Origin of the sequence: Oceanipulchritudo coccoides, assembly GCF_010500615.1 — a bacterium.
Taxonomy (GTDB): Bacteria; Verrucomicrobiota; Verrucomicrobiia; order Opitutales; family Oceanipulchritudinaceae; genus Oceanipulchritudo; species Oceanipulchritudo coccoides.
In genome coordinates this window covers 171,699-287,041 of sequence record NZ_JAAGNX010000003.1, presented here as the reverse complement: position 1 = coordinate 287,041, position 115,343 = coordinate 171,699, and the positions used below count along the sequence as shown (strand labels likewise).

General features: G+C 53.2%; 102 protein-coding genes and 2 tRNA genes (1 of these 104 only partly in view). 67 read left to right on the top strand and 37 right to left on the bottom strand.

Annotated features, from left to right (window positions below):
• The first annotated feature begins 325 nt into the window (after positions 1-325).
• The 4 genes from G0Q06_RS11845 (at position 326) to G0Q06_RS11830 (ending at position 5,538) form a co-directional block, all read left to right on the top strand.
• Positions 326-2,524, top strand: coding sequence for a lectin-like protein (locus G0Q06_RS11845; protein WP_238710782.1), 2,199 nt, complete (start codon positions 326-328; stop codon positions 2,522-2,524).
• A gap of 116 nt (positions 2,525-2,640) precedes the next feature.
• Complete coding sequence (locus G0Q06_RS11840; RefSeq protein ID WP_163966241.1) at positions 2,641-3,834, top strand: tetratricopeptide repeat protein; 1,194 nt, start codon at positions 2,641-2,643, stop codon at positions 3,832-3,834.
• 105 nt (positions 3,835-3,939) lie between these two features.
• Complete coding sequence (locus G0Q06_RS11835; RefSeq protein WP_163966238.1) at positions 3,940-4,218, top strand: hypothetical protein; 279 nt, start codon at positions 3,940-3,942, stop codon at positions 4,216-4,218.
• A gap of 177 nt (positions 4,219-4,395) precedes the next feature.
• The gene (locus G0Q06_RS11830; RefSeq protein WP_163966236.1) at positions 4,396-5,538 is read left to right on the top strand and encodes a hypothetical protein; all 1,143 of its coding nucleotides are present in this window, start codon (positions 4,396-4,398) and stop codon (positions 5,536-5,538) included.
• A gap of 3 nt (positions 5,539-5,541) precedes the next feature.
• Here the strand turns inward: G0Q06_RS11830 and G0Q06_RS11825 are convergent, their stop codons facing one another.
• Entirely contained in the window at positions 5,542-6,972 is a 1,431-nt protein-coding gene (locus G0Q06_RS11825; RefSeq protein ID WP_163966233.1) for a hypothetical protein, read from the bottom strand.
• Positions 6,973-7,173: 201 nt separating this feature from the next.
• On the opposite strand from G0Q06_RS11825, the gene G0Q06_RS11820 reads away from it, so the two are divergent.
• From G0Q06_RS11820 to G0Q06_RS11790, 7 genes are read left to right on the top strand one after another with little or no spacing between them, the layout of a single operon-like run.
• Positions 7,174-8,805, top strand: coding sequence for a class I SAM-dependent DNA methyltransferase (locus G0Q06_RS11820; RefSeq protein WP_163966231.1), 1,632 nt, complete (start codon positions 7,174-7,176; stop codon positions 8,803-8,805).
• Positions 8,795-10,087 (top strand): restriction endonuclease subunit S, encoded by a 1,293-nt coding sequence (locus tag G0Q06_RS11815; protein ID WP_163966228.1) that lies wholly within the window; start codon positions 8,795-8,797, stop codon positions 10,085-10,087. The genes G0Q06_RS11820 and G0Q06_RS11815 overlap by 11 nt, the downstream gene beginning before the upstream one ends.
• Positions 10,084-10,413, top strand: a complete 330-nt coding sequence (locus G0Q06_RS11810) for a hypothetical protein (protein ID WP_163966226.1) — start codon at positions 10,084-10,086, stop codon at positions 10,411-10,413. Before G0Q06_RS11815 ends, G0Q06_RS11810 begins: the two co-directional genes overlap by 4 nt.
• Positions 10,413-11,339 carry an endonuclease NucS domain-containing protein gene (locus tag G0Q06_RS11805; protein ID WP_163966224.1) on the top strand — a complete coding sequence of 309 codons (927 nt, stop codon included), beginning with the start codon at positions 10,413-10,415 and terminating at the stop codon, positions 11,337-11,339. The genes G0Q06_RS11810 and G0Q06_RS11805 overlap by 1 nt, the downstream gene beginning before the upstream one ends.
• Positions 11,340-11,350: 11 nt before the next feature.
• Positions 11,351-11,770 carry a hypothetical protein gene (locus tag G0Q06_RS11800; protein ID WP_163966221.1) on the top strand — a complete coding sequence of 140 codons (420 nt, stop codon included), beginning with the start codon at positions 11,351-11,353 and terminating at the stop codon, positions 11,768-11,770.
• A complete protein-coding gene (locus G0Q06_RS11795) occupies positions 11,770-14,928 on the top strand; it encodes a type I restriction endonuclease subunit R (RefSeq protein WP_238710780.1) in 3,159 nt (1,052 codons plus the stop codon). The genes G0Q06_RS11800 and G0Q06_RS11795 overlap by 1 nt, the downstream gene beginning before the upstream one ends.
• Before the next feature lie 17 nt (positions 14,929-14,945).
• On the top strand, positions 14,946-15,440 hold the full coding sequence (locus tag G0Q06_RS11790; protein ID WP_238710778.1) for an SHOCT domain-containing protein: 495 nt from the start codon (positions 14,946-14,948) through the stop codon (positions 15,438-15,440).
• Between the two features lie 163 nt (positions 15,441-15,603).
• Here G0Q06_RS11790 and G0Q06_RS11785 read toward each other — a convergent pair whose 3' ends face one another.
• From G0Q06_RS11785 to G0Q06_RS11765, 5 genes are all read right to left on the bottom strand, one after another.
• Complete coding sequence (locus G0Q06_RS11785; protein ID WP_163966220.1) at positions 15,604-16,902, bottom strand: hypothetical protein; 1,299 nt, start codon at positions 16,900-16,902, stop codon at positions 15,604-15,606.
• A 6-nt stretch (positions 16,903-16,908) separates the two neighbouring features.
• Complete coding sequence (locus tag G0Q06_RS11780; protein WP_163966218.1) at positions 16,909-17,103, bottom strand: helix-turn-helix domain-containing protein; 195 nt, start codon at positions 17,101-17,103, stop codon at positions 16,909-16,911.
• Positions 17,104-17,172: 69 nt separating this feature from the next.
• On the bottom strand, positions 17,173-17,922 hold the full coding sequence (locus G0Q06_RS11775; protein WP_163966216.1) for a hypothetical protein: 750 nt from the start codon (positions 17,920-17,922) through the stop codon (positions 17,173-17,175).
• Entirely contained in the window at positions 17,919-19,193 is a 1,275-nt protein-coding gene (locus tag G0Q06_RS14710; RefSeq protein WP_163966214.1) for a tyrosine-type recombinase/integrase, read from the bottom strand. The genes G0Q06_RS11775 and G0Q06_RS14710 overlap by 4 nt, the downstream gene beginning before the upstream one ends.
• A 98-nt stretch (positions 19,194-19,291) precedes the next feature.
• Positions 19,292-19,384 (bottom strand) — tRNA-Ser (locus G0Q06_RS11765).
• A gap of 95 nt (positions 19,385-19,479) precedes the next feature.
• Here G0Q06_RS11765 and G0Q06_RS11760 point away from each other — a divergent pair.
• Positions 19,480-20,010 carry a cob(I)yrinic acid a,c-diamide adenosyltransferase gene (locus tag G0Q06_RS11760; RefSeq protein ID WP_163966211.1) on the top strand — a complete coding sequence of 177 codons (531 nt, stop codon included), beginning with the start codon at positions 19,480-19,482 and terminating at the stop codon, positions 20,008-20,010.
• 18 nt (positions 20,011-20,028) lie between these two features.
• Here the strand turns inward: G0Q06_RS11760 and hemA are convergent, their stop codons facing one another.
• The 5 genes from hemA to G0Q06_RS11735 form a co-directional block, all read right to left on the bottom strand.
• Positions 20,029-21,060, bottom strand: a complete 1,032-nt coding sequence (gene hemA / locus G0Q06_RS11755; protein ID WP_163966208.1) for a glutamyl-tRNA reductase — start codon at positions 21,058-21,060, stop codon at positions 20,029-20,031.
• Positions 21,061-21,062: 2 nt separating this feature from the next.
• On the bottom strand, positions 21,063-21,935 hold the full coding sequence (locus G0Q06_RS11750; protein ID WP_163966206.1) for a cytochrome C assembly family protein: 873 nt from the start codon (positions 21,933-21,935) through the stop codon (positions 21,063-21,065).
• Between the two features lie 18 nt (positions 21,936-21,953).
• The gene (gene hemH / locus G0Q06_RS11745; protein ID WP_163966195.1) at positions 21,954-22,967 is read right to left on the bottom strand and encodes a ferrochelatase; all 1,014 of its coding nucleotides are present in this window, start codon (positions 22,965-22,967) and stop codon (positions 21,954-21,956) included.
• Between the two features lie 67 nt (positions 22,968-23,034).
• Positions 23,035-24,024 carry an NAD(P)/FAD-dependent oxidoreductase gene (locus G0Q06_RS11740; protein ID WP_163966192.1) on the bottom strand — a complete coding sequence of 330 codons (990 nt, stop codon included), beginning with the start codon at positions 24,022-24,024 and terminating at the stop codon, positions 23,035-23,037.
• 106 nt (positions 24,025-24,130) lie between these two features.
• Positions 24,131-24,778: a LysE family translocator gene (locus tag G0Q06_RS11735; protein WP_163966190.1), complete on the bottom strand. Its 648-nt coding sequence runs from the start codon at positions 24,776-24,778 to the stop codon at positions 24,131-24,133.
• A gap of 72 nt (positions 24,779-24,850) precedes the next feature.
• On the opposite strand from G0Q06_RS11735, the gene ppgK reads away from it, so the two are divergent.
• Complete coding sequence (gene ppgK / locus G0Q06_RS11730; RefSeq protein WP_163966187.1) at positions 24,851-25,603, top strand: polyphosphate--glucose phosphotransferase; 753 nt, start codon at positions 24,851-24,853, stop codon at positions 25,601-25,603.
• Between the two features lie 9 nt (positions 25,604-25,612).
• On the opposite strand, the gene G0Q06_RS11725 is transcribed toward ppgK, so the two are convergent.
• The 4 genes from G0Q06_RS11725 to G0Q06_RS11710 form a co-directional block, all read right to left on the bottom strand.
• The gene (locus G0Q06_RS11725; protein ID WP_163966186.1) at positions 25,613-26,095 is read right to left on the bottom strand and encodes an AP2 domain-containing protein; all 483 of its coding nucleotides are present in this window, start codon (positions 26,093-26,095) and stop codon (positions 25,613-25,615) included.
• 94 nt (positions 26,096-26,189) lie between these two features.
• On the bottom strand, positions 26,190-27,338 hold the full coding sequence (locus G0Q06_RS11720) for a carboxylate-amine ligase (protein ID WP_163966183.1): 1,149 nt from the start codon (positions 27,336-27,338) through the stop codon (positions 26,190-26,192).
• Between the two features lie 30 nt (positions 27,339-27,368).
• Positions 27,369-28,580 (bottom strand): M20 metallopeptidase family protein, encoded by a 1,212-nt coding sequence (locus G0Q06_RS11715; protein WP_163966181.1) that lies wholly within the window; start codon positions 28,578-28,580, stop codon positions 27,369-27,371.
• A gap of 80 nt (positions 28,581-28,660) precedes the next feature.
• Positions 28,661-30,667, bottom strand: a complete 2,007-nt coding sequence (locus G0Q06_RS11710; protein WP_163966178.1) for a CAP domain-containing protein — start codon at positions 30,665-30,667, stop codon at positions 28,661-28,663.
• A gap of 98 nt (positions 30,668-30,765) precedes the next feature.
• Between G0Q06_RS11710 and G0Q06_RS11705 the strand changes: the two genes are divergently transcribed.
• Positions 30,766-34,224, top strand: coding sequence for a PPi-type phosphoenolpyruvate carboxykinase family protein (locus G0Q06_RS11705; RefSeq protein WP_163966176.1), 3,459 nt, complete (start codon positions 30,766-30,768; stop codon positions 34,222-34,224).
• Here G0Q06_RS11705 and G0Q06_RS11700 read toward each other — a convergent pair.
• From G0Q06_RS11700 to G0Q06_RS11685, 4 genes are all read right to left on the bottom strand, one after another.
• Positions 34,221-34,466: an RNA recognition motif domain-containing protein gene (locus G0Q06_RS11700; protein WP_163966173.1), complete on the bottom strand. Its 246-nt coding sequence runs from the start codon at positions 34,464-34,466 to the stop codon at positions 34,221-34,223. The two genes, G0Q06_RS11705 and G0Q06_RS11700, sit on opposite strands and share 4 nt — an antisense overlap.
• A 93-nt stretch (positions 34,467-34,559) precedes the next feature.
• The gene (uvrA, locus tag G0Q06_RS11695; protein WP_163966170.1) at positions 34,560-40,088 is read right to left on the bottom strand and encodes an excinuclease ABC subunit UvrA; all 5,529 of its coding nucleotides are present in this window, start codon (positions 40,086-40,088) and stop codon (positions 34,560-34,562) included.
• A 50-nt stretch (positions 40,089-40,138) separates the two neighbouring features.
• Positions 40,139-42,685: a DNA topoisomerase gene (locus tag G0Q06_RS11690; RefSeq protein ID WP_163966167.1), complete on the bottom strand. Its 2,547-nt coding sequence runs from the start codon at positions 42,683-42,685 to the stop codon at positions 40,139-40,141.
• A 27-nt stretch (positions 42,686-42,712) separates the two neighbouring features.
• A complete protein-coding gene (locus G0Q06_RS11685; RefSeq protein WP_163966166.1) occupies positions 42,713-43,801 on the bottom strand; it encodes a pyridoxal-phosphate-dependent aminotransferase family protein in 1,089 nt (362 codons plus the stop codon).
• 185 nt (positions 43,802-43,986) lie between these two features.
• Between G0Q06_RS11685 and G0Q06_RS11680 the strand changes: the two genes are divergently transcribed.
• Positions 43,987-45,204: a DUF1015 domain-containing protein gene (locus tag G0Q06_RS11680; protein ID WP_163966163.1), complete on the top strand. Its 1,218-nt coding sequence runs from the start codon at positions 43,987-43,989 to the stop codon at positions 45,202-45,204.
• Positions 45,205-45,211: 7 nt separating this feature from the next.
• On the opposite strand, the gene G0Q06_RS11675 is transcribed toward G0Q06_RS11680, so the two are convergent.
• A complete protein-coding gene (locus G0Q06_RS11675; protein WP_163966161.1) occupies positions 45,212-45,631 on the bottom strand; it encodes a secondary thiamine-phosphate synthase enzyme YjbQ in 420 nt (139 codons plus the stop codon).
• The gene (locus tag G0Q06_RS11670; RefSeq protein WP_238710776.1) at positions 45,588-46,064 is read right to left on the bottom strand and encodes a thiol-disulfide oxidoreductase DCC family protein; all 477 of its coding nucleotides are present in this window, start codon (positions 46,062-46,064) and stop codon (positions 45,588-45,590) included. Before G0Q06_RS11670 ends, G0Q06_RS11675 begins: the two co-directional genes overlap by 44 nt.
• A gap of 137 nt (positions 46,065-46,201) precedes the next feature.
• Between G0Q06_RS11670 and metK the strand changes: the two genes are divergently transcribed.
• The 17 genes from metK to G0Q06_RS11585 all read left to right on the top strand — a co-directional run bounded on the left by metK (position 46,202) and on the right by G0Q06_RS11585 (position 65,011).
• The gene (gene metK / locus G0Q06_RS11665; RefSeq protein ID WP_238710775.1) at positions 46,202-47,365 is read left to right on the top strand and encodes a methionine adenosyltransferase; all 1,164 of its coding nucleotides are present in this window, start codon (positions 46,202-46,204) and stop codon (positions 47,363-47,365) included.
• Positions 47,366-47,422: 57 nt separating this feature from the next.
• The gene (gene ahcY, locus G0Q06_RS11660) at positions 47,423-48,847 is read left to right on the top strand and encodes an adenosylhomocysteinase (RefSeq protein WP_163966153.1); all 1,425 of its coding nucleotides are present in this window, start codon (positions 47,423-47,425) and stop codon (positions 48,845-48,847) included.
• Positions 48,848-48,992: 145 nt separating this feature from the next.
• The gene (locus G0Q06_RS11655) at positions 48,993-49,658 is read left to right on the top strand and encodes a response regulator transcription factor (RefSeq protein ID WP_163966151.1); all 666 of its coding nucleotides are present in this window, start codon (positions 48,993-48,995) and stop codon (positions 49,656-49,658) included.
• A gap of 37 nt (positions 49,659-49,695) precedes the next feature.
• Complete coding sequence (locus tag G0Q06_RS11650) at positions 49,696-50,892, top strand: amidohydrolase (protein WP_163966148.1); 1,197 nt, start codon at positions 49,696-49,698, stop codon at positions 50,890-50,892.
• A 24-nt stretch (positions 50,893-50,916) separates the two neighbouring features.
• On the top strand, positions 50,917-51,252 hold the full coding sequence (locus G0Q06_RS11645) for a YbaB/EbfC family nucleoid-associated protein (RefSeq protein ID WP_338045132.1): 336 nt from the start codon (positions 50,917-50,919) through the stop codon (positions 51,250-51,252).
• Between the two features lie 19 nt (positions 51,253-51,271).
• A complete protein-coding gene (recR, locus tag G0Q06_RS11640; RefSeq protein WP_163966143.1) occupies positions 51,272-51,868 on the top strand; it encodes a recombination mediator RecR in 597 nt (198 codons plus the stop codon).
• Between the two features lie 67 nt (positions 51,869-51,935).
• Complete coding sequence (locus G0Q06_RS11635; RefSeq protein WP_163966140.1) at positions 51,936-52,550, top strand: hypothetical protein; 615 nt, start codon at positions 51,936-51,938, stop codon at positions 52,548-52,550.
• A gap of 5 nt (positions 52,551-52,555) precedes the next feature.
• Positions 52,556-53,749 carry a cytochrome c biogenesis ResB family protein gene (locus G0Q06_RS11630; protein WP_163966139.1) on the top strand — a complete coding sequence of 398 codons (1,194 nt, stop codon included), beginning with the start codon at positions 52,556-52,558 and terminating at the stop codon, positions 53,747-53,749.
• Positions 53,749-55,545: a cytochrome c biogenesis protein gene (locus G0Q06_RS11625; protein WP_163966136.1), complete on the top strand. Its 1,797-nt coding sequence runs from the start codon at positions 53,749-53,751 to the stop codon at positions 55,543-55,545. Before G0Q06_RS11630 ends, G0Q06_RS11625 begins: the two co-directional genes overlap by 1 nt.
• Positions 55,546-55,549: 4 nt before the next feature.
• Positions 55,550-56,728 carry a helix-turn-helix domain-containing protein gene (locus G0Q06_RS11620; RefSeq protein ID WP_163966122.1) on the top strand — a complete coding sequence of 393 codons (1,179 nt, stop codon included), beginning with the start codon at positions 55,550-55,552 and terminating at the stop codon, positions 56,726-56,728.
• A gap of 146 nt (positions 56,729-56,874) precedes the next feature.
• Positions 56,875-58,977, top strand: a complete 2,103-nt coding sequence (locus G0Q06_RS11615; RefSeq protein ID WP_163966119.1) for a cytochrome c3 family protein — start codon at positions 56,875-56,877, stop codon at positions 58,975-58,977.
• 42 nt (positions 58,978-59,019) lie between these two features.
• A complete protein-coding gene (locus tag G0Q06_RS11610; RefSeq protein ID WP_238710767.1) occupies positions 59,020-59,814 on the top strand; it encodes a cytochrome c3 family protein in 795 nt (264 codons plus the stop codon).
• 2 nt (positions 59,815-59,816) lie between these two features.
• Positions 59,817-61,970, top strand: a complete 2,154-nt coding sequence (locus G0Q06_RS11605) for a porin family protein (RefSeq protein ID WP_163966117.1) — start codon at positions 59,817-59,819, stop codon at positions 61,968-61,970.
• Positions 61,971-61,999: 29 nt separating this feature from the next.
• On the top strand, positions 62,000-62,329 hold the full coding sequence (locus tag G0Q06_RS11600) for a c-type cytochrome (RefSeq protein WP_163966115.1): 330 nt from the start codon (positions 62,000-62,002) through the stop codon (positions 62,327-62,329).
• Positions 62,330-62,347: 18 nt separating this feature from the next.
• Positions 62,348-63,859 (top strand): cytochrome c3 family protein, encoded by a 1,512-nt coding sequence (locus tag G0Q06_RS11595; RefSeq protein ID WP_163966112.1) that lies wholly within the window; start codon positions 62,348-62,350, stop codon positions 63,857-63,859.
• 55 nt (positions 63,860-63,914) lie between these two features.
• Positions 63,915-63,988: transfer RNA gene (locus G0Q06_RS11590), tRNA-Gly, on the top strand.
• 279 nt (positions 63,989-64,267) lie between these two features.
• Positions 64,268-65,011, top strand: a complete 744-nt coding sequence (locus G0Q06_RS11585) for a PEP-CTERM sorting domain-containing protein (protein WP_163966109.1) — start codon at positions 64,268-64,270, stop codon at positions 65,009-65,011.
• A 5-nt stretch (positions 65,012-65,016) separates the two neighbouring features.
• Here G0Q06_RS11585 and G0Q06_RS11580 read toward each other — a convergent pair whose 3' ends face one another.
• The 3 genes from G0Q06_RS11580 to G0Q06_RS11570 are packed head-to-tail and all read right to left on the bottom strand — an operon-like array spanning position 65,017 to position 67,188.
• Entirely contained in the window at positions 65,017-65,619 is a 603-nt protein-coding gene (locus G0Q06_RS11580; protein WP_163966107.1) for a CDP-alcohol phosphatidyltransferase family protein, read from the bottom strand.
• A gap of 8 nt (positions 65,620-65,627) precedes the next feature.
• Entirely contained in the window at positions 65,628-66,566 is a 939-nt protein-coding gene (locus tag G0Q06_RS11575) for a phosphatidate cytidylyltransferase (protein ID WP_163966104.1), read from the bottom strand.
• Complete coding sequence (locus G0Q06_RS11570; protein ID WP_163966102.1) at positions 66,559-67,188, bottom strand: lysophospholipid acyltransferase family protein; 630 nt, start codon at positions 67,186-67,188, stop codon at positions 66,559-66,561. Before G0Q06_RS11570 ends, G0Q06_RS11575 begins: the two co-directional genes overlap by 8 nt.
• Before the next feature lie 133 nt (positions 67,189-67,321).
• Here G0Q06_RS11570 and G0Q06_RS11565 point away from each other — a divergent pair, with 133 nt between their 5' ends.
• The 5 genes from G0Q06_RS11565 to hypE all read left to right on the top strand — a co-directional run bounded on the left by G0Q06_RS11565 (position 67,322) and on the right by hypE (position 72,912).
• Positions 67,322-68,719 (top strand): ABC transporter substrate-binding protein, encoded by a 1,398-nt coding sequence (locus tag G0Q06_RS11565; RefSeq protein WP_163966100.1) that lies wholly within the window; start codon positions 67,322-67,324, stop codon positions 68,717-68,719.
• 1 nt (position 68,720) lies between these two features.
• Entirely contained in the window at positions 68,721-69,605 is an 885-nt protein-coding gene (locus G0Q06_RS11560; RefSeq protein ID WP_163966097.1) for a carbohydrate ABC transporter permease, read from the top strand.
• Position 69,606: 1 nt separating this feature from the next.
• On the top strand, positions 69,607-70,494 hold the full coding sequence (locus G0Q06_RS11555) for a carbohydrate ABC transporter permease (protein ID WP_163966093.1): 888 nt from the start codon (positions 69,607-69,609) through the stop codon (positions 70,492-70,494).
• 21 nt (positions 70,495-70,515) lie between these two features.
• Entirely contained in the window at positions 70,516-71,682 is a 1,167-nt protein-coding gene (cfa, locus tag G0Q06_RS11550; RefSeq protein ID WP_163967369.1) for a cyclopropane fatty acyl phospholipid synthase, read from the top strand.
• A 156-nt stretch (positions 71,683-71,838) separates the two neighbouring features.
• A complete protein-coding gene (gene hypE / locus G0Q06_RS11545) occupies positions 71,839-72,912 on the top strand; it encodes a hydrogenase expression/formation protein HypE (protein ID WP_163966089.1) in 1,074 nt (357 codons plus the stop codon).
• A gap of 1 nt (position 72,913) precedes the next feature.
• Here hypE and hypD read toward each other — a convergent pair whose 3' ends face one another.
• The 5 genes from hypD to hypA form a co-directional block, all read right to left on the bottom strand.
• Positions 72,914-74,014, bottom strand: coding sequence for a hydrogenase formation protein HypD (gene hypD / locus G0Q06_RS11540; protein ID WP_163966086.1), 1,101 nt, complete (start codon positions 74,012-74,014; stop codon positions 72,914-72,916).
• A complete protein-coding gene (locus tag G0Q06_RS11535; RefSeq protein WP_163966084.1) occupies positions 74,011-74,280 on the bottom strand; it encodes a HypC/HybG/HupF family hydrogenase formation chaperone in 270 nt (89 codons plus the stop codon). Before G0Q06_RS11535 ends, hypD begins: the two co-directional genes overlap by 4 nt.
• Before the next feature lie 69 nt (positions 74,281-74,349).
• Positions 74,350-76,698, bottom strand: coding sequence for a carbamoyltransferase HypF (gene hypF / locus G0Q06_RS11530; RefSeq protein ID WP_163966080.1), 2,349 nt, complete (start codon positions 76,696-76,698; stop codon positions 74,350-74,352).
• A 12-nt stretch (positions 76,699-76,710) separates the two neighbouring features.
• Positions 76,711-77,499: a hydrogenase nickel incorporation protein HypB gene (hypB, locus tag G0Q06_RS11525; RefSeq protein ID WP_163966077.1), complete on the bottom strand. Its 789-nt coding sequence runs from the start codon at positions 77,497-77,499 to the stop codon at positions 76,711-76,713.
• A 9-nt stretch (positions 77,500-77,508) separates the two neighbouring features.
• On the bottom strand, positions 77,509-77,856 hold the full coding sequence (gene hypA, locus G0Q06_RS11520) for a hydrogenase maturation nickel metallochaperone HypA (RefSeq protein ID WP_163966075.1): 348 nt from the start codon (positions 77,854-77,856) through the stop codon (positions 77,509-77,511).
• A gap of 237 nt (positions 77,857-78,093) precedes the next feature.
• Between hypA and G0Q06_RS11515 the strand changes: the two genes are divergently transcribed.
• Genes G0Q06_RS11515 through G0Q06_RS11500 form a run of 4 tightly spaced genes read left to right on the top strand, consistent with a single transcriptional unit; the run spans position 78,094 to position 82,225 of the window.
• Complete coding sequence (locus G0Q06_RS11515; RefSeq protein ID WP_238710765.1) at positions 78,094-79,233, top strand: hydrogenase small subunit; 1,140 nt, start codon at positions 78,094-78,096, stop codon at positions 79,231-79,233.
• 12 nt (positions 79,234-79,245) lie between these two features.
• Entirely contained in the window at positions 79,246-80,976 is a 1,731-nt protein-coding gene (locus G0Q06_RS11510) for a nickel-dependent hydrogenase large subunit (protein WP_163967365.1), read from the top strand.
• Positions 80,977-81,000: 24 nt separating this feature from the next.
• Complete coding sequence (cybH, locus tag G0Q06_RS11505) at positions 81,001-81,765, top strand: Ni/Fe-hydrogenase, b-type cytochrome subunit (protein ID WP_163966073.1); 765 nt, start codon at positions 81,001-81,003, stop codon at positions 81,763-81,765.
• Positions 81,758-82,225 (top strand): HyaD/HybD family hydrogenase maturation endopeptidase, encoded by a 468-nt coding sequence (locus tag G0Q06_RS11500; protein ID WP_163966070.1) that lies wholly within the window; start codon positions 81,758-81,760, stop codon positions 82,223-82,225. Before cybH ends, G0Q06_RS11500 begins: the two co-directional genes overlap by 8 nt.
• A 222-nt stretch (positions 82,226-82,447) precedes the next feature.
• On the opposite strand, the gene G0Q06_RS14910 is transcribed toward G0Q06_RS11500, so the two are convergent.
• The 4 genes from G0Q06_RS14910 to G0Q06_RS11480 form a co-directional block, all read right to left on the bottom strand.
• Positions 82,448-82,873 (bottom strand): transposase, encoded by a 426-nt coding sequence (locus G0Q06_RS14910; RefSeq protein ID WP_425496125.1) that lies wholly within the window; start codon positions 82,871-82,873, stop codon positions 82,448-82,450.
• Between the two features lie 425 nt (positions 82,874-83,298).
• The gene (locus G0Q06_RS11490; RefSeq protein WP_163966064.1) at positions 83,299-83,685 is read right to left on the bottom strand and encodes an SET domain-containing protein-lysine N-methyltransferase; all 387 of its coding nucleotides are present in this window, start codon (positions 83,683-83,685) and stop codon (positions 83,299-83,301) included.
• A 27-nt stretch (positions 83,686-83,712) separates the two neighbouring features.
• Complete coding sequence (locus G0Q06_RS11485; RefSeq protein WP_163966062.1) at positions 83,713-85,854, bottom strand: ammonia-forming cytochrome c nitrite reductase subunit c552; 2,142 nt, start codon at positions 85,852-85,854, stop codon at positions 83,713-83,715.
• Between the two features lie 111 nt (positions 85,855-85,965).
• Positions 85,966-87,030 carry a 3-deoxy-7-phosphoheptulonate synthase gene (locus G0Q06_RS11480; protein ID WP_163966060.1) on the bottom strand — a complete coding sequence of 355 codons (1,065 nt, stop codon included), beginning with the start codon at positions 87,028-87,030 and terminating at the stop codon, positions 85,966-85,968.
• A gap of 90 nt (positions 87,031-87,120) precedes the next feature.
• Between G0Q06_RS11480 and ygfZ the strand changes: the two genes are divergently transcribed.
• A complete protein-coding gene (gene ygfZ, locus G0Q06_RS11475; protein ID WP_163966058.1) occupies positions 87,121-87,999 on the top strand; it encodes a CAF17-like 4Fe-4S cluster assembly/insertion protein YgfZ in 879 nt (292 codons plus the stop codon).
• A gap of 256 nt (positions 88,000-88,255) precedes the next feature.
• The gene (locus tag G0Q06_RS11470; protein WP_163966057.1) at positions 88,256-88,531 is read left to right on the top strand and encodes an HU family DNA-binding protein; all 276 of its coding nucleotides are present in this window, start codon (positions 88,256-88,258) and stop codon (positions 88,529-88,531) included.
• A 241-nt stretch (positions 88,532-88,772) separates the two neighbouring features.
• Here the strand turns inward: G0Q06_RS11470 and G0Q06_RS11465 are convergent, their stop codons facing one another.
• Positions 88,773-89,726, bottom strand: coding sequence for a LysR family transcriptional regulator (locus G0Q06_RS11465; protein WP_163966054.1), 954 nt, complete (start codon positions 89,724-89,726; stop codon positions 88,773-88,775).
• A gap of 106 nt (positions 89,727-89,832) precedes the next feature.
• Between G0Q06_RS11465 and G0Q06_RS11460 the strand changes: the two genes are divergently transcribed.
• The gene (locus G0Q06_RS11460) at positions 89,833-90,507 is read left to right on the top strand and encodes a YggS family pyridoxal phosphate-dependent enzyme (RefSeq protein WP_238710762.1); all 675 of its coding nucleotides are present in this window, start codon (positions 89,833-89,835) and stop codon (positions 90,505-90,507) included.
• Between the two features lie 111 nt (positions 90,508-90,618).
• On the opposite strand, the gene G0Q06_RS11455 is transcribed toward G0Q06_RS11460, so the two are convergent.
• Positions 90,619-91,680 carry a tRNA dihydrouridine synthase gene (locus G0Q06_RS11455; RefSeq protein ID WP_238710748.1) on the bottom strand — a complete coding sequence of 354 codons (1,062 nt, stop codon included), beginning with the start codon at positions 91,678-91,680 and terminating at the stop codon, positions 90,619-90,621.
• A 5-nt stretch (positions 91,681-91,685) separates the two neighbouring features.
• Positions 91,686-92,129 carry a bifunctional nuclease family protein gene (locus G0Q06_RS11450; protein ID WP_163966051.1) on the bottom strand — a complete coding sequence of 148 codons (444 nt, stop codon included), beginning with the start codon at positions 92,127-92,129 and terminating at the stop codon, positions 91,686-91,688.
• Between the two features lie 43 nt (positions 92,130-92,172).
• Between G0Q06_RS11450 and G0Q06_RS11445 the strand changes: the two genes are divergently transcribed.
• The 9 genes from G0Q06_RS11445 (at position 92,173) to G0Q06_RS11405 (ending at position 100,926) form a co-directional block, all read left to right on the top strand.
• On the top strand, positions 92,173-92,757 hold the full coding sequence (locus tag G0Q06_RS11445; RefSeq protein WP_238710746.1) for a shikimate kinase: 585 nt from the start codon (positions 92,173-92,175) through the stop codon (positions 92,755-92,757).
• A complete protein-coding gene (locus G0Q06_RS11440) occupies positions 92,754-93,026 on the top strand; it encodes a hypothetical protein (protein ID WP_163966050.1) in 273 nt (90 codons plus the stop codon). Before G0Q06_RS11445 ends, G0Q06_RS11440 begins: the two co-directional genes overlap by 4 nt.
• 127 nt (positions 93,027-93,153) lie before the next feature.
• Positions 93,154-95,022 (top strand): phosphoenolpyruvate carboxykinase (GTP), encoded by a 1,869-nt coding sequence (locus tag G0Q06_RS11435; RefSeq protein ID WP_163966048.1) that lies wholly within the window; start codon positions 93,154-93,156, stop codon positions 95,020-95,022.
• Positions 95,023-95,474: 452 nt separating this feature from the next.
• Positions 95,475-97,571 (top strand): endonuclease, encoded by a 2,097-nt coding sequence (locus G0Q06_RS11430; protein WP_163966047.1) that lies wholly within the window; start codon positions 95,475-95,477, stop codon positions 97,569-97,571.
• A gap of 167 nt (positions 97,572-97,738) precedes the next feature.
• Positions 97,739-98,524 carry a PEP-CTERM sorting domain-containing protein gene (locus tag G0Q06_RS11425; RefSeq protein WP_163966045.1) on the top strand — a complete coding sequence of 262 codons (786 nt, stop codon included), beginning with the start codon at positions 97,739-97,741 and terminating at the stop codon, positions 98,522-98,524.
• A 260-nt stretch (positions 98,525-98,784) separates the two neighbouring features.
• Positions 98,785-99,381, top strand: coding sequence for a sigma-70 family RNA polymerase sigma factor (locus G0Q06_RS11420; RefSeq protein ID WP_163966043.1), 597 nt, complete (start codon positions 98,785-98,787; stop codon positions 99,379-99,381).
• On the top strand, positions 99,378-99,833 hold the full coding sequence (locus G0Q06_RS11415; protein WP_163966041.1) for a hypothetical protein: 456 nt from the start codon (positions 99,378-99,380) through the stop codon (positions 99,831-99,833). The genes G0Q06_RS11420 and G0Q06_RS11415 overlap by 4 nt, the downstream gene beginning before the upstream one ends.
• Before the next feature lie 59 nt (positions 99,834-99,892).
• The gene (locus G0Q06_RS11410; RefSeq protein ID WP_163966039.1) at positions 99,893-100,381 is read left to right on the top strand and encodes a hypothetical protein; all 489 of its coding nucleotides are present in this window, start codon (positions 99,893-99,895) and stop codon (positions 100,379-100,381) included.
• 68 nt (positions 100,382-100,449) lie between these two features.
• Entirely contained in the window at positions 100,450-100,926 is a 477-nt protein-coding gene (locus G0Q06_RS11405; protein ID WP_163966037.1) for an anti-sigma factor family protein, read from the top strand.
• On the opposite strand, the gene G0Q06_RS11400 is transcribed toward G0Q06_RS11405, so the two are convergent.
• Positions 100,923-101,933, bottom strand: coding sequence for an inositol monophosphatase family protein (locus G0Q06_RS11400; protein WP_163966034.1), 1,011 nt, complete (start codon positions 101,931-101,933; stop codon positions 100,923-100,925). The genes G0Q06_RS11405 and G0Q06_RS11400 overlap by 4 nt on opposite strands.
• Before the next feature lie 310 nt (positions 101,934-102,243).
• Between G0Q06_RS11400 and G0Q06_RS11395 the strand changes: the two genes are divergently transcribed.
• The 14 genes from G0Q06_RS11395 to G0Q06_RS11330 form a co-directional block, all read left to right on the top strand.
• Entirely contained in the window at positions 102,244-102,729 is a 486-nt protein-coding gene (locus G0Q06_RS11395) for a GbsR/MarR family transcriptional regulator (RefSeq protein WP_163966033.1), read from the top strand.
• A gap of 136 nt (positions 102,730-102,865) precedes the next feature.
• A complete protein-coding gene (locus G0Q06_RS11390; RefSeq protein ID WP_163966030.1) occupies positions 102,866-103,663 on the top strand; it encodes a sugar phosphate nucleotidyltransferase in 798 nt (265 codons plus the stop codon).
• Between the two features lie 184 nt (positions 103,664-103,847).
• The gene (locus tag G0Q06_RS11385; protein ID WP_163966028.1) at positions 103,848-104,942 is read left to right on the top strand and encodes a mevalonate kinase family protein; all 1,095 of its coding nucleotides are present in this window, start codon (positions 103,848-103,850) and stop codon (positions 104,940-104,942) included.
• Positions 104,943-105,081: 139 nt separating this feature from the next.
• A complete protein-coding gene (locus tag G0Q06_RS11380; protein ID WP_163967359.1) occupies positions 105,082-106,095 on the top strand; it encodes an NAD-dependent epimerase/dehydratase family protein in 1,014 nt (337 codons plus the stop codon).
• Complete coding sequence (locus tag G0Q06_RS11375) at positions 106,092-107,357, top strand: nucleotide sugar dehydrogenase (RefSeq protein ID WP_163966025.1); 1,266 nt, start codon at positions 106,092-106,094, stop codon at positions 107,355-107,357. The genes G0Q06_RS11380 and G0Q06_RS11375 overlap by 4 nt, the downstream gene beginning before the upstream one ends.
• Positions 107,358-107,390: 33 nt before the next feature.
• Positions 107,391-108,158, top strand: a complete 768-nt coding sequence (locus tag G0Q06_RS11370; RefSeq protein ID WP_163966023.1) for a class I SAM-dependent methyltransferase — start codon at positions 107,391-107,393, stop codon at positions 108,156-108,158.
• A gap of 123 nt (positions 108,159-108,281) precedes the next feature.
• Entirely contained in the window at positions 108,282-108,938 is a 657-nt protein-coding gene (locus G0Q06_RS11365) for a hypothetical protein (RefSeq protein ID WP_163966020.1), read from the top strand.
• Between the two features lie 46 nt (positions 108,939-108,984).
• A complete protein-coding gene (rfbF, locus tag G0Q06_RS11360) occupies positions 108,985-109,755 on the top strand; it encodes a glucose-1-phosphate cytidylyltransferase (RefSeq protein WP_163966017.1) in 771 nt (256 codons plus the stop codon).
• Between the two features lie 83 nt (positions 109,756-109,838).
• On the top strand, positions 109,839-110,954 hold the full coding sequence (gene rfbG / locus G0Q06_RS11355; protein WP_163966015.1) for a CDP-glucose 4,6-dehydratase: 1,116 nt from the start codon (positions 109,839-109,841) through the stop codon (positions 110,952-110,954).
• Positions 110,947-112,389 (top strand): lipopolysaccharide biosynthesis protein RfbH, encoded by a 1,443-nt coding sequence (gene rfbH, locus G0Q06_RS11350; RefSeq protein WP_163966014.1) that lies wholly within the window; start codon positions 110,947-110,949, stop codon positions 112,387-112,389. The genes rfbG and rfbH overlap by 8 nt, the downstream gene beginning before the upstream one ends.
• A 5-nt stretch (positions 112,390-112,394) precedes the next feature.
• Positions 112,395-112,946: a dTDP-4-dehydrorhamnose 3,5-epimerase gene (gene rfbC, locus G0Q06_RS11345; protein ID WP_163966010.1), complete on the top strand. Its 552-nt coding sequence runs from the start codon at positions 112,395-112,397 to the stop codon at positions 112,944-112,946.
• Positions 112,943-113,872: an NAD-dependent epimerase/dehydratase family protein gene (locus G0Q06_RS11340; protein ID WP_163966008.1), complete on the top strand. Its 930-nt coding sequence runs from the start codon at positions 112,943-112,945 to the stop codon at positions 113,870-113,872. The genes rfbC and G0Q06_RS11340 overlap by 4 nt, the downstream gene beginning before the upstream one ends.
• A gap of 399 nt (positions 113,873-114,271) precedes the next feature.
• Positions 114,272-114,988: a hypothetical protein gene (locus tag G0Q06_RS14545; RefSeq protein WP_238710736.1), complete on the top strand. Its 717-nt coding sequence runs from the start codon at positions 114,272-114,274 to the stop codon at positions 114,986-114,988.
• Between the two features lie 52 nt (positions 114,989-115,040).
• On the top strand, positions 115,041-115,343 hold the 5' end (the start) of the coding sequence (locus tag G0Q06_RS11330; RefSeq protein WP_163966004.1) for a lipopolysaccharide biosynthesis protein. It continues 1,242 nt past the right edge of the window; the window shows 303 of its 1,545 coding nt (coding positions 1-303); its start codon is at positions 115,041-115,043; its stop codon lies beyond the right edge, outside the window.

Here is a 115,343-nt window from a genome sequence, read left to right as displayed (position 1 = left end):
TGAGTATGGGCGGATCATTCAGGCAGATGGATCCAATGGAGACTATGGTGGCCCGATTAATGGGTTTTACGGGATAGTTCCCTCAGGCACATTGTTTGAGTTCACTGATCCGTTGGGTCCATTTCCTGATGATCCTGGATTGGTGCAATTGCAATCCGTCAGTTGGAATCCGTTGGTGGATGGAGCTTCAGCCGGAATAAGTTACATGACTCCGAATCTTGAACTAGGCGCCCTAATTAATATAAATGTGGGTGAGAAAGTTGTTATTCTATTCACAGATGCAGTAACTCCAGCAGCTCTGGGTCTTGGGAATCAAATTTGTGTAATGGAGTCCGCCCCATTCCTAAGCACCTTTGATAATCGGTATATTGGCCATGTTGACCTTCAGATTCTACTGGGCATTGGCGGAGCCGAAACGGTTCAGTTAATCTTCAATGGCTTCCCACCGATTCCCGACACCGACGGTGACGGGCTGGACGATGAGGAGGAAACGAATTATGGCACCGACCCGAATGATCCTGATACGGACGGAGATGGCTTGAATGATTTTGATGAGCTTTTCCTCTATGAGACCAATCCACTCCTTGCCGATTCGGACGGCGATGGGATCGATGACCGAACAGAATTGGGTTTAAATAGATTCAACCTAATTGTCGGGTCCTTCACATGGGGTCAGGCCAAGGTGGATGCAGAGGCAAATGATGGGCACCTTGCGACATTTACGAGTCAGGGAGAGTGGGACATTGCCATGGAATCAATCGGAGCCGGTGCTTTGGACAGTATCTCAGGCGCTTGGATCGGGGCCAACGATATAGACACTGAAGGCAATTGGACATGGGTCACTGGGGAGCCTTTTACCTTTGAACTTTGGGCGCTTGGGCAGCCGGATGATTTTAACAACTCCGATGTTGCCGAGGTGAGTGGGGGATTCGGTGCCTCCATTGGAGAATGGTTTGATACGGGCCTGACGGTTACCCGTGAGGCGTATATTATTGAGTCCGCCGTATTGACCGATCCAACCCTGAGTGATTCTGATGATGACGGGTTGGATGATGGCGTTGAAATTGCCTTGGGGACTGACCCCAATGATGCAGATACCGATGACGATGGGCTCGCGGACGGCGACGAACAGACCAAGTCATTGACGAATCCCCTGCTCGCGGATTCCGATAACAACGGCACAGCGGATTCCGATGAGGACTTTGATGGGGATGGGCTGACAACCGGTGTTGAAGTGAATACATACGGAACAGATCCTCGCCTGAAAGACACCGACGGAGACCAGATTGGTGACGGCGACGAGGTAAATCTGCTCCTTACCGATCCAACCCTTCAGGATTCTGATGATGACGGCACCCTGGATGGACTGGAAGATTTTGATGGGGATGGGCTCACAAACCTCGATGAGCTAAGTACTCATTTAACCGATCCAACCCTAGCCGATACAGATGGGGACTTTCTTACAGATGGTCAGGAGATCAACCAGACCCTGACAAATCCTCTTTTAGAGGATAGCGATGAGAATGGTACAAATGACAACCTTGAGGATCTGGACGGGGATAATCTAAGCAATTTCGACGAATTGAACCTGTACCGAACAAATCCAGCTCTTGCTGATACCGATGGAGACAGCTTAGCGGATGACTTTGAAGTCAGTTACAATGACAGCCTTTTCTATGTCATTGAAGGAGCTTTAACTTACTCCCAGGCTGAGGCGGATGCCAATATCCGCGGTGGGCGTGTCGCTTCTTTCCTAGACGGTAGTGAATATACGGATTTCGTGTTGCAGCTTCGTCAGGTAGTGAGTGGCAATTTCTGGATCAGCTTGACCGACTCTGTTACCGAGGGCTCCTGGATCTGGGGAGATGGGACTGCACTCAATTACAATAGATGGTATAGCGGTCAACCTGACGGCGGGATGTTTGAAAGCAATGTTGTCATCCTTTCAGATACTGCCAGTTGGGCTGACTCAAATTCCGAGTTCGTAGCAGACGGTTACATCTTCGAGTTTGTTGGGTTAAATCCGAATGAATCTGATACGGATGGAGATGGGCTTGAGGATGCTGAGGAGTTGAATACCCATTCAACCGATCCCCTCGGGTGGGATAGTGACCAAGATGGGTTGTCCGATGGAGATGAAGTGAATATTCATGGTTCCGACCCATTGTTAATCGATACAGATGAAGATGGATTGGATGACTACACGGAAGTAGTTGTTTATGCCTCAAACCCAAATTCTCAGGACAGCGACGGAGACGGATTTCTGGACAAGTTTGAGGTTGAGTCTGGATTTGATCCAACTTCAGACACCAGTGTCCCGGGTGCCTTCGCGGAAATTTACCCAGCGGTTGAGTTCACCTTTAACGCCGTGCTGGGCGTCACATACCAAATAGAGAAATCAACGGACTTGAATACATGGACTGTCCTCGAGGCCGGAATCCCTGGAAACGGGTCCTCCATATCGCGGTTCTATCAGTCCCGCACCGGGGACAAGCAGTTTTATCGGGCCGGACCCGAGGAATAGGGATTCTCAGAACATGCCTTATCAGGACCTATTTTCGTTTGCCGATTTAAAATCTGTTGGCCATACCGGCCCCTGAAAGCGACATTGCCTATGCCACCGAAGCAGGAAAGATTTAAATGAAAGTGCTTCTTTGCGGCGATGGGTTAGAACCGGTGAAATGGTGGAGTATGATCCGACGGGCTTATTCCAGAGAAAGACCCTGCCGTGTAGAATTACTCCAGGTGAGCTCACTACCGGAGATGGGAGCGTTGTGTGATCGGTATGATCCGGAATTGCTTATTGTCGTTTTGAATAACGATTCAACGGAAGGGCGTGATAATGCGCCCAATCAGGTTTATTTTTCAGACTATATTCTTCTGAATACATTAAAGCACCTGCAATATAGTTTTGGAAGGCCGCTGATGTGCATCTCTGAAACGTTGGAAGAGAATTTAGCGAATCTATGCAAGGAGGATGGCTCTTTTCCGTATATACCCATATCGTCAATAGAATCTGAGATCTACAAAATCTATATAAGGAATTATATGGGTGGGGAAAATTATTTCAGCGACCCGTTGCCTCTTTCCCTAGTCAATTTTGGTAAGATAGTTGAGCGGGCCAAGAAAGGTAGTGCGAAGGCTCAAGCCGACTTGTTTATGTACCACTCTAATTGGTATGGTCTAAACGACTACAAAAAGTCTGTTTATTGGCTTAAGCTGGCCGCAGAGAACGGGAATGTACAATCCCGGTCTTCATTGGGCATGATGTATTTTCGTGGAGAGGTTGTATCCAAAGATCTTGGCCGTGGATTATCGTGGATTGAAAAGGCAGCCCAAAATGATCACATGTACTCACAGAATGCATTGGGTGAATTTTATGCCAAGGGGGAGGGTGTGCTAAAAGATGAGAAAAAAGCATACTATTGGCACCATAGAGCGGCAGAGCTGGGCTATGGGAAGTCCCAGTTAGCCGTGGCCCTGATGAATTATAACGGGGTCGGTGTTCCTGTAGATCGAAAGCAGGCTAAAAGTTGGTTTCTAAAGGCCGCTAAACAGAATGTTCCTGAGGCACAGTACTACCTCTGTAAAATTTATGCAACGGAGGAACCGGTCAGTCTTGTTGAGTCTTATAAGTGGCTCCTCTTTGCTAAATGCAGTTATCTTTCTGCTGATAAAAGCTCTAAAATTTCCAAAGAATTTGAGGAATGGCTGGATCATTACAAACAGATGCTGAGTTCTGAAGACATGAAAGCTGTAAAATCCAGAGCCGATGATTTCTTCAACAAATATTTGAAGTCCCCGGAACCAGCGTCCTTTTCCTGGTTCAAATAAAACTGTATTTGAGTAAGCGATGTCTCCTTCGCTCATTTGCCACGCGCGCCGGCTCCCCCACTAAATATTTTTGCACCTTTTGAATGCGACATATACGATGTTCTTATGGAAGACGAAATGGAGCAATGGTTAACTGAAATGTGGGAGGAACGCAAAGTTGATGCTATAGAGCTGCAGGGACTGCTTAATGGGGTGGGTTCCACCCTTAACATTGAAAGGACCACAGAGGATAAAAACCGCGAATATAAATTGTGGCGGGTCCGGATGATTAGCCACTGCAAATTTTTCCAATTACCCAAGGAAGAGCATATGCGTCGTGGACATAAACAGTTCAAGCAGATTCGCAAACGGAGGGCCCGACAGAGGGCCATTCGCGACAACTAGCCAACCTCGCCAGATGCGGCTCCTCCCCAGATTCAACCCCAATTTTATGATCTGTGAGCACTACATACCATTTTATGCCTTTGATAATAATCAACAGGGAGTTTTCAATTCGTTCACCAGGAGAGACCTGATTTTCTAATTGCTCAATTTGGTATCAGCCATTATCAGGTATTTGCTATGAGTTTCTTTTTCTTCACGATTTGTTATCCCTTAAAATTAAGTTTCCGCACTCTTTCGATGATTGCTTTTGCCTTAGCTCTTTTCGGAGTTGCTAACATTACCTATGCCGGGCAATGGATCTCAATATCAACTGCTCAAAACCACCAAATTGGTGGAGGGGCCTATGGAAATGGCTTCTATGTTCTTACAACCCGCGGATCAAGTGGAGTCCTTGTAAGCAACGATTCGATAAATTGGGATTTTCACAATCTTGGTTATGACCTATTGGATATTTCCTTTGGCAATGGACGTTTTGTGGCTGTAGGGCTAAATGGGACGGTTATTACAAGTTCTAACGGTACAACTTGGGCAACACAGACGGCATTCACTAAAGTCGATATTCAAGGTGTCACCTACGCAGAGGACCAATTTGTTGCAGTGGCTTGGGATGGTGGGATCTTTTCGTCGGCCGATGGTCTAACATGGAACATCGAGGTTTCGCCAGTAACCAACGATTTATATGATGTTGCTTACGGCGCTGGTCTTTGGGTCGCCGTTGGAAGTGAGACAACCATAATTACAAGCCTCAACGCCATAGTCTGGACTGATGAGTCGGACGGACATATCGCAAATGTGGGATTCCATGGCGTCGGCTATGGCAATGGCCTATGGGCAGTTGTTGGCAGTCCAAACAGTAACGTACTATCTGGAAGCGGGGACGGAACATGGTATCCCCAAACTACTGGTTTTTCCGCGAGTCATGATGCAGTAGCATACGCTTTCGGGAGAATCTGGATAACCAGCTATGACGGAAGTATCCTTTCCAGTAAGGATGGGGTTTCATGGTCATCTGAGGGGTCACCCGTTAGCGTTCGCTTAACGGGGATCGAATATTTAAATGGAAAATTGATCGCCATGGGGATTTCGGGTGAAATCCTGGTTTATATCCCGGATGATAACCTAAATGTTGGGACTGCAATAGAGCTCTGGATCCCTGAGACGGATCCTGGTGAGGAATATCAGCTTCAGATTTCTGAGGATTTGGAAAGCTGGACGGACATTCTGGATCCAATAGCTGGAGACGGCAAAGAATGGGCAGGTTTCTTCACAACCAGGGACCAGAACAAGAAGTTCTTCAGGGTTAAGCCTGACGCAGAGTAGAATTCAGTTCAACAACTTCCACTTATGCGTGGCTAATGAATACATCCATGGCGCTAGAGAGGAGTTAGTGTAATTCCATTCCCTGGACTCAGGGTCGTACAGATAAGTATTTTCTTCTGATACAACCGCGTAGGCCCATATAGACGAGTTGGGAAGGTAAACCCACGGCCAATTGCCTATGAAGTAATATCCTGCTCTCTGATGCCACGCGAAAGACTGGGATGCTTGCCAGTCGCCGGAAAAGACATGTGGCTGATCGCCTTTGCCATCACGAGCCCGCAGCAAAGTGTTACTATCAGAATAGAGGTGTATTCTATAATCTCCATTGTTGACCCGGTAACTAACCTTATAATATCCAGGCTGTATCTCGTTTACCTCTGCAATCGGACGGTAAAATGCCTGGGTTAATGTTCTTCCCATGTTCTGAGCCCATAAATCAGATGGAGCACTCTTGGTCAGGAATTCAAGGCGCAATATATTGTCCCGGATCCTCAGGTCACCTAATAAATCAGGGAGCGGACCTGATTTTGGATACCAAAGAAGGTTTTGAGGGAATTTCCATACTTCGTGGCCCAAATCACGGAGTGCCATCCAGTCGAGGTCAGTCATATATAGCCGTTTGCCAGCCTGCGTTGATGTGGAAACAAGTGTTTGTTGGCTCATTTCATACCATGACCAAACAGTGCTCTTCACACTGACATCCCAATGGCTTCCACTGCTATCCAAGGGAATGGGTCCTCCATAGCAATCCATGGTAGCTGCACCCGTAAAATTGAGGTTATTGGTGTCGTTATTCCATGATCTGCATTGTTTACTTCCAATGCCAAGAACATGGCATAACTCATGGGAAATGGTTGAAAAGAGGTCATGCTTTGCACTGAAGGATTGCGGATCATAGGGATGCGGAGGTGCATGCCAGTTCAAGGTACTGTTGAGACTGATTGTTCCCGCCCAAGGAATAAAGAGCTCTGTCGAATTCCGCTCATTAATAAGGGATAAAAACTCACTGGATCCGTAAGCGCCCGCTGACACGTGACCGCCTTGGGCCAAGCGGTATCCTCCCAGTTCTCGTGCTCCAAGGTAAATGAAGATAGTGTCATTGTAGGCGGTGGGATTTTGCATGGTAATCAGCTCACCGGTGCTGGGGTGGTAAAGTCTCCAGGACCAGGTATTATTCCCGTATGGACCCAGACCGTGAAAACTTGTATGCAAATAGTGCTCGAAATAATGAAATACGGCTTGAACGGTGGTGCGTCTTTCAGTTGTGAAAAAACCACTACTATCCATTGAGTAATCAGCAATGATCCTGAATGGCCCTCGTTCCACATATAATTCTCCGGTATGATGAGCTTCAACATTACCATTGAATAACAAGAGAAACGGAAGAATCAGTTTAAGGGGTCTGTATTGTGGAGGTGGCAATCTGAAGTTCATAAAAGTATAAATGATCGTGTGAAGGAATGCTTACAAAGAAACCTCCTCGCTACAGCGATCTGCGGAATTAAAACTAAACGGGACACAGGCCCCTGAGTATCTACTGGAAATTTAAAAGGCAAGGAAAAGTAAAAAACCCTACTTTTCGTTTGCAGAATCGGGTGGGGGCCGCCATATCGATTCCTGAAAGCGACATTGCCTATGCCCCCGAAGAAGAAGACTGCCAAAAAGAACGCCAATTCCACCGCCAACATCGGATTTGAGGCCAAGCTCTGGCTGGCTGCCGACAAGCTGCGCAGCAACATGGATGCGGCGGAATACAAGCATGTGGTGCTGGGGCTGATTTTCCTGAAGTATATCTCCGACAGCTTTGAGGAGATGCACGCCAAGCTGGCGGCGGGAGAGGGGGACTTTGAGGGAGCCGACCCGGAGGATGCGGACGAATATAAGGCCGAGAATGTGTTCTGGGTCCCCAAGGAGGCCCGTTGGGCCAATCTCCAGGCCAATGCCAAGCAACCGACGATCGGGAAGATTGTCGATGATGCCATGGTGGCCATTGAGCGGGACAATCCACGGTTGAAGGGAGTATTGCCCAAGGACTATGCCCGTCCTGCTCTGGATAAGCACCGTCTGGGTGAGCTGATTGACCTTGTCAGCACAATTGGCCTGGGCGACAAGGAGAACCGTTCCAAGGATGTCCTGGGACGGGTCTACGAGTATTTCCTGTCCCAATTTGCCAGTGCCGAGGGCAAGCGGGGAGGGCAGTTCTATACGCCTTCCTATGTGGTGCGCTTGCTGGTCGAGATGCTGGCCCCGTATCATGGACGCGTCTATGACCCCTGCTGCGGCTCGGGCGGGATGTTTGTCCAGTCGGAGAAGTTTGTCCTGGAGCACGGGGGCCGGATCGGGGACATCTCCGTCTATGGACAGGAGAGCAATTCCACAACCCGGCGCCTGGCGGTCATGAACCTCGCTATTCGGGGAATCGAGGCGGACTTCGGTCCTGAGCATGCCGATACCTTTCGTCGTGACCTTCACAAGGACTTGAAGGCTGACTTTGTCCTGGCTAATCCCCCCTTCAACGATTCGGACTGGCATCGCAATGAGGACGATGTCCGCTGGCAGTTTGGTATCCCGCCCAAGGGCAACGCCAACTTTGCCTGGGTGCAGCATTTTCTTCATCACCTGGCCCCGAACGGGACAGCGGGATTTGTCCTCGCCAATGGCAGCATGTCATCCAACCAGTCGGGGGAGGGTGAGATTCGTAAGGCGATGATTGAGGCGGATTTGGTCGATTGCATGGTAGCCCTGCCAGGGCAGTTGTTTTACTCCACGGCTATTCCAGTCTGTCTCTGGTTCCTGACCCGTAACAAGTCGGCCCGGGAGTCAAAAGGTGGTGAGGCTATCCGGTCCCGGCATCGTGAGACCCTGTTCATTGATGCACGCAAGATGGGAACACTCGTCGATCGTGTGCACCGGGAATTGACTGAGGAGGACATTGCCAAGATTTCCGACACATACCATTTGTGGCGATGGGATATAGAAAAAACTCTGGAGATCGCTGAGAAGAAGGGTATCCAATTGAGTTTGTCAGCCCCTTACGAGGACATTCCCGGATTCTGCAAATCGGCTTCTACTGAGGAGATTGAGAAGCACGGCTATGTCCTGACGCCAGGTCGCTATGTTGGGGCTGAGGATGTCGAGGATGATGGCGAGCCCTTCGAGGAGAAGATGCCGCGGCTGGTGACGGAACTTGAGGCGCAGTTTGAGGAGTCGGCGAGGTTGGAGAAGGAAATTCTTAGAAATTTAAGAGGACTTCGATATGGCGACTGAAGTCCCAATTGTTGAAGTTGGACAAGTAGCATCTTCCATTTCTGAAACTCACAGTTTCAATAAGGAGGAGCTAATATTTTTAAACACTTCGGATATTCATAATGGAGGTCTTCTGCACCGCAATTATTCCTCCGTCAAGGATTGGCCGGGGCAGGCCAAAAAATCTATCCGTTTGGATGACATTCTTTTTAGTGAAATCAGGCCAGCAAACGGAAGGTGGGCATACATAGATTTTGAAGCGAACGATTATGTGGTTTCTACGAAATTAATGGTAATAAGGGCAAATAAGGAGAAAGTTTTCCCGAGGTATCTTTATCAGTTTCTGACGAGCACGCACACCACAAATTGGCTCCAACATCTTGCGGAATCTCGCTCTGGCACATTTCCACAAATCACATTTGATCAAGTTTCATCATTAGAAATTTATCTCCCCCCTCTCCCCGAACAAAAAGCCATCGCCCACATCCTCGGCACGCTTGACGACAAGATAGAGCTGAACCGCAAGATGAACGAGACGCTGGAGGCCATGGCCCGGGCCCTGTTCAAGAGTTGGTTTGTCGATTTTGATCCTGTCCGTGTCAAGATGGATGGCCGCCAGCCCGCCGGAATGGATGCCGAGACCGCTAAGCTCTTCCCCAGTAAGTTTGTCGAGTCGGAGCTGGGACCGATCCCTGAGGGGTGGGAGGTTGCTCCTTTGTTTGAAATTATAGAGATTCTCAGTGGTGGAACACCCAAGACATCAGTAGACGAATATTGGAATGGTAACATTCCTTGGTATTCCGTTAAAGATTCTCCCCAGGAGACTGATGTATGGGTAATTAATACTGAAAAAAATGTTTCTCAACTTGGAATTGACAACAGTGCCGCAAAGATTCTTCCCGAGAATACAACGATTATTAGTGCCCGCGGAACTGTTGGTAAGTTAGCCTTAGTGGGTGTGCCCATGGCAATGAATCAATCATGCTATGGGATTCGTGGAGTTTCTGGATTCGATAATATCTTTATCTACTTCCTCATCAAAGAAGCTATTGGGGATCTTCAACAAAGAACTCATGGGACTGTCTTTGATACAATCACTCGGCAAACTTTCGATACATTGAATGCAACGGTTATGCCTGCAGAAATTACCAATGTTTTCGGCTCCGCAGCAGGAAATTTTTTGAACAGAATTAAATCAAATCTTATGGAGTCCCGCACCCTCGCCAACCTCCGAGACACCCTTCTCCCCAAACTACTTAGTGGGGAACTATCCGTGACCGAAGCCGAGGAGATGGCCTCATGATGGAAGATATTAAAATCCAAAGCCGGGACTACTGGTTCAAGGTTATTGAAATGCTTCAACAGAACTGGGCCCTGATTGAGCAAGAGGATGCCGGTGTGACCGTCTACTTCATTGGAGACACTAGCGGGGTCTTTGATAAATTGTCCTTTTCAACGGTAGCCGAGGCGGAGAGGGAATTGCTCATGAACGGATTTTCCCGGTTCAGCGAAGATCCTGAGGCGCAGAAGTTTTTGGCATGTCCCGAACCGCCGTTTTACCATGGGAATCATCCCAATGGGCCGATTTATTCGAGTGGGCGATATTGGAGGAGCGAAAGAAACTTATAATGAAAAATTACCATAGATTAATGTTGGGAGCGAAGAGCATCTATGCTGCTGAATGCCTTGCTGGCGGCTTTGTAGGCGTTAACTTTGAGATTCACCAAGACCTGACGGGCCAGTTGCCTGATGAGTGGAGAGAATTTAATAAAAAGTTCATTCCGGTGTTCTTGGAGGCACGGCCTGAGAAAACAAAGATTGCAGCAGGGCTTGCCTGTGGGGCCCTGTGGACTGTGGCGAAAGGAATGCAATTAGGAGACATCCTGCTCTGTCCTGATGGATCAGGACAATATCATCTTGGGCAGGTTTCTGGCCCTTACGAGTATAAGGAAAATGAAATTCTGCCACATCGTCGGGCTGTGCAGTGGTTGAATAAATCAATCGACCGTAGTGATATGTCTGACGCATTGAAAGGCTCCTGCGGGTCTGCTTTGACCGTTAGTAATCTAACCCGTCATAGCATGGAAATTGATAAGCTAATGGCTGGAATTATAACACCGGAACCCGGAGGTGAAGATTCTACGGTTGAGGATCCCTCGGCATTTGCATTGGAAAAACATCTTGAGGATTTCCTTGTGACTAACTGGTCCTCAACGGAGCTGTCTCATGAGTATGACATTTTTCAGGACAACGGGGATATAATAGGCCAACAGTATCCCACGGACACTGGCCCAATCGACATTCTCGCTGTCAGCAAAGACGGTAAAAGACTCCTGGTTATCGAACTTAAGAAGGGCAGGGCCAGCGACAGGGTGGTCGGGCAGATTGCCCGCTACATGGGGTATGTGAAAGAGGAGTTGGCGGAGAACGGTCAAACGGTAGAGGGCGTAATCATTGCCCTAGAAGACGACAAGCGAGTTCGCTGGGCATTGTCAGTCGTGCCAAATGTGAAATTTTATCGGTATCAGGTGTCTTTTAAATTGGTGGGGTCTTAAATTTTATACAGATGAATCCTACAACTGAAAATCTCAAAAAACAGAGAGACACGGGATACTATGAGGCGTATTCTCGCCATTCAACAGTATTGAGGAATTGGTTAATTGCATTTGGAATTGGGGTCCCTTTCTTATTTGCTACAAACGCCGACTTTGCCAATTCCGTTAACGAATCAGGGCAAGCACTGCTCGTTTTTGGTTTTTTCTTTGGTGGTGTGATCCTTCAGTTCCTCGAGGTTTTTCTATACAAGGTGGCAATGGGTTATCAGTACCTTGGTGAGATTGATGAAACTTTTGTTGGGAAGAAACGATTCAAATACAGCGAACAATATTCTAATCTCACCTGGCCAGTCATTGTATTCGATCTTGGTACAGTCGTCCTTTATGGAATAGGAACAATTTGTCTGATGAAAGGGATTTTGAATATATAATGCCCCTCAACGAATCCATAATCGAAGACGCTGCCCTGACCTGGTTCGAGGAACTCGGGTATCAGATTGGGCATGGTCCGCACATTGCGCCTGGGGAGGCTGCTGCGGAGCGTAATAGTTTTGGAGATGTAGTTCTTGAAGGACGACTGCGGGCGGCGGTGCATCGGTTGAATCCCAGTATTCCTGGCGATGCCCAAGAGGAGGCGATCCGGAAAGTTCTACGAATTGCTACGCCCTCATTGGTTCAAACCAACCGCGCCTTTCATGCGATGCTGCGGGATGGTGTACCCGTGGAGTATCGTCGGCCTGATGGATCGATTGCGGGGGATCATGTCCGCCTGGTGGACTTTGTGGATACGGTCTCCAATGATTTTTATGCGGTCAACCAGTTCACGGTAATTGAGGGGCAGCACAACCGGAAGCCGGACATAGTTGTCTTCGTCAACGGCCTGCCGATCGGCGTTATTGAGCTGAAGAACGCGGCTGATGAGAACGCGACCATCTGGAGTGCTTTCAAACAACTACAGACCTACAAGAAGGAAATCGGGTCGCTATTTCATTACAACGAGCTGCTTATTGTCTCGGATGGCCCGATGGCTCGGATCGGATCGCTGACGGCCAGCGAGGAATGGTTCAAGGTCTGGCGAACTATCGATGGGGAAGGGGATGCTCCGCATACGGCCCTGGAATTGGAAGTCCTGATTCAGGGGGTCTTCCAGAAGGAACGCCTCCTCGATCTGCTGGAGCATTTCATTGTCTTTGAGGACGACACCGACAGCGACCGCCTGAGCAAGATCATTGCCGGATACCATCAGTTCCATGCGGTGAATGGGGCGGTCGATGAGACGGTCCGGGCAAGCGGGTTGGCTTCAGAGCAAGAACTTCAGGAACAGGAAGGCAAGTTCTGGGTTGGACGGCAGAAGAACGGGAAGCCAGGTGACCGCCGGGCAGGGGTGGTCTGGCATACCCAGGGAAGTGGCAAGAGCTTCTCCATGTTGTTTTATGCTGCTCGGATTGTGCGTCATCCAGCCATGCAGAATCCGACCCTTGTTGTGCTGACGGACCGGAATGATCTGGATGACCAATTATTCGGTCAGTTCCAGCGGTGCTATGAATTGCTGCGCCAGATGCCCCAGCAGGCTGATTCTGTGGATAACATGCGGAGTCTTCTCAAAGTAGCCAGCGGGGGAGTGGTCTTCACGACAATCCAGAAATTCATGCCGGATGGGAAAGGGGAGCGCATGCCGCTGCTCTCGGACCGCAGTAACATCGTGGTCATTGCTGATGAGGCACACCGCAGCCAATACGACCTGATTGACGGCTTTGCCCGCAACCTGCGGGACGCCTTGCCCAATGCATCCTTTATCGGGTTCACAGGCACACCGATTGAGAAGACTGATGCCAATACCCGTGCCATCTTTGGGGATTACATCTCAATATACGACATCCAGCGTGCTGTCGAAGACGGGGCCACTGTGCCGATCTATTATGAGAGCCGCATCGCCAAGCTGTCGCTCAATGAGAACCTTCTCCCGCATGTGGATGAGGAATTTGAGGAGCTGACCGAGGGTGAAGAGGAGAGCGATCGCCAGAAGCTGAAAACCAAGTGGGCAGCGGTCGAGGTGATGGTGGGAGACCCTAAGCGGGTTGCCCTTGTTGCCGAGGATCTGGTGAAGCATTACGAGCGGAGGCAAGAAGCCATGGAGGGCAAGGCGATGGTCGTCTGCATGAGCCGTCGCATTTGCGTGGATCTCTACAACGCCATTATAAAGATTCGTCCGCACTGGGCCAGCGAACCCAACGACGATGTCGAGGCGGAGAAGAAGAAACAGGCTGTTGTGAAAATTGTCATGACGGGCAGTGCCAGCGATGGACCCGATTGGCAGCAGCACATCCGCAACAAGCCAAGACGCAGGGAGCTGGCGACACGCTTCAAGGATTCCAAGGATCCCTTCCGTATCGTGATTGTCCGGGATATGTGGCTGACGGGCTTCGATGCCCCGTGTCTGCACACGATGTATATTGATAAGCCCATGCGGGGTCATGGGCTCATGCAGGCAATCGCCCGGGTGAACCGCGTATTCAGGGATAAGCCTGGTGGATTGGTCGTGGATTATCTGGGACTGGCCGACCAACTCAAGCACGCCCTGGCCACTTATACGGAGAGCGGGGGCAGGGGAACCCCAAGCCATGACACGGCAGAGGCCATTGCCGTTATGCAGGAGAGGCATGAAATCGGCTGTGGGCTTCTTCATGGCTTTGATTGGGGCAAGTGGGTATCTGGTACCCCTGCGGAGAAGATCGGCCTTCTGCCGGCCGCACAGGAACATATTCTGCAGCAGGAGGACGGGAAGTCGCGCTTTGTCCGCACGGTCACCGATCTATCCAGGGCCTTCGCCCTGTGTGCTGCCACTGATGAGGCAATCGAACTCCGGGACGACATCGCTTTTTTCCAGGCCATCAAGGCACAGTTTGCCAAGACAACCGCCGCCCAGAAATCTCCTGATGAAATGGATGCGGCCATCCGGCAATTGGTCTCCTCGGCTATCACGGCCGATGAGGGGATTATCGATGTCTTTACCGCGGCAGGATTGAAGAAACCCGACATCTCCATCCTCTCAGAACAGTTCCTGGCAGAGGTCAAGGGACTCAAGCACAAGAATGTCGCGGCAGAGCTGTTGGCCAAGCTCCTCAAGGACGAGATCAAGATTCGCTCAAAACGGAATCTGGTCCAGAGCCAGGCATTCAGCGAAATGCTCAAGCGTACCCTCAATTCCTACCACAACCGAGCCATCTCCACGATGGAGGTCATTGAAGAATTGATCAAACTGGCCAAGGAACTCAACCAGGCCACCCAGCGCGGGGAAGACCTGGGTCTGAATGAGGACGAAATCGCCTTCTACGATGCCCTCGCCAACAACGAGAGCGCCGTCAAGGCCATGGGCAATGACGAACTCAAGGTCATCGCCGCCGAACTGGTCACCAAGGTCCGCAAGAGTGTGACCATCGACTGGACCTTACGGGAGAGTGCCAGGGCCAAAATCAAGGTCATGGTGAAACGAATTCTGAAGAAGCACGGCTACCCGCCAGATCTCCAGGAAGAGGCGGTAAAGACGGTACTGATGCAGGCGGAACTGCTGTGCGCGGATTGGGTGTGAGGCGTTGCGAAGATTTTATGAAAAATATTAAATCAATAATTCTGTTATCGGTGATTATCATCTGTGGGTTTCTCGGGGGTTGTAATACTTCTGAGGTTATTTCGGTTGGCGAAGACACATATATGGTAACCTCAAGTGGAGCTGGCTTCAGCACGGCATCTGTAAGAGAGAATGTCTTCCAGAAAGCCAGTGAGTATTGTGAATCTAAAGGGTTGGTCATGATGCCGGTTTCATTCAATGCAGAACCTGGCCGTATGGGCAGAAACGCTCCATCAGCTGATTTGGTGTTTCGGGCATTAAAACCAGGTGATCCGGAATTGGGCCGTCCGAATCTGCGAGAGTCTGACGAGAAGTTAGACATCAGCCACGATATAAATATCAAGACCGATCAACCCGCTGTTAAGAAAGCCGACCTTTACGAAGAACTAATCAGGCTCAACGAACTTAAAGAGAAGGGCATCTTAACCGAAGAAGAATTCCAGATACAGAAGGAAAAGTTGCTCAGTAATTGATGTGGATTGGGTGTGAGGCGGCGAGGAGTTGAAAACGGTTCGTGATGGAAGGAGGTATTACTTCATTCAACTCGGAGTGCGGGATACCCTTTCTGCCTTTAACCTCCTACTCTTCATTATCCGCAGGCTTTTTCTTTTACTCTTCCCCCATAGGATGAGGGATTCAGTACCCAACAGCCTCTAATGACAGTCTGTGAGCCTCTTCGGAGGGTTTGGTAGGGGTTTTGTCGCACCCCTTTATTTCGCCCTTTTCAATAGTGGGTTTTGTCGCACCACTGAGAGCCTTAATCCACCTTTGCACATTCCGCTTGTTGGATGCGTTAGGCTCCATGCCAACCCTTCTACAAAGTTCGCCAGCTTGGAGAGTCGGGGCCCTGCGAAATAATGACTCGACGATCAACCTTTTAGGACCACTGGGTCTTCCTCCCTTCCTCCCGTTCGCTCGATGTTTGAGCTTTGCTTCCTCTTCCTGGATTTCCTTGTGCTCGTTGCGGATTCTCGCCCACCTGATCAAATTATCCCAGCCAAATACATCCACCCATTTCTTGTCGTACTCCAAGGGAAGGAATCGTCTCTTAATATAGTAATCCCCCCAATCGGCTCCAACCGTAGATGGAAGCATAACAACTACATCGCACCCTGCGTCCACCAGCTTCTGGTAGCTGTCAACGGCCAGTTCAAGACCTGGAAGATCGTCCTGCGCCCAGATCGTGATCGGCAATTCTATCAGCTTTTCAACCTCTTTTGGGCGCAGGCGAACATCAGCACCACAAAATACAACTATGCTCTGAATGCTGAGGTCCAAATTGAAACGATCATCAAGCAGGGTCCATACTGCCAATGCATCTCCCTCTCCCTCTACAAGGTGAATCCTCTCCGAGGCGGGGTTGATGTTGCTAATTCCAATAGGCCGATTCTTGACCCCCACTAGTCGCTTCGCCTTTGGGCCGTCCTTAAAGAGCTTTCCATCAACCCGCCTGTATTGTTCCGCTCCTGAATCCGGAGGACCTATTCCCCAATAATTTGGGTCCGGGTTGTGTTTGAACTGAGGCACTTGAAGAAGGGGGAACTTTTCTAACAGGTCCGGCCGAGGTAATTTACGGGATTGGGCAATTCGCCTACACCAATCCTCTCGTGAGAAGGGTTTGAGCTTCTTTTTCGCTTTGCATTGCGGGTTGTAGGTGAAAGGTTCACCGAAAAGTTCATGACCTCTCCGGAGTGCGGCTGTGGTATCGTCAAGGGCTTCATGCCATTGAATAAAGTCGATCTGGTCTCCTCCGACATCTGGCCGAGCCTTATCCTCCCATCTCCATTGATTTCCCTTTTGAAAAAATATAACAGAGTTGTCTTTGCGTATTCTGTAAGAGCGACCTTCTCGCTTGAGGGAAACGCCAAGACGATCTGCCACTTCAAGAAGGCCGTGCCTTTCCTTGAAGGACTTACACTCCTCGGTCAGAGCCATTCTACCCTAAACGAGGTTGTTCTCCATGAAATCCTCCAGGTCCTTCGGGCGCAAAATCACACGCCTTCCGATCCTGACAGCCCGCAACTCACCTTGTTCGATCAACTTCCGAACCGTTCTCTCGGACAGATTAATCTGTAGAGCAGCTTGTTTTACTGAAAGCCCGAAGGGCGTGCACTTGATACTACTGTTTTCATTCATGCCCCCCAGCATGCATAATGGTGCAGCCCCTACCAATTTCGGAGGGTCTGTTTATTCGAGGCAGAATTCTCAGACCTTTTTAATGAAGTGCTCTAATTTCTCTCCAATTAGATCTCCAAGTGCAGCACGACGATGGGAATCAGTAGGTACTTCCATTTGGGCAATCTCCTTTTTCCAAGTCTTAATTCTGTCCTCTTCATAGAATCCTGGGCATGGATTGGCAGCGATGTAATCATTTAGCTTCTTTTGTCGCGCTTTCTTCTTTGCCGCCAACTTACTTATAGCTCTTTGATCGACAGCCATGCGGATTGGTTTGTGGGCATCACTCTTCAATCCCATCAGAGTAATTTTCTCCACGATAAGACTTTTCCACTTCGCTTTTGTTTTGGCACTTAAAGGTGGCATGGACTGGATCTTGCTTAGGAGCGCAGGGCTTTCCCGAGGAAGAACCGCTTCACCCTGACGAAGGAGCTCGAATTTGGCTATTACTGAGCCAACAAGTTGATAAAGTTCATCATGGTCCGGACCCTTCTTTTTTGTGCGAATCCTTGCCAGCCTTTCAGCGTCTAACCTTTTGTCGCCGGTCAGAAGTACTGGCCACAGCATTTTCTGCCTAAATACTTTTTCAACTGCCTTCGCGGCTTTTGGGTTATTTTTTGCTTCGTCAAGTTGCGTCACTACGGAAAATGCGATCTTCCAAAGTTGCTCCGCAGCTAGGGTTCTTTCCTTTATCCTAGAACCCCACTGGAGATTGAAAGAAATGTCTCTAATAGATTCTTGAACAGCCTTGTAGTCAGATTGGGTTTTATCCTCACTCATGCTTTCTTCTCCTTAAATTTTAAGGCCTGTTGTTTCCGTTGCCCCGGCTTGATGCCGAAGAAGGCTTCTCCCTGTGCCTTCGTTGCCAGGGCTCGGTAGTGATCGAACAGCACCTGGTCCCCCTCCTTGTGACCAAGCTCCTTTGCGGTCTTGGTGGCGTCGCCGTGAAGGGCGTAATGGTAAGTCCCGAAAGAGTGCCGCATTGCGTTGCGCGGCCAGGTTGAGTGTTTCTTCTTGTCTGCGTAACCGGCCTCCCTGCGAAGTTTGACGAACACATTGTCGAACGCCTTGCCTGAACAGGGTGAGATATTTCCCTTTCGATCACTGATGGTTAGAATCCATTCCCTGGCATTGTCGGGCAGGGTAGTGTGGCGGATACGGCGCTTCTTGCTGATTGTCGCATCGATGGTGATGTAGCCATCTTTGAGGTTGACCTTGTCCCATGTGAGTTTCTGCAATTCCTCAGTCCGGATCCCAGCGAAAAGCCCAAGGACAATAATCCCCAGAAATTCGGGCCATCGATCCCGAGTGAAGTGTAGCAGGTCCTCTGCCTGGTTGACGGTGAGAATCCCAACATCACCGTTGTTCATCAATCGCCCGTGGAGCTCTTTGCGGTCGTGGTCGCTGAGATCATCGATTGGATTCAGTAGTATGTACTTCTTTTGCGTGGAGTAGCGGAAAAGCTCACTGATTATCCGTAGATAATTCTTGCGCGTACGGTCTGAGCCTTTGATCCCTGCAAGCCACGCCTTGACCTGTGCGGAATCAATCTCGTGGATCGAATAATCGCCCAAGGCGGATTTGATCACACCTGTGCGGGTGTTGAAGTCCCTGAGGGAATGATAAGCCAGATCCCCCGCCTCATGCCGCTTGAGCTTGTATGACTGCAACTCGGTTATTACTTCAGACAGGGTGCGTTCCCCGCCGGACGGTCTGAGGCGGTCCAGAGCGAACTGAATGGCCTCCGTGACACTGATTCCCTTGTCCCTTAATTTAGGAACCATGACACCGACCTCCTGACGCTCAGTTCCAGAGAGTTTAAAGAAGGCGTGGCCGTCCGTTTGAATCCCCCTGTGTTGCTTCTTGGCCCAAGCCTCGGCCTTCTTGTATGAGGGGAACTGCTTCCGAATCCGGCGCTTGCCAGTGACTTTTGCTGGCACGGTTACCTGATAACTGATCCCGAATTTCTTGCCGGCACTGGCGTTGTCGATCGGCCGGATCTTGATTCCGGATTTCGGAGGGAATTCAACTGAATTTGTATTCGTTGCCACTCCTTACATAATGGTATACATTAGTTCACTTATGCAACACAAAACGACAGGAACGAGACAGTAATTTGGGGTGGCCGGGCTCTAGCCAGCATGAATACTGGCGGAGAGAGAGGGATTCGAACCCTCGATACGGTTTTACGCCGTATACCCACTTAGCAGGCGGGCGCTTTCGGCCACTCAGCCATCTCTCCGTTTGGGGAAGGGGATATGTGGCCATGGAAGGGTCATGAAATCAACTCTTTTTTACCATTTGACGGATTTATCCGAAAGGGGCCATTCTTAAGGGGTGAGCGAAGAAGCAAAGGACGGATATTTTCAGGTCTATACCGGCGAGGGAAAGGGCAAGACAACGGCGTCGTTGGGCTTGGCCTTGCGTGCGAGCGGGCGTGGCTTACCGGTGTATATCGGGCAGTTCATGAAGGGTCAGGATTATGGTGAGTTGCATGCGATCCCGAAGCTTGGATCAATTACCCACGAGCAGTACGGGGATCCGGGTTGGGTATACAAGGGGAAGATCACCGAGGCCCAGCGTGCCCTGGCGGCGGAGGGATTGGAAAAGGCCCGGGAGGCACTTATGTCCGGGTCATACCGGATCGTCATCCTGGACGAGATCAACATGGCAATCTGGTTTGAGCTGATCAGCCTGGAGGCGGCACTGGAATTAATTGATGGCCGGCCAAAGGAGACTGAATTGATTTTTACCGGTCGGAGGGCGGCCCCTGAGGTGATCGAGCGGGCCGATCTGGTGACGGAAATGCGCGAGGTGAAGCATTACTACACGCAGGGCGTGCCGGCTCGCGAGGGGATCGAGAAATAGATCTACTTTGATGAGAAGTTAACCTAGCCTCAGGCGTTCCCACAGGTAGTGGGCTTTTTTCTCCAGCTCGATGACGCAATTGGCCATTTCCTGCTGACGGCTTTTCAGGTTTTCGTTGGCGATGTTGGCGAGGTCCTCAAGGTTGTAGAGGTAGACATTGGGGATTCCGGCAACCTCGGTCTCGATGTCCCGCGGAACAGCCAAGTCGATCAGGAAAAGCGGTTTTCGGGGACGCTTGCCCAAGTGCTGCTCGATCATCTCCCGATTGAGCAGGGAGTGGGGTGCCGCAGTAGCGAAAATTCCAATATCGACGTAGGGAAGGCTTTCTTCCCACGTGCTGAAAGGAATGAGGAGGCCATCCACATCCTTCGCCAATGCTTCGGCGCGTTCGTGTGTACGGCTGGCAATTGACATGCAGGCCACTCCACGGCTGCGGAAGGCCTTGGCAACATCTCGTCCGGCTTCGCCCGATCCGATGACCAGCGTCCGGCTCACTGTCAGCCTGCCGAAAATCCGGACCGCGAGCTCCACGGCGACATTGCCCAAGCTCACTTGTCCCGCCCCGATTTTCGTCTCGGTGCGTGCCCATTTGGCTGCCTGGAAACATTTTTGAAAGAACCTGTGCAGGACCGGCCCGACCGTCTTGCTCTCGATCGCCTCGGCATAAGTATCCTTCATTTGCCCGAGAATCTGGGTCTCCCCGACCATCTGCGAATCCAGTCCGGAGGCAACACGGTAGGCATGCTTGACCGCTTCAAGGTTCTCGTGGGAATAGGAATGCTTGATGAATTCCTCCACCGGGAAATTCTCCACTCCATGGAGCAGTTTTGCTACATCCTGTCTCCAATCACCATTTTCATAGACCGCATAGATCTCGATCCGGTTACAGGTGTTGAGGATGGCCGCTTCCTTGACTGCGGGATTGCTCTTGAGACGATCCTGCAGACAGCGCACGCCCTCAGCCGTCAACGCCATCCGCTCGCGAATTTCGAGGGGAGTACGGTGATGATTACAGCCAATCGTGAAAAGACGGGGGGAATCAGTCGACATGGTCAGGGAGCTGGGGGAATTTCGCTGGTGTCCGGATGTTCCAGTTGGTCCAAGGCGGGCGGAGTGCCATGGTACCGACTGGCCTCAACCGGCCAGAGCGTTAAAAGGGCGGCCAGGAGCAGGATAATGCAGGTCCAGGCCAGCCGCGTTCCAAAGAGCTTGTTGGCGGCTCGCAGGATAAGGACGAGCCAGTAAAGAAACCACAGGGCGAGGGTGGTAATGAGTTTGGGCACGCTCACCAGGTCCATGTGGCCGACCCAGTAAAGGGCGCCAATGGCAACCGAGATCGTGAAGACCACACAGGCCATGATCAGGAGCCGCATAAGGACCACATCCATATCCATGATGGATGGAAGAAAACGGAAGATCCCGGAAAACTTCTTTGTTTTCAGGCTGAAATGCTGAAGCAGGTAAAGGGCGGAGAGAACCGCCAGCAAACCGAAGATCCCGTAGGAAAACAAGGCAAGGGCGGCGTGGGCCTCGATTCGCGGGTCACCTCCAAGAGGCGTATGGGCCCCGACGTGTGCGGCATCCGGCAGGAAAAAGGCCACAAATCCTATAATGGCAGCGAGTGATGCGGAACCCGTCCCAAAAAGGGACAAGCGGAATACCTGTCCCGTGAAAAGATAGACCACAATAATCGACCAGCTGATGAATTGCAGGACCTCGTATGGGTTTCGGATCGGACAGCTCCCGGCGTCCAGTCCAAGGATCCACATTCCCGAAGTCTGGAAAAGCCATCCGCCCAGAATCAGGAGCAGATTAGTCCCGTGGAGGGGCTCCCGGCGATTGAGGACACGTACCAGAGTCAGGACCAAGGCACCCACATACGCGAGTGTCCCGATCAAAAGCAACCAGTGTTCAATGTTTCTCATCGATTTGGAGTTGGAAGCTTAGGAGTTAAGCCAGCCCTCAACCTGTTTGGCAAGGTATTGTATCCAGCGGTCATCCTCGTTCAGGCAGGGAATCACCGCGAAATCCTCTCCGCCGGCATCCTCGAAAATCTCCTTCGCTTCCTCAGCAATTTCCTCCAGCGTTTCAAGGCAGTCGGTGACAAAGGCCGGGCAAACTACCCGGACTTTCTTGACGCCCTCGCGCCCGAACCGGGCAAGGGTCGCGTCCGTATACGGCGTGAGCCATGGATCGCGACCAAGCCGGCTTTGGAATGATACGAAATACTTGTCCTCCGGGAGCTTGAGTCGCTCGACAACGCCCTTCACGGTCATCAGGCACTGGTGCTTGTAGCAAGTGGCATGGGCCGGGTTGGCACGCGTGCAGCAGTCCTTCACACACAGGCAGTGAGCGTGGGAGGGATCCGAGACGCGCAAGTGCCGCTCGGGGATTCCATGAAAACTGAAGACCAGCTTGTCGGTGCCTTCAGGGAGGTTTTCCCCGATGCTTTCGGCAAGAATATCCAGATAATCCGGGTCATTGTAGAAAGGCTGGAGAAAGCTGACATCCAGATCCGGCTTCTGCTGGTTGATCTCCTCCATCACTTTGACGACCACTGTCTCGTAGCTCGACATCGCGTATTGCGGATATAGCGGGATCACATAAAGCGAAGTCACACCGTCCTTGAGGATTTGGCTGATCACGTTCGCAATAGACGGATTGCCGTAGCGCATCGCCAAGTAGACCTTGGGGGCAACAGACTGGCCCAGTTTTTCCGCCTGATGCTCACTGGTGACAATCAGCGGGGAGCCTTCATCGGTCCATACGCTGGCATAGGCCTCCGCAGACTTCTTGGGCCGCGTATTCAAAATAATCAGCGGGACGATGACCTTCCGGACAAATGCCTTATCGATGACCCGTTCATCCGTGAGAAACTCATCGAGATAACGCTTTACATCCGAAACGGAAGTGGAATCCGGTGATCCCAGGTTAACCAATAGAACTGCCTTTGACATAATGGATACAGTTTCCCAGCTACGGCCCTTCGTCAACCCATCTAGCGCCTCTCGGGCAATCTCTTTCCTAAACCGGGCTGAGGATAGCGGCTGCCAGATCCATCCCGCTCAGCCCTGCGGCTTCAATGCGCGGACCATTAAATCCATCCCCGGCCATGCCCAATTGCATCTCGTCGTCGATAAAATACGGTTTCCGGAAGGGATGCTTTTCCCGGTAAATCCGGACGGGATCACTGAATCCCCATCGATGTGAAATGGCTTCAACGACGTCTGCCTTGATGAAGGGCTTGGCCGCCGCCAGCATGGCTTGAATGCGTTCTTCCTCTGGCCGGTCCCAGTAGGTATCGGCAAATTTAGGCGAGCTGTGCAGGGTGATGGTACCTTCCACCGGAGAAATTCCCTTGGCGGAATTGTCACCAAGCCAACGCAACACATCGTGATTGAGATCCATGGCACCCGGATTAGGAATCCCGGAAGGTCCATTGAGCTGGGCCATCACGGTCAGGCAACGAAGATAGCTGATCTTCTTGAGCTCCATCTCATCGTCATAATCCAGTTCGATACCGGAAGCGTCGAGCAACTCCAAATTTTGTGGCACGGGGGCTGTCATGATCAGCCAGTTCGCGGTATATTTTTTGTTTTCCTTTGTCCCGTGAGGATTGGTCGTAACTGTCCACTTTTTCTTCTTGAAACTGACCTTCGTCACCCGCTCGGAAAGCATCACGTTCAGGGACGCCCCGATGCGCTCAGGCACCGTGGTCATCCCCTTTGATCCGACATAGCGCATATTCTTGAGGGGCCCTTGATACCACGGAAGCACTTCCCCTTTGTCGAGCCATGACTCAACGCGCTCGCGAAAGATCATATCCCGGGTCGTCATGAACTGTGCCCCGGAATCAAAAACTGATTCGCCCATTTTCTTGACGGCCATGCGTCCGCCGCAGCCCCGGCTTTTTTCGAGGATGGTGACCTCAACGTCATAACGCATGAGATGCTGGGCGGCCAGCAAGCCGGATATGCCGGCTCCGATAATAATACATGATTCTGCGTCTGTCATATGCTTTTTGATTCGGTGAGGATTGAACCTTTGTAAAATGCTAAGGGCTTTTTTCTGCTTGGCCAGACAATATCCAACTTCACTGCCTGCCCGCTCGGAAGCTCCGCTAATTCAGCAACGAAATAATTGAGGTAATCCATATCCAAAGTCCCAAAACGAGGAGAATCACGGAAATGCCGAGTTCCAAGCAAAGCTGTAAGCGGTTCCAACTGGACTTGAAACGGGGCCGGTCGACCAAAAAGGCCACCAGGGAGAACGCGACAGCTTGGACACACACCATCACTCCACCGCTGGCGATTCTAATCTCAAGGGGCAGATCGGGACCCAGCATGACAGAGAAAAGACTCAGGAAAAAGAGCATTGCCTTCGGGTTGAGCACATTGACGAAAAATCCCTGTGTCCAGGCATCATGAAAGGGCAGGGCATCGGGACTGCTCGGGACCTGGTCCGGTTCTCTGGCTTCCGCAGCCAATCTCCGACAGCTCATGAACCCCTTCAGCCCAAGATAAATCAGCCAGCTGCCTCCTGCCAGCGAGAGGACCCTTTCGAACACCTCTCCCCGGGTTATGAGGTATGAGACGCCGGTCAGCCCAAGGCTGATGTGCAGGCTGACCCCGCAGAGAATGCCAAAGGTCGTGGCGACACCCGTCCGCCAGCCGTGTCGCATGCTGTTGAGAACGACCAGAAATATGTCAGGCCCGGGACTGAGGCAGGCGACCAGATGGATCGCCGCAATTGTTAAGATGAATTCCATGCTGAGTGCTCTTTTGCATTTCAGGGCAAAATGATGTTGGAATCGATTAAAATGTTCTCACTCTGGTTTCAAATGTTGTCACTTGGCATAGATATCGGCGGGAGTGGGATCAAGGGAGCAATCGTCGATACCGATAAAGGCGAGCTCGTCACTGAGCGCTTACGCATTCCCACACCGGATCATTCCGAAGCCAAAGTGATCATTCCGATTATCCAGCAGATCATCGATGATCTTCAATGGAACCGGGGTCCTCTGGGAATTGGTTTTCCCGGGGTTATTCACCGGCAGGTTATCCATACTGCCACCAATTTACACGATAGTTTGATCGGGATAAACCTGGCCGAGGAATTTCAAAAGGTCGTTGACGGGCCGGTCCGGGTATTGAATGACGCTGATGCGGCGGGTTTCTCGGAAATGCAATACGGTGCGGGAAAACCTTACGCTGACTCCGGAACCGTCCTCTTGGTCACCGTTGGAACCGGAGTGGGGACCGTCCTCTTCAGCGACGGAGTGCTGGTTCCCAATCTCGAGTTGGGACATATCGAGTACCGGGGCAAGAACGCCGAAAGCCAGGTCTCCGAGCAGGCCCGCAAGACACAGGATCTTTCATGGAAAAAGTGGGGCAAGCGGTTGAACGGTTATCTCCAGATGCTTGAGTTTCTCCTGCAGCCAGACTGCCTCATCCTCGGTGGCGGGGGTGTCAAGAAGCAGGAAAAATTTGTCGAGTATCTCGACTTGAAGACGCCCTGGACATTTGCCCAGTCGGGCAATCTGGCCGGTATAATCGGTGCCGCAGCCGCCGCAGCCGCCGCAGCCGGTAAATAAATTCCCTTCCTACAGGTCCGGTTGCGATTCCTTCATGCGGTTTAAAACTGCTGGGCCGTAAATGTCCTTGAGCATCTTCTTCCGGTGCGCCACGGCCAGCTGAAAGGCCTTTTTCTCCCCGTACTTGCGTATCGAGAAGGAGGTACATTTCTGCTTTCCGGGTTCCGGTCGCCAGGAAACCGAGTAGCAGTCGTTCACGGTTCCGTTCGGACTTTTCTTCGAGGTCCGGCAGACCCCGAGGACGCCGGTTGAATTGCGGCTGTCCCGCAGGACGACCCGTCGTGAGCGCGGCTTCTTGGGGATTTCCCCAATCTTTTCATATAGCTTGTCCCGAAACTCCAAGGCGAGCCGATACGCTTCCTCCTTGCTTCCCGATTTCTGATCACTGAAAAGGCGCGAATAGGTGCGTCCATTACGGTAGGCCCGAACAAACCATCCGTGAGTTGATCCTGAATCAATGCGGCTGATGCCTTTTTCCTTTTTAGTCTTCATGCGAACCCGTCTTCAATTGCAGATAATCCGCTACTGTTCCCTGCCAGGATTGGCAATTAAATTCTCATCTAACTGCCGTTAGGGAACACGCTTTTCAGCGCGGCACGGCAAGTTCTTCGACGACGGCCCTCAGATCACCTGAGTGCTTTTCGAAAAGTTCCATCTGTCGCTCTGCACCGGAAGCATTGTCAACCATGGTGATAATATGGTTCAGCTCCTGCATGCAGTTGAGCTTCTCCGCGTACGGCTTCAGTTTCTCGTAGAGGAAAAAGATCATTTCCCTGACGGGAATTGTCTTGTGGGTGACCGGATCGATCAACTCGGCCCGCATGCCGTAACGGGTGGCTTTCCACTTGTTCTGGCGGACAACGATCGGATGTATGTCATGCTGGTAGACGCCGCTGTCAATCTGATCGCTAAGCGCAGCAACAAGGCACTGCGTCATGGCTGTCAGCGCCAGGGCGTCCTCAAGGTTTTGCGGAATATCAAAAATCCTGACTTCGACTGTTCCGAAACGCGGGTGGGGCCGCACATCCCACCAGATTTCCTGGATGCTGTTGATAAAGCCGCTTTGTATCGACTGGTTCACTACCCAGCAATATTCGCTGTAGTTTCTCAGGATGGGAGGCGTCCCCGCCGCGGGAAGCTGCTCCATGATCTTGATCCGTTGTGAATGCAACCCGGTCTGCCGCCCGACCCAGAACGGGCTGTTGACGGAAAGGGCCAGCATTGTCGACATGTAGCGCATCAAGCGATCGACCACCATGACAGCCTTGTCGCCGGAATCGACACCCACATGCACATGCATGCCGAAGGTGACAATCCGCCGCGCTGTGTCCTGCATCAGGTCCACCAGATTCCTGTAGCGTTCGCTGGGGGTGATTTCCTGATCTATCCAGGCGGAGAAGGGATGGGAGCCAGCCCAGAGGATACGCGCGTCGTTGGCCATGGCAGCCGCATAAAGTTTCTCCAGCTTGCCGCTCAAGTCAGCCCGCGCTTCAGAAATATTCCGGCAAACATCCGTATTGATCTCGACATAGCTTTGCATCAGCTCCGGCTTGAGCCAAGTCTGGTCCTCCCCGACATGCTTCAGCAGGTCAAGGATGGCGCTCTTCAATTGATAGCTCTCGGAGTCGACCAGTTGGAGCTCAAGTTCAACGCCGATGGTTGGCTCCTTGTTGGACTTGAAAACGAGCGGGTGAAGGTCGTCGGTGAAGGGTGGGGTGAAGTTGGAGTAAGGCATACTTTAGAAGGGGGTTAATGCAGGTGCGGGTTAGTCGGCATTTTCCAGATGGCGGGCTATTTGAACGACACTTCTGGTGAGGGCCTTGGCCCCGATTGGCAGGGCGGATTCGTTGACATCAAAACAGGAGGAATGCAGGTGGCGAACAGGTTTGAGGGGAGTTCCAACTCCGAGCCTGAGCATGCACCCGGCACACTCATTCAAGTACCAGGCAAAATCCTCACCGCCCATGCTGGGCTTATCAACATAGACCATTCCTTCATCCCCGACCAGATCATGAACCGCCGACTTGCACAAACCCGTCAAAACCGGGTCGTTCTTTACAGGCGGAAGCGAGTAGGCGATTGAAAAGCTGGTGCGTACCTGGCAGATCTGGGCGACTCCATCAATCACTTCACGTATTCGCTGTTTGGCTACACGGGAATGTTCCGAATCGGTGCTCCGGATGGTTCCCCTGAGCTGGGCAGACTCTGGAATGACATTGGGGTTGATCCCTCCCTGAATCACGCCGAAGGAAACAACCAACGGGTCGCGGGAATCAACGCTTCTTGGCAGGACTGAATAGACAGTCTGGACAATCTGGGTAGCCGCAGCGATCGGATCAAAGGTCGTATGCGGGCGGGCCCCATGCCCTCCAAGGCCTTCGACAAGAATCTCGAACTCCTCACAACAAGCCGTGAGGGAGCCTTCCCGGTAGCCAATCTGGCCAGCATGAAGGGCCGGATCGACATGAAGGGCCACAATGGCTTCAACGCGGTCAAGGGCATTCCAGCTGATCATATCCTTTGCGCCTGTTGCGGATTCCTCTGCCGGTTGGAACAAGCACCGCCAGCCAATGCCTTCCGGCAGGGCATCGGGCACTTTTGAGAGCGCCTTGATAGCGCCAAGGGCCATTGCCGTGTGCGCATCATGACCGCACGCGTGCATCAAGTTGTTCTCACGGGAACGGTAGGAAACCGTCTTCTCATCTTGCAGCCGAAGGGCATCAATATCCGCCCTCAGGGCAACATAGCGCTTACAGTTCGGGCCGGGAAAATCAACAATCAGGCCGCGGCCATCCGGACCGATGCGGAAATTAAGGCCGAGTGATTCCACCTGGTCGGCGATAAATGCCGTGGTGCGTGTTTCCTCTCCACTTGGTTCGGGATGCGCGTGCAAATAGCGGCGCACGTCCTGTATGGATTTGGCATCCGCCTGAATAAGGCCATCCAAGCGATCAAACAACTCCTTCAATTGAGGCATGTTTGAAGGTATAGGCAATCCCTCTCGTGAGGGCCAGCCCAATTTTGGGCATCAAGCGGTGCCGCTTTTCCGGACTTCTTTTAGTTTCCGAAGGAGGATGAGGACTCGGACGTGAATGGAGCGTAGCGAAAACGCTCGCTCATTCCTGAGTCAGTATACACGAATCCCCATTCTGGACTATAGAGCCAGAGTCCTTTATCGACTGAGCCATGCATATACCGGAACCAACCTGAAGTGGTGCAGACCCATGGGAAGTTGTCCGTGTTTATCCAGCCCAGGGCGCTTGCGTATGTCCAATCCAAATCAAGCTGTTGATTGTATCCAAATACTGGATCCCATTCCCAGTTTCCTGTATTGCTATTTTCGATACCGCTGTAAGTAACAGGCTCAACTTCAACAATTGGACCCCAGTCGAGCGGAAATCCGCCAAACGCGAAATCACGGGTCTGCAGGAAGGCTGGCTCATTGGAATCAAATGTGATGTGCAGGGAGTTTGTTCCCATCTGGGCAGGCAGCTCGTCGATCTCAGCAACCCGGTCAACTCCGCTGAGGGAAATATCATCAATAACCCATCCTGAATTGGAACTGGAGCCAGCGTAATAGGACGTTCCTTCCAGAGAGTAGCGGAAGCGAATGCGCACGGTTTTCCCGCTCCACTCAGAGAGGTCGAGGGTTTCGCTTGTAAAGTCGTTGTTGGACTGGACCAGGCCAGTCAGGCGCCAGATCTCCTGCCAGTTTTCACTTGAGCCAGCATTGATCTCGACACGGGCCACTTGGTCGCTGGTGGCCCATGCGAGTGAACTATTGAAGTAAAGCCTGGGTTGCCCGTCCTTGACGATGAAGGTGTCGGGATGGGTAAGGGTCTGCGTCGTGGCATCCGGATTAGCCAGTTGGTAGGCCGAATGTCCATTTGCGCGCCGTCCATTCTGGACGATGGAATATCCACCGGATGTGTCGGCCTCAAACGGCTGGAATCCATCCTCAGCATCCAGGACTGTCGTGTAAGGCTCCGCCTCAATAACTCTCCCTTGGACCCCCTCGGCAAATGGGCGTGAACTGACTGCAAATTCACTGGGGTAATCGACAAGGACCGGACCCACGGGATATCCGGTTGAATGGAATTCCCCGGACCCTGCATTGTCCGGGTCAAAAATTGTGACCGTGTATGTGAATGAGCGAGTCACACCATTTATCCGGACCGAGTTGACTGTCACTTCAACTGGTTGGTCGGAGGCGGGGGTAGGCCAAGTGACAAATCCTGAAGTGGACATGCCATTGGGAATCCAGACAATCGTGTTATCCCCGTATCCGTTTTGCCGTGAATCAATTCTCACGGGGACAGATTGACCGTTGGAGACCATTGAAACGGTCGCATTGGAAAAATCCGCATCCGGATGGGAAAAGGACCAGCGGGAGTAAACCAGCTCTGACGGGACATATCCTCTTGGTGGCCAGGCAACAAACTCATCCCGGGTCTCAGGTCGCTCACCAAAGGTCTGGGGGATGACCCAGAGGACATTTGAGGCGGGTCGTGTCGACGGGTCAGTTCCTGGAACATCCCCGCTTCCCATCACTGAGGTATTCGGGTAGAGAATCCACCTGCGGTGCCCCACGGCCTTGTTATTGGAGCCATAATCGCTCATGTAACCACGGATCGAGTCGATCCCGGTCGACCCAAGGGCAAGATTGCCATTGTAGGCAGCATCATATGCATCCTGGGACCAGTAGAGCCAATTGCTGGGCGGTGTGTGGCTGTAATTGTTGTTCGCGCTCATCATGAACGCGGATTTCTGGCTTTTTTCACTCAGGACCGGATCAAAAACAACATCCGACGGCACTCCCGCCATTTCCCGGTAAAAGTTGATCCGGTTCAAAGTCGCTTCCTGCCAGTCCGCAGAGAGGGAACCGGCCCTGCCGCTACCATAGTTGCCCGTCCACTCCATTTCAAAGTTGGATCCGTACTGGTAGACCGCATTAAAATAATCCCGCATTTGCCACCGGTTGTCGGGATCGACTGGCGACCCCGACAACTGCCCGGTGGCAATGGGTATGAGAAGACAGATGATAGGTAGATTCTTGAAATTCATGACGAGAGAGACTTGACCTGCATCTAACACACAATTTGGTCTCTAACTCGGCATCAATTGTGCTGATCCCTCCTCTCTGTAATTTACTTATTTTTGATATGACAGATACTAATCTTGTAAAAGCCATTGGGTTTGATGTTAAAACCAAGGCGGATTCCCGTCCTAGCGACGATTTGATTGAACGCATCAATCTGTACCTGGCCGCCCTTGGGGAGCCGATTTTTGGGGATATGGAGGATTTTCCAACCCTTTCCATCAGCGAAAACCTCGTTTCAAACTTTCGCGCACGGAACGCGTTGCTCAAAGACGGGCTGAGGCCCCCGGCAGATATGCGCATCGAGTCCTTCCTCGAATCCTATCTTGCCGAGTTGCCGGAGGCGGACCGCGCAGTCCGGCTTCCGGGAAAGACCTTCAATTTGATCAAGCACGGCATTGCCCGTGCGCTTTCCCTGCCACCGGACCAGGACAGTTTCCATTCTGACATTATCGAATCCTATCGGGTCGCCAATGGCGTCCTCCACAATCCGGTCAACGATCGTCGCACAACAAAAGGCGTTTTTCACGTTGCTGAGGGCGGATTGCCGATTCCGGACGACAAGAAAGCAGTGCCGAAATTAACCTTTGCCCGCCTGCTCCAAGCAGCCTTGAGACCTCCGGAGGACTTGATGCTCCTGCCTTTCACCTCCACTCAGGAAAAGAAGGCTCATGTCTGGGTCTCCCTGCTCTTGCGGCCCGTTATTTGCCCGGCAGTTCCGGGCTCCTCTGAAAACAAGTCCATGGAAATCCGGTTTTTTGCGCCGGGTAGCATGACCTGTAATCTCGACTTTGTGGAATCCATTTTTGGCAACGCGGGGGATCCCTATCTTCCGGAAAATGATGCGGGTCTGGATGTGGAAAGCTGGTCCGGACACTCAGGGTGCGTAATCCTGGCACCCCACATCAAGGAGTTGACCAAGAAGGAATTGGGTCTTCCACATGTCGCTGAGGCCACCGAGCGGCAAAAACGGGACGGCATGTGCTGGGAATCGGAGGATGAACGCTACAATGACGGCGGTGCCTTCAAGATCACTGCACGGACCGATGCAGGAGTTGTCGTGACATTGATCGCTGACAACTACTTTGGTTACTGCAAGAAGGAGGTTAAAACCCAGATCGGTTATGCAGCAAACCTCTTTGGCAACTGTGAGGAGGAACATGCTGGCGGAACGCTTGCTTTTTCCTCCTATGACCTTGGTGAAGAATTTGAGCTCTCCCCCAATATTGATGAGGAAGTGAGATCTTTCGCATCAATCTTCAAGGATTACGGGGATCGCATGGAGATGCAACCGGAGGGGCACGCCATCGATTGTCTGTATCCAAAAGTCTTCTACATACCGGAAACTGCCCGGTTCTCACTGGCTGAGCAGACTATCTCATGGGAAAAGGACGGCAGCCCAAAATCTATCAAGCTGCTCGCCGATAAAACCTACATCTTCCCGAACGGATACAAAGTGCAGCTCGTCAAGCCAGCCGAAGGCCGCCGTTGGCGCCTCATCGGGACGGTGCCCGAAGCGACCAATTGCCACAAGCCCTGTACCGTGTCCGGGGGTGGTAAATCGGAAATTTCCAAGTCCATCGCGGATGCCATTATTCACGCGCCATTTTATGTAGGGAACCTGAAAAAGGATTTTGATGCCGTTGAACGCATCCTCAACGGAAACTATGGAGGCCGATTCAAGGACGCGTCGCTCAATCGTGAAAACACACGGCCCATCCTCGGCCCGGCCCGTTCGCTCGGATCCGTGATCAAGTTGCTGACGCCTGGCCCGGAGTATACAACCGAACACAATACCTTTATCCGATCCATCCCCACGCACATCAAGGAGCTGGTCCTGCTCTTGAAGCGATTCTACAAACCCGACTGGGGAGAGAATTGGCGCGAACGCTTCACGGTCGACATCATCAATGGCATTTCCGGGCATGAATTGAAGTACAAGGATGGCAAGGTCATCACGAGCTATCTCCGGGTGGGTTATGATGACAACGGATCATGGCGTGTCTTTTCACTGCGAAAGGACTTTTTCCCGGCGACCAAGATCCAGACTGAGGACGACATCAGCGCCTCAGTTGTCCTGCCATGGGAGCGCATACCCGGTGAGCCGGGCAAAAGCCAGGGTGGAACCAGTGCCAAAATTGTTCGGAATTGTGAATACCGCCTGTTCCAGCGTCCCGATGACGCAGTGATTCGCGGTTATGACAAGAAGACCGAGGAGGACATGTCCGGGGCAAACGTCTTCTTCTCCAACTACCAACCGCTTTCACGCCCTGAGGCATTGGAGATGATGGAGGATGCGGTCCGGTTTGATTACTTCACGGATCCAATGAAAAATCTTCTCCGTGATTTTGTCACAAAACCTGAGTCAAATCCTGACTTTGTGGTTTCCTCATCGAATCCACGGATAGTCGATGGCAAGCCGACAAAGAATCCCCGGTATTTGCAGAACCGGACATCCCTCGCCCAACCGCAAGTAAGTTATGTAGCGGAAATGGGAGCACGTTTTAAGCGTAAATTGAAACCAGAGGATGCCGTGCTTTATCCGGTCAGCGGTCTGCTCACAGGCCGCCGCAATAATCCCCCGGAGGGCCCGATCCGCTCACTCGCGGTTTTCAACCCAATCCATTATCTTCCGTTGCCGGAAGCCTTCATGGAGTTTACCTCCAGCATGACTGGCAAGAGTCCGTCGACAACGGGCGCAGGCTCAGAAGGCGCACTGACCAAGGCACCATTCAATGCCTTGCTCCCGATCACCGACTTGAACAATGCGCTGGTGGCGACTGCCCTGACGGGGCTTGATCCATTTGTGACTGCAGCCGGTTATGTCGGTCCAAACTTCCGGGTCGACCATGACATCAGCCTCCTTGTGCCTGAAATCTGGTGCCGTATGAGGCGCTTTGAGCGCCAGCCGGAGTGGCTGATCGAACACGGCTTCCTTGAGCCTGTCCCGGAATTCCTTGTGAAGGATAAGTCGCTTCCAACGGGGCTCCTCGGGTATCGTATCAACCAGGCATTTGTGAACTACTTCCTTGGCCGCATATTCACCAGTCCCGAAGTGCTCTTCACGGAGGCCATGCTGAAACCGGAATTGCAGGATCTGGATGTTTTTGCTGATGGCTTGGACAACATGATGACAACCCACCAGGTCGTTGCCGGAAATTATTTCCGTGATGGTAGCATTGAGTTGGCCTGCCCACCAATGAAGGCCCTCCTTTATATTATGAAGGACGGCAACTATAACGGCAAAACCCTCAAGGATCCGGAGGTGCGTGATCTATTCAAGCCGGAGGTGATTCTTTCCAGCGATTGGTACCAGGAACGGCTCCAGAATAAGCAGGATGTGGATGTGGCTCACTGGAACCGCATGCTTGATTACCTCAAATCCTACGATCAGCCGCTGAACTCCCTCCATGAGCTACAGGGTCTGGTCTCTGCGCACCTCAAGGAAGCGAGCGGGAAGGCTTACCTGAAATCCCTCCAGGGAACTCTGGGAAGGGATCGGGTTATCCCGGCAGGCAGTTAGGACGCCCGGGCGATACTGACAATCAATTGGCGTTCCTGGAATTCCGATTGGTTGAGCAGCTCCACTGCGGCCTTTGCATCGTCTTCCGGCATCGTGACAAATCCGAATCCGCGGAAGCGTCCGCGCTTGAAGTCCATGACGAATCGGACGTTATCCACCTGCCCACACTTGGAGAAGTGTTCCTGGATCTCACGCTCCATGGCGCCGTAAGGGATGTTTCCGACAAACAGGGACGTGCTCATGATTACAGGGTTTCTTAAGATTTTACAAATGCAATAGGCCTAAAATACAATAAATCGATTTTTTAGCCCCGCTTTTGTTTAAATCAAGAAAAATTATCCTATAATTTCCTGTAAAAACGGCCTTGTTGGTGAATTGATAATCCTTTTCAAGCCCTCGACAGGTCCCTGATAGAGGATTTGACCACCGGCATCACCGCCATCAGGACCGATTTCGAGCAGATAATCCGCCTCGGCAATCAGATCGAGATGATGTTCGATCACTATGACGGTATGTCCTTGATCGACAAGACGATGCAGCAAGTGGATCAAGCGCTCACAGTCATGCAGATGGAGCCCGATCGTCGGTTCCTCAAGGATATAGAGATTGGGCTGAAAGATGGCTGACTTGCGCTCCTGGAAGGTAGGCAGTCCGCGTGCCAGCTCGCTGACCAGTTTAAGGCGCTGAGCTTCCCCGCCGGATAGAGTGGGGGAACTTTGCCCGAGGGTCAGGTATCCCAAGCCTGTCTCGACCATCAGTTTCAGGATCGCGCCCAATTGGGAATCAAACTCGAAAAACCGGGCCGCTTCCTCAAAGGTCATCTCAAGGACATCGGCAATGGAAGCATCCTTCCACCGGATTTCCTCCAGTTCATTCCCATAGCGCCGACTGTTGCAATCCTCGCAGGGGACGTAGGTATCCGGCATGAAGTTCATTTCCAGTTTGATTCTGCCCGCACCCTTGCAGGTTTCGCACCGTCCACCCTTCGTATTGAAGGAGAAGGTGCCCTTCTGGTATCCGTGCATTCTTGCTTCCGGGGTCGCGGCAAAGAATTCCCGAATACGGTCAAAGGCCCCGATATAAGTGGCTGGTGTCGAGCGGGGCGTCTTGCCAATCGGCGACTGGTCAACTTCGATAACCTGACGGAATGTATGCGCTCCAATCAGTGTAGTGAAACCGTCACGACTAATAGATCCGGACAGCTTTTTGTTTTCCTCCCGGATGGCCCTTTGGGCATTCGGCATGAGCAAATCCCTGACCAGGGTGGACTTGCCGGCTCCGGAGATTCCGCAGACCATGGTAAGCCGTTGCTTTGGAATGAAAACATCATCGCCCTTGAGATTGCGCAGGGAGGCCTTTCGCAAGACCAACCAATCGTCAGGAGAGGAACGGCGACGCGGGTTGAAACTCTCCGGCAAATCGCGCCACTGTCCCCGCAAAGGATGAGGAATCCCTTTCCGGAGATATTGACCAGTGAGGCTTTTGCGGTTTTTCAACAATTTATTCAAGGAACCCTCGGCCAGGATATGGCCCCCGTTTTTTCCCGCTCCGGGGCCCAGATCAATAATGTGATCAGCCTGCCTCATGGTGTGGGCGTCGTGTTCGACAACGAGCAGCGTATTGCCTTTGGCCTTCAGGCCTTCGAGTGAATCCAGAAGGCGCTGGTTATCGCGTTCATGCAGGCCGATTGATGGTTCATCCAGCACGTAGAGAGCCCCGGCAAGATTTGACCCAAGCTGCGCCGCGAGGCGGATCCGCTGGGCTTCGCCTCCTGAAAGAGTGTTCGTTGGCCGGTCGAGGCTCAGGTATTGGAGCCCCACCTCTTCCATGAAGTTGAGGCGCTCCCGGATTTCGGGAAGGATTTCCGCAAGAATTGCGCGTGCCCGGGAATCAAGCTCGAGACTGTCCATTTCCCCCAAAAGGGTGCCGGGGTTCAGCTTTAGAAGCTGCGGAAGGTTGTAGCGATTTCCGGTGACAGTCTTCAGGTAAACCGAGCGGCTGACAGGGTTGAGGCGCTCTCCCTGGCAATCCTGACACGATTCACCATCATCGAACGAATGTTCGATTTCATCAAAGCGCTCATCTTCCTCCATCCATGAATAGAGGGCGCCGTGACCGCGACAGGTCGGGCACCATCCGCGCTGTGCGTTCCATGAAAAGTCTTTCGGGTCAAGGTCTGGAAAGGCTTCTCCGGTGACCGGATCAGAGCGCCGGGTCGAGAACCAGACCGGCTCCGGAGCCTTTTCCGTAGCGAGGTAACAACTCCCCTTGCCAAGATCGATGGCGAGGCTGACAAGCTCAGGAAGCGAAATCGGCTTATCCTGCTTTGTCGTTATTTTATCAATACGACTATTCTTGAAAGTAATGCTTCCTGTGACCAGATCGACATTGTGCTCCCGGTAGCGGTCGAGTTTCTTGAATTCGTCGAGCGGGACCCATTTACCGTCAATCCTGAGGCGAGAATACCCACGGTCGCGGGCCCAGTTGGCCAGCGGTTCATGATGGCCCTTTCTTCCTCGGATGAGCGGTGAAAGCAGATGTGCCTGTTGAACACCGCGCCGTTTGGCAAGCCCCTTCAGTTGGCGCTCCAGGTGCGCCACAAGAGCCTTTGCCGGAAGTGCGACAAGCGGTTCGCCGGTCGTTGGACTGTGCTGTATCCCGATGCGGGCGTAAAGCAGGCGCAAGTATTGGGCAACCTCGGTGATGGTAGCGACTGTGGACTTGCGCGTACCTCTGGTGACCCGCTGTTCGATGGCCACGGTCGGGGAAATGCCACTGAGGTGATCAATGTCGGGTTTGGGAAGCTGCTCCACGTATTGGCGCGCCCAGGAAGACATGGACTCCATGAAGCGTCGCTGTCCCTCGGCAAATATAATATCGAAGGCAAGCGTGGATTTGCCCGAGCCACTGACCCCGGTCACGACGCTCATCGCACCCCGGGGGATACTCACGGATATGTTCTTTAAATTATGCTCGCGGGCCCCGGTCAGTTGAAGGGTGGAGGTTGCCCGGGACTTGCCAGAGGCCCTTTTCCTTTTGGGTGTCGTGTAAGCTGTTTTGGACGGGCTATCCTCCAGAACATAGGGGGCGGTTGCGGTGGCGTTTTTTCCGATTGAGTCAGGGGTTCCGGCAAAAACCAGTTTTCCTCCGGCAGAACCTGCCTCGGGGCCCAGCTCCAGCAACCAGTCCGCGGCGCGAATGACGTCCGGATGGTGCTCGATGACCACCAGCGAATGGCCGTTATCGACCAGCTGTTGGAGGACGCCGAGGAGGCGCTCGATATCAGCCTTGTGAAGCCCGGTTGTCGGTTCGTCAAGAAGGAGCAGGGCGGGATTTTTTTCATTGCTCAACGAACCCATGTAACGAACCAGTTTGAGGCGCTGTGATTCGCCACCGGAGAGCGTGTTCAAGGGCTGTCCAAGGGGAAGATAGCCGAGGCCCACTTCCTCAAGTGCGCGGAGTTTGCGGACAATTGGCTTATGCTCCTCAAAGACCTCAATCGCCTCGTCTATTGTCAGGGCGAGGATATCTGCAATTGAGCGCCCGTTCCATTGAAGGGCGAGAATCTCATCGCGAAACTGTTTCCCTTCACAGACCGGACAGGGGACGTAGACATCCGCCATGAACTGCATTTCCACCCGTTCAAAGCCAAGACCCTGGCAGTGCGGACAGCGTCCGTCCCCGCTGTTGAAGGAAAAGGCAGATGGCGTGAGACCGGCCCGCCGGCTATCCTCTGTGCGGGCATACACCTGCCGGATGCCATCCCATGCCCCGACAAAGAGAGCGGGATTGGATCGAGGTGTCTTGCTGGCCGGAGATTGATCGACCAATAGAATTTCCCCGAAGCCAAGCTCGCTCGACAACTCCTCAATCCGGGCTGGATCCTCGCAGGCCTTTCCACTCCTGGAGAGCAGGCCTTGATAGAGCCCGTTGTGCAGCAGGGTCGATTTGCCCGAACCGCTGACCCCACTCAGGACGACAAAACGCCGTAGCGGAATGTCCACATTAAGCCCGTTTAAATTATGTTTCTGCACACCCCGCATGCGCACGAAGGGTGTGTCCTTGGTGACCGGGCGTCGCTCCTTTGGTGGTTTGATCAAGCGCCTGCCCGAAAGGAACTGTCCGGTGGGGGACTTTCGGAGTCGTTTAAGGCCATTGGGGCGGCCCGCATAGACAATCTCACCTCCGTTTTTGCCCGGTGCCGGGCCAACTTCAATAATTGTATCAGCCGCCTGCATGATTCCTTCATCATGCTCAACCACGACCACCGTGTTGCCCATGTCCGTCAGCTTCCTGAGAATCTTGATCAAGCGGTCGATGTCTCGGCAATGCAGACCGATCGACGGCTCATCGAGAATGAAAAGTGTATCGACAAGGGAGGTCCCGAGGCAGGACGTGAGATTGACACGTTGCGTTTCGCCGCCGGAAAGGGAACGGGATGAACGGTTCAGGGTCAGGTATCCAAGGCCTACCGCTTCAAGGTAGGAAAGACGCGTCTGGATGGCCTGGCGGGCAAGGTCGGCCTGCGGTTCATCGGGTAAGGAAGTGGACTTCCCCATCTGGGAGACCAACTCGCTGACCGGAACTTCATAGAGGTCGGGAAGTGTGAAACCTTTCCATTTCCAGCAAAGCGATTCGGGTTGCAGGCGCGTCCCCTCGCAGTCGGGACACTTTACATAGGAACGGTATCGCGAGAGAAAGACGCGCACATGCATCTTGTAGGTATTCTCCTCAAGCCACTTGAAAAAACGGCGAACGCCATACCAACCTTTCGGCCATTTACTCCCATCGGATCCGTAGCCCGGTTCCCCGTACAGGACAAAGTCACGGTGTTTCTTTGCCAGCTTCTTCCACGGGGTCTTTGTCGGGATCTTGAAGCGCTTGCAGGCCTTGAGAAGGTCACGCTGGCTTTCAGAATACACGGCCCCGCTAAACGCCTTGATGGCTCCGTCCTCGAGGGACAGTTTGTGATCCGGTATGACCAGCCCATCGTCAATTTCAATGACCCGTCCAAAGCCTCGGCACAGGGGACAGGCCCCGATTGGTGAATTGAAAGAGAACAGATTGGGCGATGCTGCGCGGAATCGCCGCGTGCTGCCGGGCCGGTGAAGCCCTTCGCTGAATACGTGCAGGAGCTTTGCCTTTGTATTGAAGAGGCTCATCTGCCCATCTCCAAAATGGAGGGCGGTCTGTGCAGACTCGATAAAGCGGCCTCGTGAGGCTGGCTTGATGGAAACGCGGTCCTGGACGACATGGAGCTCATCTTCCGGGGCGAGGGTTTCCGGCTTGAGCTCATCGAGCCGGACCAGCTTCTGGTTCAGTATTCCGCGCGTGTATCCCTGACCGGATACCGAGTTGAGAATGGTGCTCCAGTCAAGCTTGCCGGGCCGGTGCACGGCAAATGTCAGGAGGACGTTCTCGTTTCGAAATTGCTGGAGGGATTTCTTCCAGATTGTCTGTGGCGTATCCGTCGTGATCACTTCACCGGTTTCCGGATCATGAAGTTGCGCGCAATTGGCAAACCAGACTTTAAAGTAATCGCACAGTTCGGTCATCGTGCCGACGGTTGAACGCGACGTCTTGACCGTATTGCCTTGTTCGATGGCAATCGAGGGCCGGATGTTTTCAATGGAGTCGACCTTGGGCCGGTCGAGAAGCTCCATGAATTGGCGTGTGTATGGGCTGAATGTCTCCGCGTAGCGCCGATTGCCCTCCGCATGCAGGGCATCGAAAACGAGCGAGGATTTACCCGCCCCGCTCAAGCCTGTGACTACGATCAGGTCGCCAATCGGGAGGTCTAGATCGATCCCCTTGAGATTGTTTTGCCGAACACCGCGTAGCCGGATCGCATTCAATTCCGCCATGGGGGCAGTATGTCACCAATCGCCGAAAAAGAAAAGCGGGAGGACGGAAATCAGTCCTTTTTGGCAGCCTTTTTAGTCGTTGTCTTCTTGGCGGCGGCTTTCCTTGGAGGAAACTCGAAGCCAATTCCGCCCCGTGGTTTCAAGAAGAGGAAGGCATCGAAGAGCCGGCCGGTACGCTTTGACTTGAAGCCCTTGATGAGGCCGGTCTTTCCTGTTTCCAGCAATTTCACCACTTCCTCACGGGGAAGCGTCTTCCCAAGCATCGTGCGGGAAAGACGGAATGTGTCGCCCGGTTCATTTTGAAGGGTGCGCTGGCAGGCGTAGGCGTTGGGCGTCTCGTAGACCGTGGCTCCCGATTCCTTGAACTTACCCACCACTGGCAGCTCATCGAGGTTGAGGTCTTCATTATTCCCGTTTGTACCATTGTCGCCAAAGTCAAAGCTGACCTTGTTCATAGCATCGAGCCGGAGAAGTGCCGAAAACGGCTTGCCGGCCTTGGAGCGGAAGTCGTCAAGCGGGCCCACAACGCGCTCCTTGACGAGGGTCTGCACCTCTTCCTCGGTCAGTTTCCTGCCTGAAATTGTCTTGTAGATGGTAAGTTCACCGTCCTGTGACTTGAAAGCCCGCAACATGCTTTTCATGGGCTTCTCATCCGTCGGTGAAATAACCGATGAATCAGGAGCGGCCTTTTCGTCTTCCTCGAAAGTCTTGACCCGGTCGACGATGGTCTTGGTGAGCTCGATGATTCCCCCCATGAACTGGTCGCGGGTGGTTTTGCCGGTTTCCATCTGTCGCAGTTGGTATTCCCAGTCACCGGTCAGGGCAGGTTGGGTGAGTGCCTCGGCTTTGACGGCCTGGAGAAACTCCCAGAGGCCTTCCGCCTTCGTTGTGGGGAGAAGGTTGCGGCCTTCCCGTTCCATGTATTTCTCACGGATCAGGTGGTCAATGACATTGGCCCGTGTGGCCGGTGTGCCCAGCCCCTTTTCCTTCATGGCATCAGCCAGCTCGTCATCTTCGACGAGTTTTCCAGCCCCTTCCATTGCGGAAAGAAGAGTGGCTTCCGTGAAACGCGCAGGTGGTTTGGTCGCTTCCTCCTGCAACTCGATTGAAGCGGATTGGGCCTTGAAGCCTTCCGCGCTGGCGAGGTCAGGCGAATTTGCTTCCTTGAGCCACTCCGGATCCTTGTCTGCCTCGACGAGGGCGGGCATTTCAGTCTTGGTGCCGGCTTTACCGTAGACTTGGAGATAGCCGGGCTTTACAAGCACCTTCCCTTCGGTCTTGAAAGACAGGTCTTCCAGGGCGGTGGTCCGTGTCGTGACATCAAATTCCGCGGGCGGGAAGAAAATGGCGACAAATCGTTGTGAAACCATTTCGAAGATCCGTTCCTCTTCGGAGCTCAGCCGTTTCGGGCTTTCCCCGGTCGGGACAATGGCAAAGTGATCGCTGACCTGCGCGTTATTGAAGATGCGCTTGTTGGGCTTCACCCAGTCATTCTCAAGGACCATCTTGGCGTGATCCGAGATGGGGCCGGTGAGGTTACCCAAGGCGGCCTTGACGGTGGGAATGTAATCCTCGGGAAGGGCGCGACTATCAGTTCGCGGATAGGTCAGGAGCTTATGCTTTTCATACAAGCTCTGAGCAATCTGCAAGGTCCGGGCGGCCGAGTATCCGAAGCGGCCGTTGGCTTCCCGCTGAAGGGACGTGAGGTCATAGAGGCGACCGCAGGATTGGCGCGTTCGCTTTTTCTCGTCATGGGCAATCCCGCCTTTCAAATCATTCAGACGGGCAACCAGCGCATTGGCTTCCTCTTCAGACCAGAACCGGTCGGTCTTGTCCTCGGAATCCTCCTTGTTGACCTTGTCACTTCGTTGCAGCAAGCCGGTGTAGGTTCCTTCTGTCACGGAGAACTGGCCTTCCACACGCCAGTAAGCCCGCGGCTCGAAATTCCTGATGGCAAACTCCCGTTCGAGGACAATAGAAAGGGTTGGGGTCTGTACGCGCCCGACAGTGGCGACGCCCTTACTCCGGCCAAACATCCGCTTGGTGATGGCGCGGGTCCCGTTAATGCCGATGAGCCAGTCTGCCTCAGAGCGGCTTCGCGCTGCATCCTTCAGGCCCTGCATCTTTTCCGGAGCGCGCAGGTTTGAAAAGGCCTCGCGGATGGAAGCCGGCGTCATGGATTGCATCCAGACGCGTTCGTATGGCTTCTTGCACTTGGCCAGCTCGTATATGTAGGTAAAAATCAACTCCCCTTCACGTCCGGCGTCACAAGCGTTGTAGATCTGTCCCACATCCTTGCGCGCCATCAGCTTTTTCAGCATCATGAAGCGCTCCTTGCTGCGCTTGTCGCTGATCGCTTTCAGCTCAAACTTCTCGGGGATGATGGGAAGGCTTCCGAGGCGCCAGAAGCCATACTCCTTCTTGTTAATATCCTCGGGCATGTAGAGCTCGACGAGGTGACCGACCGCCGAGGAAATGACGTATTCATCATTTTCGTAGGCATCGCCGACTTTCTTGAATTTCCCGAGGACCTTGGAAATGTCCTGGGCGACACTTGGTTTCTCGGCTATGATCAGGGTTTTCTTGGATTCTGGCAAAATGGGGGTCTTTCTATTAGTTGGAAATTAAGAGCGTGTGAAGCTGAGGGCCTCAAGGGAGGCGTCAAGGTTTGTCAACAATTCGGAAATTGTTTCATCCGTCTCGTCTCCCATGTTGGAGATGCGGAAGGTCTTGCCCTTGATCTTTCCATATCCGCCATCGATCACACATTTGTAATGAGTCTTCAGGTGGGCATTCAGGGCGGGCAAGTCCCAATCGTACCTGTTTTTAATGCAGGACAACGACTTGGAAGCATGGCTGCGCGGCGGCAGGGTTTCGAGCCCGTATTTGTCCATCCAGCCGTGAACGAGCTTGTTGAGGCGCTCGTGGCGGGCATAGCGCGCCTCCAGCCCTTCAGCAAAAATATCCTCCAGTTTTGAGCGAAGCGCAAAAATGAGCGGGATGACCGGGGTGGAGGGGGTCATGCCCTTTTCGTGGTTCTTGTGGAATTCCAGAAAGTCGAAATAATAGCCGCGATCGGGCATGGTGGCGGCGCGTTGTCGGGCCCGCTCAGAGACACTCAGGAGCGCCAGTCCAGGTGGCATGGCGAGTGCCTTCTGGCTGCCGGTGAGGAGGACATCAATCCCCAATGCGTCCTTGTCGATCTTCACCGCGGAGAATGAGCTGACGCTGTCGACCACGGCAATGACATCGGGGAATTCACGGATCACTGCCATGATTTCGGCGATCGGATTCATGGTTCCCGTCGAGGTCTCGTTGTGGATCAAGGTGATCGTATCAAATTCGCCGGTGGACAGCTTCTGGCGGATATCGGCCGGATCGACCGGGGTGCCCCAATCGTATTGGAGGGCTTCAGCGTTTTTCCCACAGCGCTTGGAGACATCGAGCCATTTGTCGGAAAAGGCGCCCGAACAGACATTGAGGACCTTTTTATGAACAAGGTTGCGGATGGCGCCTTCCATAACGCCCCAAGCTGAGCTTGTTGACAAATATACCGGATCCTTCGTGTAGAAGAGCTCCTGCAAGCCCGGCTGAACAGACTGGTAGAGCTCGACGAAATCGGGGCTTCGGTGTCCGAAGACCGGCGTTGTCATGGCCTTGTAGGTCTTTTCAGAAACCTCAATTGGGCCGGGAATAAAAAGTTTATAGGACATTTTGCTCAATGCGTGATGTTTTGGTCGGTCTGTCGAATTGACGAATTGCCTGTAAAGAGGGCAGATGCAAACCCGTCAAGGAACTTTGCCGAAAACCGTGGCCCGATCTCCGATCAATGGGGGCTTCCGAACTTTTTCCATCAAATCCTTGCCCCTGTGTTCCGCATCTGTTCTCACCATATCCCATGCGAATTCGATCTTTTCAGGGCCTTCGCCCCTCATCTGACTCCGTCAACAAGCTTGTCTCACTTCCCTACGACGTCGTGAGCACGGAAGAGGCCCGTGCCCTGGCGGCCGGGAATCCCGTGAGCATGCTGCATGTCGTGCGTGCGGAAATTGATTTTCCAGAAGGAACCGATCCGTACTCGGATGAAGTATACGGTAAGGCGGTGGCAAACTTCCTCCGGCTGCAGGCCGAGGGCCACCTTGTCCGCGAGTCTGGTCCCAGTGTCTATGTTTATCAGCAGCAAATGGGTGACCACACCCAGCAGGGGATCGTCGCTTTGTCCCACGTTGATGATTATGAAAAGGACCTCATCAAGAAGCATGAGAAAACCCGGGTGGCCAAGGAGAACGATCGCACCCGGTTGACCTCCGAGATGAGCGCCAATACGGGACCGGTATTTCTGACCTACAACGAAGTCCCCGAGCTGACCCGGCTGATGCAAGAGGCCTCGGGCGGCACACCCCTTTACGATCTTGTTGCTGATGATGGCATTCGCCACACCGTCTGGAAAATCGAAGGAGGAGAGGCTGTCATGTCGGCCTTCACCGATGTTCCCTGCACCTATGTTGCCGATGGCCACCACCGCGCGGCCTCTGCCGCCCGTGTGGGCAAGGAGCGGCAGGATGCCAACCCCAACCACACCGGCGAAGAGGATTACAATTGGTTCCTGACGGTCCTGTTCCCGGGCAACCAGCTCAAGATCCTGCCCTACAACCGGATTGTCCATACACTTAACGGGTTGAGCGCGGCGGATTGCCTGGAACGCATCAACAAGGTTTCTTCCGTCTGTGAAGCGGATACCGATACGCCGAAGGAAGTGGGCGATGTGCGATTCTATCTCGATGGGAAATGGTACCGTATCGAGCTTAGCCCGGAAGAGGGGGCGGACCCGGTCAGCAAACTCGATGTGAGCATGTTGCAGGACCGCATCCTTAGCCCGATTCTGGGAATTGATGACCCGCGGACCAGCGACGATATCGATTTTGTCGGAGGAATCCGCGGCACGGCTTACCTGAAGGAGCAGGTGGATGCGGGAAAGGGAGCGATTGCCTTTTCAATGTATCCGGTGAGTGTCGAACAGTTGATGGAGATTGCCGATGCCGGCCAGATCATGGCTCCGAAAAGTACCTGGTTTGAGCCGAAGCTGCGGAGCGGTTTTTTCGTGCACACTTTTTAGGAGCCTCTCAGTGGCCCATCAGGGTCATTTTCAAGCTTCGGGAGTGCGGCGCTGAGCGGTGCTCCCAGAGAAAGCACCCTTGCCAAGTGCCAAGAGCCAGCTTGCCACCGGAAAAGGGGATAGATTCCGATGTTCGGGTCAGGGCCATCTTGATGTGACTGGGCATATCGTCGGGCCCTTCATGGGTGTGCGTGAAAAGACGGTCCTTTTCCGGAACAAGGCGTTCCAGCCAGGCTTCGAGATCCCTGCGCGCACTTGGATCAGCGTTTTCCATGATGACGAGACTGCAGCTCGTGTGGCAGCAGAACACGGTCATCATGCCGTCCTTCAGTCCTGATTCGGCAAGCATGGCCTCCAGATCGGAACTGAGTTCATAGGTGCCTTTACCGGTTGTCCGGAGCTGTATTGTCTTCTGGCAGATCTCCATCCTGCGCACTTTTGTAAACAGGATCGGATAAATCGAGGAATTTACGCCGGTAATCCTCACTCGGTAGCCAGCATTTTTCTTTCTTCCCAAATAAATCATGCCGCCGTTCGGCAATGAAGGTATAGGCCCCATCCCGGATTCGCGGCGGGAGCTTCCCAATGAATCGTCCTCCATGCCATATGCCTGGCAGAATTTCCGCTATGGAAATGATGGCCTCCGATTGGGCATGCAAATATTGCCCGTCCCAGACGAGAACGCTGTCCATTGCCGGCTGGTCCAGCCCGTTCCGCTCGAAAAAGCGACTGCTCCAATCGCTCTGGAGGCTGGCAAAGCGCAAGTGGTCCTTCGCATCACGATCCAGCAGGAATTTTATCCAACCGACGCAAAATGGGCACTGACCATCGTAAAATACTATCCGCAAACCGCTCTCCATCCTCTATTCCTAGCGGACAGTTGCCGGGTTTTCAAGTTCTTGATGGATATACGCATCATATAATCAGGATAACATGATGTTTTGACTTGCGCAGCGTTCGAAGCTGGGCACAGTTCTCAATTACTATGGGATTAACAATGAAGTTCAGTTCAGAGTCAGTCGGGGAGGGTCATCCCGACAAAGTAGCGGATTATATTTCGGACAGCATCCTCGATGCCTGTCTGGAACAGGATCCTAAAAGCCGGGTTGCCTGCGAGACTTTGGTCAAGAGCAACATGGTAACGGTGGCCGGTGAAATCACCACCGAGGCAAAGTTTGATTATAACGCGGTCATCCGGGAAGCGATCCGGGATATCGGGTACATTTCGCAGGACGATGATGAAGTTTTCCATGCGGATGATGTTTTCATCAATAATTACCTGACGCGCCAGAGTCCTGATATTGCGCAAGGCGTGAATGCGGCATCGGCCGAAGGAAAAGACACCGACGAGCAGGGTGCTGGCGACCAGGGGATCATGTTTGGGTATGCTTGTGATGAGACTCCCGAAATGATGCCGGCGGCCATTATGTTTGCCCATCGTATTCTTCGCAAACTGGCTGAGCTGCGTAAGGCGAAGGCTGTTGACTGGTTGCGTCCTGACGCGAAAAGCCAGGTGGCTATCTCCTACGAGGACGGCAAGATCACGCACATCGACAATGTTGTCGTCTCGACCCAGCACCGTGACACAGTCAATCACGATCAAATCAAGGATTACATTATTGAGGAAGTGATTAAGAAAGTGCTTCCCGCCGAGCTGCTGGGCGACAATACAGAATACTTTATCAATCCGACCGGAAATTTCGTCATTGGCGGCCCGGCCGGGGATGCCGGCCTGACCGGGCGTAAGATTATTGTCGATACCTATGGTGGCTGGGGCCGTCACGGTGGCGGTGCTTTCTCCGGAAAGGATCCTTCCAAGGTGGACCGGTCAGCAGCTTACATGTGCCGCTGGGTAGCCAAGAATGTTGTCGCTGCCGGACTGGCTGAGATTTGTGAACTTCAGGTTGCTTACGCCATCGGTTATCCCAACCCGACCTCCATCCATATTGAAACCTTCGATACGGGAAAACATCCTGACGCCGATATCATCGAGGCCATCAAGAAGGTTTTCCGCTTCAAGCCTGCTGAAATTATCAGCCAGCTGGACCTGCTCCGCCCGATTTATCGTGAAAGCACGCACTATGGTCATTTTGGCAAGGCGGGCATGCCGTGGGAGGAAGTCAACAAGGTGGACGCGTTGAAAGCGGCCATCAACGGCTAAGCGCGGAAACATCAGGATCCCCTTTCTTTAATCAGATACAAATTCGAAAGATTTATTATGAGTACACAGACACAAGAAGCCCTCAATTATAAGGTGGCCGATATCGGATTGGCCGACTTCGGGCGCAAGGAAATTTCCATCGCGGAACATGAAATGCCGGGCCTTATGGCCACACGGGAAAAATACGCCGCCTCGAAGCCTCTGGCCGGCGTGCGGATCATGGGCTCCCTGCACATGACAATCCAGACAGCGGTGTTGATCGAGACCCTGCGTGATCTCGGTGCCGATATCCGCTGGTGCTCATGTAACATTTTCTCCACCCAGGACCACGCTGCCGCAGCTATCGCCGCCCTCGGGGTTCCGGTCTTTGCCTGGAAAGGTGAGACATTGGAAGAATACTGGTGGTGCACTTATCAAGCGCTGACCTGGCCGGACGGAAAGGGCCCGCAGCTGATCGTTGACGACGGCGGTGATGCGACCCTGCTCATCCACAAGGGATATGAGCTGGAAGACGGTAGTGATTGGATCGATACAGAATCCGAGAGTGAGGAAGAAGCCGTCATCAAGCATTTGCTGCGCAAGGTCAAGTCGGAGGATCCGATTCACTGGCATAACGTGGTCGAGGACTGGAAAGGGGTTTCCGAGGAAACAACCACCGGTGTCCATCGCCTTTATGAAATGCAGAACAGTGGCAAGCTGCTTGTCCCGGCAATCAATGTGAATGATTCTGTCACCAAGAGTAAGTTCGATAACCTTTACGGTTGCCGGGAAAGCCTCGTCGACGGAATCAAGCGCGCCACCGATGTCATGATTTCCGGCAAGGTTGCCGTTGTCTGTGGCTACGGCGATGTTGGCAAGGGCTGTGCCGCAGCCTTGAAGGCCCAGGGTGCCCAGGTTGTTGTTACGGAAGTTGACCCGATCTGCGCCTTGCAGGCCGCCATGGAGGGATTCCGCGTCCTTACAATCGAGGACACTCTCGGCTGGGGTAATATCTACGTTACCACCACAGGTAATAAGGATATCATTACAATGGACCACATGCAGAAAATGGCCGATCAGGCGATTGTCTGTAATATCGGCCACTTCGATAACGAGATCCAGGTCGACAAGATGAAACAGATCCCGGGTGTCGAGCATATCAATATCAAGCCGCAGGTCGATCAGTACCGCTTCCCGGCAGGTAATTCCATTTACCTGCTCGCCGAAGGCCGGTTGGTCAATTTGGGGTGTGCCACGGGTCACCCGAGCTTCGTCATGTCCAACAGCTTTACCAATCAGGTGCTGGCGCAGGTGGAGCTTTGGAAGAACCTCGAAAAGTACACTCCGGGTGTCTACATTCTGCCAAAGCATCTCGATGAGGAAGTGGCTCGCCTGCACCTTGAAAAGATCGGTGCCAAGCTGACCAAGCTCAGCCCCGAACAGGCCAGCTACATCGGCGTCAAGCCCGAGGGCCCCTACAAGAGCGAGCATTACCGCTACTAGTCGGAATCTTGCGTTGGAGTCCCGCGTTCAGGCGGTCTTAATCTTGCGTTGGAGTTCCGCCTTCGGGCGGTCCACACCCACCTACCTGAATTCAGGTAGAGATTTTTCTTGATCCGCCTCCAATGAGGCTAATCTAAAATACGTTATGAGTATAAAGAACGTATTGGTGGTGGAGGACGAGCTAATGTTCCGTGAGTTTCTGGTCGGTTGGCTTGTGCGTGAAGGCTACACGGTGGTGGGTGAGGCGGCTTGCCTGGAAGAGGCGGAGCGAATGAGCAAGGAGCTGCCGATGGATCTGGTCTTGCTGGACATGGACCTTCCGGACGGCCACGGAATGGACTATGTGGAGCGGCAGATGATGCGCCAGCCAACGACGCGCATCCTTGTCCTGACGGCGCACATGGGGAACTATCCCGTGACGAAGCTCAAGCGCAGCGGGGTGATGGGCGTCCTCGACAAGGGATCAACCTGCGGGGAGGAACTCCGGCGTGCTTTCGAGGCGGTGGAGTCGTGGCGAACCTACTACACGGACCGTGTAGAGCGGACCTTCCGGAAGGTGATTTGCGAGGGGAAGGCCTTCTATAAAACCCTGTCTCCCCGTGAGGAGGAACTGGTGAAAGCCTTCGGTCTGGGCGAAAACAATGAGGCGATCGCAACAAGACTTGGGTTATCGGTGGCCACGATACAGGGCCATCGCCGTAATGTGATGGCAAAGGCTGGCGTCAGGAGTACTCCTGAGCTGATTATCTGGTCAATCCGCAACGGCTTTGTCACGGGCCCGCAGATTGAGCGCCGGCAGATGCAGGAATAGATTGCATGGGGAAGCCTTCCCGTCTACGCAGGCAATAGTGGATACTATAGCAGCAGAGATTAATGCCATTGTGGATGAGGTAAGGGCGCTGAGGCATGATCTACACCGGCACCCCGAGCTTGCGTACGAGGAGCATGAAACGGTCGCGAGGGTGAAGGCCTTTATGGGCAGCCTGACCGGTGCGGAAATCCAGACCGGAATAGGCGGAACGGGCATGACCGTTCTTTTCGGCAAGGAAATCGAGGGCCCTTGCGTAGCTTTGCGTGCGGACATGGACGCCCTTGCGATGGAGGAAGAGAGCGGTGTGGAATGGTCATCAACCGTTCCGGGTAAAATGCATGCCTGTGGACACGACGGGCATACCGCGATGTTGGCGGGTGCGGCCCGCATCCTCTCTCGCCATGTAGACTCGTTACAGGGACCGGTTAAGTTGATTTTTCAGCCAGCAGAGGAAGGTGGCGCCGGTGGGCTTGCGATGTGCGAGGCAGGCGTCCTGAAGGATCCGGCTGTGTCCGCCATTTTCGGGCTTCATAACAATTTGCCGGATCCATCCATGAAAATTGGGTCACTTGCCTACACTTCCGGTGCGGCCATGGCTGGTACGGGGACCTTTGATATCGAAGTGTTGAGTTCGGGCGGGCATGCGGCCTTTCCACATCGCTGCGTTGATCCGGTATACGTGGGGGCCTGCATTGTTGAGCAGCTCCATGGAATCGTTTCCCGCATGATTGACCCGATCAAATCCGCGGTGATTACGGTGACCCGCTTCGAGGCTGGATCCGCTTACAACATTATTCCCTCAAAGGCGGTTTTGCGCGGTACCTTTCGGGCGCTTGACAGGACCATTCTCGAAATGCTCCAGGAGACTATCACGAAGCGGGCGACGGAAGTGGCTCGTGCGCACGGGGCCGAGGTAAGGATTCGCTGTGAGCTTGGATATCCCGTCCTTGTGAATGATGCCAAAGCGGAAGACACCTTCCGCAGAGTCCTTGCAGAGCTTGGACAAGCCGACCGCATGGTCGAGGTCCAGCCGAACATGGGCGGGGAGGACTTTGCTTATTTTGCCCGTCAGGTCCCGGGCTTTTTCTATTTCCTTCCGGCTTGTCCGGTGGATCAGGACAGCGTGCATGGCTGTCATCATCCGTCCTTCGATTTTAATGATGATCTTCTCGCGGACGGGATACGCCTGCACGTGGAGACCGCTTTGCAGTTTGCCCGTCTTTGGAAGACCTGAGGCGGACTTGACTTTCGAGGCGGTATGGAGAACCTTGCCGGTCTTATGGCAGGACTAGGCAAAATGATGAAACAGATGGCCAAGATGCAGAAGAAAATGACCGCTCTGCAGGAAGAATTGGCCCAACAGGATCTTGAAGTATCCAGTGGTGGAGGTGCCGTTACGGTAACGGTATCGCTCCAGTCGGAAGTAAAAGGCATCAAGCTGGATCCGGAATTCCTGAAAGAGGACGTTGGTTTCGTGCAGGAAACCATTCTTGAGGCAGTCCAAGATGCCCTGAAGCAGGCTGGCGCGAAAAGTGAGGAAGCCATGCAGGCGGTCACTTCGGAATTCCAGGTGCCCGGCATGGGCGGCATGTAATGAACCACAGCTTTACCCGATGCTGAGTGCCTTTGAGCGATTGCAGCAATCCCTGAAACGGCTGCCCGGCCTCGGATATCGCTCGGCAGAGCGCCTCGCCCTGCATTTGCTGGTTGAAAAACCAGAGTCCGGGACGGAGTTGATTGAACTGCTCAAGGAAGCAGTGAATTCAGTCCATGCTTGCCCAGCTTGCGGCAATTTGTGCGAGGGCGAGCGTTGTGATATCTGCTCGGACACCTCCCGTAATCCGGACCTCCTGTGTGTTGTAGAGACGGTTCCCGACTTGCGGTCGATGGAACGGGCAGGCGCTTACCGCGGCCGGTATCATGTCCTCCAAGGGAAACTTTCCCCGATTCACGGGGTCGGCCCAGAGCACCTCAACCTTGAATCGTTGAAGTCGCGCCTTGAAGCGGACGGCTTCAAGGAAGTCATTCTGGCCCTCTCGAACGATATTGAAGGGGAGGCCACATGCCACTACCTGCAGGAGGAGATTTTCTCGCCGCTACAGATCCCGGTGAGCCGTATTGGCTTTGGATTGCCGAGTGGGGGAGGAATTCCCTACGCGGATGCCACCACATTGCGAAGTGCCCTCGATGGCCGTCGCAGTTACGACTGAGTGGAATCTGCTTCGGAAATTTCGGCTGATCTTGACTCGGCTTGAGGAGACTTTTTAACTCCCCCACATGTCCCCAAAATTATCGAAGTTACAAACCCTAATAATCATTCCTGCTTGCCTCGCCCTCCTGTCCGGTTGTGGCAAGAGCGAGCCTGAATTTGTGGTGGTCAAGAATGTCGAGACTCCGCCTGCAGAGGTGGAAGATCACAGCGGTCACAACCACGCGATGGATGAGGCACACGCGCATGCCGAAGCCGCACCGCAAGGATTGGGCTTTACCTTTTCCATCCCGGAAGACTGGACACAGCAACCGCCTTCCCAAATGAAACTGCTCTCCTTCAAGGCTGGAACGCCTCCCGAGTTGATGGCCGAGTGTGCCGTGAGCGCATTTCCGGGCGATGTGGGCGGCCGCCTTGCCAACATCAATCGCTGGCGCCGGCAAGTGGGCCTTGGACCCACGACCGAGGAAGTGGCGGATTCATTCGTCCAGGAACTGAAAATTTCGGGCATGGATGCCTGGCAGGTCGATTTCACTGGCCCCGGTGATCCGGCTGGTCGCGTGGTCGTCTCGGTTGTTTTTCACAACGAGCAAAGCTGGTTTTTCAAGCTCAGCGGGAATGAGGCTTCCGTGCGGGAGGAATTGGAATCCTACGGCACGTTTATTGATTCGGTTCAATTCTAAAGTCCATGTCTGCCATGTCTTTTCTTCGCAGCCTCGGTCGGACCCTTGGTTCGCTCAGGCTTACCGTTTATCTGCTAGCCTTCTCGGTCATCCTCGTCTTTTTCGGGACTTTGGACCAGGTAAGGATTGGCATTCGTGGTGCACAGGAAATCTACTTTGAGAGCCTTCTGGCCTTCTGGCAGTATCCTGAGTCCTGGCCTATGGGGGGATTTTTGAGCAAAATTCCGCTGCCTGTGCCGGGTGGCTATCTCATCGGTCCCTTACTTGCCCTCAATCTGGTCTTCTCCCATATCCGGCACTTCCGCCTCCGCTGGAATATCGCCGGGATCTCCCTTATTCACGCGGGTGTCCTGATGTTGCTCATCGGGCAATTGGTGACCAACCTCACGCAGGAGGAATCCTACATGTGGTTGGACGAAGGCGACCAGGCGAATTTTCTCCGCAGCTTCCATAAGGATGAGCTGTATCTCTCGCAGAACAATCCTGATGGCACCTTGGCCGTCTTCTCATTCCCTTTCGAAGATCTGGAAGCCGGCCAGTTGATTGATCCTATCAATTTTCCGGTGCAGATTTCGGTTAAGGAAGTCTTCCGAAATGCGGAGATCAAGAGTGGCGAGACGGGGCAGGGGATGTCCCCGACCGGCGTCAACCAAGGCATCGGGGCGCAATTTAATCTGTTCGTGAAGGAAATACCATCCTTCAACAGCAGCGACCAGCGGGATGTGCGCACAGCTGTGGTCGAGCTCCTGGACGACGGGCAGAGCCTCGGGACCTATCTCGTCTCGAACGTATTCGAGGAACGGTTTCCCGGGCAAACGGCCTCGGTCGATGGATCAAATATCGAGGTGGGCCTGCGCTTCAAGAAAACTTATCTTCCATTCACAATCACCCTGCTGGATTTCAAGCACGACCGGTATCCGGGAACGAATATTCCCATGAATTTTTCGAGCAAGGTGCGTGTGGAGCATCCTGGAAAGGGAGAGGATCAGGAAGTGACAGTTTTCATGAACAATCCGCTTCGCTACGAGGGGCTGACATTTTATCAGGCCTCCTTCGCAAAACAGGACACGGCCTCCATGTTTCAGGTCGTGCGTAACCCGGGTCGACTCTTGCCCTACATCGCCTGTATTCTTGTTTCAATTGGTCTGCTTTACCAGTTTGGCTGGGTTGCCTACCGTTCCATCAGGAGGGCTGCATAATGAAACGCGTTTTCCCTGTCATATTCTGGTTGATCGCTCTTTCGCTGGTCTGGCCTGTTTTTAAACCCCTTGTGCGCAAGGCGGATTCTCCCGAGGCGAGTCTCGGGCAGATGAGTGTCCTTGAGGGCGGGCGGGTCAAACCGCTTGATTCGGTGGCCCGGTCGACGCTTCTGCTTTTCCGTGGCAAGCAATCCATCCGCACTGAATCGGGTAAAGTCACTGCGACGGAGTGGTTCACCGATCTTCTTTTGAATCGTGACGCTGTGGCGGATATGCCCGTTTTCCGTATTGATCATCCCAATATTCTCGGAATGTTCGGCCTCGAGGCTGGAACCAAGAAGTATTTCAGCTATGCCGAGCTTGAGCCGTATCTTTCCAGAATCCAGGAGCAGGCCCGGCAGGTCAGTGAGAATTCGGATCTGCGCGGTCCCTATGAAAAGGCCATCAATCAGCTCTTTGGGAACCTGATGCAATATCAGCTTCTGAGCCAGACGGTCTATCCGCTACGATTGCGGGACAGCTTGCCAGTATTCTATAATGCGGTGGCTGGGAGTATTCTTGAATCTCGCATGTTGATGGGAGGGGATTCCCCCGTCATACCGGATCCTGCCAAATCTCGGCTGATGCGTATCCACATGCAGCAACTTGACTTCATGGGGCGTACGCCGCTTTTCCTGTTGTTCCATGACGGAGATTGGATAAAGCCCTCCGAATTGCTTCAAAGTGCCGTTGGTGAAGCAGGCGTTTTACCGGATCAGTTAACGGCCTTGGCCAGCGCGGCAGATGCCCGCCAGAATGGGGATGAGTCGGCCTTTGCGGAAGCAGTGGCCCAACTCACTTCCTTTGGCCCCGATCAAGTAGACGCAAATCCGGGGGTTGAATATTACTTCAACCAAAGCCAGCCATTTATTGTCTCGCTGGGGCTGTATGTCTTTGTTGCGCTTCTGGTCTTCCTTGGCTGGCAGTTCTCAATGAGTCTGTTTCTTCCCTCGGCCTATGGGATTCTTCTCCTCGGGTTGGTCATTCATACCGTGGGATTAATCCTTCGCGTGATCATTACTGGCTATGCCCCAGTGACCAACCTCTATTCCTCGGCTGTCTTCACAGGCTGGGTCGCGGTCTTGCTCAGTGTCGGCTTTGAATATTTCCAGAGAAAGGGCGTTGGCTCACTGGCTGCGGCGACCGTCGGCTTTCTAACCCTTCTGGTTGCCCATCACCTCTCCGACAGCGGGGATACGATGGAAAAGATGCGGGCCGTTTTGAATTCCAATTTCTGGCTCAGCACGCATGTCATTACAATCGTCATGGGCTACGGGGCCACTTTCCTGGCCGGTTTTCTTGGGTTAATCTATATCCTGTACGGTTGGTTCCGGCGAGGGCTCGATAAGGAAATGCAAAAGTCCTTTCACCGGATGATCTTTGGGGCTATCTGCTTCTCCCTCCTTTTCAGTTTCATCGGGACTGTCTTGGGCGGGATTTGGGCTGACCAATCCTGGGGCCGCTTCTGGGGCTGGGATCCAAAGGAGAATGGCGCCCTTATGTTGGTCCTTTGGACGACCATGATCATTCATGGATTACGGTGTGGCATGTTCAAGACGCGTGGTTTGGTCAATCTGGCCATCGGCGGTAACATGATCACGGCCTGGTCCTGGTTCGGGACCAATATGCTCGGAGTCGGGCTTCATTCATACGGTTTCATGGACAGCGCGTTTTTCTGGCTGGTCATCTTCTGGTTGTCGCAGTTATTATTCATCGGTGTTGAATGGTTGATTCCCGTTCGCGTGAAGAAAATTTGATTTTATGAGCAAGGGCTTTTCCAGTTTTACTCCGGAATCCTCCGCAAGTGAGGACCTGAAGCCCATGCTCAACGGGACTTTTAACCCGGGATTTTTTCATTATCTGCAAAATCTTTACCGGGCCAAAACGGGCTATAATCTTGTTCTTTCCGATGTAAACGGGAGCATCCAGATGGGGCTTCCCGATTGCGACAAGTTTCCCTGTATGCGGACTTGTCGGGAATGCCGGGAAAGGATTGTCAGTGAGGCCTTGAGGACCGGCAAAGTCTGTGTGGATGCCTGCCATGAGGGCTATATCCTCTGGGGACTGCCCTTCAGTGTCGACGGCGTCATCCGTGGTGGCCTCATTGTTATTGGGGGTGAACAGGACCTTCATCAGGAGAATAATCGCTTCAAGGCCGCCTGCCGCGAGCTTTACCGACTCATGCATGAACACCAATTGTTGTCAGATTCACACGATATCCATGAGAGTAATTTTCAGGATGTTCACCGCTTTGTTTTCAGGAACCAGTTCAATGAATTGAGTGAGAAACTTGGGGAATACGGTACACCCTTTATCCGCTGTCTTAAAAATGCTGAGTTTGAAGAGGCCGAAAAGCATTTTGAGAAGATTCGCGATGCGTTTCGCAATAATGCCGACCTGCCGCTGGACCTGATACGCGGCCTTGTCGGCGATCTGGTCTTCCAGGCACGTCAACAGTTTATTGGAGCAGGCATGGACGCTTATGCCTGTTCCTCCGAAGCGGGTACCCTGATTGAATCGATTTCCAAAGCCCGCACGTCCCAGCAGATCGAAGCTATCCTCGAAGGCTTCCTCAAGCGCTTCGTCCTCCTTTCCAAACAAAAGTCCAAGGATCCGGACGATCACCTGATTGAGAAGGCAACCACATACCTGGAAAAGCACATTCGGGATGAATTAACCCGAGAATCCGTGGCCAAGGCAGTCGGAATCAGCCCCAGCCACTTCTCGCGCCTGATCCGGGAGAAAAAGGGTCGTACCTTTACCGATTTGCTTAACCAGTACCGCATTGAGCGGGCCTGCAGCCTGCTTGTCCGCTCCTCCCACAGCTTGGCTCAAATTGCCAGTGAGACGGGATTCTGCGACCAGAGCTACTTTTCCAAGGTTTTTCGCCGTTACAAGGATGTGACTCCCGCGAAATATCGGGAAACACATATTCTCTAGATTCAGTGGAAGAGCTCCCCTGTGAGGGGCTGAGTGTTAAAAAAATACCAAAGCTGAGCACCTAAGCTCGCTACGAAGCTATTCGATTTGGTTATAATGCACATGCATTTAATTAAATCCTATAATAGCTCCAAAAGGTAAAACTCATGAATAAGCTGATCCAGACCATTAAACTGCAGGCGACCTGTCTTTCCGTCATCGCCGCCTTGTTTTTGTTAGCAGGCACCACCACTGCCGAAGCACAGAAAATTGGTGCACGGCCCCTGACCCCACAGGAAATCCATGATTATGGCCTTCCTGAGGGAACCATCTCTTCAGGCGGACTCATGACCGTCGGGATTGGTGAACCAGTTTACCTGGAAGCACAGGTGCCGAAGGGCACGGTGACCAGCGGAGTAGTCTGGAGCCTTGAATCAACTCCTTCAACGGCCTCAACAGCCATAATTATGAATTCCCCGCTTCCCGGAGAAATGCCAATCTATTCGGTGGGTGACCGTGAAATTCTGGATGTCGCCGGCCGGGCGCTTCTGGTGCCGGATGTGGAAGGTGTCTACATGGTAAAGGCCGTTATCTCGACCACCGATGGTCCGATCGCCCTCGAAGCCCAAGTGACCGGCGCCCTCTATGTCGGTGTTGGCACAATGGACTTTTCCTCCCCGACTTACCCGCAATGTGCGCTTTGCCACCCGGGTCAAGCTGTCGATTATATGGCTACTGGCCACGCTTCGATGTTCGAGCTGGCAATCGACGGGCTGAAGAGCTCGCACTACAACGAAAACTGCATTGATTGCCATGTTCTGGGCAAGGGCCCCGGTGACATGAATGGCAGCTTCTTTGATGTTGCCAATCAGGTTGGCTGGACATTCCCGGAAGTGCTTGAGCCGGGCAACTGGGCGAGCATGCCGGACGAGCTTCAGGCGATGGCCAACATCCAATGTGAGCATTGCCATGGAGCTGGCAGTGAGCACCACGGTATTAAAAGCACAATTTCTGTCAGCCTGAGTTCAGGCGACTGCGCGCAGTGTCACGACGAGGAACCTTATCACAATCGTAACCGCCAGTGGGACCTTTCAGGTCATGCGGTTGCCACACGCTACCCGACTGGCCCTGGCCGCGGATCCTGTGTCGAGTGTCACAGTGGAATCGGTTTCATTGAGGAGATGGACGGTGTTGCTGAAAAGAGCACTGATTACGAGGCGATCACTTGTGCGGCCTGTCATGATCCGCATAGCGCTGAGAATGAACACCAGGTCCGGACCATGGCCGATATTGAATTGAATAACGGACACGTTGTGACAGAAGGTGGAACCGGCAAACTATGTATGAATTGCCACAAGGGCCGCCGCAACGCAGTCGAGTATGTGCAGGGTAACGTTTCCCGGCACTTTGGTCCGCACTATGGTGTTGCCGGTGACCTGTTCAATGGAACGAACGCTATCGATTACGGAAAGGTTCCCTCGAAGCCCTCCGGTCACCTCTATGCGTTGGAAAACAGTTGTGCCAGTTGCCACATGCAGTCTGTCTCTGGTGATGCGGCCAACATGGCTGGTGACCACACCTTCAAGATGGTGTGGGACAATGGTACTCCAGAAAACCATTCAGATGATGTCGACATGGTCGGTGCCTGCGTGGATTGCCACGGCAATGTCACGAGTTTCGATGATTTCACGGCTGACTTTGATTACGACGGACATGCTGGTCCCATCCAGGAAGAAATTCATCACCTTCTTGAGGCACTGGCGTTGAAGCTTCCGCCGTACGGCTCACCCCAGGTGGAACGTGATTCAGGTAAATACGATTACTCGGATGCTGAGAAGAAGGCTCTCTTCAATTACATGTGTGCCGAGGAAGACGGCAGTTTTGGGATGCATAACCCCAAGTATATCTCGGGTATCCTCCAGGCTTCCATCAATGACCTGTCTGATCCGTTCAACGCCGTCCTCAGCGGGGTCAATATCCCGGTCGGTGGTGAATGGTTCTACTCACAGTGGTTTGAGTTCTACGCCCCCACGCAGTGGGAAGGATGGGTCTACCACTACGAGCATGGCTACCTGAAGATTGAAGCCCGTGAGGATGGTAACATCTGGATCTACGATCTCAATACCAAGACCTGGCGCTACACAACGCCTGAGCTCTATCCGATCATGTATGTCCCGGCCGATGGCACATGGGTCTACTATGGTGGAAAGTATTCAGATGATCGTACATTCTACAACTTCGCCACTGGAAAGTGGAGCATGGCGAAATAAGGATTTGCACATTAACCCCCCTGACCTCATCCTGAATGTCTTATGAAAAGCAGACAGCTCCTTGCGAACATACCCTCCACAGCCCGTTTGTGGATCACCCTGAGTGCTATCCTGGTTGGTTTTCTGGCCTGCCAGTCGATAAACCGGACAGTACTCACGGTGCCGCAAACGGCCGGGGCGGAGTTTGTTGGGTCTGAGGACTGCCTGCTTTGCCACGAAGACGTGGGCCACAACTTTTCCACTACAGCGCATGCGCGCCTGATGGTGGATGAAGATACCGGCCTCGAGCTGGGATGTGAGTCCTGCCATGGCCCCGGAAGCCTGCATTCGATGGAAGGCGAGGGGCGTCACCTGATTCACAATCCAAGGCGAAACGCGGAGACCTGCCTGCAATGTCACATGGATGTCCAGGGTCAGTTGGCCCTGCCGCACAGCCATCCGGTTGCCGGGGGTCAGGTGACTTGCGTAGACTGTCATGATCCCCATGGCGACAGTGACGCTGAATTGATGGCTGATGGAATTCTTATGCCGGAAATGGCGTCATGTACGGAATGTCATCCGGCCCAGTCGGGACCTTTTGTCTTTGAGCACGAGGCAGGTCGCGACGGCTGTACCGTCTGTCATGATCCGCACGGGAGTGTGAACGCAAAGATGCTCAAGGTTGGAAACGCGAACCTGTGTCTCCAGTGTCACTTCACTGAACAGCGCAGTAATGCGCTTATGATTGGCGGTGTGGATCATACCGGTTTCGGGTTTATCCAGCAGGGAACTTGCTGGACGGCAGGCTGCCACGAGGCAGTTCATGGGTCACATGTTAACGGTTCACTGAGGTTTTAGAGATGAAAAAGCCGCTTTTTAGAACAGACCGCCCCTGCCGTAACGTGCTTGGGCTTATCGCCATCGCTTCGCTCATGACTTCCCAGTCGTTGGCGGTGCAGCTCTACACCTCCGAGACCGAAGAGCCCGAACCATTGACCTCTGAGATCGTTGTCAGTTATGGGGATGTATCGATCGATGACGATGAGAGCGCTCTGCAACTGCGTGATGATACGGGTCTTGAAGACGGGGAAACCGGCGGGATCGAGCGTTTGTATCTGCAAGCTGGCGAAGACGGGGACTGGCGTTTCTATTTGGACGGTCGTTTGCTGTTTGATCCGGACGACTTTGCAATCCGTTTGGAAATCAACCGGGATGAATCCATCTTCATCGATTTGGATTTCTACAGTTGGAAGGAGTATGAATTTGGCAGCGGGGTTTTATATCCTCCGAGAAACACATTTGCCGTTCTGTCATCCGAAGCCCTGGAAAAGGAAATCAACAAATTAAAGCTCACGCTGCGCATGCATACCAGTGACACCGGGCGTATCCAGCTTTCCTACACATTTTTCGAACGCAAAGGATCGAGCCTTTCGACGCGCTTTGGTGATGATTTCCAATACCAAGCTACGGGGATCCGTTCCCGCAATATCATTCCTGCCCTAATTGATGGCAGTGAGACGGTTCATACCGTGGATGCAAAAGTAAGTCGTGAAGACGGAATCGACAGGACTGGCATGCGCCTGCATTATCAACGCAGGACGGTCGACCGGTCCCGGGTTACCGAGCGTGCCGCACAGCAAGCCTCAGCCAACCGCTTCAGCACACAAAGCGAGGAATCGACAGATGATTTGTTCTCAGTTTCTGGCTACAACCGGACTGAACTTTCGGATACAATGATGGGTTCTCTCGGGTTTTCGTACACCCGCCTCGACGGCGAAATCACCGGCAGCCGAATTTTTGGTGCAGCGCCGGAGGCTTCCTACGATATCGACTTCCCGGCCCTGCAACTTGAGGACCGTGGATTTCTTGATCTCGATAGCAGTCGTAAACTTCAGCAGTACTTGTTTAACGCGAATCTCGTCTATACTCCATCTGAAACCGTTCGTTGGATCACCGGTCTTCGCCTGGAACGATTGGCGACCGAACTTTTCAGTTCCTATCTGGACACCTACAGTACGGTTGATTGGCAGGCCCGTGCTTTTCAGGTCGAGGAGGCTGCCACAACCGTCGAGTCGGAAAAGACAGCCATTGATTTTTCCGCATTCCTCGAGGGTCGTTACACAGGCTTTGAACACATCCTTCTCTACAGCCGCGTTGAGCTGGCCAGCCAGGACGGTGACCTCGACGAGGCTTGGAATCGTCAGGAGCTGACTCCGGATTCCGGATCGCCGGTTAATCTTCTGGGTCGCATGACCAGCTTCGATCGCCAGATGGCATTCTGGGAAGTCGGGATGAACTACTATCCCAAAGCGGGCCTGCGTCTGTCCTTGGAAGGCTATCTGAAACTTCGTGAAAACGGATACGGCTGGGCCGGAATCACACAACCTGTTGCCGACTACACCCTTTATCCCGGTTACATAGATGAGCAAAGTCTGGAAACCAAAGATGTGAATGCACGGATTTATTTCCGTCCGTTTTCATCACTTAAGAGCGTGACCCGGATTGATGTCCAGCAGACCACGATTGAGAGTCAGGATCGCGTGAATGCCGCTATCGACAGTTCTGAACGTGAGCGCCTTGTCTTCAACCAATCCCTTACCTGGACACCCCATACCCGGTTCTTCCTCTCGGCTTCATACAGTTATGTTGAGGACCTGACCGAATCAGGTGCTGCCGAGCTGGAGGGCACATTCTCCGGAATCGTTGTGAATCTACCCAACGATTACTGGCAGGTTGATTGTAATCTCTATTATGTTCTTTCGAAACTTATTGATATTCAGCTCGGATACCAATATACCGAAATGAGTAATTACATGGATATATCTGCAAAGACAGTTCCGGTCGGCTCTGATTTGGAACAGCACCATGGGTCAGCCCAGCTTGTGTTTCATATCAATGATTTCACGCGGGCAAGGATCGGTTATAACTACTATAAGCGGGACGAGCCATCTTCGGGCGAATTCCGTAATTATACCGCCCATCTGGTCCAAGGCAGTTTGCAGCTAAAATTCTAACCCCCAAAAAATAGAAAGACTAATTAAATATGAAGAAAGCACTGACTCTAATCGCCGTTTCGGCATTCTTTTTGAACTTGAATCTTCTCGGTGATGATTCGGATCCAGTAAAAGCCAACTGGGACCGCCACTGTAAGAAATGCCATGCTGAAGATGGCTCGGGTGCCACCAAGATTGGTGAAAAGCTCGAGATCAAGGACTACACGGATGCCGCGGTCCTTGCTGAATTCTCTGACGAAGACCTTTTCACCATGACCAAGGACGGAGTCGACGGCACCAAGATGAAGGGTTACGGCAAAAAGCTTTCTGATGACGAAATCACCGCTTTGGTCGCTTACATGCGAGCCATGGTGAAGTAACCTACTTACCCCAAAGCAATGACCTCCCAGGATTCCCCCAATCCCCGTCCTGCGAAAGGACGGAGATCGCTCTTCTCGCAGTTCAATAACTGGATTTCAGCCAGCGGGGCCGTTATTGCCCTGGGAAGTCTGTTTGCTTTCCTGCTGTTGTTCGCCCTGGACACGATCACTCCCGAGGGGAGTCCGTATCTGGGCATTCTGACATTCATTGTCGCCCCGGCCTTTCTGGTCATCGGGTTATTCCTGATCCTCGCGGGGTGGCTTTTTGACAAGTGGTACCTGAAGAAGACGGGCCACACGTCCTCATTCCTTGCCTTTTCCCTGGACTTTGGAAATCCCGTCGAACGGCGGAAGTTTATCATTTTTGGTGCCGGGGCGAGCATCTTTCTTTTCCTCACAGCTCTTGGCAGTTACCGGACTTACCACGTGACCGAATCCAATGAATTCTGCGGAGAAGTTTGTCACAAGGTCATGGAGCCGGAGTATGTCACTTACAAGCAGTCTCCCCACGCCCGTGTGGCTTGTGTGGAGTGCCATATCGGTTCTGGGGCAACTTGGTATGTAAAGGCAAAGCTCGATGGACTGTATCAGGTATACGCAACGCTTGCGGATACCTTTCCACGGCCGGTTCCGACTCCTATCGAAAGTCTGCGTCCGGCGCAGGACACATGCGAGAAGTGCCATTGGCCGCAGGTTTTTACAGGCAACCTCGATCGCATGGCCGAGCGCTACATGGCTGATTCTGATAACACCCCCTTCACAACGCGACTCATCATGAAGGTCGGGGGAGGGGATTCCCGTATGGGACGCGTGGAAGGAATCCATTGGCACACCGATCCGGCAAACAAAGTCGAATACATTGCCTTGGACGAGAAGCGTCAGGACGTCCCCTGGGTTCGCCTCAGTCGCGAGGGAGATGAGGAGGATACGGTATTCATGCGTGATGGATTTGATGACATGGATGAACTGGCTAAGCATGAGATCCGGACCATGGATTGCATCGATTGCCATAACCGGCCAGCCCACGTCATGCTGAGCCCGAATGATGCCATTGACCGGGCATTCACACTTGGCCGGCTCGATACAGGCTATTCCGATTTAAAATACGTCGCAGTTGACCTTCTATCTGCAGGTTATGAAACACGTGAGGAGGCACATGCCGCGATTCGCGATGGATTGTTGGGCGAATATGAAGAGGTCGATGGAGTGGAGGATACAATTACCGAAATCATCCAGATCTACGATACCAACTTTTTCCCTTACATGCAGGCTGACTGGTCCAAGTACCCGAACAATATTGGTCACAAGAACTGGCCTGGCTGTTTCCGATGCCACGGCGGAGAGCATTACAATGTGGAGACCGAGGAACCAATGGCCGCTACCGGTTGCAATTCCTGCCATACCATCATTGCACAAGGTGCCGGGGATGAATTGCTCACCCTCAATCCGGTCGGACTGGAATTTGCCCACCCGGATGGAGATGTCGAGGGCCTCCTTTGCAGTGATTGCCATACCGGCGCCCTGCAGTAGCCCGACTTCGGGCTTGCCAAGCTGGTTTCCCTCCCTTTCGCTCCTCCTCTTTCAAGCGGGCGTAGTATAGTGGCAGTACGTGAGCTTCCCAAGCTTGAAGTGAGAGTTCGATTCTCTCCGCCCGCACCATCCTTCGCTCCTCGCTGCGCTCAGAGCTTCGGATGGCAACCTAGTACGGGTCTACAGCCCGGGGTCGGCAACAAAAACCGGGAGACGGCGTTTTCAGGCGTTTATCTGTAAAACACTCCCAAATTACGTCATGTGATACGTTTGACAAAGCACTTTGTTACGGATCTGCTAACCAAGTCTGCCTTAAATCTATAAAGTGTTAGTTGATAATCCGACATCGGCTGATCCAACAAACAGGCAACCCCAAACATTTTATAAATACCAAACCCTAAAGAGATTATGAACAAGAAATTACTCATTTTTTCGGCGGCTCTGGCTGCTGCTAACGTTGCTACTGCCCAGCTTACAATCTGGCAAAATGATTTTGAGTCACCTAACACATTTTTTGACCCAGCACCGAATCCTGTCGATATGCACAATGGCCGTGATGATGCATGGCTTGGTGCCGGAACAGCGAGCATATTTGATTTGGGTTCGAGTAATGTGCTTCAGTTGCTGTCGGGCGGCGGCAGCCAGACCCGGGGCCTGGTCCGAGCCTTCGCTGCTGTTAATCACCCCGGGGTGATTGACACCACAGGTGACGTCAGCAAATACTACCAATTCACCTTCGATCTAGTATCGATGTTTAATTCCGCCGAACTGAACCTTCAGTTTCTGGATGGAACGCGCGATGCCGACGGCTCTAATCCCGAGACCAACACCTACGGAATCGATTTGTTAAGTGCAGCAGGTGCTGAGCTGACGCATACTTCAATCGGCACAGGGGGAGTAACCAATCTCATCGATGTCACTTTTGTAAAAGCTGATGAAGGAACAGGTTTAACTGTCACCTTCGACTGGGACGGAACGGGCGACCTCGTGATGGTCTGGGATAGCGCAAACGATGACAGCGCCAACAGCGGAACGCTTTTCACCAGAACGGACAACATGAGTTTAGTACTCGTTCCCGAGCCCTCGATCTATGCGTTGCTGGCGGGTTTTGCAACACTGGGCCTGGTTCTGGTTCGTCGCCGCCTTCGCTGAGTCCCTTAATTCGTGGCCTTACGGGTCCGATTAACCACTGTCAGAAGGGAAAGCACAATTGCGGCGCCCAGCGCCCAGTTGATCCATGCCTCGAGAGGAACACCGACTGCGGCGGCAAAGCCGATCACCCCGAATAGCAAAGCCCTGTCGCTTTTCCCCATGGGACCGTCGTAACGGCGAGTTGAGCCGACTGCCACGGCCACGACACCGGTAAACTCGGTCAGGATGGCGAGGAGGATAAAGACGACCACCAGCTCGGGCGAGAAGGCGGGATGCATGGCAAAGGGCAGGTAGAGGGCGACATCACTGACGACATCGCCGAGCTCATTGAGGATCCCGCCCAGTTTGGATTTCTGGTCAAACTCGCGTGCCATGATGCCATCGATGGCGTTGAGGGCCATGCGGATGAAAAGGACAAGCGGCAGGCAAAGGAGGGCGGCCGGACTCGTTGGCTGGAAATAGATCCAGATGCCTTGCAGGATGGAGAGGACCATCGCAAAGACCGTGACCTGGTTGGCGGTTACACCACGCCCCACCAAGCTTGAACAAATGGGCCGGAGGAAATTTTGAAAGGCGGGTTTAAGTTGGTAAACCGTGGGAACTTTCATGATTGGAATCAGGTAAAGTAGAACCGGACGAGGTGAAAGAAAATCGGTGCTGAGAAACAAAGCGAATCGACCCGGTCGAGGATGCCTCCATGTCCGCCAAGGATGCCGCCATAATCCTTGATGCCACGATCACGCTTGATGGCGGACATGATCAGGCCACCCCAGAAACCGAAAAGGCAGATAGTGAAAGAGAGAATGCTGGCCTGCCACCACTCAAACGGTGTGGCCCACCAGAGGAGGGTGCCGAGTAGGGTTGCGGAGCCGACACCACCTATAAAGCCTTCCCAAGTCTTGGATGGAGAGAGTTTAGGGACAATGGCGTGCTTCCCGAGGGACTTTCCCCAGATGTACTGGAGGACGTCGCTTGCCTGCACGATGATGACGAAGAATAGGAGTAGCTTGCTCGTCGATCCGGCATATCCGGGGAAGTCAAGGATGAGTAAGGCGGGCACATGGCTGAGGAAGTAAATGCAGACCAGGATGCCCCATTGGATTTCGGATGACCGCTCGAGGAAGTCATCCAAATCGTTTCCGATTGCCGAAAGAAGAGGAATAAAGGCGAGGACCCAGACCGGAATGAAGATCACATAGAACCCGTACCATTCAATCCAGATGAGAAGGTAATTTACCGGGATGACCAAAAAGAAGGCGGGAGCGAGCGCTTTGTAGTCGGCCGCGCGGGTGGGGGTCAGGGTGATGAATTCCCTAAGGGCAAGAAAGGAGATAAAGGCGAAGAGGAGGATTGTTCCCATCGGCTCAATGAGGATGGCAATGGCAAAGACAATAACCATCACCCACCAGGCGCGAATCCTCGAGGCGAGGTTTTGCAGGACTGGCTTTTCCTTTGGAGCAGGGGACAGCCTCCAGAGGAGAGCAGTAATCAAGGAGGCCAGTGTCAGGAATATCAGGACACCTCCGACGAGATAATGTATGCCGGGATCATTCATGGGATTCTAATTCAGGGAGATCAATCAAGGCTTGCCGGGCCTCTGTGAGGAATTCATCCCGCTGGCCATGATCCGCCTTGAATGGAAGCGGTGAGCCCACCGTGATTCGGCTGATCAGGGGAATCGGAAGGATGGTTCCTTTCGGTAACATCCGATTCAAGTTTTCAAGGTAAACCGGAATCATGGGGATATCAGGACAAGCCATGGACAGGTGATACAGTCCGCTCCGGAATGCTGCAGGGACTGGCTCTGTTCCCCGCGTTCCCTCAGGAAAAACGATCAAGGACAATCCGGATTCAAGCACTCGGTGCATTTGCTCAATCGGGTTGTTGGCCCGGGTGATATGCTTTCGCTCGATCAGGAGGGCATTAAAAATGTCACATCCGACAAAGCGGGTGACCTTGTTACGGATCCAGTAATCCTTACCCGCGACGGGGCGGGTAATCAGGCGTTCGGCCTGTGGGAGGACTGCCCATATCAAGGTGAAATCCAAATGGGAAGTATGATTGGCGTAAAAGACCTTGGGCCCCGGTGGTAAGCTGTTACCGGTCAGGGGGCGTACACCGCATACCAAACGGATGAAAGACGCTATCAATTGCAATCCTGCTTCCCGTGCCCGCATTGTAATAAATTGTCACAAAGCTGTCCCATTAGGAAGACAAATAATGCGAGCAGAAAAGGGATATTCCTCTGCTGAAGATGCAAGGGTTTCCTTTGTAATTGACCCATGGCGGCCCAATAAATTTTCATAGTGTATGCCCCGGCTACTTCTGGAACGACTTCGTGAACAGATCCCAATTGGCCTTCTGGTGATTCTTGTCCTTGCCGGTGTTTCATCAGTTTATGTTCTTTTCCGTCCACAAAAGGATACTGAAGGACGAGTCATGTGGACCTTTGTCCGAGAGAGGCCCGAAATCTATCAGGAGATAATCGCTGGTATGGGTTTGGAAGGAGAGGACGACATGCGGGTTGAGTTGGTCGAATTTTCAGCTCTTCAACGCCGTCTGCAATCCGGTTTTTTCTCCGGTACTCCACTGGCGGATATTGTCGAGGTTGAGCGGACGATGTCATCAGCAACATGGAGAGGTCCCCTCGAAGCGGTGGGCTTTGTCGACTTGACGGAGCGTCTTCGCAAGGACGGTCTGCTCGAGCGCATTAACCGCCCCTCCTTTTCACCCTTTACCAACCGGGGAAAGATTTTTGGCCTTCCGGCTGATGTACATCCCATATTGCTCTGTTACCGGGCCGATATCTTCGAGGAGGCCGGTATTGATGTGAATGAGCTGGATACCTGGGACAAGTTCTTCGAGGCCACCGCGATCTTGGCAAAGGATTTTGACGGAGATGGCTCGATGGATCAGTATCCCTTTGAGTTGCAGGAGACTGAGGGGAGCGTCATAACTGCTTTAATGCTACAGGCCGGGCCCGGTTTTTTTGACGAGAACGGGCGGCCAATCCTCGACAACCTGGCCAATATCGGAGTCCTGGCAAAGCTGGGCAATTGGGCATCCAGCCCCAACAAATTGACGGGTGATTGTGATTTATACACTGGCGCCGGTAATCGTTTACGCTCGGAGGGGTTTGTCCTTTCATGGATTGTTCCCGATTGGCGTTCCATCCAGATGGAGCAATATATTCCTTCACTCGCCGGGAAGCTCAAGCTGATGCCCTTGCCGGCATGGAAACCCGGAGGGAGGCGAACTTCCTGTTGGGGAGGAACCATGCTCGGTTTTCCGAAGTCAGCTGGGAATTTTGACAAGAACTGGGAATTTGCCAAGCGGCTGTACTTGTCGAGGGAGCTGGCCGTCCAAGTCTGGCGAAAGGTGGGGGTGCTCACACCGGTCAAGGAGTTGTGGGATGATCCAGTCTTTGAGGAACCCAACGCCTATTACTCCAATCAGCGCAAGGGGCGCCTTTTTATCGACCAGGCAGAGAACGTCCCAGTAAGGAGTTCATCCCCGTTTCAACCGCTTGTCTTACGTGAGGTGGGAAATGCACTGTCAATCCTGATCCGGTACGCGAACGAAAGACAGATCGATGATCCTGAACAATTGATGGAAGAGGCAACTGAGTTGCTTCGTACCGCCCAGCAGAATGTTGAGCTCCAGATGAACAGGAGTGTCTTTCTAACCTCGGTGGAAGGAGCTGAATGAGATGAAACGTCCTTTCAGCCCATACCCCCTTTGGACGCCTTTTGCCTTTTTAGCTCCATTCCTTGTCGTTTTCGCGGTCTTTCTGGTCTATCCCCTTCTTCAATCGGTTATTTTATCGTTGGAGCAAACCTTCGGGCCCCAGCACAAGACCTTTGTCTACTTTCATAATTTCAGCCAGCTTCTGCAGGATCCGCTCTTTTTTAAGGCACTTATGAACACGGCCATCTTTTCGGGGGCCTCGGTGCTTGTGCAGATGCCCCTGTCCCTCGGATTGGCCCTCTTTCTAAACCGGCCTGATATCCGGGGCCGGGCATTTTTCCGGTTGATCTTCTTCTCTCCCTCGCTTGTCGGGGCGGTCTTTGTCGGAGTCATGTTTGGCATCATTTTCGGCAAGCGGACTGGGCTTCTGAATATTGTTCTGAATCGGCTGATAGGGTTTAACCTGGATTTTCCATGGTTACAGGAATATGTAATGGTTTCCTTGATACTGGCTTCCCTGTGGATGTGGACTGGCTTCAATATGATTTATTTCCTGGCCGCCTTGCAGAATGTCGACAAGGACCTTGAGGAGGCCTCCAAGATTGACGGGGCAGGGCCATGGGATCGCTTCATACATGTCACTCTGCCCGCTATCAGGCCGGTTGCGGGGTTTGTTGTCTTGCTGTCAATTATTGGAAGTTTTCAATTGTTCGAGTTGCCTTACCTGCTGCTCAATAATTCGGCTGGTGTGGAGAACAAAGGGTTAACCATCGTCATGTATCTCTACCAGACTGGTTTTGAGACGGGCGATCTGGGCTACGCCAGCGCCATTGGCTGGATATTGGCCATCATCCTCATCGGACTGGCGATCATCCAAAGACGTTTAAGTCGAACGGAGGGAATATAAGATGGACAGATTGGCCACCAACCCCGCGATCAAGTCTTCAGACTTCCGCCGATTCGGCTTAATTCTGACCTACGGGGCATTGATTACCTTTGGAATCCTCACGCTGATTCCAATCACCTGGTTGCTTGTTGGTTCGTTCAAGACCAATGAGGATTTTTTCGGGCACTTGTTTCTTCCTCTTGGAGAAGGCCTCTTCGGCGTGGCATGGGACCGGTTAACCCTTGCCCACTACTGGAAACTTTTCAGCGAATTGGAATTTGGCAACTACGTCATGAATTCAATATTCCTCGCCTCAGTGACAAGTGCACTGGCGACTTTTGTTGCGGCCCTCGGTGGATATGCCTTGGCCAAGTTCCGCTTTAAGGGAAGATGGCTAATTACCGCACTGGTTCTTGCCGCGATCATTATTCCCGGTCCACTGTTGATCGCCCCAATTTATGACCTCCTTTATCATTTGGACCTGCTCAACACCTATACCGGCCTGATCCTTCCCGCCATGGGTCCCGCATTTGGGATATTCCTCTTTCGTCAGGCCATGCTGAACGCAGTTCCAATAGACATGCTGGAAGCAGCCCGAATTGATGGGTGCGGAGAGTTCCGCATCTTTTTCTCAATTGTCATTCCCATTGTTCGTCCAATGATCGGTGCCTTTCTACTGATCACTTTTCTTGGAACATGGAACAACTTCATCGGTCCCCAAGTCATCCTGCAGGATGAGTCGAAATTTCCATTGTCTGTAGCGATCGCCCAACTACGGGGTATCTACAGCACGGATTACGGCATGATTTCGGCCGGTACAATCGTTTCCATTGCCCCGGTGATGGTGATCTTTCTCCTGCTGCAAAAGGAATTTATAACCGGTTTGACCGGCGGTGCAGTGAAGGGGTGAGTTTCTGAGGCGGGACTTTACATACGGCGAAAATTTCGCTATACAAGTCATGTTGTGAAGCAGCAACTTTTGGATGTGCTCAACGGTGCTGGAATCGAGGTTAACGGGGACCAGCCGTGGGATATACAGGTGCTCGATGAGCGCTTCTGGCGACGCGTGGCGCTGACCAGGGGGATTGGGTTTGGTGATGCTTATGTGGATGGCTGGTGGACATCAAAGGCAGTTGACGAGCTGGTCAACCGGCTTTTGAGGCACAGTCGCACTGTGGCGCGGGGACATTTTCTCCATCAACTCTGGGGTAGCCTGGTCTGCCAAATCTTCAATTTGCAGCGCCTTTCACGCGCCTTTCAAGTTGGCGAGCGCCACTACGATATCGGGAACGGGCTCTATCGGAGAATGCTCGGGGAGAGCATGGTGTACTCATGCGGATACTGGGACGGTGGTGCGGCTACCCTTGAGGATGCCCAGCGTGACAAGCTGGAGTTGATTTGCCGCAAGATCCAACTTCAACCGGGAATGAAAGTCCTCGATATTGGATGCGGATGGGGAAGTTTCTGCAAATACGCGGCGGAAAATTACCAGGCTGAAGTGGTTGGGGTGACGGTTTCGCGCCAGCAAGTAGCTGTTGCCCGCGAGGCTTGTGCGGATCTTCCAGTGGAGATTCGCCTTGAGGATTATCGTTCCCTCATCGGGTGCTTCGACAGGATTGTCTCGATCGGCATGTTCGAGCATGTCGGTCCAAAGAACTACCGGACTTTCATGGATGTGGCCCGGCGCAACCTTGATCCAGAGGGACTATTTCTTCTGCACACAATTGGATCCAATCAGAGCTATGGGAACTCCTATACATGGCTCACCCGTCATATCTTTCCTAACGGACATATTCCTTCGATTGCCCAAATCGGCCGAAGTATTGAGGAAAAGTTTGTCATGGAGGATTTGCACAATTTCGGGGTGAACTACGACCGGACCCTCATGGAATGGGAGGCCAGATTCCGCAAGGCCTGGCCGGAAATCCGGCGGGGGTCCCACATGTACGATGACCGCTTTTATCGCATGTGGCGCTATTACCTGCTCTCCTGTGCTGGCGCCTTCCGTGCACGCCATGTGCAATTGTGGCAGTGGGTGCTCTCGCCAAAGGGGCTAACCGCCGGATACAAACGTCCGGCATTCAGCGCCCTGACATAACAATGAGTCAACGCCCCAGCGGGACAATGAGTCGACGCCCTTGCAGCACCATGAGTCGGCGCTCCAGCGGCACCTTGAGTCGGCGCTTCAGCGCCGGTTCAGAAGGAAGGCTTTTTGCTCGATTAGGCCGGCCTGAACCCTTTTATATAGTGTCGCATGCCGAACGAGGAATCCACTCCCAGAAATGTCACCTCCTTTGAGTGTCCGCTTCCTCTGGGATCTCCCAAGGAGATCCAAATCGGACACGGCGGGGGAGGGCGTCTGAGCCAGCAATTGATTGATACGCTCTTTATTCCGGCGTTTTCCAATCCTGCACTGAAGGCCGCCCACGATGGGGCAGTGATTGCCTCGCCGTCCGGATCCCTTGCTTTTTCGACAGATTCCCATGTTGTGCGCCCGATTGAGTTTCCCGGAGGCAATATCGGGAGTCTGGCTATTCACGGGACTGCCAACGACCTTGCCATGTGCGGGGCGAAGCCGCGTTGGATGAGTGCCGGGTTCATTCTGGAGGAAGGTCTTCCCATCGCTCAGCTCAGGGAGATTGTCGCTTCGATGCGGCACGCTGCAGATGAAGTGGGAATCCAGATTGTCACGGGCGACACCAAGGTTGTCGAGCGGGGCAAAGGGGATTCGATTTATATCAACACCGCCGGGATTGGTGAGATGCAAGCTTCAAAACCGATTGGTCCAGCCACAGTTCGTGAAGGCGATGCCATTCTATTAAGTGGTGATATCGGCCGTCACGGCATGGCCATTATGGCCCATCGGGAAGGGCTTGAGTTTGAAACGACCATCGAGAGTGATTCCGCCCACTTGTGGCCGGCGGTCGAGGCCCTCATTGAGGCACAATTAGACCTGCATTGCCTGCGGGATTTGACCCGTGGAGGCCTGGCCGCTGCCATGCACGAAATTTCCACTGCATCCGGCCATGAGTTTCTTCTGGACGAAGCATCGATCAGCGTGGATGAGGCAGTTCTTGGCGCGTGTGAACTGCTGGGACTCGATGCTTTGCACGTCGCCAATGAAGGACGATTTGCGGTCATCCTTCCGGGGGCCGAAGCCGAGAAAGCCCTGGCAATCCTGAAGGCCCACGCGCCCGGTGGAAACAGTGCCTCAATCATTGGGACAGTTGGTCCCAACGACCGCGGGACGGTTCTCTTGAAAAGCCTGATTGGGGTCGAACGGATTCTTGATCGTCCCAGTGGTGAGCAGTTGCCGCGGATTTGCTGATCTACTGGCTCACGCTTTCACGCAGACGATAACGATAATAGGCGGCGCAGGCTCCTTCGTTTGATACCATTGGGGCGCCGAGGGGCCGGTCCGGGGTGCAATTCTTGCCGAAGGCGGGGCACTCATGCGGTTTTTTTGCGCCCCGCATGATGAGTCCACTGATACACTCCGGGGATTCCTTTACCGGGTTTTCCGGGAGGATAAAACGCTTCGCGGCATCGAATTGTGCCATTTCCTCTCGCAGGGCCAATCCGCTCTTCGGAATGGTTCCAATTCCCCGCCAATCCCGGTCAACTGGTTTAAAGACTTCCCGCATGAGTTGCAGCGCCTTGGCATTACCCGCCTCCTGTACAGCACGTTTGTATGCATTATCCACTACATATTCTCCTGCTTCCAACAACTGGACGCAGCGAAGGATTCCCTTTAGAATATCAACTGGTTCAAAACCCGTTACGACAATTGGCACCTCGAACTTGGAGGCCAGGTCCGGGTATTCGGTTGTTCCCATGACTGTGCAAACATGCCCGGCAGCAAGAAAGCCCTGAACTTCGTTATCAGGGGATGATAGAATGGCTTCAATTGCCGGGGGAACTGTCACGTGTGATACGAGGAGGGAAAAGTTCTCAAGGCCAAGGTTCTTTGCCTGCAAGGCTGCCATGGCATTGGCTGGTGCGGTTGTTTCAAATCCAACCGCGAAGAAAACGACTTCCCGGTCGGGGTTCTGGGCCGCAAAAGCGACAGCATCCAAAGGCGAGTACACGAGGCGCACATCGGCTCCCTCGGCCTTTACCGTAAGCAAATCAACATCGCTCCCGGGAACTCTTAGCATATCTCCAAATGAAAAGAGGCTTGTGCCTGACTGCCGGGCAAGATGAATGGCCGCATCAATCAGGGCGACCGGGGTCACACAAACCGGGCAACCGGGACCGTGGACCAGCCGGATTTGTTCCGGCAGAAGTTGATCAATCCCGAATTTGACAATGCTGTGCGTCTGACCTCCGCAGATTTCCATGATTGTCCAGGGATTGTGCGTGGACTTGTGGATGGCTTCAGCGAGCTTTTTGACGGCCCCTGCATCCCTGTACTCGTCGACGAATTTCATGAGCCCGGATTATCCATCTCCTCGGGGTTCAACTCTTCCAGCTCCCCCATCTGGTCAAGGTAGGAAAAGACCTCCTTGGCTTCTTCTTCATCTACTTTGGAGAGCGCCATCCCCACGTGCACCAGTACATAATCATCAACCACGGCATCCGGGACGCAAGCGAGACTGACCTGCTTGATAATACCGCCAAAACTGACTCTTCCTGAGCGGAAGATTGGATCGTCACCGATGACTTCTACGATTTTTCCTGGAACAGCAAGGCACATGGGGGGAGGGGGATAGGGGTTAAATAAGGTGATGAGTTACTTATGTGATTCAATGAGGGATGGCAATTATCAACTTTTGACCCGGGTTATATCGGTCAGGGCCGCGAGGGCTTGACCAGCGGAAATGGAGTTGTCGTTCGGTGACAATTGATGATGGAGAAGGACTTTGAAATTTGAATCCTTCAGCAAGTCGGTTGTAAAATCGCTCAAGATGGCGTTTTGGAAACATCCGCCGCTCAAGACAACGCTTTCGACCCCGATGCGCTGGGCCACATCAAGGATCATTGATGCAAGAGTCTTGTGGAAATCCATGGCAAGTTGATTTGGATCGTTGCCGGAAACAAACTGAGTGCAGAGGTTCAGGATCATTGGGGCCCAGTCTACCTCGAGGGCTCCCGCTTGATGATGTGAGTCATCCACCCTCCATGGCAGAGGGCTTGGACTGGAGGTGCTCTTTGCAGCGGCAAATTCCATGGCCATTCCAGCCTGTCCTTCGAACGTGTTCCTGTCGCTGAGTCCGAGCAAAGCTGCCGCCGCGTCAAAGAGCCGTCCTGCGCTTGTTGTAACTGGAGCATTCAGGTTTTTCTCGAGTGCCTTGACCAAAAGTGGGAGGTTGGATGCTTCTTCTCCAAGGGCCCTTGAAACAAGTTCACGCATTGGGTGATCGCCAAGGAAATTGGCGGCATAAAGCAATCCCACGGCACTGCGCCCGGTCTGGCGAACAGCTGCTTCGCCGCCTGGAAGTGGAAAAGGTTTCAAATGGGCGACTCTGCGTGCGGTGCCATTCCCTTTATCTACGATTATGAACTCTCCACCCCAGATTGTTTTGTCTTCGCCGTATCCTGTGCCATCCCAGACGACCCCGAGGACCTTTTCCGGTCCCCCGCCATGCTCCAGAAGACAGGAAAAAATATGGGCCAGATGATGCTGGACACGTACAATCGGAATACCAAGCGACTCGGCAAACTGGGTTGACATGTAATCCGGATGAAGATCACAGACCACTTTGTCAGCCGTTCCTCCATAAAGTCGGCTGAGCAAGTCAATTGTTCTCTCAAAGGCCTTTACGGATTTGTTATTCGACAAATCGCCAATGTGTGGACTCACAACGACTTGTTTCTCCATCGCGATGGCGATGGTGTTCTTCAAGTGCGCACCGACCGACAGTTGCGCACCAGTGCAACCGATGTTTTCAGGCAAGCGTAATGGAGTTGGAGCGTATCCACGGGATCGCCGTAGAACTATCGATCCATGGGAACTGATCCGCAGGACCGAGTCGTCCACGGCACGGGCAATCGGACGATCGTGTTGTAGAACCATGTCGGCAATTCCCGCAAGACGCTTGATCGCTTCTGCATTATCTGAACAAAGCGGTTCTTCGGAAAGGTTTGCCGAAGTAGCGACCAGCGGACCTGCGAATTTGCTCATCAGAAGGATGTGCAAAGGAGTGTATGGTAATATTGCCCCAATCCATGGGTTACCCGGTGCAACTTCCACGGCCACTTTTGAATCAGTCCGCTGCCTCACCAGGACAATGGGCGCAGCCGGGGAATTCAGCAAGGCTTCCTCCGCCGTTGTGACATGGCAATGTGAGCGGAGGCTTTCAATGTCCGGGAACATGACGGCAAACGGCTTTTGATCACGGTGCTTGCGCCTTCGCAGAAGCTGGATTGTTTCCGCGCAGGAGGCATCAGCGAAGAGGTGAAATCCACCGAGGCCCTTGACCGCGACAATTGCCTTCAAGCGCAGGGCGTCGCATGCCTGATCCACAGCTCCTTCCTGCCCGGCAAGCAGGCCCCCATCCATTCCAACCAAAGACAGTTGTGGCCCGCAATCCGGACAGGCGTTGGGCTGTGCGTGGAAACGGCGGTCAAGTGGATTGCTGTATTCCTCCATGCAGGAGGGGCACATCGTGAAAGCAGACATGGTGGTTCGCTCCCGGTCGTACGGAAGAGATTCGACAATGGAATAACGGGGCCCGCAGTTTGTGCAGTTGATGAATGGGTAGTGGTACCGCCGATTGTCGGGATCCATCAGTTCGCTGCGGCAGTCAGGACAGATTGCCAGATCCGGAGTCACCGGGACAATCGGACTTTCCCCGGACAAGGGGCTTTCAAGGATTTTGAATTCCGCGTTGGTGGGGTCAATTGATCCTGTATCAGGATTTTCAACACGCCAGTCATCTATCCTGGCCGGACCCGGCAATTCAGTCAGGAGGGCGTCTGTGAATAAGCGTATGTTCTCCTTGGTTTGGCGGGCACCGATGGTAACACCCCTGCCATCGTTGCGGACCCAGCCGGAAATTGAATAGCGATCGGCCAGTCTCGCTATGAATGGCCTGAAGCCCACGCCCTGTACTGTTCCGCGGATATATATCAGGACCTCATGGAATTCTTTCCCTGGGAGCTTGGTATCCATTCCCTGGGGAATTCAGAGAATTCCGCGTATGAATTCCAACCACTGTTCAAAGCCGTCACCCGTCTTCGAAGACAACTCAATAACCTCGGCCTTCGGACAGACCTTCTTCAGGTTTTCCCGAGCCTGCTTCCGGTCGAATCCACACGCTTCCGCAATGTCAGCCTTGGTCATGAGGACCAAATGGGAACTCCTGTAAATGGGGGGATACTTCAGGGGCTTGTCCTCCCCGTCAGTACAGGCAAAGAGCGCAACGCGCACGGTTTCTCCCAGATCAAATTCGGCCGGGCAAACGAGATTCCCCACATTCTCAATAAAAAGCAGCTGGGGATTGTGCATGTGCAGGGCTTCGAAGCCATGTGCAATCATGTGGGCATCAAGGTGACAGGCGCTCCCTGTCGTCAATTGGGCCACCGGAACCGCATCGTGGCGTAAGCGCTGGGCATCGCTGTCGGTTTCAAGGTCCCCGACCAGCACCCCGCAGGAAATGCTGTTTGCCAACTCCTTCAAGGTACGGGCAAGGAGAGTCGTCTTGCCGGCGCCAGGACCGGAAACGAGATTGATAACCTTGAGCCCGTGCGATTTGAAGTGTTCACGGTTCTCCGCAGCAAGGCGGTTGTTTTCCGCAAGCAGGGGGATGTTTACCTCGATGCTACGGCCTGTTTGCTTCCGGAAATCCCCCGGCGGTGGGAGATCAACCGGATCGTCCGGACGCACATCCACGGTGCCCACTTCTCCGGGATTGACGCGGGCCGGTTTCTCATGGTCGCGAGGTGTCGTGAAATCGTGATGAAGGTGATGCATCTCTTTTTTTTATGAATCAAGTTCAAGCCGGGCAAGTTCAATCTCCCGACCCTGTTTTAGTTCACCCGAGTAGTTTCCACAGCGCGGGCATTTGAAAAAAGCAATGGAGTCCGTGCTGAATGATTCACTACAGTCCCTGCACCAGGCAATCGGCGCAACGTGGTCAATCTCAAGCGTGGCCCCTTCGGCCGGAGTCCCCAATGTGACAGTTTTAAAGGCGAATTCCATCGCCTGCGGATCAACCGCAGCAAGTTCTCCAATGCGCAGGGTGAGGGAGAGGATCCGGATGGCTTTCTGCTTTTCCATCTCCACAATGGCCGCCTTGAGAGCGGATTCGGCTATTCCCAGTTCATGCATCGTCCAGAATCTTACGATATCCCCCCAACGCTCCCGGGCGATCATAAAATCAACACTTTAATACATGCATAACTGTTAAAATATTACCCTAAATAAGCACAAAATTCCCGTGGAAATTCGTTGAAAAAGTGGTCTGGATTTCACAGACTGTGGCCCTCGCAGCAATTCGCGTCCCGAAACGATTCCGAATACCGGAGAGAGTGCCGGGGCAACGTTCTCTAAAAGAAAGGTCACCAGATGATGATAGATACTCCAACCCCGAAGACTGACCAAACCCTCTGGGAGGAAATGCGCGCCCGAGGAGTGACCCGTCGAGATTTCATAAAATTCTGCACATGGATGGCGGCCTACATGGGGCTAGAATCTTCAGGTGTGGCGCAGGTGGCGCGGGCGCTTGAAAAGAACAAGCGCATTCCAATAATCTGGCTGCACTTCCAGGAATGCACCTGTTGCAGCGAGTCCTTTATCCGGTCCTCGCATCCGATCGTGGCGGACATCCTTCTGGACAAGGTGTCACTCGATTACACGGAGACCCTTCAGGCGGCAGCCGGGCATCAGGCTGAGGCCATCAAGGAGCAGACGATGAAGGAATCCTACGGGGAATACATTCTGATGGTGGAGGGTTCCGTTCCAATGGAAGAGGACGGCGTTTACTGTTGTATCGGCGGGAAAAGCGCGCAGCAGATTCTCGAGGAAGCAGCAGCTGGAGCAAAAGCCATTGTGGCATGGGGGAATTGTGCCTGTGCGGGTTGTGTGCAATCGGCAAATCCCAATCCAACCGGGGCAAGGTCCATCAAGTCCCTTATCAAGAACAAACCGATCGTGAACGTTCAGGGCTGTCCACCGATTGCGGAAGTGATGGCGGGGACGGTCGTCCACCTGTTGGCCTTCGGGCGCATCCCGCAACTGGACGCATTGGGCAGGCCAAAGGCGTTTTATTCACGCCGGGTGCACGACACCTGTTACCGTCGACCCTATTACGATGCCGGGCTGTTCGTGGAATCCTTTGATGACGAAAACGCCAAGCGCGGGTACTGCCTTTACAAGATGGGCTGTCGCGGGCCGACAACCTACAATTCCTGTGGAATCATCCGGTGGAACAATGGGACAAGTTTTCCGATACAAAGCGGCCATGGCTGTATTGGGTGTTCTGAGGAAGGCTTCTGGGACCAGAGTCCATTCTACAAGAGATTGGCCGGGTTCCCCGGTTTTGGAATTGAGACAACGGCGGACAAGATCGGCGTGGGCCTTGGCGTGGCAACAGCAGTCGGCATAGCCGCCCACGCGACGATGACAAACATCCGCAAAAGGAAGACCATCGGCCAACAACCTGGTGAGACCGAGACGGAAGCTGAGCAGGAAGAGTCCAACGCATAATCTTAGGAGAATATCATGTCACGAATTGTAGTTGATCCCGTAACACGAATTGAAGGGCACCTTCGCATTGAAGCGGAAGTCAAGGATGGCATCATTACAGATGCCTGGAGTGCCGGCACGATGGTCCGCGGCCTGGAAATTATTCTGAAGGGCCGTGACCCGCGAGACGCCTGGGCCTTTGCCGAGCGCGTCTGTGGAGTCTGCACGACTGTGCATGCACTCGCCTCGGTGCGCTCAGTGGAGGACGCCCTTGGAATTGAAATTCCGCCGAACGCGGAACTGATCCGCAACCTGATGTTTTGCGCGCAGTACATGCAGGACCATGTTGTGCACTTCTACCACCTGCACGCCCTCGACTGGGTCGACGTAGTGAGTGCCCTGAAGGCAGACCCCAAGGCAACATCTGAAATTGCCCGGTCGCTCTCTTCATGGCCCAAGAGCTCACCCGGCTATTTCAGTGACCTCCAAAAACGGCTGACAACTTTTGTCGAGAGCGGCCAGCTGGGCATATTTGCGAACGCCTATTGGGGACATCCTGCCTACAAGCTTCCTCCGGAAGTTAACTTGATCGGTGTGGCACATTACCTCGAAGCACTCGAGTGGCAGAAGGAGATTGTGAAGGTACACACGATATTTGGCGGGAAGAATCCTCACCCGAACTACCTTGTCGGTGGGGTTCCCTGTGCTGTCAATATTGAGGAAGCCAATGCAATCAATGCGGAACGCCTTGCCATGGTTGGCAAACTGCTGGCCGATGCCGCAACCTTTGTCGAGCAGGTCTACATTCCCGACCTGATGGCGATTGCTCCGAATTATCTGGATTGGACAAATATTGGAGGCGGTCTGGAGAATTACCTTTGTTACGGTGACTTGCCGCAGAACGGATTTGCGGATGTTTCCGGATTCAAGTTCCCTCGAGGGGCCATCCTTGGACGAAACTTGAATGAAGTTCACGAGGTGGATCCAAAGGATCCCACCGGGGTGCAGGAAGAAGTGACCAATTCCTGGTATGAATACAAGAATGGCGACACTTCCGGTCTCCACCCGTGGGATGGTGAGACCAAGCTCAAGTATTCCGGCCCGCAGCCGCCCTACGAGCATTTGGACGTGGACCAGAAGTATTCCTGGCTGAAAACACCACGCTGGAAGGGTCATGCGGTTGAAGTGGGTCCTCTTTCCCGGATGTTGGTTGGTTATGCGTCTGGAATTGATGAATACAAGGAAGTCGTTGGGGCTGCCCTCAAGCAGTTGGATGCCCCGGCAACCATCTTGTTCTCGACCCTCGGACGCACAGCAGCCCGCGGTCTGGAAACCCGTCTAATCGCACGCTGGGCAAAGCAATTTTATGATCAGTTGCTGGCCAATATCAGGAACGGCGATTCACGGACCTTCACCAATGAGAAATGGGAACCGGAAACCTGGCCGAAAGAGGCGAGGGGAGTCGGGGCCTCAGAGGCTCCGCGCGGAGCCTTGGCGCATTGGCTGGTAATTAAGGACCAGGTAATTGAGAATTATCAGCTGGTCGTTCCTAGCACATGGAATGCCTCACCGAGGGATTCCAAGGGTCAGCGTTCTGCTTATGAAGCGTCACTGGTCGGGACCCCTGTCCACGATCCTGAGCAACCTCTGGAGATTCTCCGGACCATTCACTCATTTGATCCGTGCCTCGCTTGTGCGGTGCACCTGTATGATGACAAGAAGAATTCCTTGTCGGAAGTGAGCACGAGCCCTGCAGGGGTATAATGAATCGACGAAAGGAGGAAGAGCATGGCCCACGCAAATTCACTCACCTCACACGGGTACGACCATGACCATGGCTACAAGCGTGTCTATGTATGGGAGTTGCCTGTACGATGGTTCCACTGGATCAATGCCTTGTGTATACTTGTTCTTACCTTGACCGGAATCCTGATTGCGCATCCACCGGCAATTACCAGTGCGGCGGAGGCATCCTACAGTTACTGGTTTGGGACGACACGGTTCATCCACTTTGCCACGGCTTATGTGTTCTTCTTCAACTTTGTCTTCCGGATCTACTGGGGGTTTGTGGGTAACCAGTACGCCAACTGGAAGCATTTTATCCCCCACAGCACCATGCAGATCAAAAAGGTGTGGAGAGTTCTCCTGGTCGATATTTTCCAGTCACGAAATCGGCCAATTCATGCCATGGGACACAACCAGCTGGCATACTTTACCTACTTCGTGATGTTTCTGGTATTCCTGTTTCAAGTGATCAGCGGCTTTGGGCTGTACGCGCCAATGAGCAATGCCTGGTTTCCCCAACTCTTCACATGGGTGGTCACCCTCTTCGGCAGTGATTATGCATTGAGGCAATGGCATTACATCGCCATGTGGTTCTTTATTCTCTTCACCTTGATCCATGTGTATCTGGTTTTCTATCACGATTATGTTGAAGGGCATGGTATCATGTCCTCGATGGTCGGTGGATGGAAATTTCTCGAATTAGATGAAGATGACGAGGTCGAAGTGGTGAGGAAATCGCCGCTGATCAAGAAGCCAAAAAATGATTGAACCCATCCTCATTCTCGGGGTGGGAAATTTGCTTGTAGGAGATGAGGGCGTCGGCGTGCATGTGGTTCGAGCCCTTGAGGAGATGGAGTGGCCGGAACATGTTCACCTGCTTGATGGTGGTACGGGCGGTTTTCATCTGCTCAGCTATTTCAGCGATTACAAACGGATCATTTTGATCGATGCCACCCGTGACGGGGAACGGGTCGGGACAATACAAGAGTTCACCCCGAGGCTTCCGTCTGACTTTCCACCAAGCCTGGGGGCTCATGATATCGGGCTGAAGGATCTTATTGGCGCCGCCGCGCTGACTGGACCCCTTCCACAAATGACCGTAGTCACTGTCTCCATTGAGGAGCTCAAACCCATGGAACTGGAGCTGTCTCCAGCTGTGAAGGCGTCAGTTCCCCAAGTTTGTGAGAAGGTACGCCAGCTCCTCGCTTTAAACGAAGTGCTACCCTGAGTCCGCGCTTCAGCGCTGGTAGCTCCGTAACCGGGCCTAAAAGGCCCGACTCTATTGGGTGCATTGAGTGCGTTTTTGAGTCGGCGCTTCAGCGCCGGTAGCGGGGTGACCGGGCCTGAAAGGCCCGACTCTATTGGGTGCATTGAGTGCGGTTTTGAGTCGGCGCTTCAGCGCCGGTAGCAGGGTGACCGGGCCTGAAAGGCCCGACTCCGTTGCCCCGACTCATTGTAATAGTTCCTTTAGATGGCTTTCTGCAGGAGGGTAGGCCTGCCAAATCTCGGCTGCTTTCTTTCGGCCGACTTCCTTGACGAATGCCTTCACACTAGACCACGGCCACTCTGTCATTTTAGTGCAATAGCCGTCCTTAACAGGATTGTAGTGAAGATAGTTCAGGGTTGTATAAAAGTGTCTCTGCGTGTGGATCAGCCGGTCAAAAGTGCGGTACCAGACTTTTCTCCCTCGTGTATTATCCTCACCATTCCAATAGTAGGAACTCCTTCCGTGCAGCAATCCAATTGACTTTCGAAGTCTTTCAACCCGATCTCCCTCAACCAAAAGGTGGTAATGGTTTGGAAGGAGGCAGTAAGCGTGTATCTGAAAGTCGACTGCTGAAACACATTGGAATAATTCATCAAGAAATTCTGTCATTCGTTTAGATGAACTTCCCATGATTTTTTGGTGAAAATAGTTACTGCTGGTAATGGAAAAATATCCGCTACATCCATCGTGAAAATGCGGAATTTCATGGGCAGGATACCCGCTAAGCATACGCAATTTTAAGATGTGTTGTTTTTCCTGGAGAGTATAACTTTTCCAGTTGTACATCATTTCAAAACGCAGGCATATAGACGGGTCAAGCAACTGGATTAATTGCCTGAATTCGACTAGATGATGTAATTAAGAAGGATGGAACATCGTGGTCCTGAGTCGGCGCTTCAGCGCCGGTAGCAGCGGAACCGGGCCTGAAAGGCCCGACTCTATTGGGTGCATTGAGTGCGGTTTTGAGTCGGCGCTTCAGCGCCGGTAGCGGCGTAACCGGGCCTGAAAGGCCCGACTCCATTGAGTATGACTCATTAAGCCGACCAATAATCCTCTCCGTAGTTGAAGAAGATCTCCTCGCCCGGGGAGATAGGCTCAACAGCCTCGATGCGGGCGGATTTCCAGCGGGTGGAAATGATCATGGTGGCATTGGGGGAGGTTGAGTGGTTGATGTAGCGTGTGTAGTTGGCTTTCGGTCCTTCCCCCACAACAAGGAACTTCGAAGTCAAGGCCATGATGTAGTGGGATCCTGAATACTTACCCGCCAACAATTCATCCCATGTGATGATCTCGCCGGTGTATTGCCCGATCGTTTCCTCCAATCCGATATGAACCTTGGAAAAGAGCCCCAGGCCCGCGCCCGGAATTGTCGATCTACGGACCTCAAAATCATCAGCGGAGTAACTTTTGGGCCGTGGCATTTGTTTTGTTTCGGGATATCGAATGGATCAGCGCAGTGATCCAGCAAGCTGGCGCAGGCGTTGGCCCTGCGGGATTGCCTCGAGGGCGCCCTGTAGCTTTGCCATTGCGGTTTCCCGTTCCTCAAGTTGCCAGTACAGGAGGATCATATTGTACCACGCTGACTCAAACTGCGGATCTGCCTCAACAGCAGCGTTGAGGTGGGAAAGCGCCTTGTTGGGGTCTCCCAGTTCATAATGAATCAATCCGAGGTTGAAGAGGATATCGGGGTTCTCCGGAGCTATCGTCCGACCTTTCTCAAGGGACTCCACAGCCTCGGCCGATTTGCCCATTCCATGTAAGGCAACTGCCGAAACACGCCAGACTTCCGGATTGAGAGGTTCAAATTCTGTTGACCGACGGGCGAACATGGCGGCCTTATCGATATTCCCACGGCTTTGCCAATAGCCGGAAAGCCGCAGCGCTCCCATTGGGGAATCCGCAGTGTGTTCAAGATATTCCTTTAATTCGGCTTCATGATCCTGTGTTGCCGTCCGCATGCCACCGTTTGAAATGGCAGCGGAAATCCTGACAGAGCGGGACGGATCTGTCATGAGAGACTGGCCGGTTTCCGGGCCCAAGGAATCCAATCCGACTGTGCGTACAGCGGTTGAGCGGACCATGGGGTCGGGATCTGATACTGCACCCACGAGTACTTGGAAATTTTCCTGATCGGGTGGGGTGTACTGAAGCATGGAGATAAAGGTCGATTTCCAGAACCGGTTTTTCTCGGTATCGATAGCTGCCCGGAGGCGTGCGTCCGCGCCGGTTGTCCCAGCAAACAAGTCCCGCATGAGAGCGGCCTTGGTTCGCCTGTCGGCGTTCATCTCCGGTCCGTACCACTCGTCGGTATAACGCTTTGCCCATTCGTTGGATTGAGTGTTGTGGCACTGTGTGCAGGCATTCGGGACTCCCATCTCGATTGTCAATTGCGGATCAGGATTACTGAATGAGTGGTCGCGACGACCGTCACGCCCCATGAAATAGGTGACCGGCATGTGACACTCCACACATTGGTTGCCCGTTGAGTCAGTCTTGTGTCGACTATGGGCCGTCGGGTTGATTTTAGGGGCATCGTTGAGGCCGCTGCCGTGGCAACGCATACAGAGCGCATTATTTTCAAAAGGAAGGATATGTCCATTGGTGTGTGGATCATGGCAATCCATACAGGTCACGCCGGCGTGCCCCATCTTGCTCATCATAAGGGAGCCGTAGACGTAGTTTTCCCCGATGACCTGTCCGTCTGGATGGTAAATGCCGGGAACACTGGCGAGGGTGAGTTCGTAGTGATCTTCGAATTCATCACCCGGTCGGAAGCCTTCCTTGGTCAGTTCTTCACGCCGTGCATGGCAGGTGGCGCAGGTTTCCATGATTTGCTCAGGCGAGAGGGTTTCCACGAATGCATTGTTACCATTATGAATTTGATCCATGTGAACATCCATATTTGGATGGCACTGCGCACACGTGATCCCCATATGTGACCATTTGCGCTTGTAAATGTTCTCATCCACATCGTACTTTTTATGGTACTCTGTCATGTGGCAGTAGGCGCAATTGGCGTCCCAATTCATTCCCTGGCCGGTCCAATGTCCCCATTCGCCGCTCATGCGCGGGGTTTCCTCGTCCTTGTCATCAAGCTCGAAGACAGAGAACCACTCCTTTTTCTCCACATCCCAAGCCACGTCATGCGCTTGAAGGCGTCCGTCAGGAGCGAGATGGAGATACTGGATGAGAGGAGTCAGGCCGATGGAGCCAATGACGGGGTATTCCGGAAGGCCCGGTTCTTCCATAATGGGCAGGCTCTTTTGCGATTTCCAATTGATGCCCCGCGCCTGGACAAGTTCGTCTGACACATTCAGGAGACGGTCCCTGTCGACATCGGACAGCGGAGCATTCGCCAATGCGTGATGAGAAGTCTCCCATGCCTCCGTGATTTCCCGATGGCATTCGATGCAGTTGGCGGGGTCCGCGTGAAGTTTACCGGGTGAATCAAACTGTGTCAGGATGGCCTCTACTTCCGGGGCCTCCGAGACGGACGAGTCGGGGCTATAATAAAAAAGGATACCAACGGTGGAGAGAACAAGCAGAGCTATCGCAATCAGCAGGGGTTTTGACAGGCGGACATTGGACATACGGGTGAATTGAAATTTGGCGGGCGGATTTTTGCAATACAAGATGCAGCCCGCTTTCAATCTGCAGATTGAGCCAATTTTCCAAGAAAACCCCTATGGGTTGAAACGAAGCTAGAAGCGCTCTTTCAGGGCCGCATAGGTCTTTCTGAGAGTTTCCTCAGTCGCGTCCCATCCAACACAGCCATCTGTAATGGATTGGCCATAAGTGAGTTCATCCAGCGGTCGTGGAAAGGCCTGATTTCCTCCAATGAGATTACTTTCCAACATGACACCCATGATCGGGGACTCCGGTTGGACCGCCTGACGGGTGACCGATTGCATCACATCCGGTTGCTTGTTCGGGTCTTTTCCACTGTTGTCATGGCTACAGTCGACCATGATGCACGGCAGCAGGCCATTTTTCTGAAGGGCTTCCGTTGCGGAGTGGATTGATTTCTCGTCGTAATTGGTCAGTCCATTACCCCCTCTCAGGATGAGGTGGCAATTTGGATTTCCCCGGGTCGTCAGGGCCGAGGCGAGCCCCTGATGGCTGATGCCTAGAAAAGTCTGTGACTGGGAGGCAGCACGAATGGCGTTGATGGCAACTGTGGTATCCCCGCTGGTTGCATTTTTAAAACCCAATGGCATGGAAAGGCCGGAGGCCATCTGACGGTGTGTCTGCGACTCAGTCGTCCGTGCGCCCACGGCAGACCAGCAGATCAGGTCGGAGATATATTGCGGGGTGATCGGATCCAGCAGCTCCGTTGCCGTGGCCAGATTCAAGGAAAGAACATCATTGAGAAACTGCCGTGCCGTCTTCAATCCTTTTGGGAGGTTGCAACTGCCGTCCAGATCGGGATCCATGATCAGGCCCTTCCAGCCAACGGTTGTTCGCGGCTTTTCAAAATAGACTCGCATCACGATATAAAGGCGGTCCTGCAGTTCCTCCTTCAGCTTGACGAGCTTCCGGGCGTATTCCAGCCCAGCCTCCGGGTCGTGGATAGAACAAGGCCCGACAATGACGAGAAGGCGCTGATCATCGCCAAACAGGATCTTGTGGATGGCCTCCCTGGCAGATGCCACAAAGTTGGCAGTTTCCGCGCTACGGGGTAGCTCGCGGCAGAGGTACTCGGGAGCGGGCAGGACCGCACTGTCGAGAATATTGACATCGGAGACTTGTCGGGCAGTTGAACTCATTTGGCGTAGGGTGGGTCGGATCGCGCGCCGGGCAAGACGAATTTTCTCCCTAGTGGTTGAAGCGCCGCCTTGTTTTGTCTATAGTAATAGATGGAATTGATTCGTGCTTATTTAACCAAGCCATCTGCTGTTCTCCGTTTTACCGGTGAGGACCATGTTGATTTTCTTCAAAGTCAGGGGACCGCCGACCTGCGTGGGCCGATAGGAATTTGTCGCTACACCCTATGGCTTGACCACAAGGGCCTGATCCATGGAGATTCCCATGTCCTGAAAGTCTCCGCCGAGGAGTGCCTGCTTATTTCCTACCTGACTCCTGCTGTCGATCTGGTGAGCAAATTTGACCGGCACATCATCGCCGACGATGTTGAAATAGCTGATGAAACGGATAAATGGAATCTCCTCTCGGTCTTGCCTGACTCGATAGCTTTGCTCCCCCGCGACTGCATGCCCGGGGAAGAAGACAATGTTTTCAATGAGGAATCCGGTTCATATTTCTATCCAGGCAGACGATGCGGTCCAGTTACGGTGGATTGCCTCATCCCTTCCACCGTGGCACTGCCATTCGAGGTAGAGGAGGTTTATGAAGATGATGTCGAAGCAATCCGCATCAAGTCGGGCATCCCTTTTTTGCCTGTGGATATTACACCGGGAAAGTTTAATTCGCTTGAAGCAAACCTCATTTCGCCGCTCTCCTTTGACAAGGGTTGTTACCTCGGACAAGAGGTTGTTGCCCGTGTGCATCGTTTGGGGCGTCTCTCCAGGCGGTTTATTGCCGTATCCGGCCGTGGAGCTGCTCCCCGTGTACCATTCATGCTGGAGGACAACGGACGGGAGATCGGCGCAATTACCTCTGTAGTGAAAAGTCACGACACCTTTCAGGGTATCGGATGGCTCAAGTCACGTTATGAGGATGGGCGACTTGGCATGGGTGGCCTCAATCTGGAGGTTTCCACCCTTGCTTCCTCGTGATCCGGAAAGCCAAAAGACCACTCCGCCCGAGGCTCGAAACCTTAAAGGCTGAGGCCGTGCGGCGTCCTGAGCACCCCATAGTCAAAGCTTTCGGGCACCCCGTCGCGAGCGATTCCGCATCACAAAAGGGATAGGGGAGAACCCCCGCTTTAAAAAAATGCTCATTTCGCAAAAAATTCCGTTGACGAATTGACACTTTCTTAATTGGTTGAGCCTGTTCACTCCGTAATCAATAACATACGAAAAAGGAACCTAAATGAATAAAGCTCAATTGGTAGAATCCGTACAAAAAACGCTGGGTGGTGACACATCCAAAGCAGCCGCCGAACGCGCTGTTGCCGCTGTCATTGATGGCATCGAAAAAGGACTGAAGAAGGACAAGGAAGTCCAGCTCATTGGTTTTGGCACCTTCAAGGTGGCCAAGCGCGCTGCCCGCATGGGTATCAATCCGCAGTCCGGCGAAAAAATCAAGATCAAGGCCAGCAAGACGGTCAAGTTCAAGGTTGGTGCCAGCCTCAAGGAAAAGATTTAATCTAATTCCCTAAGACACCATTTCAAAGGCCCGTGGTTACCCCCCCACGGGCTTTTTTTGTGCCATGCTGTCTATTTCTCGTGGACCGAGGTAATTGGCACGGCCAATGCTTAATCTATCGGGTGTAACATTGGTTTGGTTACATACTATATTGGGGTAATAAATAAGCCGGTCGGGATGGGGTACCCGACCGGCTTTTAAATTACTACGGCCAATGCCGCGTTTTGCTTTTCAAGCTGTCTTAGGAAGCGGCCTTGGCCTTCTTATCGGCCTTTGGCTTCGATGCCTTCTCCTTGGTTTCGGATTCATCCTTGTAGGGCTTTCCGGTCAAGGTGGATATGAATTTCTTCATGGCAGGGGTGAGCACCCGGCCTTTTCGGTGAATAATGGCCAGAGGGCGGACCACATTGGTCCCCTTGATGGGAATAGCTTTGAGCAGATCCTGTTTCACTTCCTGCTTAACCGTTGCCGATGGGACGATGGAGATACCGGCATTGATCTCAACGGCCCGTTTGACGGTTTCAATATTGTCAAACTCCATCACCGGCTCGGCATCGACCTTGTGGTCACGGAACATCTGGTCGGTGGCCTTTCGGGTCGGGATGTCCTGGTCGAAACCAATGAAATTTTGTCCTGCGAGGTCTTCGATTGTGACAGTCTTCTTCTTGCTGAGAGGATTGTCTGGATTGCAGATGAGCACCAATCGATCTTCGAGGAAGGGGATCACATCCAATTGCCGTGTTTTGTTGGGGTAGGCGATCAGGCCCAGGTCTACCGAATTATGGATAATATCCTCATAGACAAGATTTGAGCGGCGGTATTCCACACGCACGTTCACGGATGGGTATTCCTTGAGGAATTTTGTGATGTAGGGTGGCAACTCGTGCAATCCGATGCTATAAATTGTGGAGATGTGTATGGTCCCGCTTATGACCTTCTTCATTTCCTGGAGCTCGGAAGTCAGCTTGTCATACCGGTGCAGGATTTCCTTTGCGCTGTCGTACAGTTTATGGCCCTCACGCGTGAGGCGAAACTGCTTCTGGCTCCGGTCAACGATGAGCACCGCAAAGTGCTTTTCCATGGCACGGAGCTGCTGGCTGACCGCGGATTGGGTCACCCCGTTGAGCTTTGCCGCTCTGGAAAATGACTGGCTTTCGACCAGATCCGAAAAAATCTTAAAGTTTTCAATGTGCATAAATTTTTCTGATATTGGAGTAGATTACTTTTGTAAATATTAATTTTACTTATCGCAACAATTTAATGATATTTATTGAAGTATGGAGTCACGTAAGCAGTTCATAATGAATACAGAGCAGGTCCTTGAGCGGATGGCCAAGGCCTGCCAGCGCTGTGGACGGTCCGCGCAAGAAGTATCGCTAATGGCTGTGACGAAGACACATCCGCTGGAAGCGACGCACTGGGCCCTGGAAGCGGGGTTGAAGCATCTGGGGGAAAACCGGGTGCAGGAGCTTGCCCGCAAGCATCCGCAGGTCGATGATCCTTCCGCCTGCTGGGAATTGATTGGTCCGGTGCAAAGCAACAAAGCCCGCCTTGCTGTCGAGCATGCTGACCGGATCCAGACCTTGGACCGTCTCAAGCTCGTGAATGCCTTCGAGCGCCATTGCGCGGACTTGGGCAAAGCGCGCTTGCGGGTCTTGCTGCAGGTGAATGTGGGTGAGGATCCGGCCAAGCATGGTTGTGAGGTGGCCGAGGCAGCTTCCCTTGTCGAGGCCATCCAGCAGACTCAGCACCTTGAGCTTGAGGGGCTCATGACAATCGGTGAGCTGACGGAGGAGGAGGCTCGCATTCGTTGCACCTTCAGCCGCTTGCGTGAACTGCGTGACCGGTTATCTGCCGGAAGCGGTCTGGCCTTGCCCGTTCTCTCCATGGGCATGACAGGCGATCTGGAGTGGGCCATTGAGGAAGGCAGCACGCTGATCCGGGTCGGTACGGCATTATTCGGGGCGCGGGAATAGGGCTTACGGATTGAGAGATGGCGCAATGGGCCAGAATACGTAGCTCAGGCTGACGGACCCGCAGCGCGGGGATGGATGCCTGGGTGGTGATGATGGACCCTGCGTAGCAATTCAGAGTCGGCAGGATTCGTCCTCGTGATTTGGGCGGGCGTGCACCCCCTCGTATGGTTCGGCAGCGAAGGGCTGCTCTCCGCGACCATCGATTAGGAGGTGGCGATCACAAATATCGAAAAAGTCCTTCACTTCACGACCCCGTCGCATCTCATGAAGAAAGCGTCCATCGGGATCAACACCCTGACCGACAAAGTTGAGGAATTTCTTCATTCGGTTCAGGCGGTTGCGATCGGGTAGTCCCGGTCGTTCAGCTGCTTTCCACAGGTCATCAATATAGGCCCGCACATCCCGCAGGAGAGGGGTGAATGTGGGTTTAGTCCCGTCTTCGCGGATCTGCCGGAAAATCCATGGATTACGGATGGCCGAGCGCCCGATCATGACTCCGTGGCAACCGGTGCTCTCTTGGACCCGCTTCGCCTTTTTCGCAGAGAAAATATTTCCATTGGCAAAAACGGGGCAATTCACGTGTTCCACGGCGAGCTGGATCCGCTCGTAATCCACATCACCCCGGTACATTTGTTTAACTGTCCTGCCGTGGATGCTGAGGGCGTCCACTCCATATTCATTCACCAGGTCAAGGATTGCCTTGTAGTGGCGATCATCCTCAAAACCGATCCGCATTTTGACGGTGAAGCGCCCCTTGCAGGTTTCCCGCAGGGTGGCAAAGATTGATTCTACAGAATCGGGATCCCGCAGCAGGCCGCCGCCGACATTTTTCCGGTAAATTTTCGGTGCGGGACACCCCATGTTGAGATCAACCCCGGCGATGGGCAAGTCCTGCAGGGCCTGCGCGGTCCTTTTCAAGTGGAAGGTGTCTTCGCCAATCATTTGGGCGAAAACCGGGCGACCGGTGTCGTGGTGCAGGATGGAATCAACAATCGGCTGGTCGAGAGTGGAGTGCCCGTGTACCCGGAAATACTCGGTGAAAAAATAATCGGGCACCCCGTATTGTCCCAGAAGGCGCATGAATGTGAGATCAGTCACATCCTGCATAGGGGCGAGGGCGGTTGGCAGGCTACCGGGCTCGAGAGGGTCGGGCAGGGGAAGCGGGTGCGACATCCGGATCAGCCCTGTTCCTTGAGTATCCGCTCAAGTAGCTCGGTCATGTCCTCTTCGGATTCGAGAACCTTATGCGATACGTAAATGGGGCGCTCGTCGTGCAGGGCGAGGGCAATGGCATCGCTCGGACGTGAATCAATCTCGCAGATTTTCGCCTCGAGCTCATTCTCCATTTTCAAAATCATGCGCGCGTAGAAGGTGCGGTCCTTGACGTCATTGATAATAACACGCTGCAGGCTGACCCCGAGGGCCACGAAAACATTGCTGATCAGGTCATGGGTGATGGGACGCTCGCGGTCGACATCGTTAATGATCATGGAGATGGTGTTCCCGATCTGGGAATCGACATATATGATAAATGTCTTTTCCTCCGGGCCAATAAACAAGGCACAGCCGTTGGAGGTCGGCATGACCCCTTTAATGGTGACCTTGATTACATCATTATCCATGCATCAGTTATATGGCAGGTTGCCCTGTAGACGCAAGCGAGTGATGCAGAAAAGACGCTTGAAGGATGGGCAGCTCTCCCTCAGGAATTTTCGTATGCAAGGCAAAGGCCAGCCCAATATTTATCTGATCGGCTTCATGGGAGTCGGCAAGAGCGCCGTCGGGCGTAATCTGGCCCGGGCGATGCGGATGCAGTTTATTGACTCGGACTGGGCCATCGAGCAAGTCGCTGGAAAATCCATTTCAAAGATTTTTAAGGAAGACGGGGAGGCCCGGTTCCGTGAACTCGAACGGGAGTTTGTCGAAACGGGGCATCCGGAGACCGGGGTTGTCGTGGCGTGTGGAGGCGGCCTTCCGGTCCAGCCGGGCATGAGCGATTTACTGAAGCAAAAAGGGGTTGTGGTCTGTCTCTTTGCTCGCCCGGAAACCATCATGGCCCGAACCATCGGCAATCCAAAGCGCCCCTTGCTGAATGTGGAAAATCCCGAGGAGCGCATCACGGAACTAATGGCCGAGCGGGAGCCAATTTATATGAAGACGGGAATTGGGGTCACAACGGATGGAAGAGGCATCGCCGAGGTTGTCAGTAACATCACCCGGATCTATCGGCGTGAATTGCGGTTAAGATGAAGGGGCTGTTGTCATACGCCGGCCTTGCCTTGAACATCCTCATCCGGTTTCTGCTCCTCACAGCTGCCATCACGCTTGCTGGAGCGCTTTGTGGAGCGGTGCTATTTGTTTTGGTCGGTATGCTTTGGAATATGGATTTCACGCTTGGCGAATTGATCCGCAACGGGCTCTTTGACGGAGGCTTTCTCGCTCTCATCTGGGCACCGGGAATCAGCTTTGTGGCCCTGGTGGTCCAGGCACATAAGCGAAAAGAGAATTCAGGGGCCTAAAATTCCTAATGGGCTTGACAGGGGTGATTAGTATTTCTAAACGAAATGCAGCTTCAGGATTAGTAATGTTAATTTAAGAATTAACGCTCCTTTTCTATTCACTCCAAATTCGAAACCCAAAAGTACAATGAGCGACACGACCAAAGAAACAATCGCCCCCGGCTGCGATTACCCCCTCAACGCGACGCCCCTTACAGAAAACAAGGACGTCCTCCGCTGGGTTGACCGCATTACCCGCCTCCTCAAGCCGGATCGAGTCCATTGGGTGGACGGCAGCGAGGAAGAAGCCCAGGCCCTCTTCAAGATGATGGTCTCCAAGGGCCATGCCATCAAGCTGAACGAAGAGAAGCGCCCCAACAGTTACCTTTTCCGTTCCGACCCGAAGGATGTGGCCCGCGTGGAAAGCCGCACCTTTATCTGCTCACCCTCAAAGGATGATGCCGGACCAACCAACAACTGGATGGATCCGGAGAAGATGAAGAAAAAGATGAACGAGCTGTCCGACGGATGCATGAAGGGCCGCACGATGTATATCATTCCCTTCAGCATGGGGCCGGTCGGATCACCCATTTCCAAAATCGGTATTGAAATCTCCGATTCTGCATACGTGGTCGTCAATATGCGCATCATGACGCGCGTCTCGAAGGGCATTTATGATGTCCTTGGTGACAGCCGCGACTATGTCCGGTGTATCCATTCGGTCGGCTCGCCGATCAACAAGCCGGAAGATGACGTGCCATGGCCTTGCAACCCGGAAAACACCTATATTGCGCACTTTCCGGAAGATAAGACCATTCTCTCAATTGGTTCGGGATACGGTGGCAACGCCCTGCTCGGGAAAAAGTGCTTTGCCCTGCGGATTGCAAGTACGATTGCCCGCGTCGAGGGCTGGATGGCCGAGCACATGCTTATTCTCGGTGTGAAGGATCCACAGGGTCGCAAGACTTATGTCACCGCCGCCTTCCCGAGTGCCTGTGGAAAGACCAATTTCGCGATGCTCATCCCGCCAAAGCCGCTCAAGGACCAAGGCTGGGAAGTCAGCTGTATCGGGGACGACATTGCCTGGATCAAGCCGGACGAAGAAGGCAAGTTGCGGGCAATTAATCCGGAAGCTGGATTTTTCGGGGTAGCCCCGGGCACCAGCATGGAGACCAATCCGATGGCGTTGGAATCCTGCGGCCGCGACACGATTTTCACCAATGTGGCCCTGACAGATGATGGCGATGTCTGGTGGGAAGGTATGGACGGCGAGACGCCGAAGCACCTGATCGACTGGAAAGGGAACGACTGGACTCCGGGGACCAAGGATGCCAACGGCAAACCGGTCCTTTCAAGCCACCCGAACAGCCGCTTTACCGCACCGGCTCGCAATTGCCCGGTCATTGATCCCGAATGGGAAAATCCGGCCGGTGTCGAAGTGGGTGCGATTGTCTTTGGTGGACGTCGCATGACCACGATCCCGCTGGTTTTCCAGAGCTTCAATTGGCAGCACGGGGTTTACCTCGGGGCAACCGTTGGTTCGGAACAGACCGCTGCGGCGGAGGGCAAGGTCGGCTCGATGCGCCGGGATCCGTTTGCCATGCTTCCCTTCTGTGGATACCACATGGGCGATTACATTCGTCACTGGCTCAAGATGGGCAAGACGATCAACGAGCCGCCGCGTATGTTCCACGTCAATTGGTTCCGCAAGACGGAAGACGGCAAGTGGCTCTGGCCCGGCTTTGGCGAAAATACCCGCGTCCTCAAGTGGATTGTCCAGCGCGTCAATGGCGATGGCCATGCAATGGAGACCGCGCTTGGCTGGATGCCCCGCAAGGATGACCTCGATTGGGAGGGACTCGAATTTTCTGATGAGGATTGGGATGAGCTCATGAAAATCGACAGTGAGACGCTGCTCACGCAAACCCTTGGCCACGAGGAGCTGTTCCTCAAACTGTGGGATCACCTGCCGAAGGAGCTCCTCTGGCAACGCGACCTCCTCATTGCACGATACTAAAACGATTTCAGCTTAGTAGTTTGTTTATTGGTTAGAGAGAAACATTAGCCCCCCTGAGGCCCCGGCAAAGTCCCCGCCTATGCGATGGATGGTGCCGGGGCCTTTTTTTTGGGCTCCGCCCCGCCACCCAGGCATCGGGCTCCGCAATGCGGAACCCTCAACCTGGGCTAGATATGCCAGCCCTTCGGGCGGCTATGTTCAAAGATGGCCCAACGGGCCGGAGGATGTAGCCCAGGTTGACGGACCCGCACCGCGGGGACGGATGCCTGGGTGGGTGGCGCCCGCACCGCGGGGACGGATGCCTGGGTGGGTAGCGCCCGCAACGCGGGGACGGATGCCTGGGTAGGTGGTGCGGTTCCAATGCGAAGATTGACATGGCGGAATCCCTTTGATCTCAATCCCAACTATCTTAGGCCTTTTTCAGGCACATAATTAATCGTTTTAGGCTCCCCATGAAAATTCAATACCCTCTCCGGGTTGCGGCTGTTCTCGCATTCCTCAATCCATTCCTCCTTAACGCTGAAGTAATTCTCGAATACGGCACTGCTCTCACTGCACCCATTACTCCTTCTGTGGTGAATGCGGTCGTTTCTGGTGATGACTTGGACGCAGGCGGCGGAGTCAATCTCAACTCAAACGGCAGCACCTTCAACTTCATAGGCTGGGAACCGTCCAATACCTCATATGCGGATGCTGTCGCCGACAACGAAGTATGGACTTGGGGCTTTGATATCACAACACCCGACCGGCAGATAGCTCTGACTGCCATGGATATCCGACTGGACCGCTCCAGCAGCGGCCCCGATGACTTTGAGATTCGTGCCTCTGTGAATGGCGGGGTTGAAGTGACCTTGTTGACCCACGATTACGGGGATGCAGCAAGCGGAGTGGATTTTCTCAATGTGAGCCTCGGGGTAATTGGGACAGTTTCCACGGGCGACTCGGTTGTCTTCAGGCTGGCTGCCTTTAATTCGGAGAGCACCGGCGGGAGTTTGGACATGGAAGCCTTTGATGGTTCAGTTGCTTTGCGGATCAGCGGAACGGTCACCACGGGCGGCGGGGGGCCTGACCTGACTCCACCCAGCATCTTCAGTCTGGATCCATTGGATAACTCAACAGGGATCGCCGTTGATTCCAACCTGACAGCCACCTTCACCGAGCTGATTCAGCCGGGAAGCGGCAACATCACCATCCATCTCGGCAGCAACAATGCCATTGTTGAATCGCTCACAGTGGGCTCTGCGAATGCCAGCGTCAGTGGCAATGCATTGATAATCGACCCGGTTGCGGAGCTTGCCGAGGGCACGGCCTATTATATTCAAATTCCTAATGGGGCAGTCGCCGACCTTGCCAGCAATCCCTTCGGCGGGCTGACCGGCACGACGCTATGGAATTTCACAACTGACACGGGTCCCGCCCCTCCGTCGAATGAGGTCCTTGCCTACTACACGGGAATCGAGGGGCTGAGCGGCATCACCTTGCGAACGACGTTACACAACCTGATCGATAACCATACGGTGATCTCATATAGCGATCTGAACGAGATCATGGAGGTTATCGACGAGTCGGAGAATGACCCGAACGACATTCGCCTGCTGTACTCAAATGCCGAGCTTCCCAAAAGCTCCGGCAGTTGGAATAAAGAGCACGTCTGGCCGCGGTCACGCGGGGTGGACTCTTCCGGGCCGGATAATTCCGATATCCATCACCTGTTCCCCTGCGAGAGCGGGGTCAATTCCAAGCGCGCGAATTACCCCTTTGATTATACCACGGGCAGCTTCGATTTCGATCCGTTCGCCCCGGAAACAACCCACGATTTAAGTGCCGACACATGGGAACCCCTCGATCGTGACAAGGGGCTTGTTGCCCGAGCAATTCTCTACATGGCGGTGCGCTATGATGGATCGGACTCCTCGACTACGAATCTTGTGCTGGCCGACAGTGGCATTTCCGGTAGCGAAATGGGCGTCCTCACAACGCTGCTTGAATGGAACCGGCTCTTTCCCCCGACCGATTACGAGCGCGCCCGCAGCGATGCCATCCAGAACGGGGTTCAGGTCGGCAGCACCATCTACGCCCAGGGTAACCGCAACCCGTTTTCAGATTTTCATCAATTCGCCGATGCCATCTGGCTCCCGGCAGGGGAGACCAGTTACGAGAAATGGGCGGTTGAGACCTTCACCCTTGAGCAGCTGCTCAATCCCGCGGTCTGGGGACCGGATGCGGACCTGAATGGCGATGGACAGCCCAATTACTTCCATTTTCTGACCAATACTTCACCAATCGGTGTTGGGATGGGTCCGGTCGAGCTCGCGCAGGATGGATCGGGCAATGTTATCCTGCACTTTTACGAGCCGGTCAGCAACCTCGTTACGGAGCAGCTTCAGCTCCAAAGCAGTACAACGCTCCTCCCCGGGAGCTGGGCCACGGTGCCGGGTTGGGAAATTGACGCTACCCCCACTACCTCAGGGACCTACACGGAGTTTGAGTATGCTACACCGGCTCTCTCTCCAGGCTCGAAGCGCTTTTGGCGTGTCGAGTGGGAATAATTTTTTTCGCCCTCTAGCCCGCTTGCCATGGGCAATCTGGGAAATTTGGCCCAGTGTTTCACAATCTTAACAAATTTGCTGTGGACACGGAGCAAATGACTTCTAAAGTTTTAATAACCGTAAAAGGTTCGATCTTCTCATATACGCACACAACCATACTGATAACCATGAAATTGAAGAAAACTGTTCTCTCTATGAATCCGTACTTTAAGCTGATAGCGGTCGCTTTTGTCGGGGTTTCTCTATTTGCAAACCTTGCTTCGGCGCAATTTACAATCGCAGCTGACAATTTTGACCGTGCGGACGGGTCTCTCACAGCATCTTCTCCCACGCCGGGTCCAGGGAGTGTTTGGACCAGCCACAGCGGAACTGCTGGCGACTTATTGATTTCGTCTGGGGCGGCCGTTGTTCAGCATGGTGTTCCTTCGGAGGATACGCACATTCGTTTCGCTGCACAATCCACGGGTGTACTCTCTGCCGTATTCGATATTTCTGTGAATGACGATGCCGTCATAGGCGGCACTGATTTTGAGTATTTCGCCCACTTCATGACGGAAGGGTCTTTTAACTTCCGCTCCCGAGTGGATGTTCAGGCGCCGACTGGAGCGGGTGACTACACGCTTGGAATTGCCTCCGGCAGTAGCACCGCCGAGGCCACCCTTACCACCGACTTCAGCTTCAACACGCCCGTCACGGTGACCTTGGCGTTCGATCTGGACACAGGTATTGGTTCATTGACAGTTGGAGCGGAAACGATCGTCGGAACCGGGATCTTTTTGGGAGAGAACTTGGACTCCTTCGCTCTGCGTCAGTCAGACTCCTCCAATAACGAGACAATCACTGTCGATAACCTCGTTATCACCGGTGCTGTCGTCCCCGAGCCGTCAACTTACGCCGCTTTGATCGGCCTTCTGGCCCTTGGGTTGGTGATGGTTCGCCGCCGCAAGGCCTAAAGTTTGTAGCTCTATTTTAAATTATCCTTTTAAGGGTCCCGGTTATCACCGGGGCCCTTTTTATTTGGATTTACAGGATCGCGAAATCGCGGGGTAAACTCGCTCGCCACATATCTTTTCCTGCGAATGAGCATGAAATTGAATATATCGGCGAGAATATCGTTAAATGGATGATTACCGACCCGTGAATTTCGCGAATGGTCGGCGGATGGCTTGCCTTGACAGGCGAGGTGGCCCAAAGGACATTTACAGCACGGCGGATGCATGAAACAGACGAACAGTTGGAAGCAGAGAGGCAGCTGGACCTTGCCCGCGCAGCTTGTGCCGGTGACCGGGCCGCCTTTGGCCAATTGTTCAAGCTTCTTTACGCACGTATCCACCGGACCGTCTGGGGCATGCTGGGGGACGAGAGCGAGGCCCACGATGTCTGCCAGGAGGCATGGATCAAGGCATGGAAGCGTCGGGATCGATACAACTTTGAATCGGCGTTTTCGACTTGGATCCACCGGATTGCCGTCAATAGCGCTCTCGATGCCCTGCGGAAGCGCAAGCGGCTCGGACAGCGCTTCCTGCGCGTCTTTTCGGGCTCCAGTGAATCGGGCACACTGGACATGGCGGCTGATACAGCGCGAACCCCGAAGGAGCATCTGCGCGACAAGGAGCTGGGAAAGACTATCGAGCAAGCCGTCGCCGACCTGCCGGAAGACCAGCGAACCGTTCTTGTCCTCCGGGAATATGAAGGGTATAGTTACGAGGAAATCGCCCAAGTCGTTAATTGCAAAATTGGAACGGTTATGTCACGCCTGCATCTGGCCCGTCAGAAACTACAAGTCCGACTGAAGAAAGAATTGTCATGAAAACATCTAAACAACTGCATTTACTTTTCGTCCTTTTCTGCGGCCTTTCCTGCATGGGATTGAGCACCGCCGAGGCCGCCGAAGACGAGGCGAGGGTCCAGGTGATTCTTGTCCAGGCTGGTAACGGTGAGGGAGGCGTGGACAAGGCGCTCCGGCAGTATGCGGGCAACCTTGAGCGGCTGTTTCGATTCAAAAGCTACAAGCAAAGCAGTCGCCAGACGCTGCGACTTTCCGTGCCCGGCGAGGGCTCGGTTTCCCTGGCCGGTGGACAGAAGTTGACCATTCGCTCAGGGGGTGGCTCGGGAAGCGGGCTCAAGGCCGAGATCAGCTGGAAGCGTGGATCAAAGAGCCTGCTCAATACGCGTATAAATCTCCGCAGGGGCAGTCCGGCGGTGCTGGGTGGCCCGCGAAGCAAGGACGGGACATGGCTGCTGATCCTGCAGTTGAAATAATTTTTTGAATAAATGTCGGGGGCCCTTCGTTGAACGGGTGAATTCAACGAAAGACCGACATGAAAAACATCATCAAAATCACCCTTATCACCGTTCTTGCCATTGGGCTTAATACCGGCCGTGCGACGGCTGGCGACGATGCCGCAGCCGCCATCGGGGGCTTTGTTCTCGGAATGATTACCGGCGCAATTATCGAGGACCATAGTGACAATGTCCATGTTTCCGTGGGCGCCCGTTACGGACATGACCATTCATGCCGTAAGAGTTGCTCGATCCATCACGGACGCGACCACGGCCGCTGGGAAATCCGGAAGGTCAAGGTTTGGGTCCCCGGGTATTGGGACGTCCGGGTAAGCCGTTGCGGCGATCGGGTCCGCATCTGGAAAAGTGGTCACTACACTTACCGGAAAGACCGCGTCTGGGTCAGCTACCGGGATCGTGGATGTGGTAAGCACGACCGTGATCATGGCCGCCATTATGGCCGCGACCGGGACCGGGATTATAAAAAGGATTACTCAAGCCGCAAGGAACGCTGGTTTCGTGGGTAGAAACTAGACTGGAGCGAGGACGGGTCTGGACGGCCCGTCCTCTTTCTGCTTACTTTGAGGATAGTCAGATGAATGAAGAGACACGCAATCGCTTGACCGCCTGGTTCGATGGGGAATTGCCCGCCGATGCTGGCATTGAGGCCCTTCTTGAAAAGGATCCCAAAGCGCGTGCCTACATTGAAGAGCTTCAACAAATGCGCGAGGCCCTCGCGGGCGCACACACGCAGTCAAACCATCCGGTCCCGGAGTGGGCGAGTGTGCAGGCCCGCCTGGATGAGGATGCGTCACAAAAGCCTTTCAGGCTATTGACCTTCCCCCGCGCGCTCGGCGCAGTGGCGGCTGTCATGGTTCTGGGAATGGCCCTCTGGATTCCTTTCCGGCAGGCCAGCATCAGCCAGAGCACTGCGCAGCCTGAACTCATGGTCAATTCCGTGGAAATGGTGGAGACCGACTTGGAGGGCGTGACCCCGGTCGTCTATCTGGACCAACCCAGCGGCTGGACCGTTGTCTGGGTGCTTGAGGATGAGGATCCGGTGGGCATCTAGAGCATCTCCTGTATCAGCTTATTCAATACAGGCCCAATATGCGCCGCAATGGCCTCGTTGGCAAAGGCAACCCATGCCACGGGTGTCGTTGTGTCCAAGGGTGCATTGAGAGCTTTCCCTGAAACCGGATCGACAAGGACAATCCCCGCTTCCTCGGCTACAAGGGCGGCGGCCAGATCGTATGGATGGGTGCTCAGGCTGCCATCCAGTCCAAGCTTCTTAAAGACAAGCGGACGCAGGTCGGCGATGAACCGGTCATGGCCGGCGATCAGTTCATACAATTGTCCCCCCGTGGTGATGTATTGGTCATTGAATACAAGCGGGCTTCCGCCGGGGGCGTCCGGATAGAGCTTTTTCCAGAGCCGCTCCTCCAGCTCGCCGAGCAGTCCCAACCCATCTGGAAAAAACCGCACCACCGAGGCAAACCCATGCTGACAATCGCTGGCTTTGCTTGGGTGAAATTCAATCGGCCCGGACGTGCCATCGCGCATGTCACAGGCCGTACAGAAGAGCCCCTCACCGCGGATTGCGCTGAGTTGGTCGCTGCGCCATTCGCGGGAAGTTGGCAGGGCCGTCATTGCCGCGACGGCAATGTCCTGCAGCGTGTTCTTCCCACCTCTTTGCGGGGCAATCCCGGCAAGTGCCCATGCCGCACGCTTGTCGTACATCATGTTGCGCGTACCATCAATTGGATCGAGGATGCATTTCCAGGCGGTCTCTCCGATGGGCGTGCCCTTTGGAATGGTGATCGCTCCGTGCGCCTCCGCGCCCTCCATGATCAACTCAACCGGAAGTTCAGCCGGCCAGTGCTCCGCAAACCATGCCACAATAGCTGATTCGCTGATTTTATCGATTTCATAAATCGTATCCGCCGGGGTCACTTCTGCCACGCCAGCAAGTGCCTGCGCCGTATCTGCATCCCGGGCGGTGCAGATGATTTTCCGGAGGTGGTTCTGCAGCTCGCAAAGGAGGATGCGCATGCGCTCAAGCTCGTTCGAGGATGACATACCGCAAGGGAAGGCCCAAATTCGGCTGTTCTCAACCCTTTATTCTTTGTGTTTTCCCTGGTTGAGACGGTGAGAGTCGTGTCACAGGCATCCTTGCCTGTGGTAAGCGCAGGCAAGGATGCCCGCGACACACATGCCCGTAACACCCCTCTTTAGTTCATTTTTTCTTGAACTCTCTGAACTTTCCTTCAAAAGGATAGGGAGCGCCATGGTTCTACCCACGTGCAAAGCAGCCCATTTCGCCTATTTCCGATTGGTTTGTCCCCCTGTGGGACTACGACCAAGGGCGGCAGCGTAGCCACAAACTGCAATGACTGAATTCGAGCAATCCCTTGTTGCCTTGGGCATTTCCGCCGCGACGGCCTTTTCCCTGCCGAAATCGGTCGGGGCCATGTTCGGGCTGTCGTTTGCCTCGCCGGAGCCGCTGGCCCTTGACGACTTTGTCGAGCGACTGGAAATCTCCAAGGGCTCAGCCAGCCAGGGACTGAAGTTTCTCCAGCGCATGGGAGCGGTCAGGGTTATCTATGCCCCGCATGACCGGCGTACACTCTACGAGCCGGAGACCTCCCTCAGGCGGCTGCTGATCGGTATCCTTAACGAGAACGTGGTCCCGCACCTGCAGCAGAGCGGGGACGCGGTCAAGCGCCTCAGGGATCAACTGGATGGCGTGCCGGAGGCGCACCGGGAAGTCCTCGAGGACCGGCTCAACACAATGGAGGGGTGGGGCAAGAAGGGCCGCATGCTCTTCCCGCTGGTCGAGAAATTCCTCGCCGGCCCGCTGAAGGGGAAGAATTAACGACGAATTTTTCTTAACTACGAATCGCACGAATTGTACGAATGATTTTCTTAACTACGGAATATACGGAAATTTTTATGGTGATTACATCCCCCCAAAAAATCCCATTCGCGCGATTCGTAGTTAATATTCAAAAATGAAGGCCCTTATCCCAGCAGCCGGGCTCGGCACACGTTACCTTCCGTTGACCAAAGCTGTGCCGAAGGAGCTCATCCACGTGGGAAAGTTTCCGGTGCTCCATCATGTGGTTCAGGAGGCCAAGGATGCCGGCTGCACGGAAATCGGGATTATCCTCTCCGCGGGGAAGGAAGCGATCCGGCAGTACTTTTCATGGGACCAGCCGCTCATGGACTGGCTCGACTCAACCGGGAAGCGCGAGGCCATGGCCGAATGGGAAGCCCTCACGGACGGGCTGACTTTTACGTGGATCAATCAGCCGGAGCAGCGCGGTCTTGGTGACGCGATTGCCTGCGGGGAAGACTTTGCCGATGGGGAGGGGATTGTCGTCCTCCTTGGCGATACGATCATGCAGGGCGGTTCGCCCCTCCCGCAGATGGTGAAATTGTTTGAAGAGACGAAGATGTCCCAGGTTGCCGTGGAATCGGTAACGCCCGAGAAGGCCACCCGTTATGGGGTCTGTGGGGGAGCCCTCCAGAAGGACGGATCTTTTTCCCTCGATGCGATGATTGAAAAACCCGCCCCCGGCGAGGTGCCGGTCATACGCGGGGCCTTCGGCGCCACGCTTCCTGATGCTTTTGCTTTCGCTGCGCGGTATGTTCTCTCCAATTCGATTTTTAATGCACTGAAAACGGTGCCCCCTGGACGCAACAACGAGATTCAGCTCACCGATGCCATGGCAGCGGTCATGAAGCAATCCGGGTTCAGCGCAATCCGCATCCCCGGCAAGCGCAAGGATGTTGGTGCGCCGGAATGAGGGTAACTACGAATTTCACGAATCATCCGAATGGTTTTTTAACTACGAAACACGCGGAACATACGAAAATTCTAATGTTTAGTTATTTATTGTGATTAAATCCCCTCAAACAACCCATTCGTGAGATTCGTGAAATTCGTAGTTACTTCCCCTTTGTGCCTTTGCCTCTTTGTGCCTTTGTGAGATGCTGATCCGTACAAAAGCCTATGCCCGTGCGGGCCTCATCGGTAACCCGTCCGATGGATACAATGGCAAGACGATCGCCTTCACGTTCGATGCTTTCCATGCGTCCATCGAGCTCTGGGAATCCCCCGAGCTGGAGCTGCTCCCGAGCCGACGCGACCATTCGGTCTTTGCGGGGCTCAACGACCTCCACGGTGATGTCCAGAAGCATGGCTACTACGGAGGGTTCCGGCTCCTCAAGGCGACGTGTAAGGTGTTTTTCGATTACTGCCAGTCGCGCGGGATCACGCTCGATGACCGCAACTTCACCCTGCGCTATAAATCCAATATTCCCAACCAGGTCGGGCTCGCCGGCTCATCCGCCATCATCACCGCCTGCGCACGCGCATTGATGGGGTTCTACAATGTCGCCATCTCACGCCACTCGCTCGCCAACCTCGTCCTCGCGGTCGAGAATTGCGAGCTGGCCATTCCCGCCGGTCTACAGGACCGCGTGGCCCAGGCATACGGGGGATTGGTCTACATGGATTTTGACAAGCAATTGATGGATGAACGCGGCTACGGCACATACGAGCTGCTTGACCCAACCCCCATCGCGAACGCCCTCTACATCGCCTATCGCGAGGACCTCTCCCAGGGCACGGAGGTCTACCACAACGACCTCCGCACGCGGTTCAAGAAGCATGATCCACAGGTCCTTGAGGCCATTCAAAAATGGGCCAACCTTACCGAGGAGTTCCGTGACACCATGAGTCGGGTCTTTAGGCCCGGTAACAGCGCAAACCCCAGCACTGAAGAGTTTCTGCAACCGGGCCTGCCTGTCCCTCGAAGCAATGGCGAAGTGGGAAAGGACCGACTCATCTCCTCCCTCTCCGCCCTCCTTAACGAAAACTTCGACCTCCGCGCCGCTCTCTTTGATGTCGGCGACGGCAATCGTGAGCTCGTCAATACCGCACGCTCATTCGGGGCCTCCGCCAAGTTCGCGGGATCAGGCGGCGCGATCGTCGGCCTCATTGAGGATGATGACCCGTATGAGGCGATGAAGGCGAAGTTTGAGACGATGGGGGTGCGGGTGCTGAGGCCGAGGGTGGTGTAATATACACCACGGATCGCACGGATTTAAAGGATCAGGGAATTTTGAATGACTCTAAATCTGTGAGATCTGTGTAATCCGTGTTTAGTTCTTCATCCATAGTCCCTCCTCCATTAGTGTTATTTTTCGGATTCGTAGTTAAATAATGAATATTCTCCTCACAGGTATGGCCGGCTTTGTCGGCTGGAAGACAGCTCAGTTGCTCCTGCAGCAGGGACACTCCGTTGTTGGGGTGGATAACCTTAACGACTACTACGATCAGCGCCTCAAGCTCTGGCGCTTGCGTGACCTCGGATTCTCCATTGAGGATTCGGTCCTCTCCAATTTGTCCAAGCCGGTTGATTTGGAAACAGAGAATGCCCGCTTCCACCTGCTCGATATTGAAAACCGGGATGCAGTGGATGCGTTATTCAAAGCAAACAACTTCGATGCGGTGATCAATCTCGCCGCCCGGGCAGGCGTGCGTGCTTCCATAGAAGATCCCTATGTTTATTTTCGGACCAATTCGGATGGGACGGTTAATTTATTAGAAGCGATGCGCAAAAACGGGGTGGAAAAGTATGTCCTCGCTTCCACCTCATCGCTCTATGCGGGCCAGCCAATACCGTTCAAGGAGGACCTGCCGGTCAATACCCCGATTTCCCCATACGCAGCATCCAAGAAAGCGGCCGAGGCAGCAGGATACACGTGGCATCATCTCTATGGGATCGATGTCTCCATTTGCCGCTACTTCACAGTCTACGGCCCGGCAGGCCGACCTGATATGTCACCGCTGAGGTTTCTGAAGTGGATCGATAATGGTCAGCCAATCCAGCTTTTTGGCGACGGGACGCAAAGAAGGGACTTTACCTACATCGACGACATTGCCGACGGAACGGTGCGGGCGCTCAAGCGGGTAGGGCATGAGGTTTTCAACCTTGGTGGGGGTAATGAACCGGTCGCCATCAACACCATGATTGAGGCCTTTGAGCGGCATCTTGGAAAGAAGGCCATCATTGATTATTTGCCTTTCAACAAGGCTGACATGGTCGACACGCAGGCGGACAATTCAAAGGCTAGAGAATTGCTGGGGTGGGACCCGCGGATTGGGCCGGAGGAAGGATTTGAGAAGACAGTGGAGTGGTTTCGGAGGAATTCAGATATCTACGAATTATGAAAATTGCCATTATTGGACTCGGATATGTTGGTCTTCCTCTCGGTCTCCGGTTCGCGGAGTCTGGAGTTGAAGTCCTGGGTCTGGATGTAGATGCCAAGAAGGTGGATTCCCTCAACGCCGGGCGCAGCTACATCAAGCATATTGAATCGGCGACCGTAAAAGCTGCGCGTGAGAGTGGGTTATTTGAGGCCTCCACAGACTTTTCCCGGGTTGCCGAGGTTGAGGCGGTTCTCATTTGTGTGCCAACACCCCTTAGCAAATACCGGGAGCCCGACATCAGTTATGTCCTGAAGTCTGGGGAAGCCATTGCTCCCCACATGAAGAAGGGAACGCTGATCGTTCTTGAATCAACAACCTATCCGGGAACCACGGACACGGATCTTCGGGAGGTTCTGGAAAAGGTTAGCGGGCTGAAGGCAGGCATCGACTTCCATCTGGCATTCTCGCCCGAGCGTGAGGATCCGGGTAGGAAGGACCACTCGGTCAAGACAATCCCAAAGGTAATGGGTGGATATACCGAAAAGTGCCTGGAGCGATGTGTTGAGCTGTATTCGAAGGCCCTCGACAAGGTACACCCAGTCGGTTCCTGTCGGGTGGCTGAAGCAACCAAGCTCACGGAGAATATTTTCCGCTCGGTCAATATTGCCCTGGTCAACGAGCTTAAGGTCGTTTTCCACGAGATGGGCATTGACGTCTGGGACGTCATTGATGCGGCCGCGACAAAGCCGTTCGGCTACATGCCGTTTTATCCGGGCCCCGGCCTTGGAGGACACTGCATCCCGATTGACCCGTTTTATCTGACTTGGAAGGCTCGTGAGTACGGTCAACATACTCGCTTTATTGAGCTGGCCGGGGAAATAAACACAAACATGCCGGACTACGTGATCGGGCGGGTTGCTGAGGCTCTCAACAATGACGGGAAAGCCATCAAGGGAAGCCGGATTCTTATTCTTGGCTTGGCCTACAAGCCGAATGTCGACGATGACCGGGAGTCACCGAGCTATGTGCTCATGGAGAAACTGGAGGCGAGGGGAGCGATTGTCGATTACAACGATCCGTATGTGCCTGAGATCAAGCTGACGCGCGAACATCCGCATTTTGCCGGGCGGAAGAGTGTGGAGATTTCGGATGAGTATGACTGTATTCTGCTTGCGACAAATCATGAAGCCTACAAGGCGGTTGATTTTTCGGGATTCCGTTGCCCGGTTGTCGACACCCGGAACTGGATCCATGACAAGCCCCAGAAGTATTTGAAGGCTTGATCCATCACTTTCACCATCAACCCTGAAATAACTATGAATATCACAAGTACACTGCAGAAGATAGCCAGTGAATACCCACCTGAGATGAGGAAAGGGCAGCAAAAGGATGTGGCACGTATGGCATTCAATGTTGAGATTGCCCTTGAAGCTTGTGCCGGAAAGCAGCCTTCGGATCTGGAAATTTGCGACATAGGCGGGGGAATTGGCCTGTTCTCCATCGGTTGCGCCGTACTGGGGTGCAAGCGTTCTGTTCTCATTGATGACTTTGATGACCCGGTGAACCATGAACTGGGGCCCTCCGTTTTGAATCTGCACCGGTCCAAAGGCGTTGAGGTGGTGACCCTTGATGTCATTGAGAAAGGGTTGGAAGGTGTCCAAGGACCTTTTGATGTAATTACTGCGTATGACACCATGGAACATTGGCACAATTCCCCCAAGAAGCTCTTCCACGAGGCGATACAATTGCTCAAGCCGGGAGGGGCTTTCATCCTCAGCGGCCCAAATTGTGCCAATTTGAAAAAGCGCTTTTCCGGTCTTTTTGGAAACAGCAAATGGAGCTCAATGGACGGATGGTACGAGACAGAGAAATTCCGCGGACATGTCCGTGAGCCCGATGTGTCTGACCTGCTCTACATTGGCAGGGACCTTGGCTTGAAAAATCTCCGGATAATTGGAAGAAACTGGATGGGGTATCATTCGAGGAATTCGGTACAAAGATCCCTGACCCGCCTGATGGACAAGCCATTGAGGTTGAGGCCGCAGTTGTGCAGCAATATTTATCTTGTGGGAATCAAGAGCTGAGCGCCTCTTCGTTGTGCGATTCAGGATTGGAAATTCCTGCAGATGAAATGGTATTTCAGTCGGGTTTGCTCAGACATTATCGAGAGGTGGCCCCACCTTTACTGGAGGATCCAGAATTTCCGATTGGGAGATCGTCCAATCAACCGCCTGGTACGCCGGAATTCCGAGTTGGTCATCGAAGGGTATCCGCGATGTGCGAACAGCTTTGCCGTCAAGGCGTTCCGGCAGGTCAACGACCCCTCGAACAAGCTCCACATAGGCACGCACACCCACTCGCCCGCAAACATCATCATGGCGATCAAATGGAAGGTTCCAACAGTGGTCCTGATTCGTGAACCGGAGGAAGCCATTCTTTCTAAGCCCGCCAAGGTCCTTGAATTCGAAGAAATAAAAGGCCTGGACCCTTCAAAGGGAATTGCCGACAAGGGCCTCAAGCTTCTCACCCTTTACTGGACTCGACGCTTCTCACAGTTTTATCAGCGCCTGGAACCCTGGGCCGGCCAGTTTGTTGCCGCTAACTTTGAGACAACAACAAGAGATTTTCCGACGATCATCAACCAACTGAATGATCGATATGGCAAAAATTACAAACCGTTCTATTCAACAGATGAAAACAACCAGGAAATTTTCAAAGACAGCTCCCAACACCTTTTCCCCTCGAAGCTCCGCGACCACTTCAAGGAGATGATTCGCGGGATTTACCATTCGGAAGAGAATGCCGTTAACCGTCAAAAAGCTGAAGTAGCTTACCAGTCCTTTCTTCGGTTAAATCACATTTAATGAACACAGTCCATTTGGACTGAAAACAATCAAACCAAGCGATGAAATGAAAGCCGTAATCCTTGCAGGAGGCCTTGGAACCCGACTCTCCGAGGAAACACACCTCAAGCCGAAACCGATGGTGGAGATCGGGGGACGCCCAGTCCTCTGGCACATCATGAAAACCTACTCCCATCACGGGATCAACGAGTTCATCATCTGTGCAGGCTATCGCAGCTATGTGATCAAGGAATACTTTGCAAATTACTTTCTCCACATGTCGGATGTGACTTTTGACATGGAGCACAACACAATGGAGGTTCACAAAAAGAGAACGGAGCCATGGAAGGTGACGATTGTGGACACGGGTGATGAAACCATGACCGGTGGGCGTCTGCGGCGCGTAAAGGAATATATTGGCCAGGAAACGTTCTGTTTCACTTACGGTGATGGAGTGGGGGATGTCGATATATCCAAGACGATTGAATTGCACCGGAATGCGCAGCGCAAGGCTACTCTGACCGCTGTCCAGCCGCCTGGCCGATACGGTGCCTTGGGAATTGAGGGCGATCGAATTACCCAGTTCCAGGAAAAACCCGAGGGGGATGGAGCATGGATTAACGGTGGATACTTTGTCTTGGAGCCTTCCGCGATTGACTACATTGCCGGCGACTCGATGCCGTGGGAACGTGATCCGCTGGAAAACCTTGCCGCGGAAAAGCAGCTTTCGGTTTACAAGCACAAGGGCTTCTGGCGGCCGATGGATACGCTGCGTGATAAGATGCAGCTGGAAGAAATGTGGGAAGCTGCCAAGGCGCCCTGGAAGGTGTGGAAGTAAGATTCTCGCACAGAGGCACCCGCCTTCGCTTCTAGCTTCGGCGGGTAAACAAAGAGACAAAGGCACAAAGAGATTTCCTTTCTATGAATTTTAAAGAACTAGCAAAGACCTATAAGGGGAAGCGAGTTCTTGTGACCGGAGATACTGGTTTCAAGGGATCCTGGCTGTGTGAGTGGCTGCTCATGATGGGGGCGGATATCGTCGGGATTGGATTGGAGCCGGATACGGATCCGTCGCTGTTTGTCCAGTTGGGTTTGGAGAAGCAAATGGATCACCAGACACTCGATATTAGGGATGCAGAGAAGGTCAGCAAATTGGTAAGGGAGGTTCAGCCAGATATTTTGCTGCACCTGGCTGCCCAGCCGCTGGTTCGTTTGAGCTACGACATTCCTGTTGAAACCTATGCCACCAATGTCATGGGGACTGTCCATTTGCTGAATGCATTGCGTCAGCTGGAGAAGCCCTGTGCAGCGGTATTCGTGACGACCGACAAATGCTATGAGAACAAGGAATGGCTGCATAGCTATCGGGAAGAAGATCCTATGGGCGGACACGATCCCTACAGCTCCAGCAAGGGAGCGTGTGAGATCGCGATTCAATCATTTCGGAAATCATTTTTCCATAATCCCTTGGACCGGGGTATCGCTGTTGCATCCGCCCGTGCAGGAAATGTCATTGGTGGTGGTGACTGGGCGGAAGACAGGATTGTTCCGGATTGTATAAGGGCGCTTTCGCGGGAAGAGGCGATCCCAGTCCGCAATCGCCACGCCACCCGTCCGTGGCAACATGTCCTTGAGCCTCTGGGAGGGTACCTGTTGTTGGGAGCCGACCTCTGGAGGGGATTGAACAAGGAATCCTTCATCTCAGCACGGCTTGAACAATCACAATTGTGCTCTGCCTTCAATTTTGGACCCACGCTGGACTCCAACCGCCCGGTGGCGGAATTAGTTGAGGAAATCCTCAAACACTGGCCAGGCAGTTGGGATGACCGGTCAGATCCGAATGCCCTGCACGAGGCATCGCTGCTGAATCTCGCCATTGATAAGGCCCGGCATGTTTTGGGGTGGGAACCGCGTTGGGATTTTGAGCAGACAATTGCCAATACAGTCGACTGGTATCGGCAAGTTCATGACAATTCCTCGAACACCTTAGAAATGACCGAAAAGCAAATCACCCTTTATTCAAAAAATAATGTCTAAGTCTCCAGAAGCGCTGAAAGCTGAAATCCTGAAACTGACCCGGGAATATTCCCGATTAGTTCACGCCAATAATCGCCCGGGAGACGATCCGCTGCATCCGGGAAACGGCCAGAAGAATGATTCAGGTAACCTTTCGGTTCCCTATGCCGGACGGGTCTTTGATGAGGATGAGGTGGAAGCAGCCGTTTCCTCTACGCTCGATTTCTGGCTGACACTCGGCAAGGAGGGGGATGCCCTGCAGGAGGAGCTGGCGAAGTTCCTCGGGATCAAGAAGTCTATTCTGACAAACTCCGGATCGTCGGCCAACCTGCTGGCAGTCTCATCCCTGACCTCCCACAAGCTGCCCAAGGAGAAGCGCCTGCGGCCGGGTGATGAGGTCATTACCTGCGCGGCCGGCTTCCCGACAACAGTTTCCCCGATGATACAGAACCAACTGGTACCGGTCTTTCTTGATAATAATCCGGTAACAGGGAATGTGGATTTTTCCGGATTGGAAGAGGCATTTGTTCCGGGCAAGACCAAGGCCCTCATGTTTGCCCATACCCTGGGCAATCCGTTTGATTTGAAGACAGCCATTGACTTTTGCAAGAAGCACGATCTCTGGCTGATCGAGGACAATTGCGATGCCTTGGGCTGTTCCTACACGATGCCGGATGGCACAACTCAGTACACGGGAACATGGGGCGACTTATCCACTCAGTCATTCTATCCTCCTCACCACTTGACCATGGGCGAGGGTGGAGCGGTCAATATTCGCCGCGATATGAAACTGAAGATACTCGTGGAAAGTTTCCGCGACTGGGGACGCGATTGCTGGTGTGCCAGTGGTATCGACAACACCTGCAACAAGCGCTTCGGATGGCAGCTCGGGGAATTGCCGGAGGGATACGATCACAAGTACATTTACTCCCACATCGGCTACAATATCAAACCCCTTGACACGCAGGCCGCCATTGGTCGCCAGCAGGTGAAAAAGCTTCCCAAGTTTATTCAGGCCAGAAAGGACAATTGGGAGTTTCTGCGAAAGGGCCTGGCCGGCATGGATGAGTTCTTTGAGTTCTGCCTGCCAACGCATGCCACCGGATGGTCTCCAGACGGATTTACTTGGGACGGATCCGGGTGCCGGGTGGATTGCTCCTGGTTCGGATTCATGCTGCTGGTTCGCCCAGAGGCGCCGTTTACCAAGTCAGCTTTCGCCAAGCATCTTGATCAGAAGAAAATCGGCAACCGCATGCTCTTCGGCGGTAATCTTGTTCGTCAGCCTGCCTTCGTGCAATTGAAGAAGGATTATCCTGAGGCTTTCCGTGTGGTTGGTGATTTGGTCGGAGCTGATCGTATCATGAATGAGGCGATCTTTATCGGAGTCTATCCGGGACTGACCAAGGGGCAGATGGAATATATGATAGACGGTATCCAGGAATTTGTCCGCAGGTAATCTCAATGTTTGAAATAATCGAAGAACCGCTTCCCGGTCTTAAGATTGTCAAGCCGCGACAATTTTGTGATGACCGTGGGGAATTTATCAAGACTTTCCATTCTGGTCTTTGGAAGAAGCTGGGACTGTCTTTTGCCTTAGAGGAAGAATTCTTCTCTGTATCCAAATTGAATGTGCTTCGAGGCATGCACTTTCAACTACCGCCTCATGCGCATAACAAGGTGGTCTATTGCGTGTCAGGTTCAGTTTTGGATGTCGTTGTAGACCTGCGAACAGGATCCCCTACGTTTGGAAAGAGCGCCTCGATTGAATTGAGCGGCGATAACCGCCTGATATTTTTCATTCCTATTGGTTTCGCCCATGGGTTTCTGTCTCTCAGCGATGACTCCTGCATGATTTACAAGACCGACATGGTATATGCGCCCGAACACGATACCGGGATTCGCTGGGACAGCTTCGGGTTCAACTGGCCGGGGGATTCTTTTGAGATTTCTGACCGGGATCAGGGGTTTGCTAAAATGAATGAGTTCGATTCACCGTTCCTATTTACACGATGAAGATCTTTTTCACAGGGGCCAGTTCTTTTACCGGTTTCTGGTTTGCAAAGACTCTGGCAGAAGCAGGCCACGAAGTAACGGGCACATTCACCAGGGCAGGGCTTGGAGAGTATAAGGATTTGTATCACACGCGAACAGAACTATTGTTGCCGCTGATCAAGCCGGTTTGGAATTGTCGAATGGGGTCGGAGGAAATGCTGGAGGCCCTGGGAGCGCAGGACTATGATCTTCTCTGCTTGCACGGGGCTGTTGTCGGAAATCACAAGGCGCCTGACTTCCCAGTGATGGACGCAGTCCAACAGAATACCCTGAATCTGGATGAGGTGCTCAAGGTCGCAAAAAGGGCAGGGGTCAAATCGGTCATTCATACCAGTTCATACTTCGAGGCAGATACCGGAAAGGGCACAAAACCGCTAGAGGCATTCTCACCCTATGCACTCAGCAAAACCCTGACGTGGCATATTGTTCGGTTCGCGTGCTATCAGGCAAAAATGCCTCTAGGAAAGTTTGTCGTGGCTAATCCTTTTGGACCTTACGAGAAAGGCGGCTTTACTACTTATTTAGCAAAGAGTTGGCTTGCGGGCGAGGTGCCGGTGGTAAAGTCGCCTGATTATGTGAGGGACAATGTGCCCGTGGAACTCATGGCTCTCTGCTACCTTGAATTTTCCAAGCGAATACAGGCCAATCCGCATGCAAATGAGAAAATGGATCCCGGGTATTTCGATGAGCCTCAAGGCCAATTTGCAAAAAGGTTTTCAATGCAAATGCACGGGCGATTGGAAAGCGAATGCAGCGTCAGGTTCGCCTCACAGGAAGATTTCAGCGAACCAAAAATCCGGACAAACTCCATTAAAGCCACTTCAATTGTCTCGGATTGGTCTGAGGATCTCTTCTGGGATGGGCTTGCCGCCTACTATAGGTGCTGACGGATAGGATTCATGCTTGTTGTAATTCCAACATATACAAGGACCGCTACACTTCCCATCGTTCTCAGGTCTCTTTTTGACGCAGAGATACCAGAGGGGGAGGAAATGCGATTACTCGTTGTGAATAATCATCCTCCAAGCAGGGAGCTGATACAGGAGCTTATCACAGATGACTATTTATCCCATAAGGATGCAACTCTCCAGTGGGATTTGATCATACATCACCGTGAGAAAACAATCGAGCCGGTCGAAAACTGGTATACAGCCATTGAGGAATTCGCGAAAGAGGATGAACTTGTTCTGCTACATGGCGATGATGATATTTTTACTCCCTGGTCCTTGATTTCCCGTTTCAAGGCATATCGAGAATTGGGATCAGATATCCTTCTTACCTACAGCTTGAGCGGTAATTTCTTTCTCGACAATTGTTCATATGTATTTTGCCCGCATCTTAAGACCCTGAGGAAGACAGCGGCCGATCCTGAAAATCTTGATTGGACGAAAATGAATGCGTGGGATGCCTCGTTCATCGGATGCCATGCTTATACTATGGGCCCCGGATTCAGGAAGGCATTACAAAAGGCATATGAATGGTGTGATCAACTTGACTGGTTGGACAGCTACACCAGACGTTTAATGTTGCCGTTTTACCTGCCTTTGGCCGGTCGATTTGTGGGGGCCAAAGTCGCTGGCCTTCCTGAGGTCTGCGTATTGCGGGGCATGCAGCTTTCTGAATATGAAAACCTGAATCTCGGGACGTCCGGATGGAACAGCGGATTCCTGATGTTATGCGTATACGCGGTTTTGAAAAATGGTGATCTTGAATCCAACAGGGAACTTGATCCTATACGAAGGCGCTTCATGAAAAATGCAGGGGTGTGGTCTCTTGTTTGTATCCAAGATAAAAGAGTCGGTTTCCGAAAATTTGCAGGAACTATCCAGCGATCAGGAGGAAAATCAGAATTTTGGGCGCAACTCCGGATATGGCAGGCTTTGTCACTTTGGCTAAAAAATCTTTTTGGACTACGCGGATATAAGGCCCGGAGGAAATATCGCAGGGAAGCCGTAACGGTAGACAAGTTCTTTGGAATTCTGGATTCCTGCCAAAAGGGTTGAAAGTCGAGAGTATTCAAAAATCGCTTAAAAAATCCATGCAGGATATTTCACTATGATCCCCCGTAAAAGCCGCCGGAAAGCCGCTGTGTGGGGACTCATGTTTTCATACTCAAGCATAGTCTACGCGATCATTTCAGGAATCGCTCTGGTTCCGCTCTATCTTAGACATATTCCTCTCGACCTCTACGGAGCCTGGTTGGCCACTGGCAATGTACTTGTCTGGCTTACTGTCGTCGACCCAGGCATTGCCAGTGTTATCACTCAACGCGCAGGAGTAGCCTACGGGAAAAAAGACAATCTTGCACTGATGGGGTACACCACTGCTGGGCTGCTTATAACCCTTGGCATTTGCGTG

Coding starts and splice junctions, on each gene's coding strand:
- G0Q06_RS11845 (WP_238710782.1), top strand. CDS start 326: ATGGAGTCCGCCCCATTCCTAAGCACCTTTGATAATCGGTATATTGGC.
- G0Q06_RS11840 (WP_163966241.1), top strand. CDS start 2,641: ATGAAAGTGCTTCTTTGCGGCGATGGGTTAGAACCGGTGAAATGGTGG.
- G0Q06_RS11835 (WP_163966238.1), top strand. CDS start 3,940: ATGGAAGACGAAATGGAGCAATGGTTAACTGAAATGTGGGAGGAACGC.
- G0Q06_RS11830 (WP_163966236.1), top strand. CDS start 4,396: ATGAGTTTCTTTTTCTTCACGATTTGTTATCCCTTAAAATTAAGTTTC.
- G0Q06_RS11825 (WP_163966233.1), bottom strand. CDS start 6,972: ATGAACTTCAGATTGCCACCTCCACAATACAGACCCCTTAAACTGATT.
- G0Q06_RS11820 (WP_163966231.1), top strand. CDS start 7,174: ATGCCCCCGAAGAAGAAGACTGCCAAAAAGAACGCCAATTCCACCGCC.
- G0Q06_RS11815 (WP_163966228.1), top strand. CDS start 8,795: ATGGCGACTGAAGTCCCAATTGTTGAAGTTGGACAAGTAGCATCTTCC.
- G0Q06_RS11810 (WP_163966226.1), top strand. CDS start 10,084: ATGATGGAAGATATTAAAATCCAAAGCCGGGACTACTGGTTCAAGGTT.
- G0Q06_RS11805 (WP_163966224.1), top strand. CDS start 10,413: ATGAAAAATTACCATAGATTAATGTTGGGAGCGAAGAGCATCTATGCT.
- G0Q06_RS11800 (WP_163966221.1), top strand. CDS start 11,351: ATGAATCCTACAACTGAAAATCTCAAAAAACAGAGAGACACGGGATAC.
- G0Q06_RS11795 (WP_238710780.1), top strand. CDS start 11,770: ATGCCCCTCAACGAATCCATAATCGAAGACGCTGCCCTGACCTGGTTC.
- G0Q06_RS11790 (WP_238710778.1), top strand. CDS start 14,946: ATGAAAAATATTAAATCAATAATTCTGTTATCGGTGATTATCATCTGT.
- G0Q06_RS11785 (WP_163966220.1), bottom strand. CDS start 16,902: ATGGCTCTGACCGAGGAGTGTAAGTCCTTCAAGGAAAGGCACGGCCTT.
- G0Q06_RS11780 (WP_163966218.1), bottom strand. CDS start 17,103: ATGAATGAAAACAGTAGTATCAAGTGCACGCCCTTCGGGCTTTCAGTA.
- G0Q06_RS11775 (WP_163966216.1), bottom strand. CDS start 17,922: ATGAGTGAGGATAAAACCCAATCTGACTACAAGGCTGTTCAAGAATCT.
- hemA (WP_163966208.1), bottom strand. CDS start 21,060: ATGTCGACTGATTCCCCCCGTCTTTTCACGATTGGCTGTAATCATCAC.
- G0Q06_RS11750 (WP_163966206.1), bottom strand. CDS start 21,935: ATGAGAAACATTGAACACTGGTTGCTTTTGATCGGGACACTCGCGTAT.
- hemH (WP_163966195.1), bottom strand. CDS start 22,967: ATGTCAAAGGCAGTTCTATTGGTTAACCTGGGATCACCGGATTCCACT.
- G0Q06_RS11740 (WP_163966192.1), bottom strand. CDS start 24,024: ATGACAGACGCAGAATCATGTATTATTATCGGAGCCGGCATATCCGGC.
- G0Q06_RS11735 (WP_163966190.1), bottom strand. CDS start 24,778: ATGGAATTCATCTTAACAATTGCGGCGATCCATCTGGTCGCCTGCCTC.
- ppgK (WP_163966187.1), top strand. CDS start 24,851: ATGTTGTCACTTGGCATAGATATCGGCGGGAGTGGGATCAAGGGAGCA.
- G0Q06_RS11725 (WP_163966186.1), bottom strand. CDS start 26,095: ATGAAGACTAAAAAGGAAAAAGGCATCAGCCGCATTGATTCAGGATCA.
- G0Q06_RS11720 (WP_163966183.1), bottom strand. CDS start 27,338: ATGCCTTACTCCAACTTCACCCCACCCTTCACCGACGACCTTCACCCG.
- G0Q06_RS11715 (WP_163966181.1), bottom strand. CDS start 28,580: ATGCCTCAATTGAAGGAGTTGTTTGATCGCTTGGATGGCCTTATTCAG.
- G0Q06_RS11710 (WP_163966178.1), bottom strand. CDS start 30,667: ATGAATTTCAAGAATCTACCTATCATCTGTCTTCTCATACCCATTGCC.
- G0Q06_RS11705 (WP_163966176.1), top strand. CDS start 30,766: ATGACAGATACTAATCTTGTAAAAGCCATTGGGTTTGATGTTAAAACC.
- G0Q06_RS11700 (WP_163966173.1), bottom strand. CDS start 34,466: ATGAGCACGTCCCTGTTTGTCGGAAACATCCCTTACGGCGCCATGGAG.
- uvrA (WP_163966170.1), bottom strand. CDS start 40,088: ATGGCGGAATTGAATGCGATCCGGCTACGCGGTGTTCGGCAAAACAAT.
- G0Q06_RS11685 (WP_163966166.1), bottom strand. CDS start 43,801: ATGTCCTATAAACTTTTTATTCCCGGCCCAATTGAGGTTTCTGAAAAG.
- G0Q06_RS11680 (WP_163966163.1), top strand. CDS start 43,987: ATGCGAATTCGATCTTTTCAGGGCCTTCGCCCCTCATCTGACTCCGTC.
- G0Q06_RS11675 (WP_163966161.1), bottom strand. CDS start 45,631: ATGGAGATCTGCCAGAAGACAATACAGCTCCGGACAACCGGTAAAGGC.
- G0Q06_RS11670 (WP_238710776.1), bottom strand. CDS start 46,064: ATGGAGAGCGGTTTGCGGATAGTATTTTACGATGGTCAGTGCCCATTT.
- metK (WP_238710775.1), top strand. CDS start 46,202: ATGAAGTTCAGTTCAGAGTCAGTCGGGGAGGGTCATCCCGACAAAGTA.
- ahcY (WP_163966153.1), top strand. CDS start 47,423: ATGAGTACACAGACACAAGAAGCCCTCAATTATAAGGTGGCCGATATC.
- G0Q06_RS11655 (WP_163966151.1), top strand. CDS start 48,993: ATGAGTATAAAGAACGTATTGGTGGTGGAGGACGAGCTAATGTTCCGT.
- G0Q06_RS11645 (WP_338045132.1), top strand. CDS start 50,917: ATGGAGAACCTTGCCGGTCTTATGGCAGGACTAGGCAAAATGATGAAA.
- recR (WP_163966143.1), top strand. CDS start 51,272: ATGCTGAGTGCCTTTGAGCGATTGCAGCAATCCCTGAAACGGCTGCCC.
- G0Q06_RS11635 (WP_163966140.1), top strand. CDS start 51,936: ATGTCCCCAAAATTATCGAAGTTACAAACCCTAATAATCATTCCTGCT.
- G0Q06_RS11630 (WP_163966139.1), top strand. CDS start 52,556: ATGTCTGCCATGTCTTTTCTTCGCAGCCTCGGTCGGACCCTTGGTTCG.
- G0Q06_RS11625 (WP_163966136.1), top strand. CDS start 53,749: ATGAAACGCGTTTTCCCTGTCATATTCTGGTTGATCGCTCTTTCGCTG.
- G0Q06_RS11620 (WP_163966122.1), top strand. CDS start 55,550: ATGAGCAAGGGCTTTTCCAGTTTTACTCCGGAATCCTCCGCAAGTGAG.
- G0Q06_RS11615 (WP_163966119.1), top strand. CDS start 56,875: ATGAATAAGCTGATCCAGACCATTAAACTGCAGGCGACCTGTCTTTCC.
- G0Q06_RS11610 (WP_238710767.1), top strand. CDS start 59,020: ATGAAAAGCAGACAGCTCCTTGCGAACATACCCTCCACAGCCCGTTTG.
- G0Q06_RS11605 (WP_163966117.1), top strand. CDS start 59,817: ATGAAAAAGCCGCTTTTTAGAACAGACCGCCCCTGCCGTAACGTGCTT.
- G0Q06_RS11600 (WP_163966115.1), top strand. CDS start 62,000: ATGAAGAAAGCACTGACTCTAATCGCCGTTTCGGCATTCTTTTTGAAC.
- G0Q06_RS11595 (WP_163966112.1), top strand. CDS start 62,348: ATGACCTCCCAGGATTCCCCCAATCCCCGTCCTGCGAAAGGACGGAGA.
- G0Q06_RS11585 (WP_163966109.1), top strand. CDS start 64,268: ATGAACAAGAAATTACTCATTTTTTCGGCGGCTCTGGCTGCTGCTAAC.
- G0Q06_RS11580 (WP_163966107.1), bottom strand. CDS start 65,619: ATGAAAGTTCCCACGGTTTACCAACTTAAACCCGCCTTTCAAAATTTC.
- G0Q06_RS11575 (WP_163966104.1), bottom strand. CDS start 66,566: ATGAATGATCCCGGCATACATTATCTCGTCGGAGGTGTCCTGATATTC.
- G0Q06_RS11570 (WP_163966102.1), bottom strand. CDS start 67,188: ATGCGGGCACGGGAAGCAGGATTGCAATTGATAGCGTCTTTCATCCGT.
- G0Q06_RS11565 (WP_163966100.1), top strand. CDS start 67,322: ATGCCCCGGCTACTTCTGGAACGACTTCGTGAACAGATCCCAATTGGC.
- G0Q06_RS11560 (WP_163966097.1), top strand. CDS start 68,721: ATGAAACGTCCTTTCAGCCCATACCCCCTTTGGACGCCTTTTGCCTTT.
- G0Q06_RS11555 (WP_163966093.1), top strand. CDS start 69,607: ATGGACAGATTGGCCACCAACCCCGCGATCAAGTCTTCAGACTTCCGC.
- hypE (WP_163966089.1), top strand. CDS start 71,839: ATGCCGAACGAGGAATCCACTCCCAGAAATGTCACCTCCTTTGAGTGT.
- hypD (WP_163966086.1), bottom strand. CDS start 74,014: ATGAAATTCGTCGACGAGTACAGGGATGCAGGGGCCGTCAAAAAGCTC.
- G0Q06_RS11535 (WP_163966084.1), bottom strand. CDS start 74,280: ATGTGCCTTGCTGTTCCAGGAAAAATCGTAGAAGTCATCGGTGACGAT.
- hypF (WP_163966080.1), bottom strand. CDS start 76,698: ATGGATACCAAGCTCCCAGGGAAAGAATTCCATGAGGTCCTGATATAT.
- hypB (WP_163966077.1), bottom strand. CDS start 77,499: ATGCATCACCTTCATCACGATTTCACGACACCTCGCGACCATGAGAAA.
- hypA (WP_163966075.1), bottom strand. CDS start 77,856: ATGCATGAACTGGGAATAGCCGAATCCGCTCTCAAGGCGGCCATTGTG.
- G0Q06_RS11515 (WP_238710765.1), top strand. CDS start 78,094: ATGATGATAGATACTCCAACCCCGAAGACTGACCAAACCCTCTGGGAG.
- cybH (WP_163966073.1), top strand. CDS start 81,001: ATGGCCCACGCAAATTCACTCACCTCACACGGGTACGACCATGACCAT.
- G0Q06_RS11500 (WP_163966070.1), top strand. CDS start 81,758: ATGATTGAACCCATCCTCATTCTCGGGGTGGGAAATTTGCTTGTAGGA.
- G0Q06_RS14910 (WP_425496125.1), bottom strand. CDS start 82,873: ATGACAGAATTTCTTGATGAATTATTCCAATGTGTTTCAGCAGTCGAC.
- G0Q06_RS11490 (WP_163966064.1), bottom strand. CDS start 83,685: ATGCCACGGCCCAAAAGTTACTCCGCTGATGATTTTGAGGTCCGTAGA.
- G0Q06_RS11485 (WP_163966062.1), bottom strand. CDS start 85,854: ATGTCCAATGTCCGCCTGTCAAAACCCCTGCTGATTGCGATAGCTCTG.
- G0Q06_RS11480 (WP_163966060.1), bottom strand. CDS start 87,030: ATGAGTTCAACTGCCCGACAAGTCTCCGATGTCAATATTCTCGACAGT.
- ygfZ (WP_163966058.1), top strand. CDS start 87,121: ATGGAATTGATTCGTGCTTATTTAACCAAGCCATCTGCTGTTCTCCGT.
- G0Q06_RS11470 (WP_163966057.1), top strand. CDS start 88,256: ATGAATAAAGCTCAATTGGTAGAATCCGTACAAAAAACGCTGGGTGGT.
- G0Q06_RS11465 (WP_163966054.1), bottom strand. CDS start 89,726: ATGCACATTGAAAACTTTAAGATTTTTTCGGATCTGGTCGAAAGCCAG.
- G0Q06_RS11460 (WP_238710762.1), top strand. CDS start 89,833: ATGAATACAGAGCAGGTCCTTGAGCGGATGGCCAAGGCCTGCCAGCGC.
- G0Q06_RS11455 (WP_238710748.1), bottom strand. CDS start 91,680: ATGTCGCACCCGCTTCCCCTGCCCGACCCTCTCGAGCCCGGTAGCCTG.
- G0Q06_RS11450 (WP_163966051.1), bottom strand. CDS start 92,129: ATGGATAATGATGTAATCAAGGTCACCATTAAAGGGGTCATGCCGACC.
- G0Q06_RS11445 (WP_238710746.1), top strand. CDS start 92,173: ATGCAGAAAAGACGCTTGAAGGATGGGCAGCTCTCCCTCAGGAATTTT.
- G0Q06_RS11440 (WP_163966050.1), top strand. CDS start 92,754: ATGAAGGGGCTGTTGTCATACGCCGGCCTTGCCTTGAACATCCTCATC.
- G0Q06_RS11435 (WP_163966048.1), top strand. CDS start 93,154: ATGAGCGACACGACCAAAGAAACAATCGCCCCCGGCTGCGATTACCCC.
- G0Q06_RS11430 (WP_163966047.1), top strand. CDS start 95,475: ATGAAAATTCAATACCCTCTCCGGGTTGCGGCTGTTCTCGCATTCCTC.
- G0Q06_RS11425 (WP_163966045.1), top strand. CDS start 97,739: ATGAAATTGAAGAAAACTGTTCTCTCTATGAATCCGTACTTTAAGCTG.
- G0Q06_RS11420 (WP_163966043.1), top strand. CDS start 98,785: ATGCATGAAACAGACGAACAGTTGGAAGCAGAGAGGCAGCTGGACCTT.
- G0Q06_RS11415 (WP_163966041.1), top strand. CDS start 99,378: ATGAAAACATCTAAACAACTGCATTTACTTTTCGTCCTTTTCTGCGGC.
- G0Q06_RS11410 (WP_163966039.1), top strand. CDS start 99,893: ATGAAAAACATCATCAAAATCACCCTTATCACCGTTCTTGCCATTGGG.
- G0Q06_RS11405 (WP_163966037.1), top strand. CDS start 100,450: ATGAATGAAGAGACACGCAATCGCTTGACCGCCTGGTTCGATGGGGAA.
- G0Q06_RS11400 (WP_163966034.1), bottom strand. CDS start 101,933: ATGTCATCCTCGAACGAGCTTGAGCGCATGCGCATCCTCCTTTGCGAG.
- G0Q06_RS11395 (WP_163966033.1), top strand. CDS start 102,244: ATGACTGAATTCGAGCAATCCCTTGTTGCCTTGGGCATTTCCGCCGCG.
- G0Q06_RS11390 (WP_163966030.1), top strand. CDS start 102,866: ATGAAGGCCCTTATCCCAGCAGCCGGGCTCGGCACACGTTACCTTCCG.
- G0Q06_RS11385 (WP_163966028.1), top strand. CDS start 103,848: ATGCTGATCCGTACAAAAGCCTATGCCCGTGCGGGCCTCATCGGTAAC.
- G0Q06_RS11375 (WP_163966025.1), top strand. CDS start 106,092: ATGAAAATTGCCATTATTGGACTCGGATATGTTGGTCTTCCTCTCGGT.
- G0Q06_RS11370 (WP_163966023.1), top strand. CDS start 107,391: ATGAATATCACAAGTACACTGCAGAAGATAGCCAGTGAATACCCACCT.
- rfbF (WP_163966017.1), top strand. CDS start 108,985: ATGAAAGCCGTAATCCTTGCAGGAGGCCTTGGAACCCGACTCTCCGAG.
- rfbG (WP_163966015.1), top strand. CDS start 109,839: ATGAATTTTAAAGAACTAGCAAAGACCTATAAGGGGAAGCGAGTTCTT.
- rfbH (WP_163966014.1), top strand. CDS start 110,947: ATGTCTAAGTCTCCAGAAGCGCTGAAAGCTGAAATCCTGAAACTGACC.
- rfbC (WP_163966010.1), top strand. CDS start 112,395: ATGTTTGAAATAATCGAAGAACCGCTTCCCGGTCTTAAGATTGTCAAG.
- G0Q06_RS11340 (WP_163966008.1), top strand. CDS start 112,943: ATGAAGATCTTTTTCACAGGGGCCAGTTCTTTTACCGGTTTCTGGTTT.